The organism is Streptomyces sp. NPDC028910 (assembly GCF_055564955.1).
Genome location: NZ_JBVHVF010000010.1, coordinates 1 through 112387, shown reverse-complemented (window position 1 = coordinate 112387; position 112387 = coordinate 1). Strand labels below are relative to the sequence as shown.

The 112387-nt window shown below is 71.0% G+C and carries 108 protein-coding genes, 2 tRNA genes and 1 pseudogene (1 of these 111 cut by a window edge); 23 read left to right on the top strand and 88 right to left on the bottom strand.

Annotated elements, in window-relative coordinates:
- The 16 genes from ACZ4TV_RS15355 to ACZ4TV_RS15280 all read right to left on the bottom strand — a co-directional run.
- Positions 1-286, bottom strand: the beginning of a protein-coding gene (locus tag ACZ4TV_RS15355) for a type 1 glutamine amidotransferase domain-containing protein (protein ID WP_468134698.1). Its footprint begins 455 nt before the window's first position; 286 of the gene's 741 nt are visible here — the first part of the coding sequence; its start codon is at positions 284-286; its stop codon lies off the left edge, out of view.
- Between the two features lie 69 nt (positions 287-355).
- Complete coding sequence (locus ACZ4TV_RS15350; protein WP_468134696.1) at positions 356-1111, bottom strand: MinD/ParA family ATP-binding protein; 756 nt, start codon at positions 1109-1111, stop codon at positions 356-358.
- On the bottom strand, positions 1112-2371 hold the full coding sequence (locus tag ACZ4TV_RS15345) for a PP2C family protein-serine/threonine phosphatase (protein ID WP_468134694.1): 1260 nt from the start codon (positions 2369-2371) through the stop codon (positions 1112-1114).
- Positions 2353-2808 carry an ATP-binding protein gene (locus tag ACZ4TV_RS15340; protein ID WP_468134858.1) on the bottom strand — a complete coding sequence of 152 codons (456 nt, stop codon included), beginning with the start codon at positions 2806-2808 and terminating at the stop codon, positions 2353-2355. Before ACZ4TV_RS15340 ends, ACZ4TV_RS15345 begins: the two co-directional genes overlap by 19 nt.
- Before the next feature lie 14 nt (positions 2809-2822).
- Positions 2823-3134, bottom strand: coding sequence for an STAS domain-containing protein (locus ACZ4TV_RS15335; RefSeq protein ID WP_468134692.1), 312 nt, complete (start codon positions 3132-3134; stop codon positions 2823-2825).
- A gap of 16 nt (positions 3135-3150) precedes the next feature.
- Entirely contained in the window at positions 3151-5289 is a 2139-nt protein-coding gene (gene glgX / locus ACZ4TV_RS15330) for a glycogen debranching protein GlgX (protein ID WP_468134690.1), read from the bottom strand.
- Positions 5286-5636: an STAS domain-containing protein gene (locus tag ACZ4TV_RS15325; RefSeq protein ID WP_468134688.1), complete on the bottom strand. Its 351-nt coding sequence runs from the start codon at positions 5634-5636 to the stop codon at positions 5286-5288. The genes glgX and ACZ4TV_RS15325 overlap by 4 nt, the downstream gene beginning before the upstream one ends.
- 37 nt (positions 5637-5673) lie before the next feature.
- Entirely contained in the window at positions 5674-7497 is a 1824-nt protein-coding gene (locus ACZ4TV_RS15320; RefSeq protein ID WP_468134686.1) for an AGE family epimerase/isomerase, read from the bottom strand.
- 99 nt (positions 7498-7596) lie between these two features.
- Entirely contained in the window at positions 7597-8031 is a 435-nt protein-coding gene (locus ACZ4TV_RS15315) for a VOC family protein (protein WP_468134684.1), read from the bottom strand.
- A complete protein-coding gene (locus ACZ4TV_RS15310; RefSeq protein ID WP_468134682.1) occupies positions 8031-8642 on the bottom strand; it encodes a DJ-1/PfpI family protein in 612 nt (203 codons plus the stop codon). Before ACZ4TV_RS15310 ends, ACZ4TV_RS15315 begins: the two co-directional genes overlap by 1 nt.
- The gene (locus ACZ4TV_RS15305) at positions 8635-10248 is read right to left on the bottom strand and encodes a GMC family oxidoreductase (protein WP_468134680.1); all 1614 of its coding nucleotides are present in this window, start codon (positions 10246-10248) and stop codon (positions 8635-8637) included. Before ACZ4TV_RS15305 ends, ACZ4TV_RS15310 begins: the two co-directional genes overlap by 8 nt.
- 14 nt (positions 10249-10262) lie before the next feature.
- A complete protein-coding gene (locus ACZ4TV_RS15300) occupies positions 10263-10646 on the bottom strand; it encodes a nuclear transport factor 2 family protein (RefSeq protein ID WP_468134678.1) in 384 nt (127 codons plus the stop codon).
- Positions 10647-10659: 13 nt separating this feature from the next.
- Positions 10660-11115 carry a nuclear transport factor 2 family protein gene (locus ACZ4TV_RS15295; protein WP_468134676.1) on the bottom strand — a complete coding sequence of 152 codons (456 nt, stop codon included), beginning with the start codon at positions 11113-11115 and terminating at the stop codon, positions 10660-10662.
- A gap of 23 nt (positions 11116-11138) precedes the next feature.
- The gene (locus tag ACZ4TV_RS15290) at positions 11139-11573 is read right to left on the bottom strand and encodes a nuclear transport factor 2 family protein (protein WP_468134668.1); all 435 of its coding nucleotides are present in this window, start codon (positions 11571-11573) and stop codon (positions 11139-11141) included.
- 44 nt (positions 11574-11617) lie between these two features.
- Positions 11618-13255, bottom strand: a complete 1638-nt coding sequence (locus ACZ4TV_RS15285; protein ID WP_468134666.1) for a thiamine pyrophosphate-binding protein — start codon at positions 13253-13255, stop codon at positions 11618-11620.
- 41 nt (positions 13256-13296) lie between these two features.
- Positions 13297-14121 carry a type 1 glutamine amidotransferase domain-containing protein gene (locus ACZ4TV_RS15280; protein WP_468134664.1) on the bottom strand — a complete coding sequence of 275 codons (825 nt, stop codon included), beginning with the start codon at positions 14119-14121 and terminating at the stop codon, positions 13297-13299.
- A 261-nt stretch (positions 14122-14382) separates the two neighbouring features.
- On the opposite strand from ACZ4TV_RS15280, the gene ACZ4TV_RS15275 reads away from it, so the two are divergent.
- From ACZ4TV_RS15275 to ACZ4TV_RS15255, 5 genes are all read left to right on the top strand, one after another.
- Positions 14383-14682, top strand: a complete 300-nt coding sequence (locus tag ACZ4TV_RS15275; protein ID WP_468134662.1) for a UBP-type zinc finger domain-containing protein — start codon at positions 14383-14385, stop codon at positions 14680-14682.
- Complete coding sequence (locus ACZ4TV_RS15270; RefSeq protein WP_468134660.1) at positions 14679-16448, top strand: FAD-dependent oxidoreductase; 1770 nt, start codon at positions 14679-14681, stop codon at positions 16446-16448. Before ACZ4TV_RS15275 ends, ACZ4TV_RS15270 begins: the two co-directional genes overlap by 4 nt.
- A gap of 75 nt (positions 16449-16523) precedes the next feature.
- A complete protein-coding gene (locus ACZ4TV_RS15265) occupies positions 16524-17051 on the top strand; it encodes a hypothetical protein (protein WP_468134658.1) in 528 nt (175 codons plus the stop codon).
- Positions 17052-17125: 74 nt separating this feature from the next.
- Entirely contained in the window at positions 17126-17455 is a 330-nt protein-coding gene (locus ACZ4TV_RS15260) for a putative quinol monooxygenase (RefSeq protein WP_468134656.1), read from the top strand.
- Positions 17452-17928, top strand: a complete 477-nt coding sequence (locus ACZ4TV_RS15255) for a group II truncated hemoglobin (RefSeq protein ID WP_468134654.1) — start codon at positions 17452-17454, stop codon at positions 17926-17928. Before ACZ4TV_RS15260 ends, ACZ4TV_RS15255 begins: the two co-directional genes overlap by 4 nt.
- A gap of 396 nt (positions 17929-18324) precedes the next feature.
- Here ACZ4TV_RS15255 and ACZ4TV_RS15250 read toward each other — a convergent pair whose 3' ends face one another.
- From ACZ4TV_RS15250 to ACZ4TV_RS15225, 6 genes are all read right to left on the bottom strand, one after another.
- Positions 18325-18717 (bottom strand): barstar family protein, encoded by a 393-nt coding sequence (locus tag ACZ4TV_RS15250; RefSeq protein WP_468134652.1) that lies wholly within the window; start codon positions 18715-18717, stop codon positions 18325-18327.
- Positions 18714-19193, bottom strand: coding sequence for a guanyl-specific ribonuclease (locus ACZ4TV_RS15245; RefSeq protein WP_468134650.1), 480 nt, complete (start codon positions 19191-19193; stop codon positions 18714-18716). Before ACZ4TV_RS15245 ends, ACZ4TV_RS15250 begins: the two co-directional genes overlap by 4 nt.
- 52 nt (positions 19194-19245) lie before the next feature.
- On the bottom strand, positions 19246-19467 hold the full coding sequence (locus ACZ4TV_RS15240) for a CarD family transcriptional regulator (protein WP_189740325.1): 222 nt from the start codon (positions 19465-19467) through the stop codon (positions 19246-19248).
- Positions 19468-19659: 192 nt separating this feature from the next.
- Entirely contained in the window at positions 19660-20673 is a 1014-nt protein-coding gene (locus ACZ4TV_RS15235) for a sugar-binding transcriptional regulator (RefSeq protein ID WP_468134856.1), read from the bottom strand.
- A gap of 138 nt (positions 20674-20811) precedes the next feature.
- The gene (gene rpe / locus ACZ4TV_RS15230) at positions 20812-21498 is read right to left on the bottom strand and encodes a ribulose-phosphate 3-epimerase (protein ID WP_468134647.1); all 687 of its coding nucleotides are present in this window, start codon (positions 21496-21498) and stop codon (positions 20812-20814) included.
- A 1226-nt stretch (positions 21499-22724) separates the two neighbouring features.
- Positions 22725-23696: a helix-turn-helix transcriptional regulator gene (locus tag ACZ4TV_RS15225; RefSeq protein ID WP_468134645.1), complete on the bottom strand. Its 972-nt coding sequence runs from the start codon at positions 23694-23696 to the stop codon at positions 22725-22727.
- Between the two features lie 192 nt (positions 23697-23888).
- Between ACZ4TV_RS15225 and ACZ4TV_RS15220 the strand changes: the two genes are divergently transcribed.
- Together ACZ4TV_RS15220 and ACZ4TV_RS15215 are read left to right on the top strand one after the other, a co-directional pair.
- Positions 23889-24284, top strand: coding sequence for a RidA family protein (locus ACZ4TV_RS15220; protein WP_468134643.1), 396 nt, complete (start codon positions 23889-23891; stop codon positions 24282-24284).
- Positions 24285-24720: 436 nt separating this feature from the next.
- Positions 24721-25587: an LLM class F420-dependent oxidoreductase gene (locus ACZ4TV_RS15215; RefSeq protein WP_468134641.1), complete on the top strand. Its 867-nt coding sequence runs from the start codon at positions 24721-24723 to the stop codon at positions 25585-25587.
- Between the two features lie 215 nt (positions 25588-25802).
- On the opposite strand, the gene ACZ4TV_RS15210 is transcribed toward ACZ4TV_RS15215, so the two are convergent.
- Positions 25803-26540, bottom strand: a complete 738-nt coding sequence (locus tag ACZ4TV_RS15210; RefSeq protein WP_468134639.1) for a VOC family protein — start codon at positions 26538-26540, stop codon at positions 25803-25805.
- Between the two features lie 134 nt (positions 26541-26674).
- Between ACZ4TV_RS15210 and ACZ4TV_RS15205 the strand changes: the two genes are divergently transcribed.
- Complete coding sequence (locus tag ACZ4TV_RS15205; protein ID WP_468134637.1) at positions 26675-27205, top strand: GNAT family N-acetyltransferase; 531 nt, start codon at positions 26675-26677, stop codon at positions 27203-27205.
- Between the two features lie 245 nt (positions 27206-27450).
- Here the strand turns inward: ACZ4TV_RS15205 and ACZ4TV_RS15200 are convergent, their stop codons facing one another.
- From ACZ4TV_RS15200 to fmt, 4 genes are all read right to left on the bottom strand, one after another.
- A complete protein-coding gene (locus tag ACZ4TV_RS15200) occupies positions 27451-28248 on the bottom strand; it encodes an ATP nucleotide 3'-pyrophosphokinase (protein ID WP_468134635.1) in 798 nt (265 codons plus the stop codon).
- Positions 28249-28636: 388 nt separating this feature from the next.
- Positions 28637-29065: an endonuclease domain-containing protein gene (locus ACZ4TV_RS15195; protein WP_468134633.1), complete on the bottom strand. Its 429-nt coding sequence runs from the start codon at positions 29063-29065 to the stop codon at positions 28637-28639.
- A 328-nt stretch (positions 29066-29393) separates the two neighbouring features.
- On the bottom strand, positions 29394-30854 hold the full coding sequence (locus tag ACZ4TV_RS15190; protein WP_468134631.1) for an RsmB/NOP family class I SAM-dependent RNA methyltransferase: 1461 nt from the start codon (positions 30852-30854) through the stop codon (positions 29394-29396).
- A 204-nt stretch (positions 30855-31058) separates the two neighbouring features.
- Entirely contained in the window at positions 31059-32003 is a 945-nt protein-coding gene (gene fmt / locus ACZ4TV_RS15185; RefSeq protein ID WP_468134629.1) for a methionyl-tRNA formyltransferase, read from the bottom strand.
- A 362-nt stretch (positions 32004-32365) separates the two neighbouring features.
- Here fmt and ACZ4TV_RS15180 point away from each other — a divergent pair, with 362 nt between their 5' ends.
- Positions 32366-32914, top strand: a complete 549-nt coding sequence (locus tag ACZ4TV_RS15180; RefSeq protein ID WP_468134627.1) for a hypothetical protein — start codon at positions 32366-32368, stop codon at positions 32912-32914.
- 157 nt (positions 32915-33071) lie between these two features.
- Here ACZ4TV_RS15180 and ACZ4TV_RS15175 read toward each other — a convergent pair whose 3' ends face one another.
- The 14 genes from ACZ4TV_RS15175 to pyrR form a co-directional block, all read right to left on the bottom strand.
- On the bottom strand, positions 33072-35171 hold the full coding sequence (locus tag ACZ4TV_RS15175; RefSeq protein ID WP_468134625.1) for a primosomal protein N': 2100 nt from the start codon (positions 35169-35171) through the stop codon (positions 33072-33074).
- Between the two features lie 105 nt (positions 35172-35276).
- Positions 35277-36485: a methionine adenosyltransferase gene (gene metK / locus ACZ4TV_RS15170; protein WP_468134623.1), complete on the bottom strand. Its 1209-nt coding sequence runs from the start codon at positions 36483-36485 to the stop codon at positions 35277-35279.
- A 197-nt stretch (positions 36486-36682) separates the two neighbouring features.
- Complete coding sequence (gene coaBC / locus ACZ4TV_RS15165) at positions 36683-37897, bottom strand: bifunctional phosphopantothenoylcysteine decarboxylase/phosphopantothenate--cysteine ligase CoaBC (RefSeq protein ID WP_468134621.1); 1215 nt, start codon at positions 37895-37897, stop codon at positions 36683-36685.
- Between the two features lie 98 nt (positions 37898-37995).
- Positions 37996-38268, bottom strand: coding sequence for a DNA-directed RNA polymerase subunit omega (rpoZ, locus tag ACZ4TV_RS15160; protein ID WP_004948662.1), 273 nt, complete (start codon positions 38266-38268; stop codon positions 37996-37998).
- Between the two features lie 64 nt (positions 38269-38332).
- Positions 38333-38896 carry a guanylate kinase gene (gene gmk / locus ACZ4TV_RS15155; protein ID WP_468134619.1) on the bottom strand — a complete coding sequence of 188 codons (564 nt, stop codon included), beginning with the start codon at positions 38894-38896 and terminating at the stop codon, positions 38333-38335.
- Positions 38897-38957: 61 nt separating this feature from the next.
- Positions 38958-39281, bottom strand: coding sequence for an integration host factor (locus ACZ4TV_RS15150; protein WP_030008746.1), 324 nt, complete (start codon positions 39279-39281; stop codon positions 38958-38960).
- Positions 39282-39561: 280 nt separating this feature from the next.
- On the bottom strand, positions 39562-40395 hold the full coding sequence (pyrF, locus tag ACZ4TV_RS15145) for an orotidine-5'-phosphate decarboxylase (RefSeq protein WP_468134854.1): 834 nt from the start codon (positions 40393-40395) through the stop codon (positions 39562-39564).
- 2 nt (positions 40396-40397) lie between these two features.
- Complete coding sequence (locus ACZ4TV_RS15140; protein ID WP_468134617.1) at positions 40398-41507, bottom strand: quinone-dependent dihydroorotate dehydrogenase; 1110 nt, start codon at positions 41505-41507, stop codon at positions 40398-40400.
- Between the two features lie 86 nt (positions 41508-41593).
- On the bottom strand, positions 41594-44902 hold the full coding sequence (gene carB / locus ACZ4TV_RS15135) for a carbamoyl-phosphate synthase large subunit (RefSeq protein ID WP_468134615.1): 3309 nt from the start codon (positions 44900-44902) through the stop codon (positions 41594-41596).
- Positions 44895-46043, bottom strand: a complete 1149-nt coding sequence (carA, locus tag ACZ4TV_RS15130; protein WP_468134612.1) for a glutamine-hydrolyzing carbamoyl-phosphate synthase small subunit — start codon at positions 46041-46043, stop codon at positions 44895-44897. Before carA ends, carB begins: the two co-directional genes overlap by 8 nt.
- Complete coding sequence (locus ACZ4TV_RS15125; RefSeq protein ID WP_468134610.1) at positions 46040-46621, bottom strand: PH-like domain-containing protein; 582 nt, start codon at positions 46619-46621, stop codon at positions 46040-46042. Before ACZ4TV_RS15125 ends, carA begins: the two co-directional genes overlap by 4 nt.
- Complete coding sequence (locus ACZ4TV_RS15120; protein ID WP_468134608.1) at positions 46618-47904, bottom strand: dihydroorotase; 1287 nt, start codon at positions 47902-47904, stop codon at positions 46618-46620. Before ACZ4TV_RS15120 ends, ACZ4TV_RS15125 begins: the two co-directional genes overlap by 4 nt.
- A 2-nt stretch (positions 47905-47906) precedes the next feature.
- Positions 47907-48899 (bottom strand): aspartate carbamoyltransferase catalytic subunit, encoded by a 993-nt coding sequence (locus ACZ4TV_RS15115; protein WP_468134606.1) that lies wholly within the window; start codon positions 48897-48899, stop codon positions 47907-47909.
- Positions 48900-49021: 122 nt separating this feature from the next.
- Positions 49022-49597 (bottom strand): bifunctional pyr operon transcriptional regulator/uracil phosphoribosyltransferase PyrR, encoded by a 576-nt coding sequence (pyrR, locus tag ACZ4TV_RS15110; protein ID WP_468134604.1) that lies wholly within the window; start codon positions 49595-49597, stop codon positions 49022-49024.
- Between the two features lie 288 nt (positions 49598-49885).
- Between pyrR and bldD the strand changes: the two genes are divergently transcribed.
- The gene (gene bldD / locus ACZ4TV_RS15105) at positions 49886-50386 is read left to right on the top strand and encodes a transcriptional regulator BldD (protein ID WP_007263032.1); all 501 of its coding nucleotides are present in this window, start codon (positions 49886-49888) and stop codon (positions 50384-50386) included.
- 149 nt (positions 50387-50535) lie between these two features.
- Here bldD and nusB read toward each other — a convergent pair whose 3' ends face one another.
- The 15 genes from nusB to ACZ4TV_RS15030 form a co-directional block, all read right to left on the bottom strand.
- Positions 50536-50964 carry a transcription antitermination factor NusB gene (nusB, locus tag ACZ4TV_RS15100; RefSeq protein WP_468134602.1) on the bottom strand — a complete coding sequence of 143 codons (429 nt, stop codon included), beginning with the start codon at positions 50962-50964 and terminating at the stop codon, positions 50536-50538.
- Between the two features lie 3 nt (positions 50965-50967).
- Complete coding sequence (gene efp, locus ACZ4TV_RS15095; RefSeq protein ID WP_030008757.1) at positions 50968-51534, bottom strand: elongation factor P; 567 nt, start codon at positions 51532-51534, stop codon at positions 50968-50970.
- Positions 51535-51593: 59 nt separating this feature from the next.
- Positions 51594-52700: a M24 family metallopeptidase gene (locus tag ACZ4TV_RS15090; RefSeq protein WP_468134600.1), complete on the bottom strand. Its 1107-nt coding sequence runs from the start codon at positions 52698-52700 to the stop codon at positions 51594-51596.
- 92 nt (positions 52701-52792) lie between these two features.
- Positions 52793-53617: an AAA family ATPase gene (locus tag ACZ4TV_RS15085; protein WP_468134598.1), complete on the bottom strand. Its 825-nt coding sequence runs from the start codon at positions 53615-53617 to the stop codon at positions 52793-52795.
- 92 nt (positions 53618-53709) lie between these two features.
- Positions 53710-54150 (bottom strand): type II 3-dehydroquinate dehydratase, encoded by a 441-nt coding sequence (gene aroQ, locus ACZ4TV_RS15080; protein WP_468134596.1) that lies wholly within the window; start codon positions 54148-54150, stop codon positions 53710-53712.
- Positions 54147-55238: a 3-dehydroquinate synthase gene (aroB, locus tag ACZ4TV_RS15075; RefSeq protein WP_468134594.1), complete on the bottom strand. Its 1092-nt coding sequence runs from the start codon at positions 55236-55238 to the stop codon at positions 54147-54149. The genes aroQ and aroB overlap by 4 nt, the downstream gene beginning before the upstream one ends.
- Positions 55235-55753, bottom strand: a complete 519-nt coding sequence (locus tag ACZ4TV_RS15070; protein ID WP_468134592.1) for a shikimate kinase — start codon at positions 55751-55753, stop codon at positions 55235-55237. The genes aroB and ACZ4TV_RS15070 overlap by 4 nt, the downstream gene beginning before the upstream one ends.
- Positions 55750-56934, bottom strand: coding sequence for a chorismate synthase (gene aroC / locus ACZ4TV_RS15065; protein ID WP_468134590.1), 1185 nt, complete (start codon positions 56932-56934; stop codon positions 55750-55752). The genes ACZ4TV_RS15070 and aroC overlap by 4 nt, the downstream gene beginning before the upstream one ends.
- Before the next feature lie 132 nt (positions 56935-57066).
- Positions 57067-57258 (bottom strand): hypothetical protein, encoded by a 192-nt coding sequence (locus ACZ4TV_RS15060; RefSeq protein WP_468134588.1) that lies wholly within the window; start codon positions 57256-57258, stop codon positions 57067-57069.
- A 33-nt stretch (positions 57259-57291) separates the two neighbouring features.
- Complete coding sequence (locus ACZ4TV_RS15055; protein ID WP_468134586.1) at positions 57292-58116, bottom strand: shikimate dehydrogenase; 825 nt, start codon at positions 58114-58116, stop codon at positions 57292-57294.
- A gap of 7 nt (positions 58117-58123) precedes the next feature.
- Positions 58124-59854, bottom strand: coding sequence for an endolytic transglycosylase MltG (gene mltG / locus ACZ4TV_RS15050; protein ID WP_468134584.1), 1731 nt, complete (start codon positions 59852-59854; stop codon positions 58124-58126).
- A gap of 127 nt (positions 59855-59981) precedes the next feature.
- Positions 59982-60452 (bottom strand): Holliday junction resolvase RuvX, encoded by a 471-nt coding sequence (gene ruvX / locus ACZ4TV_RS15045; RefSeq protein ID WP_030028999.1) that lies wholly within the window; start codon positions 60450-60452, stop codon positions 59982-59984.
- A gap of 2 nt (positions 60453-60454) precedes the next feature.
- Complete coding sequence (gene alaS, locus ACZ4TV_RS15040) at positions 60455-63124, bottom strand: alanine--tRNA ligase (protein ID WP_468134581.1); 2670 nt, start codon at positions 63122-63124, stop codon at positions 60455-60457.
- Complete coding sequence (locus tag ACZ4TV_RS15035; protein WP_468134579.1) at positions 63124-63468, bottom strand: DUF6167 family protein; 345 nt, start codon at positions 63466-63468, stop codon at positions 63124-63126. The genes alaS and ACZ4TV_RS15035 overlap by 1 nt, the downstream gene beginning before the upstream one ends.
- Before the next feature lie 8 nt (positions 63469-63476).
- A complete protein-coding gene (locus ACZ4TV_RS15030) occupies positions 63477-63920 on the bottom strand; it encodes a DUF948 domain-containing protein (RefSeq protein ID WP_468134577.1) in 444 nt (147 codons plus the stop codon).
- Positions 63921-64067: 147 nt separating this feature from the next.
- Between ACZ4TV_RS15030 and ACZ4TV_RS15025 the strand changes: the two genes are divergently transcribed.
- Complete coding sequence (locus ACZ4TV_RS15025) at positions 64068-66335, top strand: ATP-binding protein (RefSeq protein ID WP_468134575.1); 2268 nt, start codon at positions 64068-64070, stop codon at positions 66333-66335.
- A gap of 94 nt (positions 66336-66429) precedes the next feature.
- Here the strand turns inward: ACZ4TV_RS15025 and rpsD are convergent, their stop codons facing one another.
- Positions 66430-67041, bottom strand: coding sequence for a 30S ribosomal protein S4 (gene rpsD / locus ACZ4TV_RS15020; RefSeq protein WP_008740451.1), 612 nt, complete (start codon positions 67039-67041; stop codon positions 66430-66432).
- Positions 67042-67096: 55 nt separating this feature from the next.
- On the opposite strand from rpsD, the gene ACZ4TV_RS15015 reads away from it, so the two are divergent.
- On the top strand, positions 67097-68020 hold the full coding sequence (locus ACZ4TV_RS15015) for a DUF2470 domain-containing protein (RefSeq protein WP_468134573.1): 924 nt from the start codon (positions 67097-67099) through the stop codon (positions 68018-68020).
- Between the two features lie 235 nt (positions 68021-68255).
- Here ACZ4TV_RS15015 and ACZ4TV_RS15010 read toward each other — a convergent pair whose 3' ends face one another.
- The 4 genes from ACZ4TV_RS15010 to ACZ4TV_RS14995 all read right to left on the bottom strand — a co-directional run bounded on the left by ACZ4TV_RS15010 (position 68256) and on the right by ACZ4TV_RS14995 (position 72396).
- Positions 68256-69608 (bottom strand): replication-associated recombination protein A, encoded by a 1353-nt coding sequence (locus tag ACZ4TV_RS15010; protein WP_468134571.1) that lies wholly within the window; start codon positions 69606-69608, stop codon positions 68256-68258.
- Positions 69609-69657: 49 nt separating this feature from the next.
- A complete protein-coding gene (locus ACZ4TV_RS15005; RefSeq protein ID WP_468134569.1) occupies positions 69658-70275 on the bottom strand; it encodes a vitamin K epoxide reductase family protein in 618 nt (205 codons plus the stop codon).
- A 137-nt stretch (positions 70276-70412) separates the two neighbouring features.
- The gene (gene hisS, locus ACZ4TV_RS15000) at positions 70413-71672 is read right to left on the bottom strand and encodes a histidine--tRNA ligase (RefSeq protein WP_468134567.1); all 1260 of its coding nucleotides are present in this window, start codon (positions 71670-71672) and stop codon (positions 70413-70415) included.
- A gap of 10 nt (positions 71673-71682) precedes the next feature.
- Complete coding sequence (locus ACZ4TV_RS14995; protein WP_468134565.1) at positions 71683-72396, bottom strand: MBL fold metallo-hydrolase; 714 nt, start codon at positions 72394-72396, stop codon at positions 71683-71685.
- Between the two features lie 153 nt (positions 72397-72549).
- Between ACZ4TV_RS14995 and ACZ4TV_RS14990 the strand changes: the two genes are divergently transcribed.
- Together ACZ4TV_RS14990 and ACZ4TV_RS14985 are read left to right on the top strand one after the other, a co-directional pair.
- On the top strand, positions 72550-73338 hold the full coding sequence (locus tag ACZ4TV_RS14990; RefSeq protein ID WP_468134563.1) for a peptidylprolyl isomerase: 789 nt from the start codon (positions 72550-72552) through the stop codon (positions 73336-73338).
- 189 nt (positions 73339-73527) lie between these two features.
- On the top strand, positions 73528-74757 hold the full coding sequence (locus ACZ4TV_RS14985) for a DUF349 domain-containing protein (protein WP_468134561.1): 1230 nt from the start codon (positions 73528-73530) through the stop codon (positions 74755-74757).
- Positions 74758-74866: 109 nt separating this feature from the next.
- On the opposite strand, the gene ACZ4TV_RS14980 is transcribed toward ACZ4TV_RS14985, so the two are convergent.
- The 18 genes from ACZ4TV_RS14980 to pgsA all read right to left on the bottom strand — a co-directional run bounded on the left by ACZ4TV_RS14980 (position 74867) and on the right by pgsA (position 94975).
- Positions 74867-77296: a RelA/SpoT family protein gene (locus tag ACZ4TV_RS14980; protein WP_468134559.1), complete on the bottom strand. Its 2430-nt coding sequence runs from the start codon at positions 77294-77296 to the stop codon at positions 74867-74869.
- A gap of 349 nt (positions 77297-77645) precedes the next feature.
- On the bottom strand, positions 77646-78200 hold the full coding sequence (locus ACZ4TV_RS14975; protein WP_468134557.1) for an adenine phosphoribosyltransferase: 555 nt from the start codon (positions 78198-78200) through the stop codon (positions 77646-77648).
- Complete coding sequence (gene secF, locus ACZ4TV_RS14970) at positions 78197-79252, bottom strand: protein translocase subunit SecF (protein WP_468134555.1); 1056 nt, start codon at positions 79250-79252, stop codon at positions 78197-78199. Before secF ends, ACZ4TV_RS14975 begins: the two co-directional genes overlap by 4 nt.
- A 3-nt stretch (positions 79253-79255) precedes the next feature.
- Positions 79256-81043: a protein translocase subunit SecD gene (gene secD / locus ACZ4TV_RS14965; RefSeq protein WP_468134553.1), complete on the bottom strand. Its 1788-nt coding sequence runs from the start codon at positions 81041-81043 to the stop codon at positions 79256-79258.
- Positions 81044-81198: 155 nt separating this feature from the next.
- On the bottom strand, positions 81199-81675 hold the full coding sequence (yajC, locus tag ACZ4TV_RS14960) for a preprotein translocase subunit YajC (protein WP_468134551.1): 477 nt from the start codon (positions 81673-81675) through the stop codon (positions 81199-81201).
- Positions 81676-81840: 165 nt separating this feature from the next.
- On the bottom strand, positions 81841-82962 hold the full coding sequence (gene ruvB, locus ACZ4TV_RS14955; RefSeq protein ID WP_468134549.1) for a Holliday junction branch migration DNA helicase RuvB: 1122 nt from the start codon (positions 82960-82962) through the stop codon (positions 81841-81843).
- 255 nt (positions 82963-83217) lie between these two features.
- On the bottom strand, positions 83218-83847 hold the full coding sequence (gene ruvA, locus ACZ4TV_RS14950; RefSeq protein WP_468134547.1) for a Holliday junction branch migration protein RuvA: 630 nt from the start codon (positions 83845-83847) through the stop codon (positions 83218-83220).
- Positions 83844-84380 (bottom strand): crossover junction endodeoxyribonuclease RuvC, encoded by a 537-nt coding sequence (ruvC, locus tag ACZ4TV_RS14945; protein WP_468134545.1) that lies wholly within the window; start codon positions 84378-84380, stop codon positions 83844-83846. Before ruvC ends, ruvA begins: the two co-directional genes overlap by 4 nt.
- Positions 84381-84504: 124 nt before the next feature.
- Complete coding sequence (locus tag ACZ4TV_RS14940; protein ID WP_328924747.1) at positions 84505-85257, bottom strand: YebC/PmpR family DNA-binding transcriptional regulator; 753 nt, start codon at positions 85255-85257, stop codon at positions 84505-84507.
- A gap of 57 nt (positions 85258-85314) precedes the next feature.
- On the bottom strand, positions 85315-85908 hold the full coding sequence (pdxT, locus tag ACZ4TV_RS14935) for a pyridoxal 5'-phosphate synthase glutaminase subunit PdxT (protein ID WP_326592160.1): 594 nt from the start codon (positions 85906-85908) through the stop codon (positions 85315-85317).
- Between the two features lie 6 nt (positions 85909-85914).
- A complete protein-coding gene (gene pdxS, locus ACZ4TV_RS14930; RefSeq protein ID WP_215018835.1) occupies positions 85915-86832 on the bottom strand; it encodes a pyridoxal 5'-phosphate synthase lyase subunit PdxS in 918 nt (305 codons plus the stop codon).
- Positions 86833-86970: 138 nt separating this feature from the next.
- Positions 86971-87513, bottom strand: a complete 543-nt coding sequence (locus tag ACZ4TV_RS14925) for a LemA family protein (RefSeq protein WP_468134542.1) — start codon at positions 87511-87513, stop codon at positions 86971-86973.
- A 94-nt stretch (positions 87514-87607) separates the two neighbouring features.
- Complete coding sequence (locus ACZ4TV_RS14920) at positions 87608-88609, bottom strand: aminoglycoside phosphotransferase family protein (RefSeq protein ID WP_468134540.1); 1002 nt, start codon at positions 88607-88609, stop codon at positions 87608-87610.
- A 2-nt stretch (positions 88610-88611) separates the two neighbouring features.
- Complete coding sequence (locus ACZ4TV_RS14915; RefSeq protein WP_468134538.1) at positions 88612-89604, bottom strand: phosphotransferase family protein; 993 nt, start codon at positions 89602-89604, stop codon at positions 88612-88614.
- On the bottom strand, positions 89601-92102 hold the full coding sequence (locus ACZ4TV_RS14910) for a hypothetical protein (RefSeq protein ID WP_468134536.1): 2502 nt from the start codon (positions 92100-92102) through the stop codon (positions 89601-89603). Before ACZ4TV_RS14910 ends, ACZ4TV_RS14915 begins: the two co-directional genes overlap by 4 nt.
- A 133-nt stretch (positions 92103-92235) precedes the next feature.
- Positions 92236-93396 (bottom strand): glycosyltransferase family 4 protein, encoded by a 1161-nt coding sequence (locus ACZ4TV_RS14905; protein ID WP_468134534.1) that lies wholly within the window; start codon positions 93394-93396, stop codon positions 92236-92238.
- Entirely contained in the window at positions 93393-94316 is a 924-nt protein-coding gene (locus ACZ4TV_RS14900; protein ID WP_468134532.1) for a phosphatidylinositol mannoside acyltransferase, read from the bottom strand. The genes ACZ4TV_RS14905 and ACZ4TV_RS14900 overlap by 4 nt, the downstream gene beginning before the upstream one ends.
- Positions 94316-94975 (bottom strand): phosphatidylinositol phosphate synthase, encoded by a 660-nt coding sequence (gene pgsA, locus ACZ4TV_RS14895; protein ID WP_468134530.1) that lies wholly within the window; start codon positions 94973-94975, stop codon positions 94316-94318. Before pgsA ends, ACZ4TV_RS14900 begins: the two co-directional genes overlap by 1 nt.
- 304 nt (positions 94976-95279) lie before the next feature.
- On the opposite strand from pgsA, the gene ACZ4TV_RS14890 reads away from it, so the two are divergent.
- The 3 genes from ACZ4TV_RS14890 (at position 95280) to ACZ4TV_RS14880 (ending at position 99749) form a co-directional block, all read left to right on the top strand.
- Positions 95280-97475, top strand: a complete 2196-nt coding sequence (locus ACZ4TV_RS14890) for an elongation factor G-like protein EF-G2 (RefSeq protein WP_468134528.1) — start codon at positions 95280-95282, stop codon at positions 97473-97475.
- 141 nt (positions 97476-97616) lie between these two features.
- Entirely contained in the window at positions 97617-99284 is a 1668-nt protein-coding gene (locus ACZ4TV_RS14885; protein ID WP_468134526.1) for a hypothetical protein, read from the top strand.
- 57 nt (positions 99285-99341) lie between these two features.
- Positions 99342-99749, top strand: a complete 408-nt coding sequence (locus tag ACZ4TV_RS14880; RefSeq protein WP_468134524.1) for a DnaJ family domain-containing protein — start codon at positions 99342-99344, stop codon at positions 99747-99749.
- Between the two features lie 25 nt (positions 99750-99774).
- On the opposite strand, the gene ACZ4TV_RS14875 is transcribed toward ACZ4TV_RS14880, so the two are convergent.
- Positions 99775-100335, bottom strand: coding sequence for an HIT family protein (locus tag ACZ4TV_RS14875; RefSeq protein WP_468134522.1), 561 nt, complete (start codon positions 100333-100335; stop codon positions 99775-99777).
- A gap of 73 nt (positions 100336-100408) precedes the next feature.
- Positions 100409-102385 (bottom strand): threonine--tRNA ligase, encoded by a 1977-nt coding sequence (gene thrS / locus ACZ4TV_RS14870; protein WP_468134520.1) that lies wholly within the window; start codon positions 102383-102385, stop codon positions 100409-100411.
- A gap of 219 nt (positions 102386-102604) precedes the next feature.
- Here thrS and ACZ4TV_RS14865 point away from each other — a divergent pair, with 219 nt between their 5' ends.
- Positions 102605-103105, top strand: a complete 501-nt coding sequence (locus ACZ4TV_RS14865) for a GNAT family N-acetyltransferase (protein ID WP_468134518.1) — start codon at positions 102605-102607, stop codon at positions 103103-103105.
- A 74-nt stretch (positions 103106-103179) separates the two neighbouring features.
- Here ACZ4TV_RS14865 and ACZ4TV_RS14860 read toward each other — a convergent pair whose 3' ends face one another.
- Positions 103180-104397, bottom strand: a complete 1218-nt coding sequence (locus ACZ4TV_RS14860) for a hypothetical protein (RefSeq protein WP_468134516.1) — start codon at positions 104395-104397, stop codon at positions 103180-103182.
- A complete protein-coding gene (locus tag ACZ4TV_RS14855; RefSeq protein ID WP_468134514.1) occupies positions 104397-104999 on the bottom strand; it encodes a DUF4365 domain-containing protein in 603 nt (200 codons plus the stop codon). Before ACZ4TV_RS14855 ends, ACZ4TV_RS14860 begins: the two co-directional genes overlap by 1 nt.
- Before the next feature lie 221 nt (positions 105000-105220).
- Between ACZ4TV_RS14855 and ACZ4TV_RS14850 the strand changes: the two genes are divergently transcribed.
- Positions 105221-105946 carry an exonuclease domain-containing protein gene (locus tag ACZ4TV_RS14850; RefSeq protein WP_468134512.1) on the top strand — a complete coding sequence of 242 codons (726 nt, stop codon included), beginning with the start codon at positions 105221-105223 and terminating at the stop codon, positions 105944-105946.
- A gap of 65 nt (positions 105947-106011) precedes the next feature.
- Here the strand turns inward: ACZ4TV_RS14850 and ACZ4TV_RS14845 are convergent.
- Positions 106012-106083: transfer RNA gene (locus tag ACZ4TV_RS14845), tRNA-Val, on the bottom strand.
- A 38-nt stretch (positions 106084-106121) separates the two neighbouring features.
- A pseudogene (locus tag ACZ4TV_RS14840) lies at positions 106122-106301 on the bottom strand (SRPBCC family protein); the annotation flags it as partial.
- Positions 106302-106502: 201 nt separating this feature from the next.
- Between ACZ4TV_RS14840 and ACZ4TV_RS14835 the strand changes: the two are divergent.
- The gene (locus tag ACZ4TV_RS14835; RefSeq protein ID WP_468134510.1) at positions 106503-108830 is read left to right on the top strand and encodes an SCO7613 C-terminal domain-containing membrane protein; all 2328 of its coding nucleotides are present in this window, start codon (positions 106503-106505) and stop codon (positions 108828-108830) included.
- A 47-nt stretch (positions 108831-108877) separates the two neighbouring features.
- Here ACZ4TV_RS14835 and ACZ4TV_RS14830 read toward each other — a convergent pair.
- Positions 108878-108949: transfer RNA gene (locus ACZ4TV_RS14830), tRNA-Val, on the bottom strand.
- A gap of 46 nt (positions 108950-108995) precedes the next feature.
- The gene (locus ACZ4TV_RS14825; protein ID WP_468134508.1) at positions 108996-109481 is read right to left on the bottom strand and encodes a TIGR02611 family protein; all 486 of its coding nucleotides are present in this window, start codon (positions 109479-109481) and stop codon (positions 108996-108998) included.
- Positions 109482-109658: 177 nt separating this feature from the next.
- Here ACZ4TV_RS14825 and ACZ4TV_RS14820 point away from each other — a divergent pair, with 177 nt between their 5' ends.
- A complete protein-coding gene (locus ACZ4TV_RS14820; protein WP_030011909.1) occupies positions 109659-110072 on the top strand; it encodes an SsgA family sporulation/cell division regulator in 414 nt (137 codons plus the stop codon).
- A 201-nt stretch (positions 110073-110273) separates the two neighbouring features.
- The gene (locus tag ACZ4TV_RS14815) at positions 110274-110894 is read left to right on the top strand and encodes a CGNR zinc finger domain-containing protein (RefSeq protein ID WP_468134506.1); all 621 of its coding nucleotides are present in this window, start codon (positions 110274-110276) and stop codon (positions 110892-110894) included.
- A 223-nt stretch (positions 110895-111117) separates the two neighbouring features.
- Here ACZ4TV_RS14815 and ACZ4TV_RS14810 read toward each other — a convergent pair whose 3' ends face one another.
- Entirely contained in the window at positions 111118-111576 is a 459-nt protein-coding gene (locus tag ACZ4TV_RS14810) for a hypothetical protein (RefSeq protein WP_468134504.1), read from the bottom strand.
- A 174-nt stretch (positions 111577-111750) separates the two neighbouring features.
- Between ACZ4TV_RS14810 and ACZ4TV_RS14805 the strand changes: the two genes are divergently transcribed.
- Complete coding sequence (locus ACZ4TV_RS14805) at positions 111751-112245, top strand: DsbA family protein (protein ID WP_468134502.1); 495 nt, start codon at positions 111751-111753, stop codon at positions 112243-112245.
- Positions 112246-112387: the final 142 nt, after the last annotated feature.

The window sequence follows — 112387 nt, the reverse complement described above, 5'->3', positions numbered from 1 at the left end:
TGAGCTGGGGGGTGTTCTCGATGACCCGGACGTACTCGGCGGCGTTGGCCGCGTCCTCGTCCGGCGAACCCTGGGGGCGGACCCACTGGAGGAACTGGGGGTCGATGCTCGTCTGGTCGACCGTGGGCGCCCGGCCCCCGATCGTCGCCACGTCCACGTCGTGGCCGGCCGCCTTGAAGAGCGAGAAGGGAACGACGAATTCCTCGGCCCAGAATCCCGAGGGGTGCTGTTCGCCGTCCAGGAGATGCAGTGTGGCCTTGGCCGTCATGACGACGAGAATCTTCATGATTCTCTCCTTGTTCTGGATTCGCTGCCGATTCAACACGCCCCCCGCAGGGGGCGTAAGGGGGTGACGTCAGGCCCGCGATACTTCGTCACGTGCGTCCAACGCCGAGATGATGGTGCGGAATTCACCGACCAGGAGGTGGTCGGGATGGGCTTCTGCGAATATGCGCTCCCCGTAGAGGGCCGCCATTTCCGGCGAGTACGGAAGGATCCCGGCCAGCGGTGCCCCGTAGACCGCCTCGGAGCGCCGCCGGGCCGCTTCCCGGTCGATGCCCTCTGGGGCCATGCTCAGCACCAGGGTCCGTCGGCAGGTCAGGCGCCCGGCGAGGGCGATGGTCTCCTCGACCCCGGAGAGGTCGATCCGGTCGGCCCTGGCCATGATCATCAGTACGTCGGCGCTCGCCATGGCGGTCACCGACTCGTTGTTGAGCCCGGCGTGGGTGTCGAGCAGCAGCACGTCGAGCGCGTAGTGCCGGGCCAGCCGGTCGAAGCCCTCCGGCAGCAGGCCCACGTCGTAGCCGCTGGTCATGAGCTCGCGCAGGGCGGCCGTCCCGGTCCGGGCCGGTACGACGTACAGCCGTCCCGGACCGCAGCCGGTGCCCACCTGCTGGGCGGTGGCCTCGATCTCGCAGCGGCCCAGCAGGTAGTCGGCGAGGGAGGCGCCGGGTCCTAGCCGGAACAGCAGGTCGAGGGTGGGTGACTGGATGTCGGTGTCCACCACCCCCACCCGGCGTCCCCCGGCCGCGATGAGCAGCGCGAGGTTCGCCAGGACCGAGGACTTCCCGGTGCCACCGCGGTGCGAGTGCACCACGATGGTGCGGGTCATCTAGGCCACCACCTTATGACTGGCACCGTTCGCGTGCGGCCCCCGCGCCGCGCGTGGCCGGTGCAGGGCCAGCATGGTGACGTCGTCGTGCTGTTCGGCGGTGCCGGTGTGTTCGCGCACCGCCAGGTCGATCCGGTCGACCACGTCCTTGCCGCTCACCTGGGTGCCGGCGAGCAGTTCCAGCATCCGTTCGTCCCCGAGGAAGCTGCCGTTCGGGCAGCGTGCCTCGGGCACTCCGTCGGTGAACACGAACAGGGTGTCGCCCGGGTTCAGCTGGGCGTAGCCGAGGGTGTAGACGCAGTCGGGCAGGACCCCGACCGCCGGTCCGGTGGTGTCCAGGGCGAGGGGCGGGCTGCCGTCGGCGGGCAGCAGGAGGGGCGGGTTGTGGCCGCCGTTGATGTAGACGAGGCTGCCGGTGAGCGGGTCCAGCACCCCGAAGAACAGGGTGGCGAAGTAGCCCTGCCGCAGGTGGTTGCGGGTGAGGTAGCCGTTGGTGGCGGTGACCGCGTTGAGCAGCGGGGTGGCGCCGACGACCGGGATGCGCCGGCTGCCGCCGGTGCGTCCGGCGGCGACCAGGTGCTGCAGGCCGCTGTTCTGTGCGGTGTGCCGCAGCAGGGAGCGGATCAGTGCCATGAAGAGCGCGGCGCCGACCCCCTTGTCGCAGACGTCGGCGACGACGAACGCGAGCCGGCGGCCGCGGGAGATCTCGAACACGTCGTAGAAGTCCCCGGCGACCTGCCGGGCGGGCCGGAACCGGACGTCGATCTCCCAGCCCGCGGGAACGGGCAGCGATTCGGGCAGGAAGCCGGCCTGGATCTCCCGGCCGATCTCCAGCTCCTTCTCGTAGCCCATGAGTTCGGCGCGGGCGTCGGCCTCGCGCAGGGTGCGGCCGAGCCCGGCGCGCTCCGAGCAGCTGTGCAGCCGTGCCCCGACGAGGGCGGGCAGGAAGGGCGGTACGAGGTAGTCGTGCCCGATCCGGACGTGTTCCTCCAGGGCGGCGAACTCCGTCACGGTCCAGACGACCACGATGGGTGCCCCGGCCCAGCGGCGCAGCCGCCGTACGGCCATCCGTACGGCCTCCCCGTCGGACTCGGCCGGGGCGAGCAGGACGTCCGCGACGGGCAGGTCCTCCATCGGGCCGTCCCGCAGCTCCGTCAGCGTGCGGGTGACGAGCGACGCGTCCATCGTCCGCAGGGCGTCGAGCAGCTCGGGCGGCGGTGGCGGGTACTCGTCGAGGATGATCACAGTCGTGGAGGGCATCGGTCCGTCTCCTCAGCCTTCACAGTCAGCGTGCTGATGTTGCGGCCGTCCCTGTGCGCGTAGCTGAACTCGTCCACGCTGGTCAGCGCCAGGTGGATGCCGAGGCCGCCGATCCGCCGGTCCTCCGGGGGGACCCCGGGGCAGGGGGGCAGGCGGCCTTCGACGGGGTCGAAGGGGGGTGCGGAGTCCTCGATGACGATCCGCACCCCGCCCGGGCCGGAGCGGCCCCGGACGGTGATCCGTCCGTCACCGCCCCGGTACCCGTGCATCACGATGTTCGTGGCCAGTTCGTCCACGGCCAGCCGGAGCCGGTAGGCGGCGCCCTTGTCCAGGCCCGCCCGTCCGGCCAGCCGCAGGACGAACGAGGCGATGTCGCCCAGTGCCCCCACCGTCGCGGGCACCTCCAGCACGCGGGACGTCCTCGCCAGTTCGACCATGTCAGTCACGGTGGTCACTCATCGGTGAGAACGATGCTGCGGTCGAGCCCTGCCGTCCGGATGGTCCGGGACACGGGCTCGATGGCACCGACCACCTTGATGGTGACGTTGTTCGCGACCTTCTGCTGGGCGAAGACCAGGGAGCGCAGTCCGGCGCTGGCCATGTAGCCGACGCCGGCCATCCTGATCTCGACGGTGCTGGTGCCGTGCCCGGCGGCCTTCTCGATCATCTGGTGGAAGTCCGGCGCGGTCTTGGCGTCCAGCTCGCCCGTCAGCTCGATCACGGTGGTGTCGCCCTCGATGCTCAGGGACACGGAAAGCGGCATGTCAGGTCTCCTTCGGTCAGGGCGTGTCGGGATCGTTCGTGCGGCCCACCAGGATCACGACCGAGCGCGGGCCGATCAGGTACTTCCCGGCGTTGTCCAGCTCCTGCTCGGTGCCGGGGGTGCGGATGTCGTGCGGTGCCTCGGCCCCGGTGTCGGCGAACAGGTGCCAGCTCCGGCCTCCCGGCAGGGCGGGCAGTTCCAGGTCGTGCGACTCCCAGTGCGCGTTCATGGCCACGTACACCACGTCGTCGTCCCCGGTGCCGCAGCGGGCCACCGCCAGCAGCCGGCTCTCGGCCGACCAGTCGGGCTGCCAGGCCCGCTCCCCGTGCCAGCTGATGTCCGGCAGGCCGAGGTTCTCGCGGACCTGGCCGGTGGGATGGGAGGTGGAGCGCAGTTCGCGGTGGTGCTTGCGGAAGGCGATCATCTCCCGCGTGAACCGGAGCAGTTCGGCGTTCTCGTCGACCTGGTCCCAGTCGAACCAGGACAGTTCGTTGTCCTGGCAGTACGTGTTGTTGTTGCCCGCCTGCGTCCGGGCGACCTCGTCCCCGGCCAGCAGCATCGGGATGCCCTGGCTGGTGAAGAGGATGGCCAGGGCGTTCTTCATCTGCCGGGTGCGCAGCGCGTTGATCTCCGGGTCGTCGGTGGGACCCTCGACGCCGCAGTTCCAGCTGTTGTTGTCGTTGGCACCGTCGTTGTTGTTCTCGCCGTTGGCCTCGTTGTGCTTGTCGTTGTAGGAGACCAGGTCGGCGAGGGTGAAACCGTCGTGCGCGGTCAGGAAGTTGACCGAGGCCGCGGTGCCGCGGCTGGAGTACAGGTCGGGCGAGCCGGCGATACGGGTGGCCAGCTCGCCGATGACCCCGGAGTCGCCCTTGAGGAAGCTGCGCACGGTGTCGCGGTACTTGCCGTTCCACTCCGCCCAGCGGCCGTACGCCGGGAAGTTGCCGACCTCGTAGAGGCCGCCGGCGTCCCAGGCCTCGGCGATGAGCTTGGTGTGCCGCAGGACCGGATCGTAGGCGAGAAGTTCCAGCAGCGGCGGGTTGGGCAGCGGCGTGCCGTCCAGGGCCCGGCCGAGGATGGCCGCGAGGTCGAAGCGGAAGCCGTCGATGTGGTAGTCGGCGACCCAGTGGCGCAGGCAGTCGAGCACGAAGTTGCGCACGACGGGGTGGTTGCAGTTGACCGTGTTGCCCGTGCCGCTGAAGTTGAAGTAGTACCCCTCCGGCGTGAGCATGTAGTAGGTGGCGTTGTCGAGCCCCTTGAAGGAGATCGTCGGGCCCTGCTCGTTGCCCTCGGCGGTGTGGTTGAAGACGACGTCGAGAATGACCTCGATGCCGGCCGCGTGCAGGTCCTTGATCAGGGTGCGGAACTCGTCGCCCTGCATCCCGTACCGCCCGGTGGCCGCGTAGCCGGCTTTGGGCGCGAAGAAGGAGACGGTGTTGTAGCCCCAGTAGTCGAAGAGCCGCTCGCCCGTCTCCGGGTTGGAGCGCGGGTTGTCGCTCTCGTCGAACTCGAACACCGGGAGCAGCTCGACGCAGTTGACCCCGAGTTCCTTGAGGTACGGGATCTTCTCGCGCAGCCCCGCGAAGGTGCCCGGGGCGGTGACCTGCGAGTTGGGGTGCCGGGTGAAGCCGCGCACGTGGGTCTCGTACACGACGAGGTCCTCGGCGGGGATGCCCAGCGGTGTGTCGTCGCCCCAGTCGAAGTCCTGGAGGCAGACGCGGGAGCGGTACTGGTAGCCGCGGCTGCGGTCCGGCTCCACGCCCCACACGTCGCGGCCGGCGATCAGCCGGGCGTACGGGTCGGAGAGGACCTGCCGGGCGTCGAAGCGGTGGCCGGAGACCGGGTCGTAGGGGCCGTCGGCCCGGTACCCGTACTCGATGTTCTCGTGGTCGAGGCCGAAGACGGTCATGGCGAAGACGCTGCCGGTGCGGAATTCCTCGGGGAACTCCAGTTCGGCCATCGGCTCGGGCTCTCCGCGCTTGTAGATGACCAGGGTCATGGAGGTGGCCTGGTCGGAGAAGACGGAGAAGCTGATCCCGCCGGGGACCACATTGGCCCCGAAGGGGAACGGTTTGCCGGCGCGGACGCGGTACCCGCCCACCTCGTGGGTCGGGTACGCGTCGACGCGCAGGACCTGCTCGCTCTGGGCCTCGGTCATCGCGCGGCCTTGGCCTTGGCCTTGGCGGCCGCCGCGACGGCCTCCCCGCTCTCGAAGAAGTCGAGGAAGCCGGTGGCCGACATGACGAACCGGACTTCCTCGCTCACCCCGTAGAGGGTGACGGCGACTCCGACGTGCTGGGCCTCGCGGTAGGCGACGAGCAGCGTGCGCAGGCCCGCGCTGGAGACGTAGGTGACGGCCGTGAGGTCGATCCGCAGCGGCTTGCCCTCGCGGACCAGCGGCAGCAGGGTCTGGAGCAGGGCTCCGGACGTCTCGCTGTTGATCTCACCGGTGGCGACGAGCACGGTGCCCGCCTTGTTCCGGCGTTCCTTCAGGTTGAGAGTCATTGCATTCCCCTCTGGTTGGGGCGCCCCCCGTTGAGCGCTACTTCTTGGCCACTGGACGCAGCCGGACCTTGACCTTCACCCGGCCCTGGACGTCGGGCAGCCGCACGGTGAGGGCCTCGGCGTCGAAGTCGGTGTACGGCTTCTCGTCGATCTCCACGGACGCGATCCGCACCGAGCCGGCCGGGAGCAGGTCGGGCGAGACGCGCAGGACGCGGTCGGGCAGGTCGGTGGGGTCGGGCTGGAAGTGGAAGTCCATCTCCCGGCCGTTGATGAGCAGGTTGTTGTAGACGGCGGAGAGGTAGCAGAGCTCCGCCGAGTGGTACATGGACATCGAGTGGCTGCCCTTGAGCCGCTCGGTGCCGAGCAGGTACGGCGTACCGCTGGCGAGCACGTTGAAGTAGACGGCGCCCTCGTCGTGGTCGAGGAAGAAGGTGTTGTAGAAGGCCTGCGCCTGCCGGGCCTCGCGCAGGTTCGCCTCGCCGCCGACCGTGCCGTTCAGGATGAGGTAGGCGAGGATCGCCTGCTCCTGCTGCCACCAGGCCTTGCGGTCGTGCCAGGCGAATCGATACGTCTCCTCGTCGCCGGACTTGATCCGCTCGACCACGTCGTACCAGCCGCCGCGCTGCACGTCGCTGCCGACCGCCGGCATGATCTCGCCGATCTTCCTGGCGAGGTCCTCGTAGGCCGGCTTGGCCTTCAGCGAGTTCATCCGCATCAGGTTCCAGGCGATCTTCAGGTTGTGGCCGACCACCGCGCGGTTTTGCTGCCAGCTGTGCGCGGTGTCGTGCGACCAGTCGCGGAAGAAGCGCTCCTGGACGAAGGGGCTGTTCTTGTAGTCCGGGAACTTGTCCGCGATGGTGTCGAAGGTGTACTCGAGGAAGTCGGCGTACTTCTGCTCGCCGGTCGCCAGGTACAGGTTGATCAGGTACGCGGGCGCGTGGTCACCGACCGAGTTCCAGTTCTTGCGCTCGGCGTTCTCGCCGAGGGACTCGTGGTCGGCGCTGAAGAGGATCGGGTCGATGTGCGAGTAGTAGCCGCCCTGCTCCGGGTCGAAGAAGAACTTGTCGAACAGCCGGATCGTGGCGTCCGCGTCGTTCTTGATCCGGACGTCTCCGGTGATCCGGTACGTCTGGATGGGGCCGGCCAGCGCGTAGATCTGCTCGTACATCGGGATCGCGTCGTAGTCGTCGGAGAACTCCGAGGTGAAGAGCTTGCGCTCGCTGTCCCCGTCGACGCTGATGCCGTGGTACCAGAAGACCACGTCCTCCTCGCTGTCCACGACCCGCATGTGCTTGCGCAGGTACTCGGTGCCGCGCTCGGCGACCTCCAGGTACTCGTCCTTGCCGGTCAGCAGGTAGGCCGACGCCATGCCGTAGACCAGGCGGGAGATCGTGTCGGTCTCCTGGACGTGGCTGGCGGTCTTGTCACCGCCGAGCCGGATCTCGGTGCGGTACTCGGTGAAGTCCACGGGCCCGTCACCGAACTGCGCCCGCTTGTAGAAGTCGGCCAGCGACTCGATCTGCTTGATCCACCAGCTGGGCTCCTCGAAACGGTAGTCCTCGGCGCCGCGGCCCAGGAACACCAGGCGCTTGGCGTCGAAACGCCCGCCGTGCTCCGGGTAGTGGACTCCGTAGACGAAGAGGAACCGGCCGGGCGAGAGCATCTCGTCGATGTGCCCGGAAGCGTCGATGTAGGGCTCGTCCAGGTTGCGGACCAGCTCGGCGCTGGGACCGCCGGCGAGCGAGACGTCGAACCCGCGGCCGTCGGAGGTCTTCAGGCGCAGCACGCGCGACGCGGAGTCGAAGCGTTCGACGTAGCCGGCGATCGTGTCGGAGAAGGAGAAGCTCACGGCGTCCGCCATGTCATACCGTCCTTTTTTTGAGGGCTCGGTTCGCCTCACTCGCCCGTGCGGCCTTCGGCTGGCACGGCCGGGGCATCGCACGGACGTGGCGAGAAGAGGTCACTCACCGGTGACAGAGGTGGTGCTGTCGTCCTCGTATCCCTGGCTGACCTCGACGATGACCCCGTCGGGATCGCGGACCCACACGGTCCGCCACCCGCAGATGAAGTCGTCGAAGTCCAGCGGCCCCAGGGTCACTTCCGCCGCGTCCCCCAGCTCGGCCAGGAACGCGTCCACGCTGTCGGTCTGGAAGGCCAGGTGGCGCATCCGGCCCGGAGCCTGCGGCCCGTCGTCGTGCGCCGTGCGGGCCGGTTCGGTGGCCCCGGCCGCGAAGAGCTCCAGGTACGCGTCCCCCTTGCGCAGGAACACGATCTGGGCCTCCCCGAGGTCGACCACCCTGGCCCGGGTGAAGCCGAAGTACCGGGTGTAGAACTCCTCGGTGGTCTTCTGGTCCGTGCAGTTCAGACCCACGTGCGACCACCGCAGCCCGGCCATCAGCCGGCTCCGCGGCCCCGCCCGGCCGCGATCAGTTCGATGATCCGGCGGGCGAAGAGGTGGTGGTGGGCGCCGGTGCGGCCGGTGACCAGGTCACCGTCGACCACCACGTCCTCGTCGACGTACTGGCCGCCCATGTTGCGGACGTCACCGATGAGGTTGTTGTGGCAGACCACCTTGCGGCCGCGCACCTTGTCCGGGATGGAGGAGGCCAGCCACATGCCGTGGCAGATGATCCCCTTGAGGACCGTCGGCTCCTCGAAGGCCCGGCGCAGCAGCTCCGTCGCCGGGGCCAGCTGGTCCACGTCCTCGGTGTAGCGCAGCCGGTCGGCCACCATGCCGGAGGGCACGATGATCGCCGCGTACCGGCGCAGTTCCTCGTCGCTCAGCCCCTCCAGGGACCGGTCGGCGGTGAAGGGCGCCCGGTACTCGTGCCCGGTGAAGGTGATGGAGCCGTTGCCCCACAGCCGGGTCAGGAAGTCGACCTCGGCGCCCTCCTCCGCGAACCGGTGCTGGTAGTAGAAGATCTCCGGCTCGTAGTAGTCGCTCTCGACCAGGACCGCGATCCTGGTCCCGGACAGCGCACCCTCGCGCAGGACGGCATCAGGCACGGGACACCCCCCTCAGGAAGTCCGCCGCGCGCTCGGCGATCATCGCGATGGCGGTGTGGCAGTTGCCCGACGGGACGGCGGGCATCACGCTGGCGTCGACGACGCGCAGGTTCCGTACGCCGTGCACCCGCAGCTCGGGGTCGACGACGGAGAGGTCGTCGATGCCCATGCGGCAGGATCCGGCCTGGTGGTGGTAGCTCTCCGACTTCTGCTTCACGAAGGTCCGCAGGTCGTCGTCGCTCACGTAGCCCGGACCGGGCTGGAGTTCCTGCTTGTACCAGGGGGAGAACGCGGAGGTCGCGAAGATCTCCCGGGCGGTCTTGACGCCCTGCACCATCCGTTCCAGGTCCCACCGGTCGCCCAGGTAGTTCGGGTTGATCAGCGGGTGGGCCAGCGGGTCGGCGCTCGCCAGCCTGATCCAGCCGCGCGAGACCGGCCGTACGACGCCGGGCAGGATGGACACCGTGTTCGGGTGGTCCTGGCCGACGATCACGTCGAAGGGCACGTGGACGAAGGCGATCTGGAGGTCCGGCGCGGGCAGCCCGGGCCGCGAGGACAGGAACAGCGCGCTCTCCGACAGGTTCTGCGCCGGCGGCGGGAGCTCCTGGGTGACCTCGGCCATCAGCCCGGTCAGGACGTGGTTGTGGAAGTTCTCGCCGACCCCGGGCAGCGCCGCGGTGACCGCGATGCCGTGCTCGCGCAGCTGCTCGGGGTGGCCGATGCCGGAGAGCAGCAGCAGCTTCGGGGACTCGATCGCCCCCGCGGCCACGATCACTTCCCGGCGGGCCCGTACGGTGTGCAGCCCGGGCCCGGGCGCGCTGCTGTGCCCGTCCTGGACGGTCCGGCCGGGGAACTCGGCGGGCGCCTGGAGCTGGGCGTACTCGACGCCCGTGCAGGTGTCCCCGTCGAAGAGCAGCCGGGTGCTCTGCGCGTTGGTGCGCAGGGTCAGGTTGGGGCGGTCGAGCGCGGGCTCCAGATAGGCGGCCAGGACGCCCTGGCGGCGGCCGTCGGCCACGTCGATGTGGTGCCAGCCGGTGCCGAAGAGGCCCCGCCGGGGCCCGTCGGTGTTGAAGTCGGCGATCTCCTCGTGGCCCAGCTCGACGGCGGCGTCGATGAAGGCGTGGGAGACCGGGTTGGGGCCGTGCCGCCCGGCGTGGGTGATCCGCTGCGGGCCCCGGGTGCCGGTGGTGGCGGCGGTGGCGTCCTCCTGGTCCTCCAGCAGCGCGAAGTACGGGAGCACGTCCTCGTACGCCCAGCCGGCCGCGCCCTGGTAAGCCCAGTTGTCGAAGTCCGAGGCGTGGCCCCGGATGTGCATCATGATGTAGAGGTTGCTGCTGCCGCCGGGGGCCTTGCCGCGCGGTTCGTACGTACGGCGGCCGTCGAGTCCGGGCTGCGGGGTGCTGGTGTAGCCCCAGTCCACGGGCCCGCCGAGGAGCTTGTACCAGGAGGACGGGTCGTCCACCTCGGGCGGGATCCTGGAGCCGCCCGCCTCCAGGACGAGGACGGAGACGTCCGGGTCCTCGGAGAGCCGGCCCGCCAGCACACTGCCGGCGGTGCCGGATCCCACCACGATGTAGTCGTACTCTGCGGTCTCGGAAGCACTCACGGGTCCGGCCCCCCTCAGCCCTGGCTCAGCACCTGGAAGGGGACCGTGTCGTGGTAGTTCGCCATGTAGGCGATCTTCCCGTCCACGATCCGGAAGAAGTTCATGACCTCGGCCTCGATGGCCTCGCCGGAGGCGCTGACCGCGGTCAGGTGCGAGACGGCCGCGGCCTTCTCACCGTCGACGATGAAGTGCAGGGGCTCGTTGCGGAAGACCCGGTACATCGTCCCCATGCCCTTCATCATCGAGCGCAGGACGTCCAGGCCCTCGATGTGGCCGGCGAGCTGCTCGTCCATCACCTGGTCCTCGGCGAACAGGTCGCACCAGCGGTCCCAGTCCCCGGCGTTGGCGTACTCGTAATACTTCCGAAGGACTTCGGTGTGGCTCTCTCGTCCATCCATCGCGCTCATCCCCCTATCGGTCCCTGCGGGTTCCGTCCGGCGCGAACGGCGCCCAGAACTGGCTGAAGGCGGCCGCCGAGTCCCCGAAGAGCCCGTCGCGGCCCTCGACGATCCGGCCGTCCCGCCACCGCATGAAGTGGAAGACCGGGTAGTCCATCCGCTCGTACGGGGAGGCGCTCGCCTCGGCCGCGCCGGCCCGCAGGGCGACGTTGCGGCAGACGTCCGCTGAACAGTCCTCGCCGACCAGGACCGCCTCGAGGTCCATCCGGAAGGTGCCGCCCGTGAGCTTGTGGGTCTGCCCCATCAGCTCCAGGAAGGCGTCCAGGCTCTCGTACCAGCCGGCCAGCGGGTGGTTGCCCGGCACCAGCCAGCGCAGGTCCTCGGAGTAGTACTCCAGGATGCGCGCCCGGTCGCCGGAGCCGAGGGCGGCGTAGGCCGCCCGCACCCGCTCCCGTGTCACTTCGGTCATCGTCGCTTCTCCTTCGCCGGCGGTCAGAGGGAGCCGGAACCGGGCATCGGCGCCAGGTCGTTGACGGTGTACTGCTTGATCAGCGGTCCGTCGGGACCGGCCACCACGGTCCACGTCTGGTCGGCGTCGAAGCCCAGCCACTGACTGCGGGCGCCCGGCGGGTCCCAGATCTTGGCCTGCCAGTTGACGAGGACCCGGACGACCGCCCGCTCGCCCTCGATGACGGGCTCCACCTTCGTGACCGTGTGCACCTCGTCGAAGAAGCGGTGGGTGACGGCCGCGTACCAGCGGCCGAAGCCCTCGTGCCCGAGGAAGGTGTCCTCGGGGACCTTGAACTCAAGGTCCTCGGTGATCAGGGCGAGTACGTCGTCCAGCCCCACGTGCTGGTCCAGCGCCACGTACCACTTCTCGGCGAAACTGCGGATCGCGTCCTCGGTCAGCTGCCGCTCGGCGGGCATGCGGTCTCCTCCTGTTCCGTGCTGGGTACTGCGTCGGATGGCTGTCAGATCTGGATGTCGACGAGGAACGGCCCGGGGTGGGACAGCATCCGGGTCACGGCGGCGACCGCCTCGTCCGGCTTCTCCACCCGCGTTCCGCCGGCGCCGAGCGAGCGGGCCAGCCCGGCGAAGTCGATCTCGGGGTGCGAGAGGTCGAAGGAGCCCGGGAAGCCGTGCTCCGGGATGTCCCGCTCCCGCCAGTACTGGGCGATGTTGTCGTCCAGCAGCCGGTACTTGCGGTTGTTGCAGACGACGAACTTGGCGTCGATGCCGTGCCGGGCCGCGGTCCACAGCGCCTGGTACGTGTACATCGACCCGCCGTCGCCCGCGAAGCCGACGACCAGCCGCTCCGGCCGGGCCAGCTTGGCCCCGACCGCGCCGGGGAAGCCCACACCGAGCGAACCGCCCCGGGTGAGGTGGTAGTCGCCGGGGCGCTCCGCCGGCAGGTACCGCGTGACCAGCGGCGAGGTCGTGAGGGCCTCGTCGAAGACGATCAGGTCCCCGCCGGTGCGCTCGGCCAGGGTCTTCAGGAAGACGGCCATCGGCGTGCCGTCGTCCGTGGCCGCCCGCGCCTCGCGGGCCCGCTCCCGGGTCCGTACGTCGAGCCGGGCGGCCGCCGCGGCCCGCCGCTGCGGGGTCAGCAGCCGGTCCAGTACGCCGGCCAGCGCGCGCAGCGCCTGCTTGGGGTCCGCGGCCAGGCCCAGGTCCACCGGGTGGTTCTTGGCGATCTCGTAGGCGTTGAGGTCGATGTGGACGACCTTCGCGCCCGCCCGGAAGGGGCTCTCCAGTTCGGGGAACACCTCCGGGAAGACATAGGTGCCGACGATCAGCACCCCGTCGGCGTCCCCGACCAGTTCCTTGCTGTGCGGGCCGAACATGTGGCCCGTCTGGCCGCGGCGCAGCGGGTGCGAGGCCGCGATGTTGACCTCGGAGGAGTCGACCTCGTACACGTCGGCGCCCAGCAGCTCGGCGACGGTGGCGAGCTCGTTCTGCGCCCCGGAGAGCGCGACCCCGTCGCCGATGAGGACGACCGGCCGCTCGGCGGAGGCGAGCAGCTCGGCCGCCCGCCCCACCGAAGCCGGCGAGGGCGCCACGTCGGTGAGCGGCACCGTGGCCGGCAGGACGGGTTCGGAGTTGAGCTCGTCCAGCACGTCCATCGGCAGCGCCACGAACACCGGCCCCCGGGGCGGGGTGAGCGCGATCTTCACGGCCCGCCGGATGGTGCGGAGCACGGAACGAGGGTCGGTGACCCGGGTCGCGTACTTGGTCACCGGCTTCGCCATCGCCACGAGATCGGACGCCATCTGCGCGTCCATGGCGTCGTAGCGCACCCCGGCGTCACCGGCGACCACGACGAGCGGGGTGTGGCCGCGCAGCGACTGGTAGAGCATGCCGATGCCGTTGCCCAGACCCACCCCGGAGTGCAGCTGGAGCAGGGCCGCGCCGCCGGTCGCCCGGGCGTAGCCGTCGGCGATGCCGGCGGCCACGGTCTCCTGGAGGGCGAGGACGTAGTGGAAGTCCTCCGCCGCGTCCACCGCGTCGAGGAATCCCTGTTCCACCGTCCCCGGATTTCCGAACATCACATTCAGGCCGTCGGCCTTGAACTGCTCGATCAGCCTTTCCCGTCCGGGAGTGGCTTCCATGAATTCCCCCTCGATTCTCCGATTTCTCTACGGTCCCGGGATTACCAGCCGTATCGGGTGAGACCGTCCTCCAGGACTTCTACGATCTTCTGCCCCGTGAGATACGAGTCGGGGGTGGAACGTCCGGTGACGAAGGGGAAGTCGACGATGACCGAGACCGGCTTTCCGAAATTCCCGTGGTACGCGCCGCTTGGTCCCGTCGCGTCGCGCAGGATGTACTCCAGCGGATACGGCGGCGGCCCCATGTTGAAGTCGGTACCGAGGAATCCGGTGCCGTCCTTGTAGTCGTACTCCTTGCAGTGGCCGGTCACGTGCTTGCCCCAGATGATGCTCTTGCGGTCGCTCCAGTCCCGGGCGAAGGCCAGGCAGGCGACCCCGTAGCACTCCGCCGCCACGACCTTGCCGGCCTTCTGGAAGGCCAGGATCAGGGCGTGCACGCGCTCGTTGTTGGCGAGGTCGGCGATCGGGCCGCTGCCGCCGACGATGAGGATCGCGTCGTACCCGGCGATGTCGGCGTCGAGCTTGTCCAGATCGCGGTGGTACTGCTCCAGCTTGGGCAGGTAGCCCTCGTCGCTCGTGTACGGACGCTCGGGGACCCACGCCTCGATGTCGAGCGGCGAGTCCAGTCGGCTCGACTGCTCGAACTCCCGCCCCAGCCGGGCGTTCTCCTCGGTGGTGACCGAGCGTCCCAGCGGAGGGTCGATGTAGTTCGCGTCGAGGCTCGGCGGAAGAGCGTGTGCACGCTTTCCGGTCGGCGTGGCGAATGTGACCTCGTAGCCCCGCTCATCGAACTTCGATACGGGGCCGATCAGTTCCTCGGCCCAGTAACCGTGTTCGGAGACAATGACCAGAATCTTTCTGCTCACGTATTCCTCCAGGCGCCGCCTGTTGTCGTTGGCGTCCCCCACACTGGCCGCGCCCAGGGCCTTCGTCAAAGCGCTGGTGTGCGACTTCGTGAGGTAGCGGGGCAGGTCATGTGGGCACCTCAGGAAGTCGTCGGCGGACGTCATGAAGTAGCTTCAGGACTACCTGACTTCGGCCGAATCGCTGAACCATTACGGGGGCCCCGTCCTATGGTCTGGACGCGCCGTGAATCACGGGCGCGCGGGCCGTGTTGGTGAACGAGCATGAGCACGAGGAGAGGGACGGGGACGATGACGATGGACCTGTTGTGCACACACATCGATCAGATACGTCCGGTGAAGCCCACCGCCGTGGGCTGCGAGGAGTGCCTCATCGCCGGCGACACCTGGGTGCACCTGCGGATGTGCCTGAGCTGCGGGCACGTCGGATGCTGCGACTCGTCGAAGAACCGTCACGCCACCGGGCACTACCGCACCACCGAGCACCCCATCGCGGCCTCCCAGGAGCCCGGCGAGGACTGGGCCTGGTGCTACGCCGACCAGCTGATGCTGGACCCGGCATGAGCGCGGCGCCGGAGAGCTCCACCGCCCCCGCCGCCCCCGCCACTCCCGGCGCTCACGCCGCTCCCGCCGCCACGTCGGTGGCCGCGGCCGCCGCCGAGCGCGCGGAGAACAAGAAGCCGGTCATCCTGGCCGTGGACGACGACCCGCAGGTACTGCGCGCCGTCCGCCGCGACCTGCGCAGCGCCTACGGCGACCGCTACCGGGTGCTCGGCGCCTCCTCGGCGGCCGACGCCCTGAAGATCCTGGACTCCCTCGACGAACGCGGCCACGACCCGGCGCTGTTCCTCGTGGACCAGCGCATGCCGGACGTCACCGGCGTCGAGTTCCTGCTGGAGGCGGTCAGCCGCTTCCCGGACGCCCGCCGCGTCCTGCTGACGGCGTACGCGGAGACCGACGCGGCGATCACCGCCATCAACCGGGTCCGGCTGGACTACTACCTGCTCAAACCGTGGGACCCGCCGCACGAGCGGCTCTTCCCGGTCCTGGACGACCTGCTGTCGGACTGGCTGGCCACGTACCGCCCCGCGTACGACGGGATCATCGTCGCCGGCCACCTCGTCTCCCCCGGCACCCACGCCGTCCGGGACTTCTTCACCCGCAACGGCCAGCCGTTCCGTTTCCTCAACGTCGAGCGGGACCCCGAGGCACTGACCCTGATCGCCGCCCAGCCCGACGGGGCGCTCCCGCTCGTCCGCTTCCCAGACGGGGCGGTGCTCTCCGCCCCGACCGACATCCAGCTCGCCCAGCGCCTGGGCCTGGCCACCACCGCCTCGCGCCCGCACTACGAGTGCGTCATCGTCGGCGCGGGGCCCGCGGGCCTCGCGGCGGGGGTCTACTCCGCCTCCGAAGGCCTGTCGACCCTCATGCTGGACTCCCGCGCGCCGGGCGGCCAGGCCGGCACCTCCAGCCTGATCGAGAACTACCTCGGCTTCCCCTCGGGCCTCTCGGGCGGCGACCTGACCCGCCGGGCCACCATCCAGGCCTCCCGGTTCGGCGCCGAGATCCTGCACCCGGTGGAGGCGGTCTCGCTGACCCGGGACGACCCGGCGAAGATCCTGACCCTGGCGGACGGCACGGAGATCTCCGCCGAGACGGTCCTGCTCGCCACCGGCGTCTCGTACAACCGTCTCGACGCCCCCGGCGCGGACCGCTTCGAGGGGGCGGGACTCTACTACGGCGCCGCGACCACGGAGAGCTCGGCCTGCATCTCGCAACACGTGTTCATCGTCGGCGGGGCCAACTCCGCGGGCCAGGCGGCGGTGCACTTCGCCAAGTACGCCGCCCGCGTGACGATCCTGGTCCGCGCGGCCTCCCTGGACGCGAGCATGTCCCGCTACCTGATCGACGAGATCGACCGCACCCCGAACATCGAGGTCAGGGTCCACACGTCGGTGGTCCGCCTGGACGGGGACGAGCACCTCGAACGACTGACCCTGCACGACTCCGAAACGGGCAAGGACACCGAGATCCCGGCCCGGTTCATGTTCACCTTCATCGGCGCCCGCCCGCACACCGGCTGGCTCGCGGGCGTCGTCGAGCGGGACGAGTACGGCTTCGTCCTCACCGGCTCGGACCTGATCTCGAACGGCGGTGAGCTCCCGGCCGAGTGGAGTCTGGAACGCGCCCCCTACCCCCTGGAGACGAGCGTCCCCGGCGTCTTCGCGGCGGGCGACGTCCGCGCCCACTCGGTGAAGCGGGTCGCCTCGGGCGTGGGCGAGGGCGCGATGGCGGTCTCCCTGATCCACCGCTACCGCTCGATGGGCTGAGCGCACCGCGCATCCGAAAACCGAATACATGAAAACGCTTGCGATCAAGAGAGCAACGGACGCAACGTTGATTACATGATTACAGCCGAACAGAGCGAACAGCTCCGCGTGTGGTTCGCCGAGCGCCTGCCGGTGGACGTCTACGCATCCCTCGTCTCGGTCACGGCCGACCGCGAGGAGATCACGGTCGTCGGCACCATCCCGGCGACCGAGTCGGTCAAGGAGTTCCGCGAACGCACCCGCGAACAGCGCATCGAGGTGGCCCGCGAGGCCGAGGAGCTCTACCGCCGCAAGGTCGCCTGGGGCGTGCGGGTGGGTGAGGAGACCACGCTCTTCACCCACCTCGCCGTCCCGGTCATGACCCGCCTGCGCCAGTCCGAACGCCAGGTCCTCGACACCCTGGTCGCCGGCGGCGTGGCCCGCAGCCGGGCCGACGCGCTGGCCTGGTGCGTCCGCCTCGTCGGGCGCAACACCGACAGCTGGCTGACGGAGCTGCGCGAATCCCTCGACAAGGTCCACCAGGTCCGCACCAAGGGCCCGGACGCGTCCGCCGCGACGGACGCGACGGACGCGACGGACTCCAGGAAGTCGGAGCCCGAATGAAGAAATCCACCCAAGGGCACTCATGATCGCGTAAGGCTGGCCAGGACCAACACCCAGGGGAGAGGCACGCACACATGACCACCACCGTCGAATACATCCGCTACCGGATCGCATTGGACGACCAGCCGGCCTTCGAGGACGCCTACGCGCGGGCCGCCGAGGCCCTGGCCGCCTCGCCCGAGTGCATCGACTACGAACTGGCCCGCTGCGAGGAGGAGAAGGAGCGCTACATCCTCCGGATCCGCTGGACCTCGATCGAGGCCCACCTGGGCGGTTTCCGCAAGGGCGAGCACTTCCCGGCCTTCTTCAGCGCGATCCGCCCGTACGTGACGGCGATCGAGGAAATGCAGCACTACACGGTGACCGGCGTCGCGGGCACGGGAAAGGCCGCAGGGGAATCATGAGCACGACACCCACCATCTACGAGTGGATGGGCGGCGCGGAGGCGATGAACCGCCTCACCGACGCCTTCTACGCCCGCGCCCTGCGGGACGAGATCCTGGCCCCGGTGTTCGCCGGCATGGACTCGGAGCACCCGCAGCACGTCGCGGTCTGGCTGTCGGAGGTCTTCGGCGGCCCCTCGGACTACACCGCCCACCACGGCGGCCACCAGCACATGGCCACCAAACACCTGGGCCGCGCGATCACCGAGAAACAGCGCCGCCGCTGGGTGGACCTGCTCATGGACACGGCCGACGAGGTCGGCCTCCCGACGGACCCCGAATTCCGCGGCGTCTTCGCCTACTACATCGAGTGGGGCACCCGCATGGCCCTGATCTACTCGGGCCCCAACCCACCCCCGGTAGACGCGGCCAAGATCCCGGTCTGGTCCTGGGGCCAAACCCCACCCTGGATCCCCAAACCCCCCACAACCTGACCGGAACTCCGCCCCGGGCCCATCCAGCCCCGCCGGCCCATCCAGCCTCGCCGGCACATCCAGCCCCGCCGGCGTTTGAGGCGCGGGGTCCGGGGCGGAGCCCCGGTTCTTTCAGCCGCCGCCCACCCAACCTCGCCGGACATCCAGCCCCGCCGGCCCATCCAGCCCCGCCGGCACATCCAGCCCCGCCGGCGTTTGAGGCGCGGGGGTCTGGGGGCGGAGCCCCCGAATCCTTCCAGCGCCGCCGCACAACGAGCCCCGCCGGCCCATCCAGCCTCGCCGGCGTTTGAGGCGCGGGGGTCTGGGGGCGGAGCCCCCGAATCCTTTCAACGCCGCCGCACAACCAGCCCCGCCGGCGCTTGAGGCGCGGGGCTCTGGGGGCGGACCCCGGTTCTTTCAGCCCCGCCGACGGCCGAGGCTCGGCCCTGGCTCCGCCAACAGCACCGTGAACCCCGGCCCCCCATCCTGCGCCCGCCAGAAATCCACGGCCTCCTCCAGGATCTCCACCAGCGTCCCCCACTCGCCCGGCCGCGCAGCGGCATACTCACGCCACGAGGTCACCGCCACCAGCCGCCCCCCGGCATCCGGCAGCCAGGACAAGTCCTTCAGCGAATCCGCCAGCGCGTCCCAGTTCCCGCCGAACCACTCCGGCAGCTGCAAGGCCACCCCGCACCGCCGCATCAGCTCGGCCTTGCTCCGTACGCCGTCCAGGTCCAGCCGTACGGTCGTCCAGCCGGCGGCTTCGGCCGCCTCCAGCGCAGGGTCGAGCGGCTGCGGATCCAGGGTCATCGGAGAACCGCCTTGAAGGTCTCGTAGTGGTCGTCCGTGTAGTAGAACTCCCCACCTTCACCCGTCACGATCCGCCGGGCCCCGCGATCCCGCTCCCCCGGCGTCCTCACCGTGAACTCGCGGTAGTACCCACGCTTCTGCTCGGGCAGAACCTTCTCGAAGTTCCCGAAGACGGTGCCGTCCTGCCGGTACGGATACGGCCCGCCCTTGTCGATGAGCGCGAGCACGTCCCGGGCCTGCTGCGGCAGCGCGTCGGCCCGTACGGTCGCCATCCCCCTCGCCCACCCGGGAACGGCACTGGGAGCAGCACTCAGATCAGCGCTGGCACGAGCACTGGCACTGGCACTCTCACTCGCACTGACGGCGGCAGGCGCAGGCTTCTGCCCGCCACAGCCCGCCGCACCGACCAGCGCGGCGCACAGGAACACGGCCCCCAGCAAACGCAGCAACGATCGGGGCACGTTCCGAAAGATCATGCACCGATCGTGCCAAATATCCGATTCGCTCGCGAATCGCCCGCTGGTGGCCTCAGAGTGCGGCCATCTTGGTGTAGGGACTCAGGATTCGCTTCTGAACCGAACCGAAGTCAACGAGAACGGCGATCCCCTCCTCGATTCCGACGACACGGCCGAGGCCGTGCTCGTCGTGAGTAACCCGGTCACCCACGCTGAACTGCCGGATGGGCTGTTCCACGGGGGCCTTGAACGGGCTGGACGGCAAATGGCGGCGAGGTACTGCGGACTTTGTCATTGGAACCAGTATGCGCCCAGCGGGCCGCCGTGCGGTCCGCCGATCGGATCTCAATTCCGGCACCATCCGCCCCAGCGGCTGCGCACGGCCCCGTCAGGCCTGGTCAGACCCGGCGGCAAGGCCACCTCCAGGCCTCGGGCACGGCCAGGCCCGGCCACGCCGCACGAGGGCCGGTCGGCGCACCGGCGACCCTCAGTCGTCCGGGTCCGCCCGCTCCAGCGCGGGCCGCAGCCCCGGCGCCGATTCGGTGAGCAGGTAGTCGGCGACGGCTGTGTCCGTGACGAGGCTGGTCACCAGCCCCGAGCGCAGCACCGCCCCGATCGCGGAGGCCTTGCGCAGACCGCCCGCGATCGCCACGACCTCGGGGATCCGCCGCAGCCGGTCCGCCTCGACGGTGATGCACCGCTCGCCGAGGTCCCGGCCGACCCGCCGGCCCTCGGAGTCGAAGAGATGGGCGGACATCTCGGCCGCGACGCCCAGCGAGGCGTAGTGGGCCCGCTCCTCGTCCGTCAGCATGTCGTGGACGGTCGAGATGCCCGGCTCCCACGACCCGATGGAGACGGCCGCGACCGTCACCTTGTCGAAGTACTCGAAGGCGCGTGCGATCCCGGTCTGATTGCGCAGCGCGGCTGCGGTCGCCGGATCGGGCAGCAGCATCGGCGCGTAGATGGGGTGCGCGTCGCCCCCCGAGACCTGGGCGGCCCTGCGCACGGCCTCGACCGAACCGCGCTCGGCGGTCCCCGCGTCGTACACGCCGGTCAGCTGCACCACGGTGCACGGCGGCAGCCTGTGCAGGGAGGCGGCCATGTGAATGGTCGACCGTCCCCACGCCAGGCCCAGTACGTCGCCCTCGTTGACCAGCTCGCCCAGCAGATCGGCGGCGACCGCCCCCAGGTTCTCCGGGTCGGGCGCGTCCTCGGTGGCATCGGCGGGCGATTCCACCACGACCGCGTGCCGCAGCCCGTACCGGGCCCTGAGCGCGTCCGACCGCTCCGCGTCGAGCTCGGCCGGTACCCGGATCTCGATCCGTACGAGGTCGCGTTCGAGGGCGGTCTCCAGGACCCGGGCCACCTTGAAGCGGCTCACGCCGAACTCCTCGGCGATCTGGATCTTGGATTTGCCCTCGAGGTAGAAGCGGCGCGCCATGGCCGCCGCCTGCACCAGCTCCGCGGGTCCCATCCGCAGGGCTGACCGTCCCGCCGACATTGCAGACACCGCGTTCTCCTCACTGCTGTTCACACTCTCGTGTTCACACTCTCGACTCGCCGTTCATCCTGTCAGATCCGACGGCCGCTGATCAGCCTGGACAGCTCCCGTTCACCGAGCTGTTCATCAACCCTTGGCTCAGTGGTCGCAGGCCCATGGCGCCACGGAGATCGCGGCATCCGCCTGCTCACGCAGCGTACGCACGGCGGCGGCCGGATCGACCGCGCCGTAGACCGCGCTGCCCGCCACGAAGACGTCGGCGCCGGCCTCCGCGCAGCGCTCGATGGTCGAGGCCGAGACCCCGCCGTCGACCTGGAGCCACAGCTCCAGACCGTGCTTGGAGATCAGCTCCCGGGTACGGCGGATCTTCGGCAGCATGATGTCGAGAAAGGGCTGGCCGCCGAAGCCGGGCTCGACCGTCATGATCAACAGCATGTCGAGCTCGGGGAGGATGTCCTCGTACTGTTCGATCGGCGTCGCGGGCTTGAGCGCCATGGACGCCCGCGCCCCCATGGCCCGGATCTCCCGCGCGAGGCGCACGGGCGCCGCCGCGGCCTCGGCGTGGAAGGTCACAGAGCCCGCTCCGGCCTCCACGTACTGCGCGGCCCAGCGGTCCGGGTTCTCGATCATCAGGTGGAGGTCCAGCGGAATGTCCGTGGCCCGGCTCAGGGACTCCACGATCGGCATCCCGAGGGTGAGGTTCGGGACGAAGTGGTTGTCCATGACGTCGACGTGCAGCCAGTCGGCCCCCTCGACGGCCTTCGCCTCCTCGGCGAGTCGGGCGAAGTCGGCGGACAGGATGCTGGGATAAATCTGAGCGGCCATGCCCCCAAGCCTGCCATGCCCCCACCCGCTTCCGGCCACGACCCCGCAACTCCCGACGAGCCGGGGCGCCGGGGGCGGGGCGGGGGCTTCGGGGCGGGGCGACGGCGGGGCTTCGGGTGGCGGGAGTCCCGCGCGGCACAGCCCGGGGGTACGGCGGCGGCTTCGAGCAGCAGCGGACCTGCCGGGCGGGGATCGGAACGCACGGCGGTGGCTTCGGCAGGCGGGATCTCCTTGACCGGCATCAGAGATGTTTTGGGGGTTTCCCGTCAGTCCCATCGTCTCTCCGTGTCGGACCGGTCCCTCAAGGGCGCTCCTTCGTCGCGTCGCTGCGCGATGGCCTTCGGCCACCCTTGACCGACCGTCCCGCCACGGACATACGAGGACAGCCGGGAAACCCCCAAAGGAACGAGCCGGTGTCCAGTTTCAGGGACGGCCCGGTCGGAGATGCCCGACCGGGTACCCCTGGGGCCGATCCGGAGGCGGGCCCAAAGGGATCAGCCCCCTGGTCGGGGGGCGCGTCAAATCGCTACGCGCTCCGCACGTCTCAGCGTCCGGCCACCGTCCGGGGCCGGACATAAGCCGCCACCGATCGCTACGCGCTTCTCGACGACGGCGACCGCCGGCCGTCAGGGGTTGGACATAGGCCGCCCACTACCTTGATCGGGTCCTCGATGGCGGCGACCGACGGCCGCCTGGGGCTGGGACCGGCACCCCAGGCCTCGATCCATCCCTCGACGATGGCGTCTGGCGGCCGTCAGGGGCAGCAAAGGGTCAGACAGCGGCTGCGCCGATGTGTAGTCGGGTGATCGTGTGGGAGCAGCCCAAAAGGCCGACAGTTTGCCCTAATTGCCCCAGTCTGGACGTGGACTTGGAGTGCCACCCCCGCGTTGAGCCGGGTACACCTCGGCTGAGCCGAGGAATCAGCCCTCCAGCCACAGGCAGGGTGCGGTCGCCGTCGCCGAGAAGCGCGTAGCGACGCCGAACGTCCCCGCTCCGGCCAGCGAGTTCCTGCCAGCCGAAGCCCCGCCCGACGTCCCACCCCCCGCCAGTGCGCTCCCGCCACCGAAGCCCCCGCCCCGGTCCCGGCTACGACCGTCCGGCTCCGGCCACCAACGCCCCCGCCGGACATCCCCACCCCGGCCGGCGAGCTCCCGCCACCAACGCCCCGCCACCACCCCACCCCCCCGCCCCGAGTCCCGACCCCGCCGGAGCTGGCGGCCCCGCTCTCAGGATGAGTCTCCGTAGCGGGTGGCCATCGCGGCGGCGCGGTCGCGTAGGGAGGTGCGCAACGACTGCGGGGCCAGGGCTTCCGCCTCCGTGCCGAGCTGCCACAGCGCCCATTCGGCGTGGCGGGAGTCTTGGAAGGTCATCTCCAGCCGCAGCCACCCGTCCGCGTCGGGTGCTTCTGCGCGGACGGCCAGCGCGGTGTTCAGCAAGTCCTCCCGCCGCGCCGGGTTCACCCGTACCAGCACGGTGATGTGGTCGCCGGAGAGGAACTGCGCGGAGCGTTCCCGCCAGATCCGGTCCAGATCGACCCGGTTTGGTCGCTGGGCCGTTTCGGGAAGTTCCTCGGCGGCCAATACCCGCGACAGCCGGTAGGTGCGGTCCGCGCCGGATCTCGTGGCCAGCAAGTAGACCCGGTCGCGTACGGTGACCAGGCCGATCGGGTCCACGGTGCGCCACTGTGGTGTCTGGCCTGTGGCCGCATAGTGGATGCGCAGCTTGTGCCCGGCGAGCACCGCGCGCCTGACCTCGATCATCGTGGTGTCGGGCACCTCATCAGTGACCAGCCGGCGTGAGAGCAGGTCGGTCTCCGGGTCGACGAGAAATCGCCGGGCCGCGTCGCTCGCGGTGGCCCGGTGGTTTTCGGGCAGCGCGTCGACCACCTTCCGCATGGCCGAAGCGAGCGCCGAGCCGAGGCCGAACACCTGCTCGCCACGTCCCGATCCGGCGGTCAGCAAGGCGAGGGCCTCGTCGTGGTTCAGTCCGGTGAGCTCGGTCTGGAAACCGGGCAACAGCGCGAAGCCGCCGTGCCTGCCGCGTTCGGCGTAGACCGGGACGCCGGCTGCGGACAGCGCCTCGATGTCGCGCAGCACGGTGCGGGTGGACACCTCCAGCTCGCGGGCCAGCGTGTCCGCTGTCAGCCGACCGCGCTGGCGCAGCAGCAGGACCAGTGAGATCAACCGGTCGGCGCGCATGCGGGAACTTTAACGGAATACATGACTGAGGGTGTCGTGATTGGTTGGGAGGCTCGTTGACGCGACGTCAGAGGCGGCGGCTCGGCGGCTACCGAGCCGACCGACCGACGGACCGACGGACCGACGGACCGACGGACGCACGCACGTACGCACGTACGCACTCCCGATGAATCGAATGGAGCTGGTGGGGCAATGGAACGAACGGCGGTCAACCCGGTGGCGTGGTCGGTGGAGATGGGATTCAACCAGGGTGAGGTCGTCTCCGGGCACACACGGACCCTCTACATCTCGGGGCAGACCGCGATGAGCGGCGACGGCAAGCCCCAGCACGACGGCGACATGGCGGCGCAGCTGACGCTGAGCATCGACAACGTGGAGGCCGTGCTCCGCGAGGCCGGCATGTCGCTCGCGAACCTCGTCCGGCTCAACACCTACACGACGGACGTCGATCTGCTCTTCCAGCACTACGGCGTGCTGGCGGCGCGGTTGGGAGCCGCCGGGGTGGCGCCGACCACCACCATGCTCGGGGTGACGCGACTGGCGATCCCCGGCCAGCTGGTCGAGCTCGAGGGCACCGCCGTCGCGTGATGCGACCTCGCCGCCCCCGCTACTCGTGCCGGTCGAACCGGCACGAGTAGCGCCCGCTGTCCGCGGACCCGTGGCCGCTCGCTGTGGGGCGTCGGCTCGTCACTCGTTCTCAGACGCTACAAGCCGCTGTAGGGTCTCGTCGCTTGTGGCACAGGTCGTGCTCGCTGACCGGCAGTTCTTCTGCTGTCCCAGCTGGATGGCGCAGCCGGTCGGTCTCGCGACCGTGGGACTTCCTCACGGTCCTGGCCGAACGGCTCAATCCTGGGCTGTCTCTCGTCGGTGGGGCCGGCCTTCGTTGGCTTTCCGAGGGGGCAGTAGCTGTCAAGGCGGAGTGATCAGACGCTGACGATAGCTTTCAGTCAGGGCGGAGCCTTCCGAGAGACAGCTCTCGCCTCCACCGCTACAACGGAGCTTCCACACCCAGGAAGGCTTCGCCATGAATCTGGGAACGATCGGCATCTGGAGCCTGGCGTTCACGCACGGAGACTGCGACGAGGCGCGGGAAGCCGCGACTGAGCTGGAGGAGCTCGGGTACGGTGCCATCTGGCTTGGCGGCAGCCCGGGCGGCAACCCCCGCGCGGACCTGCTCACGGCTTCCGCGGTCCTGTCCGCGACGAGCCGGATCACCGTTGCGACAGGGTGTGTGTCCATCTGGGACAGGCCACCCGACCAGCTTGCCGCCGCCTACCACGCACTCTCGCAGCAGCAAAGGACCCGGCTGTTGGTAGGACTGGGCGTCAGCCATGCCGAAATCGCCGGCCAGTACCGCGAGCCGTACCACGCGCTGCGCTCCTACCTGGAGGCGCTGGACGCGGTGACTCCTCCACTGCCGTCGACCGCGCGAATCATCGGTGCGCACGGACCGCAGATGACCCGGCTGGCAGCAGCCAGGTCCACGGGAGTGCACCCCTATCTCGTCAGTCCCACCCACACCGCCTGGGCCAGGTCGATACTGGGTGAAGAGCCCTTGCTGGCGCTGGAACAGACCGTCATTCCACACACCGACGCCGACACAGCCCGTGCCACAGCCAGGACCATGCTCGCTCCCTACCTCAAGCTGCGCAATTACCAATCAGCGTGGCTACGCGGGGGATTCGCCGTCGAGGACCTGTCCGATGGCGGCAGCGACCGGCTGATCGACGAGCTTTTCGCCTGGGGCAAACCGGACGAGATCGCTGCCCGGCTCACCGAGCACCGCCGGGCCGGGGCCGACCACATTGCCGTCCAGGTTGTCACTGACAGCCCCCACACCTTCGCCCGCCAGGCATGGCGTGACCTCGCCCCAGAACTACTGTCGGCATAGACAGTCGCATGTTTCCTCCCACGCGAAGGAGGCGCCGGTGCGGAAGCTGCGCGAGACCACTGCTTCGAGCCCGGCGAGTTCTCGGAGACTTGAAGACTCGTCAACGGGAACTCGCGGGTTTGATCGGACACACGGAGCCAGTTTCGAGGCCGGCCTGGCTGAGGCCACGCGGTCTTCGCCGCTGCCCCGGAACCGGCCGGAGTCGTTGCTCAGGGTCAGCGAGGGGTGAGGAGGCAGAACTCGTTGCCTTCCGGGTCGGCCAGAACCGTCCAGGAGATTGCGGACTGATCGATATCAGGGTCGGTGGCGCCCAGGGCGCGCAGTCGGGCTGCCTCTGCGGCCATATCGTCACCGGGGTAGGGGCAGACGTCGAGGTGGACGCGGTTCCACACGCTCTTGGTGTCGGGGGTGCGGAGGAACTCCAGGTAGGGGCCGACGCCTTGGGCGGAGCGCATGGTCGCGTGGTCGTCGGTGACCTCGTGCAGCGTCCAGTCCATCGCCTCGCCCCAGAACCGGACCATCGATCGTGGGTCGGTGCAGTCGACCACCACCGCGGCGATGGGCCCGGTGTCCCGGTAGATCGGACGGGGCTCCAGGACGCAGAACTCGTTGCCTTCCGGGTCGGCCATGACCGTCCAGGGGACGTCGCCCTGACCCACGTCGGCGAGCGTCGCGCCGAGTTCCTTCAAGCGCGCGACCAACTCCGCTTGATGGGCGGTCGAGGTGGTGGCCAGATCAAGGTGCACGCGGTTCTTCACCGTTTTGGGTTCCGGGCGGGCGACGATGTCGATGCAGACGGCCACGGGGTCGGGGTAGGCGAAGCCCACGGGTTCGAGGTTGGTCACGCCGGGTCCCTCGCTGTCGACACCCCAACCGAGTGCCTCCGCCCAGAACCGGCCGAGCGCGGAGTCGTCCTGGGCCTTCATGTTGATCTGTACGAGTCGTGTTGCCATGCCGCAGATCCTAGAAGCTCCGCCAGCCCAGGCCGCCGCGATCAGACATGCGCTCGACCAGATGCTGACTGTGGTCGCGCTAGATCGGGATATTTCGCTGGTCGCCGCTTGTTGATGGTGGTCATACTGCCGCGATGGATCCAGTGACTCTTGAGACCGACCGTCTGGTGCTGCGGGCCTTCACACCTGCCGACGTGGATGCGGTGTACGAAGCCTGCCAGGACGAGGACATCCAGTTCTTTACCCCGGTGCCGGTGCCGTACCGGCGTGCGGACGCGGAGAAGCTCGTCGGCGAGGAGCTGCCCGCTCAGTGGGCCGAGGACAGGGACTACACCCTCGGCGCGTTCCGCAAGGACACCGGCGCCCTGGTCGGCTCGTACTGCCTGACCCTCATCAGCCGCGGCGTCTGGGAGCTCGGTTACTGGGCGGTCAAGGAGCAGCGCGGGCGCGGGTACTCGGTGGAGGCCGCTCGGGCCCTGTGCGACTGGGGCTGGGCCACCCTCGACGTCCACCGCATCGAGTGGTGGGCCATGGCCGGGAACACCGGCTCGCGTGCCGTCGCCGAGAAACTCGGCTTCACCGTCGAAGGCACACTGCGCAATCGCGGCATCGCCAACGACGGCAAGCCCCACGACTGGTGGGTGGGCGGACTGCTGAGGCCCTGATGCTCGGGCCGGTGCCTGGCCGGCTGCGTTTGCCTTTCCGCAGAGAAGTTCCCGGCTCGGCCCGGCAGGCCGCCTGCTGATCAACCACCAGCCGACCCGCCAGGCCAGCACGCCCCAATCTCAATCGCGGACCAAGTCGTTAGGGATGCGGCAGCGGTCCACCCGGCTGAGTCGGCCGCCGAAAACCGCTCTCTGTTCGAGTTGGGTGTGCCGGGGACGACCGCCGCACCATACGCGTCGGGCCGTTACCTCAGAGGCGCGGGTTCCCGGGGCGAGAGGGGCGCGGTCAGCCGGTCCGCTTCGGCCGGGACGGGCACAGCGGCGAAGAGGGCGTTCTGCTGTTCCTGAAGCTCCTTCTTCCGCTCGGGGCTGGTGCCGGGAAGACGCTGCTCCTCGTACAGCTTATGGGTGGCTTCCTGGGCCCCCTTGCTGGCGGGGGTGTGGAACTGGACTTCGAAGAGCTGCCCTGAGCGGGGGGCGCGCCAGCCGGTGTTGAGCCCCTTGTATCCCTGGGTACGGCCCCAGGTGTTGGACCACTTCGTGCTGTCGTTGCCCCATGAGGAGAGCAACTGCGCGGCGGTCGTGACGCCGTCGGTGTACTGGTCCTCTCGCCATTGGAGGGTGTAGCGGACGGCGTCGCTGAGGGTGGCGAGGGCGGCCTCGGCGCTCTGTCCCGGGTTTTCCTTGAGAGAGGTGGCGACCTTCCGCTTGAGGGAGTCCGGGGACTTGAGCCGGTTGTCGAAGCCGATCACCTCAGCGCCGGTGATCCAGGCCGCGGCCCGCACCTGGGGGCTGATGGACCGCTCGGCCCGCTTGGCGTCCTCGACGTACGCGTCGACCCGCTCGTTGTCGGCCGGGCTGAGCGAGAGTCCGCCTTCCCCGGTCCATCCGTCCTCCGGCTGCTCGGCGGCAGCCGTCCGGGAGGTTCCGGCCTTGTCCGGTCCGGCGGGGACGGCCATGGCGGTGGAGGCGATGCCGGTGAAGAGTGCGGTGGTCAGCGCGGCCGTGATCGCGGCCCGGGTGACGGTACGGGTGGTGGTCATCCGTGTGAGTCCTGCCGTTGCGTAGGAGTCGTTACGCGCGGCACAACTGGCGTGCAGGGGCCGAAGTGTCGTGTGGAAGTCCGACCGGGTGATCTTTGGCCGGATCCGCACACGGCAGGCGTCCGGACCGCCGCGACGCCAGGAGATGGGCAGCGGGGGGGGGATGGGTTGGTGACCGGGCGGTCGTGGGGCGATGGGCCCGTTCCTCTTGTCCGGGTGCGCCGACAGGAGGCGAGGCGAGTTTCGCCCGGACGCTGCCGGGCTGGACAGTGGGAGGACTGACCGCGTTCAGGAACCGACCGGGGCCGCCGCAACCTTGTCCGCGGGGATGAGGCGAGACACGGCCAACTTCTAGACGCTTCCCAGCGGTGGAACGCTCACGACCACCTCATAAACCCGTGCTTTGACCACCCTCCGCATCGTGCATGAAGGCCCAGGAGGTCGGCAGGTAGGCATCGTCGCGGCCGCGGATGACACGGGCTTCTGGGCGGCGCGCCGGCGGGTTGGCCAGGTAGGCGTCGATGTCCGGGATCGCAAAGCCGGCGCCGCGACGGCGCTTGCGCTCATACGGCGCGAGCTCGTTCAGGTTGCACGGGCGGCAGAGGATCCCGCGAACGCAGCAGCGGTTGCTGGAGCCCTTCATGCCGCAGCAGTGATGGTCGTGATCGATCTGCCAGGGGCGTGGTTCGGCGTGAGGGATACCGCCGTCGCAGGGCTCTTCATTGTCCCCGCAGAGGGCGCACCGAAAATTTTGCGCGCGCCAGATGGCGTTGTACTGGGGGATGGTGAGCCCGTACTTCTCGATGCCCCGGCGCATCCGGTAGCACCCTTGGCACTCACGGCCCCGCACCAGGCGGGCCGCCCATGCCCCAGAGTCGCAGAATTCACCGTCTCCTCGAGTTCGATCCGCGCCGTGATCTGCTCGATCTCTTCCGGGGAAATCATGCCGGGATCCTGGAGCTCGCCGCTGACAGCGCCCACCGTCGTCGAGGTCCTGTGTCAGACACGGCACTGACGGCTCCGCCACCAGCCTCGGGCACAGAACAACCGTCCACCACCGGCTGACCACAGCCCCGCGCCCGGACCTCGTGCCATTGCAGCTGAGACTGTGCCGCGAAACCCTGGACCCTACAGCCGCGCCGCCCCTACGCCGTGCGCCTCAGCAGCGCCAGGTACATCGCGTCCGTCCCGTGCAGGTGTGGCCACAGCTGCACGTCCGGGCCGTCCCCCAGCGCCGGTACGCCCGCCATGAGCGGCCTGGCGTCGATCAGTTCCGCCGACACCGGCGACGCGCCCGCGCCGCGGCCCTTCAGGACGTCGTCCACGACGACCCGGGTTTCCGCCAGGTGCGGCGAGCAGGTCGCGTAGCCCACGACGCCGCCCACCCGCACCGCCGACAGGGCCTCCCGCAGCAGCCCACGCTGGAGCGGGGCGAAGCCCTCCAGGTCCTCCGGGCGGCGGCGCCAGCGGGCCTCCGGGCGGCGGCGCAGCGCGCCCAGGCCCGTGCACGGGACGTCCATCAGGACGCGGTCGAAGGAGCCCGGCAGCCACGGCGGACGGGTGCCGTCCGCCGCGATGACCTGGTACGGGCCCGGGTTGCCCGCGAGCGCGCGCTCCACGAGCCGCGCCCGGTGCGGCTGCTTCTCCGAAGCCAGCAGGAACGCCCCGCGCTGCGCCGCGAGCGCCGCGAGCAGCGCCGCCTTGCCGCCCGGGCCCGCGCAGCCGTCCAGCCAGCGCTCGTCGCGGCCCTCGACCGGCGCGGCCGCCAGGGCCATCGCCACCAGCTGGCTGCCCTCGTCCTGCACGCCGGCGCGCCCCTCGCGCACCGCTTCCAGCGCGCCCGGCTCGCCGCCCTCGGCCATCCGGACGGCGTACGGCGACCAGCGGCCGGGGAGCGCCGAATCCTCGCCGACGGCCTCCAGCAATTCCTCCGGCGTGGACCGGCCCGGCCGTGCGACCAGCGTCACCTCGGGCCGCTCGTTGTCGGCCTCCAGCAGGTCCTCGATCCCGGCGCGGCCGCCGCCCAGCGAGTCCCACAGGGCGCTGACGACCCACCTGGGGTGCGAGTGGTACACCGCGAGGTGTTCCTCGGCGTCCTCCTCGTACGGCGGCGCGACCCGTTCCAGCCAGCCGTCCAGGTCGTGCGCGGCGATCTTCCGCAGCACGGCGTTCACGAACTTGGCACGCCCGTCCCCGAGCACCACCCGGGCCAGCTCCACGCTCGCCGAGACCGCCGCGTGCGTGGGGATCCGGGTGCCCAGCAGCTGGTGCGCGCCGAGCGACAGCACGTCCAGCACCGGCGGGTCCACCTCCCGCAGCGGCCGGTCGATGCACGCCTTGATGACGGCGTCGTACGTGCCCTGGCGGCGCAGCGTCCCGTAGACCAGCTCGGTGGCCAGGGCCGCGTCGCGCGCCTGGAAGCTCTCGTCCTGGCGGGCCTTCTTGAGCAGCGGCGGCAGCACGAGGTTCGCGTAGGCATCACGCTCGTCCACCGCCCGCAGCACCTCGAAGGCCAGCATCCGGACGGGGTCCTTCTGGGGCCGGCGGTACGGCTTGGCCTGCCGGTTGCCTGCGGGGTTGCGACGGGGACGAGGCTGTTCGCTCACGTGAAAGGTGCTCCGGGTTTACGAGGTGCTGCGGGTTTACGAGGTGCGGGGGTTTACGAGGTGCGGGGGTCTACGAGTGCTGCGGTCATGACGTGGAGGCGTGCCGGGGGTGCCGGGGGTGCCGGGATGCCGGGTCGCCCCAGGGGGCGGGGGCGGCGGCGGTACGGTGCTGCGCCCGCGCCGCCTCGAACGGCGCGGCTGGATTCAGCCTACGTCGGCCCCGCCGAGCCGCTCGCCGGGAGCGATGCGCACCCCGCGGGCCCAGTCGGCGCCCCGCATCGGCTTCTTGCCCTGCGGCTGCACCCACAGCAGCTCCACGGCGTGCGAGCCGGTGCCGACGTAGACGTTGTTCTTGGCCGGGGCCAGCACGCCCGGCGCCAGGTCGGTGCGGTCGGCCACCAGGCCCACGGAGATCAGCTTGAGCCGCTCCCCGCGGAAGACGGTCCACGCGCCCGGCGCCGGCGTGCACCCGCGCACCACGCGGTCGACGCGCATCGCGGGGGCCGTCCAGTCGATCCGGGCGTCCTCCACGGTGATCTTCGGCGCGAGCGAGATCCCCTCGGCCGGCTGCTCCACCGCCCGCAGGGTGCCGTCCTCGATGCCGTCCATGGTGGCGGCGAGCAGTCCGGACCCGGCGAAGGCGAGCCGTGTCAGCAGGTCGCCGCTGGTGTCGGTCGGCCGGATCTCCTCGGTCACGACGCCGTAGACCGGACCGGAGTCCAGGCCCTCCTCGATCTGGAAGGTGGAGGCGCCGGTGACCTGGTCCCCCGCCATGATCGAGTGCTGGACGGGAGCGGCACCGCGCCAGGCGGGCAGCAGTGAGAAGTGCAGGTTGACCCACCCGTGCTTGGGGATCTCGATGGCGCTCTTGGGGATGAGGGCCCCGTACGCGACGACCGGACAGCAGTCCGGGGCGATCTCGCGCAGCCGGGCCAGGAAGTCGGGGTCGCGCGGCCGGGCCGGCTTGAGGATCTCGATGCCCTCCTCCTCGGCGCGCTCGGCGACCGGGCTGGCGACGAGCCGCCGGCCGCGGCCGGCCGGTGCGTCGGGCCGGGTGACGACGGCCGCGACCTCGTGCCGCCCGGACGCAATGAGGGCGTCCAGGGCCGGCACGGCGACCTCGGGCGTGCCTGCAAAGACAAGCTTCACCGGGTCATACCTCGTTTCTGGGCTTCTGTGGCGGCCACGAGGGCTGCCAGCAGCGCACCAGTCTGTGACTCCACCCCCGCTCACGCGGCGGGTTTCCAACCCGAAGGTTGCGGTCCAGCCCGAACCGGCCCCGTTCACGGGGCGGTTAGAAGCTACCACAGGCCGGGGATACCGCTCTCTGGGCGGCAGAGTCGGGGGGCGTACGCACACACGCGCGCCTCTCGCATATGCCGACACGCCCCCACAGCGTGACCTGGGCGACGGGTGACGCGTTGGTCAAGAGAGATTGACCAAAACGGGCCGCGTGTGAACGGTGTCTGCGGCCCGATCCGCCCTTCAGCACCGGTTCGAGAGGCTTCTTCATGGCCGACCACGCCACCCACGACGCCCAAGCCCGGGCCAGCCTGCACCTCCTGGTGCGGGACATCGAGCGGGTTCGCCGGCAGGTGGATGCTCTGCGTACGCTCACCGCCCAGCTCGGCAACGTGTACCGCCCGCGCCGCTCCGGTCCCTCCACGGGCTTCGTCGTCTACGGCAGGGCGCCCGCGCCCACCGTCCGCCTCGCGCAGGAGCTGCGGGACAGCGTCGAGACGCTGGTCACCGCCGCGGTGGACTTCGACCGCTCGCTCGGCTTCTCGTGGGACGCGGTCGGCTCGGCGCTCGGTGTCACCAAGCAGGCCGTGCACCGCCGCTACGGTGCCCGGCGGGCCCAGTCCGCGGAATCCGCCGAGCCGCTGACCGAGGCGACGGCCACCCGGGCCATGGGGTCGCTGCCGACCGTGCCGGCCGCCCGCTCGGTGCCGCCGCAGCCGGTGCGCGAGGAGGCCCAGGCCGCGGCCGGGGCTTCCCCGGGGCGGGGCCTGGGAGAGGCTTCCCGCTCTCCCGCCTTCCCCGGTCCGCGCAACGGCTGACGCCTGTCCTGACGCCAGTCCTGACGCCTGTCTTTCCTGACGCCTGTCCTGCCGCCGGGACGCCGACCCCCGACGGCCGGCTCCAGCTCGCCGCGCCCGAACCAAGCCCCCGGTGGTGGACCGTACGGTCCACCACCGGGGGCTTCGCCGTGCGGCGTCAGCCGATGTCCGGCGGGTCGATCCGGACCCGCACGGCCTCCGACGCCGGAACCCCCCGCGCCAGGCGGGCCGCCTGCGCCGACTTCAGGGCGGCCGCCAGGGCGGCGCCGCTGCCCGGCGGGACGCGGACCAGCGCCCGCTCCCCCGGGGACGGCTCCCCTCGCCGCCCCGGAACCGGCACCGGGCCCAGGATCTCGGCGTCGGGCGGCAGTGCGGCGCCCGCCAGGAAGGCCTCCACCGCCTCGCCCCGACCGGCCACCGCCGCCATCCGGGACACCGGCGGGAAGCCGAGCTGGGCCCGCTCCGCGAGCTCGCGCACGGCATGGCCCACCGGGTCCCACCGCACGAGCGCCTGGACCGGCCGCAGCGTCGGCTCGGCGACCACCACGACCTGGCCGTCCCCCCGGACCAATGACGCGGCCGCGATCCACCGCCGCAGGGCGTCCTCCCCGGCCCGCAGGTCGGGGCGGCTCAGCATCGCCCACCCGTCGAGCAGCAGCGCCGCCGCGTACCCGGCGCCGGCCGCCACCGGCTCGGCGCCCGGGGTGCACACCACCAGCGCCGGCCGGTCCGGCACCTCGTCCAGGACGTGGTCGCGCCCGGAGGTCCGTACGGCCACGGCCGGGAAGGCCCGCCCCAGTTCCTCCGCCGTCCGCCGCGCGCCCACCACCTGCGCCCGCAACCGGAAGGACCCGCACTCCTCGCAGTGCCAGGACGGCTCCGCCCGCCCGCACCACCCGCACTGCAGGGCCCGCTCGTCGGGGGCCTCCAGCGGGCCCGCGCAAGCGGTGCAGCGCGCGGGCGTCCGGCACCGCTCGCACGCCAGCCGGGGCACATAGCCCCGCCGGGGCACCTGTACCAGTACGGGCCCGGTCTTCAGCCCTTCCCGTACGGTCTCCCACGCCAGGCTCGGCAGTCGCGCGGCCCGGGCCGCCTCGTCGCGGGCCAGCAGCTCGTCGCCGACGGTTCGGATCCGGGGCGCGCAGGCCCGTACCGTCTCGCGGTCGGCGACCAGCGGCCGGGCCCAGCCCGATTCGACGAGCTGGGCGGCCTCCACGGTGCAGCTCGTGCTCCCGGCCAGGAACCCGCAGCCGTCGCTGACCGCGCGCAGCTCCAGTACCTCCCGGACGTGCGGGAAGGGGGCGCGGTCGTCGCTGTGGCTGGAGTCGCCGTCGTCCCAGACGGCGACCAGCCCGAGGTCCCGCACGGGCGCGAACATCGCGGCCCGGGTGCCGACGACGGCCCGCACCGAGCCCCTGCTCACGGCGAGCCATTCGCGGTAGCGCTTCTCGGGTCCCGACTCGGCGGTCAGCAGCGCGTGCCGGCCCTCGCCGAGCAGGGCGGTCAGCGCCGCGTCCACCCGGCCGGCGGTCCGTCCGTCGGGGAGCACGGCGAGGGCCCCGCGGCCGGAGGCCAGGGTGGCCGCCATGGCCCGGGCGAGTTCGTCGGCCCAGCCGGGGCCGGGCAGTGCGGTCCAGACGGCGCGCGGGGTCCCGCCCGTGGCCAGCGCCCGCAGGAAGCCGGGGCCGGCCCCGTACCGCTCCCAGCCGCCGGGCTCGGGCGCGGCGGGCGGGGGCAGCGGCTCGGGCGAGGGCTTGGCCTCGGCGCGGGCGTTGCGCGGGGGCAGGGCGAGCTGGAGTACGTCGGCGAGGCTGCCGGCGTACCGGTCGGCGACGGCCCGGGCGAGCGTCAGCATGCGCGGGCTGAGCACCACCTCGGGCGAGACCACGTGGGCGAGGGCGGCGAGCGCCCCGTTGTAGTCGGATTCGGCGCGGCGCTCCACGATGAAGCCGTCTATGAGGCCGCCGCCCTCGCGGCGGCCGCCGTGTACCTGGTGGGCGCCGGCCCCGAAGCGGACGCGGACGCGGACGCCGGGCTGCGCTGCCTCGGAGAGCTCCTCGGGGACGGCGTAGTCCCAGAGCTGGTCGAGGTGGAGGACGCCCTTGTTGACGAGGATCCGGGCGACGGGCAGCTCCGCCGCGAGCGCGGCCCCCCGCCAGGTGCGCGGCTTCGCCTTGGGCGCCTTGGCCTTCGCCTCGGCGACCATCTCCCGGATCAGTGCGAGCTGCTCCGGCGGGGAATCATTCGCGCTGCTCACATCAGCATTCTTACCAAACCCCACTGACAGCCACGGCACGCGAACGGCCCCGGACCAGAAGGTCCGGGGCCGTTCGGCGCGTGCGAGGTCCTCGCGTGCGGGGTCTTACAGACCGGCGGCCGCGCGCAGGGCGTCCACGCGGTCGGTGCGCTCCCAGGTGAAGTCCGGCAGCTCACGGCCGAAGTGGCCGTAGGCGGCGGTCTGGGCGTAGATCGGCCGCAGCAGGTCCAGGTCGCGGATGATCGCGGCCGGGCGGAGGTCGAAGACCTCGCCGATCGCTTCCTCGATCTTCTGGACCTCGACCTTGGCGGTGCCGAAGGTCTCGACGAAGAGACCGACGGGCTCGGCCTTGCCGATGGCGTACGCGACCTGCACCTCGCAGCGCGAGGCGAGACCGGCGGCGACGACGTTCTTGGCGACCCAGCGCATGGCGTACGCGGCGGAGCGGTCGACCTTGGACGGGTCCTTGCCGGAGAAGGCGCCGCCACCGTGGCGGGCCATGCCGCCGTAGGTGTCGATGATGATCTTGCGGCCGGTCAGGCCGGCGTCGCCCATCGGGCCGCCGATCTCGAAGCGGCCGGTCGGGTTCACCAGCAGGCGGTAGCCCTCGGTGTCGAGCTTGATGCCGTCCTCGACGAGCTGGGCCAGCACGTGCTCGACGACGAACTCGCGGATGTCGGGGGCGAGCAGCGAGTCCAGGTCGATGTCCGAGGCGTGCTGCGAGGAGACCACGACGGTGTCCAGGCGCACGGCCTTGTCACCGTCGTACTCGATGGTGACCTGGGTCTTGCCGTCGGGGCGCAGGTACGGGATGGTCCCGTTCTTGCGGACCTCGGACAGGCGCTTGGACAGCCGGTGCGCGATGTGGATCGGCAGCGGCATGAGCTCGGGGGTCTCGTCGCAGGCGTAGCCGAACATCAGGCCCTGGTCGCCGGCGCCCTGCTTGTCGAGCTCGTCCTCGTCGCCCTCGACCCGCTTCTCGTAGGCCGTGTCGACGCCCTGCGCGATGTCGGGGGACTGGGCGCCGATGGACACCGAGACGCCACAGGAGGCGCCGTCGAAGCCCTTCTTCGAGGAGTCGTAGCCGATTTCGAGGATCTTGTCCCGGACGAGCTGCGCGATCGGCGCGTAGGCCTTCGTCGTCACCTCTCCCGCGATGTGCACGAGACCCGTGGTGATGAGGGTCTCCACGGCCACGCGCGAGGTCGGGTCCTCGGTGAGGAGCGCGTCGAGGATCGTGTCGCTGATCTGGTCAGCGATCTTGTCGGGGTGGCCCTCGGTCACGGACTCCGAGGTAAAGAGACGACGGGACACAACGCTCCCTGGGGGTTGCAGCGGCTGCTGGCTGATCATTTGGCGGAACCACATCGGGGGCTGCGCCCGATCACGTTCCGAGTGCAGTTTATCGGTCGCCACCGTCCCCGGGACCACCCGTCTCGCCTTATGGGAGCCGTGTGACCTGCGGCACTCACATTCTGGCGTACGGATGTGACCAGGAGAAGGGAATCGGGTCAGGCGCGTCGGGGCCGCAGCCGGACTGCCACCTGGTCCCAAACCGCCTCTGCCAGCGATTCCTTCGGACCATAGGGGATTTGGATCTCTGAGCCATCAGAGCCCAAGATGATCGCCTCGTTTTCCTCGGAACCGAAGGTCTTGAGCTCGCCGACCTCGTTCACGACGAGAAGATCACACCCCTTGCGCCGGAGCTTGGCACGACCGTTGGCGAGGACTTCGTCGGTCTCCGCGGCGAATCCCACCACCACCTGCCCGTCCCGGGCCCGGTCGGCCGAGATCTCCGCGAGGACGTCCGGATTGCGCACGAGCACGACCGGCGCCGGCTCCTGCCCGTCCTTCTTCTTGATCTTTCCGCTCGCGTACTCGGCGGGCCGGAAGTCGGCCACGGCCGCGGCCATTACGACGGCGTCGGCGTCCGCGGCCGCCTTGAGCACGGCCTCCCGCAGCTGTACGGCCGTCCCCACCCGTACGACGTCCGCCCCGGCCGGGTCGGCCAGCGCGGTGTTGGCCGCGACCAGGGTGACCCGGGCCCCGCGCGCGACGGCGGTGCGGGCGAGCGCGTAGCCCTGCTTGCCGGAGGAGCGGTTGCCGAGGAAGCGGACCGGGTCCAGTGGTTCCCGCGTGCCGCCGGCGCTGATCACCACGTGCCGCCCGGCGAGGTCCGGCTCGGCCACCCCGCGCGCCAGGACCCTGCGGCACACCTCGAAGATCTCCTCGGGGTCGGGCAGCCGCCCCTTGCCCGTGTCCTTGCCGGTGAGCCGGCCGACGGCGGGCTCGATGACGAGGGCACCGCGCCGGCGCAGCGTGGCCACGTTCTCCTGGGTGGCGGGGTGCTCCCACATCTCGGTGTGCATGGCGGGCGCGAAGACCACCGGGCAGCGGGCGGTGAGCAGCGTGTTGGTGAGCAGGTCGTCGGCGAGCCCGTGGGCGGCCTTGGCGAGCATGTCGGCGGTGGCCGGGGCGACGACGACGAGGTCGGCGCCCTGCCCGATGCGCACGTGGGGCACCTCGTGGACGGACTCCCACACCTCGGTGGAGGCCGGATTCCCGGACAGCGCGGACCAGGTGGCCTCGCCCACGAAGTTCAGGGAGGCCGCCGTGGGCACCACGCGCACCTCGTGGCCGGACTCGGTCAGCAGGCGCAGCAGCTCGCACGCCTTGTAGGCGGCGATGCCGCCGCTGACCCCCAGCACGACCTTCGGCTTACCCACCACACACGCCCCTTCGGCTGATCCTCGTACCCGTCTATGACACACCACAGGCCCGGCAGATGTTCTGCCGGGCCTGTGGTGAAAGGAATCTCGGTGCCTTACTGAGCCGGGGCCTCGATGGCCTCGGAGGTCAGCAGACCCGCGTTGATCTCGCGCAGCGCGATCGAAAGCGGCTTCTCGTGGACGTGGGTGTCCACCAGCGGGCCGACGTACTCGAGCAGGCCCTCACCGAGCTGCGAGTAGTACGCGTTGATCTGACGCGCGCGCTTGGCCGCGTAGATCACGAGGCTGTACTTCGAGTCGGTAGCCTCGAGCAGCTCGTCGATCGGCGGGTTGATGATGCCCTCGGGCGCAGTGATGGAAGAGGACACGCTCTACCTTCCGAAGATGGGTGAAAGATCAGGCATTGACCGAATCGAAAACATCGATCAACGATCAGACAACTTCCATCAAGGCTAGCAGCTCACGGGCCACGTCCTCGACGGAGGTGTTGACCAGGGTGGTGTCGAACTCGGACTCGGCAGCGAGTTCGATCTTGGCGGTGGCGAGCCGGCGCTCGATGACCTCGGCCGATTCGGTGCCGCGGCCGGTCAGTCGGCGCACCAGCTCGTCCCAGCTCGGCGGGGCCAGGAAGACCAGCTGGGCCTCGGACATGGACTCGCGGACGAGTCGTGCGCCCTGGAGGTCGATCTCCAGCAGTACCGGTTCGCCGTTGTCCAGGCGTTCCAGCACCGCGCCACGCGGTGTGCCGTAGCGGTTGCCCGCGAACTCGGCCCACTCCAGCAGCTCGCCGTTGGCGATCAGCTTGTCGAACTCGTCGTCATTGACGAAGAAGTAGTGGACTCCGTGTCGCTCACCGGGCCGCGGCTTGCGGGTGGTGGCCGACACCGAGAGCCATACCTCGGGGTGAACCTTGCGCATATGCGCGACGACCGTGCTCTTACCGACCCCTGAAGGGCCGGAGAGCACGGTCAGCCGCGGACGAACCTCTGCTGCCATAGAGCGATTATCCAGGTTCCCAGGACTGCCTGGGAACGCCGGGAGGACTTCAGTCGACGCCTCAGGCGCCGGTGCTGCCGAACTCGCGCTCCAGAGAGGCGATCTGGTTGGAACCGAGACCTCGGACACGCCGGGACTCGGAGATGCCGAGACGCTCCATGATCTGCTTGGCGCGCACCTTGCCCACGCCAGGCAGGGACTCCAGCAGGGCGGAGACCTTCATCTTGCCGATGACGTCGTTCTCCTGGCCCGTCTTGATGACCTCTTGGAGCGAGGCGCCGGAGTGCTTGAGTCGATTCTTCACCTCGGCCCGCTCCCGGCGAGCCGCGGCGGCCTTTTCGAGCGCGGCTGCGCGCTGTTCAGGGGTAAGGGGCGGAAGAGCCACGCCTACGTCACCTCGGATGTCGAACTGTCGGATACGGACCGGTGGGGAACCCAAAGGCACCACACCAGGCGAGCTCCCGAACAGCGCTTGAACTCGTTCGCTGCTCGTTCACTCTGCTCGGAGACTAGCGGCCATCACCGCTCCAGTCAGCGAGAACGGACGAAAAGTCCTGGTCAGCCTCCACTGAACCGTACATCACGGACAAAGTACCCCTGTTTTGTCCGGTGAAGGACGCTCGAATTTCGTCAAGGAGTGCGAGACGTCGTGCCGCACGGCCAGCCTAGGCCGATACGGCCTCGCGGATCTCGTCGGAGAACGACCGCGCCGCGTCGCGCAGGGCCGTCACGTCCGGACCGTGCTTCAGGACGCCCCGCGACACGTTCGGGACGACGTTGCGCACGGCCTTGCCGAACACCGCCGGCAGGTCCGCCGCCGTCGCGCCCTGCGCGCCGATGCCGGGGGCCAGCAGCGGCCCGTTGATCTCCAGGTCGAAGGAGGACAGGTCGCCCAGCGTGGCACCGACCACCGCGCCGAAGGAGCCCATCGGAGAGGCGTCCGCGTTCTCCGCCGCCAGGTGCGCCAGCATCGTCGCGCCGATCGTGCGGCCGTCCTCCCGGACCGCCCGCTGGACCTCCGCGCCCTCCGGGTTGGAGGTCAGGGCCAGCACGAACAGGCCCGCGCCCGACTCCCGGGCCAGGTCCACCGCCGGCTTCAGCGAGCCGTAGCCCAGGTACGGGGACACCGTCAGCGCGTCCGAGAACAGCGGCGAGGACGGGTCCAGGAAGGCCGAGGCGTACGCCGCCATCGTCGAGCCGATGTCGCCCCGCTTCGCGTCCATGACGACCAGGGTCCCGGCCGCCCGGGCGTCCGCGACGGTCCGCTCCAGCACGGCGACGCCCTTCGAGCCGAACCGCTCGAAGAAGGCCGCCTGCGGCTTGAAGACCGCCACCGACTCCGCGAGCGCCTCGACGACCGTACGGGAGAACCGCTCCAGGCCCGCGATGTCGTCCTGCAGGCCCCACTGCGCCAGCAGGGCGGCGTGCGGGTCGATGCCCACGCAGAGCGGGCCTCGGGAGTCCATCGCCTCGCGGAGGCGGGTGCCGAAGGGGGTCACCGTCACTGTGCGGCCTTTCGGGTCTCGGCGCCCACCGCTTCGGCGAGCGTCGCGTACGGGCTGACGGCCAGGCGTGCGGCCAGGCCCTTGTGGATGGCGCGGGCGTAGCACGGGCCCTCGTAGATGAAGGCGCTGTAGCCCTGGATCAGCGTGGCACCGGCCAGGATCCGCTGCCAGGCGTCCTCGGCGTTCTCGATGCCGCCGACCCCGACCAGGACCAGCCGGTCCCCCACCCGGGCGTACAGGCGGCGCAGGACCTCCAGCGAGCGCTCCTTGACGGGGGCGCCGGACAGGCCGCCGGTCTCCTTCACCAGGGACGGGGAGGACTTCAGGCCCAGCCCATCCCGCGCGATCGTGGTGTTCGTGGCGATGATGCCGTCGAGGCCCAGCTCCAGGGCCAGGTCCGCGACCGCGTCGACGTCCTCGTCGGCCAGGTCGGGCGCGATCTTGACCAGCAGCGGGACCCGGCGGTCGGTGACCACCCGGTCCGCGGCTTCCCGTACGGCCGTCAGCAGCGGGCGCAGCGACTCCGTCGCCTGGAGGTTGCGCAGGCCGGGGGTGTTCGGGGAGGAGACGTTCACGACGAGGTAGTCGGCGTGGCGGGCGAGGCGCTCGGTGGAGGCGACGTAGTCCGCCACCGCCTGCTCCTCCGGCACGACCTTCGTCTTGCCGATGTTGACGCCGACGACCGTCTGGAAGACGGGACGGCGGGCCGCCAGCCGCTCCGCGACGGCCGCCGAGCCCTCGTTGTTGAAGCCCATCCGGTTGATCAGCGCGCGGTCCGGCACCAGGCGGAAGAGCCGCTTCTTGGGGTTGCCGGGCTGCGCCTCGGCCGTGACCGTGCCGATCTCGACGTGGTCGAAGCCGAGCATCGCCATGCCGTCGATCGCGACGGCGTTCTTGTCGAAGCCCGCCGCGAGACCGAAGGGGCCGTGCATCCGCAGGCCGAGGGCCTCGGTGCGGAGTTCCTTGTGGCGGGGGGCGAGCCAGGCCGCGACGAAGGTGCGCAGCACGGGCGTGCGGGCCGCGCGGCGGATCCAGCGGAAGGCCAGGTAGTGGGCGTTCTCCGGGTCCATCCGCTTGAAGACCAGGTTGAAGAAGATTTCGTACATCGTCTCGAAGATCCCTCTGCGCTCGTGAAGAGGGGGACACCCGTCGTGAAACCGGTGTCCCCCTCCCCCTGTCCGGGCTGTACGGGTTAGTCGCGGGCCGCGGTCAGGCGCTCCGCGTGCTCCTGGAGGGAGCGGACGCCGACGTCTCCGTGGCCCAGCGCCTCGATGCCCTGCACGGCCGCGGCGAGCGCCTGGACGGTGGTCAGGCACGGGACGCCGCGCGCCACGGCCGCCGTGCGGATCTCGTAGCCGTCGAGGCGGCCGCCGGTGCCGTACGGGGTGTTGACGATCAGGTCGACCTGTCCGTCGTGGATCAGCTGGACGATGGTCTTCTCGCCGTTCGGGCCTTCGCCCTCGCTGAGCTTGCGCACCACGGTGGCGTTGATGCCGTTGCGGCGCAGCACCTCGGCGGTGCCGGAGGTGGCCATGAGCTCGAAGCCGTGGGCGACCAGCTCGCGCGCCGGGAAGATCATCGAGCGCTTGTCGCGGTTGGCGACGGAGATGAAGGCCCGGCCCTTGGTGGGCAGCGGGCCGTAGGCGCCGGCCTGCGACTTGGCGTAGGCGGTGCCGAAGACGGCGTCGATGCCCATGACCTCGCCGGTGGAGCGCATCTCGGGGCCGAGGACGGTGTCCACGCCGCGGCCGTGGATGTCGCGGAAGCGCGACCACGGCATGACGGCCTCCTTGACGGAGATCGGCGCGTCGATCGGCAGGGTGCCGCCGTCGCCGGTCCTCGGCAGCAGGCCCTCCTCGCGCAGCTCGGCGATGGTGGTGCCGAGCGAGATGCGGGCGGCCGCCTTCGCGAGCGGGACGGCGGTGGCCTTCGAGGTGAAGGGGACGGTCCGGGAGGCGCGCGGGTTGGCCTCCAGGACGTAGAGGATGTCGCCCGCCATCGCGAACTGGATGTTGATCAGGCCGCGGACTCCGACGCCCTTGGCGATGGCCTCGGTGGAGGCGCGCAGGCGCTTGATGTCGTAGCCGCCGAGGGTGATCGGGGGCAGGGCGCAGGCCGAGTCGCCGGAGTGGATGCCGGCTTCCTCGATGTGCTCCATGACGCCGCCGAGGTAGAGCTCGGTGCCGTCGTAGAGGGCGTCGACGTCGATCTCGATCGCGTCGTCGAGGAAGCGGTCGACCAGCACGGGGCGGGTCGGGGAGATCTCGGTGGACTCGGCGATGTACGCCTCCAGGCGCGCCTCGTCGTAGACGATCTCCATGCCGCGGCCGCCGAGCACGTAGGACGGGCGGACGAGGACCGGGTAGCCGATCTCGTCGGCGATGGCCTTCGCACCCGTGAAGGTGGTGGCGGTGCCGTGCTTGGGGGCCGGCAGGCCGGCCTCGGCGAGGACCTGGCCGAAGGCGCCGCGGTCCTCGGCGGCGTGGATGGCCTCGGGCGAGGTGCCGACGACGGGCACGCCGTTGTCCTTGAGCGCCTGGGCGAGGCCGAGCGGGGTCTGGCCGCCGAGCTGGACGATGACACCGGCGATGGGGCCGGCCAGCGACTCGGCGTGGACGATCTCCAGCACGTCCTCGAGCGTCAGCGGCTCGAAGTACAGGCGGTCGGAGGTGTCGTAGTCGGTGGAGACGGTCTCCGGGTTGCAGTTGACCATCACGGTCTCGTAGCCGGCGTCGCTGAGGGCGAAGGAGGCGTGGACGCAGGAGTAGTCGAACTCGATGCCCTGGCCGATGCGGTTCGGGCCGGAGCCCAGGATGATGACCGCGGGCTTCTCGCGCGGCGCGACCTCGCTCTCCTCGTCGTAGGAGGAGTAGAAGTACGGGGTCTTCGCGGCGAACTCGGCGGCGCAGGTGTCGACCGTCTTGTAGACCGGGCGGACCCCCAGCGCGTGCCGGACCTCGCGGACGACGTCCTCGCGCAGGCCGCGGATGTCGGCGATCTGGGCGTCGGAGAAGCCGTGGCGCTTGGCCTCGGCGAGCAGCTCGGGGTGGAGCTTCTCGGCGTGGGCGAGGTCGTCCGCGATCTCCTTGATGAGGAAGAGCTGGTCGACGAACCAGGGGTCGATCTTCGTGGACTCGAAGACCTCTTCCTGGGTGGCGCCGGCGCGGATGGCCTGCATGACGGTGTTGATGCGGCCGTCGGTCGGGCGGACCGCGGTGCGCAGCAGCTCGTCCTTGTCGCCGGGCTCGCCGACGAAGGTGAACTGCGAACCCTTCTTCTCCAGGGAGCGCAGGGCCTTCTGGAGGGCCTCGGTGAAGTTGCGGCCGATGGCCATGGCCTCGCCGACCGACTTCATGGTGGTGGTGAGGGTGGCGTCGGCGAGCGGGAACTTCTCGAAGGCGAAGCGCGGGGCCTTGACGACGACGTAGTCGAGGGACGGCTCGAAGGAGGCCGGGGTCTTCTCGGTGATGTCGTTGGGGACCTCGTCGAGCGTGTAGCCGATGGCCAGCTTGGCGGCGATCTTGGCGATCGGGAAGCCGGTGGCCTTCGACGCGAGCGCCGAGGAGCGCGAGACGCGCGGGTTCATCTCGATGACGATGACGCGGCCGTCGACCGGGTCGATCGCGAACTGGATGTTGCAGCCGCCGGTGTCGACGCCGACCTCGCGGATGATCGCGATGCCGATGTCGCGCAGGCGCTGGTACTCGCGGTCGGTCAGCGTCATCGCCGGGGCGACGGTGATCGAGTCACCGGTGTGCACGCCCATGGGGTCGAAGTTCTCGATGGAACAGACGACGACGACGTTGTCCTTGGTGTCGCGCATCAGCTCCAGCTCGTACTCCTTCCAGCCGAGGATGGACTCCTCCAGGAGCACCTCGGTGGTCGGGGAGAGCGTGAGGCCCTGGCCGGCGATGCGGCGCAGCTCGTCCTCGTCGTGGGCGAAGCCGGAGCCGGCGCCGCCCATGGTGAAGGAGGGGCGCACGACGACGGGGTAGCCGCCGAGGGTGTCGACGCCCTTGATGACGTCGTCCATCGAGTGGCAGATGACCGAGCGGGCGGACTCGCCGTAGCCGATCTTGGCCTTGACGGCCTCGACGACGCCCTTGAAGAGGTCGCGGTCCTCGCCCTTGTTGATGGCCTCGACGTTGGCGCCGATGAGCTCGACGCCGTACTTCTCCAGCACACCCTGCTCGTGCATGGAGATGGCGGTGTTCAGCGCGGTCTGGCCGCCGAGGGTCGGGAGCAGCGCGTCGGGGCGCTCCTTCGCGATGATCTTCTCGACGAACTCGGGGGTGATCGGCTCGACGTACGTGGCGTCGGCGATCTCCGGGTCGGTCATGATCGTCGCGGGGTTGGAGTTGACCAGGATGACGCGCAGGCCCTCGGCCTTGAGGACGCGGCAGGCCTGGGTGCCGGAGTAGTCGAACTCGGCGGCCTGTCCGATGACGATCGGGCCGGAGCCGATGACCAGGACGGACTGGATATCGGTGCGCTTAGGCACGCTCGGCCTCCATCAAAGAAACGAAACGGTCGAAGAGGTACGCGGCGTCGTGCGGGCCGGCAGCCGCCTCGGGGTGGTACTGGACGCTGAAGGCCGGCTGGTCGAGCAGCTGGAGGCCTTCGACGACCTGGTCGTTCAGGCAGACGTGGGAGACCTCGGCGCGGCCGTAGGCGGTCTCGGAGATCTTGTCGAGGGGCGCGTCGACGGCGAAGCCGTGGTTGTGCGCGGTGACCTCGACCTTGCCGGTGGTGCGGTCCTGCACCGGCTGGTTGATGCCGCGGTGGCCGTACTTCAGCTTGTACGTGCCGAAGCCGAGCGCGCGGCCCAGGATCTGGTTGCCGAAGCAGATGCCGAAGAGCGGGGTCTTGCGCTCCAGGACGCCCTGCATGAGGGCGACGGGGCCGTCGGCGGTGGCCGGGTCGCCCGGGCCGTTGGAGAAGAACACGCCGTCGGGCTGGACCGCGTACACGTCCTCGACGGTGGCGGTGGCGGGCAGCACGTGCACCTCGATGCCCCGCTCGGCCATCCGGTGCGGGGTCATGCCCTTGATGCCGAGGTCGATGGCGGCGACGGTGAACTTCTTCTCGCCGATGGCGGGGACGACGTACGCCTTCTTGGTGGCGACCTCGGCGGAGAGGTTCGCGCCCTTCATCTGCGGCTGGGACTGGACCTTGGCCACCAGCGCCTCGTCGCGGATGCCCACCCAGGTCTCGCCCGAGAAGATGCCGACGCGCATGGCGCCGCGCTCGCGCAGGTGGCGGGTGAGGGCGCGGGTGTCGATGCCGCAGATCCCGACGACGCCCTGCTGGACGAGCTCCTCGTCGAGCGAGCGCTGGGAGCGCCAGTTGGAGGGGACGCGGGCGGGGTCGCGTACGACGTAGCCGGCCACCCAGATGCGGGAGGACTCGGGGTCCTCGTCGTTGACGCCGGTGTTGCCCACGTGCGGAGCGGTCATCACGACGACCTGCTTGTGGTACGACGGGTCGGTCAGGGTCTCCTGGTAGCCGGTCATGCCGGTGGAGAACACGGCCTCGCCGAAGGTCTCCCCCACAGCGCCGTAGGCGCGGCCGCGGAAGATCCGACCGTCCTCCAGGACGAGTACGGCGGGAGCTTTGGCTGCTCCCCTGGTGGAGGTCGTCATCGTTCGGCGCCTTCCGTCGTGATGGATGAGTTCATGAGGTTGATTGCTTCGACCCAGGCGGCGTGTTCGGCCGCGCGGTCGGAGCGGAATCCGGAGTCGATCAGCTTGTCGCCGTGCGCCCAGGTGACGACGAGCAGACCGCCCTCGGTGAGTACCTTGCCCGCGATTCCCTTGTCGAGGCGGGCGCCGCGCAGCTGCGCGGCCGGTACGAAGAAGTCGGTGGCCCCCGGACGGACCACGTCGAGGCCCGTGCCGGTGAGCGTGAGCTCGACCCGGCTGCGGACGCCCAGACCGTGGGCGACGATCCGGTCGAGCCACTGCCCGGCGGTGGTGGACCCGTGGTACCGGCCGGTCAGGGCCAGCCGGTGCTCGGGGAGACCGTCGGGGGCGGCGGGGAGCTCGGGCAGGTCGTTCTGCAGGGCGCCGCGCCATTTCCAGCCCTGCCGCATCAGCCAGTACACGAACGCGATGAAGAGGACCAGGCCGATCACCCACGCGATGCGGGCGCCGAGGCTGGTCACCTCCGCCGACTGTCGCTCGGCGGCCTCGGCGGCCAGTTGGATTACTGCAGGTGTCACGCCAGTTTCCCGTCCACGACCGTTGCCCGGCCCCGCAGGAAGGTGTGAGTGACGCGACCCGGCAGCTCACGGCCCTCGTAAGGCGTGTTGCGGCTGCGGGAGGCGAAGTGTGCGGGGTCCACGACACCACGGTACGAGGTATCGACCAGCGTCAGGTTCGCGGGTTCACCTGCCGAGACGGGACGGCCGTGGTTCTCCAGGCCGCCGATGCGGGCCGGGGCGAAGGACATCCGCTCGGCGACGCCCGCCCAGTCGAGCAGTCCGGTCTCGACCATCGTCTCCTGGACGACGGACAGCGCGGTCTCCAGGCCCACCATGCCCATGGCGGCGGCGGCCCACTCGCAGTCCTTGTCCTCGTGCGGGTGCGGGGCGTGGTCGGTGGCGACGATGTCGATCGTGCCGTCGGCGAGCGCCTCGCGCAGGGCCAGTACGTCGCGCTCGGTGCGCAGCGGCGGGTTGACCTTGTAGACCGCGTTGTACGAGCGCACGAGCTCCTCGGTGAGGAGGAGGTGGTGCGGGGTGACCTCGGCGGTGACGTCGATGCCGCGGGACTTGGCCCAGCGGACGATCTCGACGGAGCCGGCGGTGGAGAGGTGGCAGATGTGGACGCGGGAGCCGACGTGCTCGGCGAGCAGGACGTCACGGGCGATGATCGACTCCTCGGCGACGGCCGGCCAGCCGCCGAGACCGAGTTCCGCGGAGACGACGCCCTCGTTCATCTGGGCGCCCTCGGTGAGGCGGGGCTCCTGGGCGTGCTGGGCGACGACGCCGCCGAAGGCCTTCACGTACTCCAGCGCACGGCGCATGATCACGGCGTCGTCGACGCACTTGCCGTCGTCGGAGAAGACGGTGACGCGGGCGGCGGATTCGTGCATGGCGCCCAGCTCGGAGAGCTGCTTGCCCTCCAGGCCGACGGTGACGGCGCCGATGGGCTGCACGTCGCAGTAGCCGGACTCCTTGCCCAGGCGCCAGACCTGCTCGACGACGCCGGCGGTGTCGGCGACCGGGAAGGTGTTCGCCATGGCGAAGACCGCGGTGTAGCCGCCGGAGGCGGCGGCGCGGGTGCCGGTGAGGACGGTCTCGGAGTCCTCGCGGCCGGGCTCGCGCAGGTGGGTGTGCAGGTCGACGAGGCCGGGGAGGAGGACCTGGCCGTCGGCCTCGATCACCTGAGCGCCTTCGGCCGAAAGGCCCTGCCCGACCTCGGCGATGGTCTCGCCGTCGATCAGGACGTCCTGCGCCTCGCCACCGAGTACCTTCGCGCCACGGATAAGGATCTTGCTCATGGTTACTTGTTCTCCTCGGTACGGGCGGCGGCGGGCGTGGTGGTGACGGCGGGCTCGGAGCCTCCGAGCAGCAGGTACAGGACGGCCATCCGGGTCGAGACGCCGTTGGCGACCTGCTCGACGGCCGTGCAGCGGTCGGAGTCGGCGACCTCGGCGGTGATCTCCATGCCGCGGTTCATCGGACCGGGGTGCATCACGATGGCGTGCTCGGGCATCTTCGCCATGCGGTCGCCGTTCAGCCCGTACCGGCGGGAGTACTCGCGCTCGGTCGGGAAGAAGGCGGCGTTCATGCGTTCGCGCTGCACACGCAGCATCATCACCGCATCGGACTTCGGCAGCACCTCGTCGAGGTTGTACGAGACCTCGCACGGCCAGGTCTCGACGCCGATCGGGACGAGCGTGGGCGGGGCCACCAGGGTGACCTCGGCGCCGAGGGTGTGCAGCAGGTGGACGTTGGAGCGGGCCACGCGGCTGTGCAGGACGTCGCCGACGATGGTGATCCGGCGGCCGCCGAGGTCCTTGCCGAGGCCGGCGTCACGGCCGACGAGGCGGCGGCGCATGGTGAAGGCGTCCAGCAGGGCCTGGGTGGGGTGCTCGTGGGTGCCGTCGCCCGCGTTGACCACGGCGGAGTCGATCCAGCCCGAGGTCGCGAGCCGGTAGGGGGCGCCGGAGGCGTGGTGGCGGATGACGACCGCGTCGGCGCCCATGGCCTCCAGGGTCAGCGCGGTGTCCTTGAGGGATTCGCCCTTGGAAACGGAGGAACCCTTGGCGGAGAAGTTGATGACGTCGGCGGAGAGCCGCTTGGCGGCCGCCTCGAAGGAGATCCGCGTGCGGGTCGAGTCCTCGAAGAAGAGGTTGACGACGGTGAGGCCGCGCAGGGTGGGCAGCTTCTTGATCGGCCGGTCCGCGACGCGGGCCATCTCCTCGGCGGTGTCGAGGATCAGGACGGCGTCGTCGCGCGTGAGATCGGCGGCCGAGATGAGGTGGCGCTTCATCTGGATGGCTCCGTAGGTCGGGAGGGCAGTCAGGCAGGCAGGCAGGCGGACTGACGGGCAGGGGTACGAGCGGGCAGGGCAGGGTGCGGCGCGGACCCTTCGGGGCCCGTCCGTCGTGAGGGCTACTGCCCTGCTGCCTGGGCGGTCCGCTGGCCGAGCAGCACGGCGTCACGGCCGTCCTCCTCCTGGAGCTGGACCTTGACGGTCTCCCGCAGCGACGTGGGGAGGTTCTTGCCGACGTAGTCGGCGCGGATCGGCAGTTCGCGGTGGCCGCGGTCGACGAGGACCGCGAGCTGCACGGCGCGGGGGCGGCCGAGGTCGCCGAGGGCGTCCAGTGCGGCGCGGATCGTACGGCCGGAGAAGAGCACGTCGTCGACGAGGACCACGAGGCGGCCGTCGAGGTCGTCGCCGGGGATCTCGGTGCGGCCGATCGCGCGGGCGGGCTTCATCCGCAGGTCGTCGCGGTACATCGTGATGTCGAGGGAGCCGACGGGGATCTTCGTGTCGGTGATCTCTTCGAGCTTGGCGGCCAGCCGGCGGGCGAGGTACACACCGCGGGTGGGGATGCCGAGGAGCACCACGTCGTCGGCGCCCTTGGCGCGTTCGACGATCTCGTGGGCGATGCGGGTCAGGACCCGCGCGATGTCCTGCGCTTCCAGAACGGGGCGCATGGAATCGGTGTTCAGCTGGGTGTCCATGAAAAGGACCTCCTTCTCCGCCTCACGGGACGGTTCTTAAAGGACGTCTGATGTACGTCTCACACGGTACCAGGGGGCGGGTGGTGCCCCGGACCGGGTCGGTGCGGATGGGCTCCCACGGGGCTGCTGGGGCGGCTCTCCCGGGGGCGATGAAGACCATTCGGCTTGACGCATCCAAGTAACGCTGCGTAACCTCACAGTGAGTTACCAGCCGCGCGGCGGAGCCGCACGTGGTCCACATCGGCACAGTGTCCATGCAGTCACAGCGTCACAGCGTCCGGGAGCGTTATGTCCAGCGAATACGCCAAACAGCTCGGGGCCAAGCTCCGCGCCATCCGCACCCAGCAGGGCCTTTCCCTCCACGGTGTCGAGGAGAAGTCCCAGGGCCGGTGGAAGGCCGTGGTGGTGGGCTCCTACGAGCGCGGGGACCGCGCCGTGACCGTCCAGCGCCTTGCCGAGCTGGCGGACTTCTACGGGGTGCCGGTGCAGGAACTGCTGCCGGGCACGACCCCGGGCGGAGCGGCCGAGCCGCCGCCGAAGCTGCGTCTCGACCTGGAGCGCCTGGCGGGCGTCCCCGCCGAGAAGGCGGGCCCGCTGCAGCGTTACGCGGCGACGATCCAGAGCCAGCGCGGCGACTACAACGGCAAGGTGCTGTCGATCCGCCAGGACGACCTGCGCACGCTCGCCGTCATCTACGACCAGTCCCCCTCGGTCCTGACCGAGCAGCTGATCAGCTGGGGCGTGCTGGACGCGGACGCCCGTCGCGCGGTGGCGCACGAGGACATCTAGCACCAGCAGAAACGTTTACACCGGCGGGTGCCCGGCCCTTGGGGGTCCGGCGCCCGCCGGTTTTTTTACCGTAGGAGCCCAGAACCGGCAGAGCGGAGGCCCGCAGCACATGTGCTGCGGGCCCTCCGCTCTTGCCGAACCGCCGGAGGCTACTCGCGCCGCAGGCTCGGCTTCAGGTCCTTGAAACGGGCCAGCAGCCCGTTCACGAACGAGGGCGACTCGTCCGTCGAGAACTCCTTGGCCAGCTGGACGGCCTCGTCGATGGCCACGGCGTCCGGGGTGTCGTCCACCCAGATCAGCTCGTAGGCACCGAGCCGCACGATGTTCCGGTCCGCGACCGGCATGCGGTCGAGCTCCCAGTCCACGGCGTAGGTGATGATCAGGTCGTCGATGCGGTTCACCTTGTCGGCGTAACCCTCGACGAGGTCCATCGTGAAGGCGCTGACCGGCGGCTGCCGGTCGTCCGACCGCGCGTGTCGGATCCAGTCCGCGAGGACCTCGCGGACGGACACCCCGCGCTGGTCGGCCTCGAAAAGGATCTGGAAGGCGCGCTTGCGCGCATTGCTCCGAGCAGCCACGGGTTAGTTGCTCTTCCGGCCGAGGTAGTCGCTGGTGCGGGTGTCGACCTTGACCGTCTCGCCGGTGGTGACGAAGAGCGGGACCTGGATCTCGTAGCCGGTCTCCAGGGTGGCGGGCTTCGTGCCACCGGTGGAGCGGTCGCCCTGGACGCCCGGGTCGGTGTGCTCGATCTTGAGCTCGACCGCGGCCGGGAGCTCGACGTAGAGCACCTCGCCCTCGTGCTGGGCGACGGAGGCGGTGAAGCCCTCGATCAGGAAGTTGGCGGCGTCGCCGACAGCCTTCTTGTCCACCATCAGCTGGTCGAAGGTGGTCATGTCCATGAAGACGAAGTACTCGCCGTCCATGTAAGAGAACTGCATGTCACGGCGGTCGATGGTGGCCGTCTCGACCTTCGTGCCGGCGTTGAACGTCTTGTCGACGACCTTGCCGGAGAGCACGTGCTTGAGCTTGGTGCGCACGAAGGCCGGGCCCTTGCCGGGCTTGACGTGCTGGAACTCGACGACGGACCAGAGCTGGTCACCGTCGAGCTTGAGCACCATGCCGTTCTTGAGGTCGTTCGTGGAAGCCACGGTTGCGGAATCTCCTGCACTGGAAGACCACGGGTGCGCGCACAGCCCGGCAGAGCCGGCTAGAGCGCGAGCAGTTCCTTGGTCGTAATGGTGAGTAGCTCGGGACCGCCGTCCGCCTCGGGGCGTACGACGAGCGTGTCATCGATCCGGACACCTCCCCGGCCCGGGAGGTGAACCCCCGGTTCGACGGTGACCGGCACGCAAGCGTCCAGTTTACCCATTGCCGTAGGTGCAAGCTGCGGGTCCTCGTCGATTTCGAGACCGACGCCGTGTCCGGTCGACGGAGCGAGGGCCTCCGCGTGGCCGGCGGAGTCCAGGACGGAGCGAGCCGCGTGGTCCACGTCCCGGTACGCGGTCCCCGGCAGCAGGGCCTCGCGGCCCGCCCGCTGGGCGGCGAAGACGAGTTCGTACAGCTCGATCTGCCAGTCGGCGGGGGTGGTGCCGATCACGAAGGTCCGGCCGATCTCGCACCGGTAGCCGCGGTAGCTGGCGCCCAGGCAGACCGACAGGAAGTCGCCCTCCTCCACCCGGCGGTCGGAGGGCCGGTGCCGGGAGCGACCGGAGTGCGGGCCGGTGCCGACGGAGGTCGGGAAGGCCGGACCGTCGGCCCCGTGGTCGACGAGCCGCCGCTCCAGCTCCAGGGCCAGGTGCCGCTCGGTGCGCCCGACGAGGATGGACTCCAGCAGCTCGCCGAGGGCCTGGTCGGCGATCTCGGCGGCGATCCGCAGGCAGGCGATCTCCTCCTCGTCCTTGACGAGGCGCTGCTGTTCCACGGCGGTCCCGAGGTCGGCGAGGCGCAGGGCCGGCGCCACGGAGTGCAGGGCACGGTGCCGGCCGACGGTGAGGTGGTGCTCCTCCACCGCGAGCGAGTCGGCCCGTGCGGCGGCGGCCATGTCGGCGGCCGCGACGGCCGGATCCCCGCCGGGGGTGGCCAGCACGGAGAGTCTGAGGTGCTCGTCGAGTCGCCCTTCGTCGACCTCGCCGGTGGGCGTGCCGGTGCAGAACAGCACGTCCTCGGTGGGTCCGACGAGCAGGACGGCGCCGAGCGGGGACGCCCCGGAGAGGTAGCGGACGTTCGCCGGACGCGTGATCAGTGCGGCGGCGTTCCCCGCGGCGGCACATCGGTCGCGAAGCAGGCCCCGACGGGCGGCGTACACGTCTGACATGTCTTCGAGCCTACGAGCGACCCGCCGATCCGGCCTGGCGAGCGCGTCCGGACGTGCGGCGCCGCTGCCGGGCTCCGCCCCGGACCTGCGCCTCAATCGCCGGCGGGGCTTGAATGGATCGCACGCGCCAGGGCTTCGTCGAGGGCGCGGGCCGTGCCCTCGACGTCGAGGTGGGAGTTGTCGATGATCGGCAGGCCGGAGCCGTACCAGCCGGCCATCCGGCCGTGGATCCGCGCGACCTCCTCGTCGGAGAGCCGGCGGTTGCCGGAGCGGGCCGCGTTCCGCTCCAGGACGATCTCCAGGCCGGGCAGGAGGACCACCGGCAGCAGCGTGGGGCCCACGTGCCGCTTCCAGCCGCCCAGCCCGACCACGGGCCGGTCGGGGAAGACCGCGTCGTCCAGGATGCAGGAGATGCCGTTCGCCAGGTAGTTGCGGGCGGCGAAACCGCAGGTGCGGCGGGCGAGCCGGTACTGGGCCTCGGAGTGCTCGTTCCAGCCCGCCTGCGGGTCCGCGAAGCCGGAGCAGACCCACTCCCGGACGTCGTCCAGGCTGATGTGGGCCGTCGCCACCGGCCGGGTGCTGGCCCAGTGCCGGGCGACGGTGGTCTTCCCGGCGCCGGCCGGGCCGATCAGCAGCACGGCGAGGACGGCCCCTCCGGTGCCCGCCACCGCGGGCGGCAGAGGGATGTGCCCGGTCGCCTCCGGCACCGGTGCCACCAGGTGCTGGGGCTGGTGATGCGGGGGCTGGGGCTGGTGATGCGGGGGCTGGTGGTGCTGGGGCGGGGGCTGGTGCGGAGACTGCGGCGGCGGCGAACCCGGCCAGCCCTGCACCGGGGCTATCGGCGGCTGCGGCGGCGCCGCCGGGTGCGGTCCCGGCTGCCCCCAGCCCGCGCCCCCGCCCCCCACTCCTTGCTGCATCCGCTGCCACTCCGTCTCGTTCCGGCGACTGATGCGAGAACGTTATATGACTGCGGGTGCCGGACCGTCCATCGGCACCGCCGGCCAGGGTGTCAGGCGGCGATCTCCTCCGCCAGTGCCCGCAGCGCCAGCCGGTACGAACCGATCCCGAAGCCCGCCACCGTCCCGGTCGCCACGGCCGCGATGACCGAGGTGTGCCGGAACTGCTCGCGGGCGTACGGGTTCGAGATGTGCACCTCGATCAGCGGCGCCGTGCGCTGCGCGGCCGCGTCCCGCATCGCGTACGAGTAGTGGGTGAAGGCCCCCGGGTTGATGACCACGGGGATCTTCCCGTCCGCCGCCTCGTGCAGCCAGCGGATCAGCTCGCCCTCGTCGTTGGTCTCGCGGACCTCTACGTCGAAGCCGAGCTCCTCGCCCAGCGAGCGGCAGCTCTCCACGAGTCCCGCGTACGAGGTGGCCCCGTACACATCGGGCTCGCGCGAGCCGAGCCGCCCCAGGTTGGGGCCGTTCAGCACGAGCACGGGGCGGCTCACGCCGACACCTCGCCGTAGGCGGCGATCAGGTGCGCCGGGTCGGGACCCTCCAGGACGGTCGGCTTGCCCAGCCCGTCGAGGACGATGAAGCGCAGCAGGTTGCCGCGGGACTTCTTGTCGACCTGCATGGTCTGGAGCAGCTTGGGCCACTGGTCGCCGCGGTAGGTGAGCGGCAGTCCCACGGAGGCGAGCACCGTCCTGTGCCGGTCGGCCGTGGCGTCGTCCAGCCGGCCGGCGAGCCGGCCGAGCTCGGCCGCGAAGACCATGCCGACCGACACGGCCGCGCCGTGCCGCCACTTGTAGCGCTCGTTCTTCTCGATGGCGTGCGCGAGGGTGTGGCCGTAGTTGAGGATCTCGCGGAGTCCGGACTCCTTGAGGTCGCTGGAGACCACGTCGGCCTTGACCTGGATGGAGCGCACGATGAGCTCGGCGGTGTGCGGGCCTTCGGGCGTACGGGCCGCCTGCGGGTCCTCCTCGATCAGGTCGAGGATCACCGGGTCGGAGATGAATCCGGCCTTGATGATCTCGGCGAGGCCGCTGACGTAGTCGTTGACCGGCAGCGAGTCCAGCGCCGCCAGGTCGCACAGCACACCGGCCGGCGGGTGGAAGGCGCCCACCAGGTTCTTGCCCTCGGCGGTGTTGATGCCGGTCTTGCCGCCGACGGCCGCGTCCACCATCGCGAGGACGGTGGTCGGTACGGCGACCCAGCGCACCCCGCGCAGCCAGCTGGCCGCGACGAAGCCCGCGAGGTCGGTGGTGGCTCCCCCGCCGACGCCGACGATGACGTCGGTACGGGTGAAGCCGGACTGGCCCAGTGCCTTCCAGCAGTAGGCGGCCACCTCGATCGTCTTGGCCTCTTCGGCGTTCGGCACCTGGATGGCGATCGCCTCGAAGCCCTGCTCGGCCAGGTCGTCGCGCAGCGCTTCACCGGTCGAGGCCAGCGCCTCGGGGTGGATCACGGCGACCCGCTGGGCCTTCGTACCGATCAGGGAGCCGAGCTCTCCGAGCAGCTGCCGCCCGACCAGCACGTCGTACGGGTCATGGCCGGCGCCTCCGCCGACGTGGATCCGCGTCACCTGGTCTGTCATACGTCCTTCAACTCCAGAGCGTCGAGGACCGCCTGCGCGACCTCTTCGGGGGTGCGGTCGTCGGTGGCCACCACGACGCGCGCGACTTCGGTGTAGAGGGGGCGCCGGGCCTCCATCAGCTCGCGCCACTGGCGGCGCGGGTTGACGGCGAGCAGCGGGCGCGCGGCGCCGAGGCCCACGCGGCGTACGGCTTCCTCGACGTCCATCGACAGATAGACGACGGGCAGGCCGGTCAGCAGCGCGCGGGTGCCCTCGTCGAGGACGGCGCCGCCGCCGAGGGCGAGGACTCCGGTGTGCTCGGCGAGGGCGGCGGCGACCGCCTGCCGCTCCAGCTCACGGAAGTACGGCTCGCCCTCGTCGACGAAGAGGTCGGAGATCTCCCGGCCCTGGGCCGCGACGATGTCGGCGTCGGTGTCCCGGTAGGCGACGCCGAGCCGCTCGGCGAGCAGCGCCCCCACCGTGGACTTGCCGGATCCCATGGGGCCGACGAGGACGACCAGCGGTCCGCCGGTCACCGGATCTGCAGGTGGTCGAGGTACGACTGGACGTTGCGGCGGGTCTCGGGGACCGAGTCGCCGCCGAACTTCTCGACGACGGCGTCGGCCAGCACGAGCGCCACCATGGCCTCGGCGACGATGCCGGCGGCCGGCACGGCACACACGTCCGAGCGCTGGTGGTGGGCCACCGTCGCCTCGCCCGTGGCCACGTCGACGGTCGCCAGCGCGCGCGGGACGGTCGCGATGGGCTTCATCGCGGCCCGTACGCGCAGCAGTTCGCCGGTGGTCAGGCCGCCCTCGGTGCCGCCGGAGCGGCCGGAGGTGCGCTTGAGGCCCTCGGAGGTGGAGACGATCTCGTCGTGTGCCTGCGAGCCGGGCACGCGGGCGAGCTCGAAGCCGTCGCCCACCTCGACTCCCTTGATGGCCTGGATGCCCATGAGCGCGCCGGCGAGGCGGGCGTCGAGGCGCCGGTCCCAGTGGACGTGCGAGCCGAGGCCGACGGGGACGCCGTACGCCAGCACCTCGACGACGCCGCCGAGGGTGTCGCCGTCCTTGTGGGCCTGGTCGATCTCCGCGACCATCGCCTTGCTCGCGTCGGCGTCGAGGCAGCGCACCGGGTCGGCGTCGAGCTTGTCGACGTCGGCGGGGGTCGGGTAGACGCCGTACGGGGCCTTGGCCGAGGCCAGTTCCACCACGTGCGAGACGATCTCGATGCCCGCGACCTCCTTGAGGAAGGACCGGGCGATCGCGCCGAGGGCGACGCGGGCGGCGGTCTCGCGGGCGCTGGCGCGCTCCAGGATCGGCCGGGCCTCGTCGAAGCCGTACTTCTGCATGCCGGCGAGGTCGGCGTGACCGGGCCGCGGACGGGTCAGCGGCGCGTTACGGCCGGTGTCCTTGAGCAGCGAGGGGTCGACCGGGTCGGCCGACATGACCGTCTCCCACTTGGGCCACTCGCTGTTGCCGACCATGACGGCCACGGGGGAACCCAGCGACAGCCCGTGCCGGACGCCGCCCAGGAAGGTGATCTCGTCCTGCTCGAACTTCATCCGGGCACCGCGGCCGTAGCCGAGCCGGCGCCGGGCCAAGTGGTCGGCCACCAGCTCGGTGGTGACCGGGACGCCGGCGGGAAGGCCCTCCAGCGTCGCCACCAGTGCCGGTCCGTGCGACTCCCCGGCGGTCAGCCAACGCAACCTGCTCAACGATGCTCCTCATGCTCGCGCCTGGTACAGCGACGGCGCGATCGGGTGCGCGGCCCGGACCCGCCGTACCTGATCCTCCCATGTCCGGGCGGGTATATCGGGCCCCGGTCCAGCTATCGGACGCCTGGTCCGTCAGGTGAGCCGGCCGCGGCGCTGCCGGAGCCAGGTGACCGCCGTCCACACGGCGAGGGAACCGACGAGTCCGAAGACGATCGCCTTGGCCCACCACGGCAGACTGCCGAAAGCCACTCGGATCACGCCGAAGAGGACGAAGGGGATGTCCCACTTCGACGCGAGTATCTGGTCGGTCCCCGTCTGGTCCATGCCGCCCCCTTGATCCACTCAGAGGTGGGAAGCCTAACGGGCGGCCAGTGCCCGCTCTCCGGCGGCCCTCATGGCGGCGAGCGGTCCCGGGGTGCGGCCGGTCATCTGCTCGACCTGGAGCACGGCCTGGTGGACCAGCAGGTCCAGCCCGCCGACGACCGTCCCGCCGCGCTCCGACCAGGCCGCCGCGAGGGCGGTCGGCCAGGGGTCGTAGAGGACGTCGAAGAGGGTCCCGGCCGCAGCCGGTACGGACGGGGCCAGGGTATCCGTCGCACCGGCCGGGGTGGTCGCGATCACCAGGGGCGCGGTCAGTGCCCCGGCCGCCTCGGACCAGTCGGCCGTCCGGACGGGGACGCCGAGCCGCTCGCCCCACTGACGCATCTCGTCGGCGCGGGCCGGCGAGCGGACGTACGCCGTGACCTCGCCGGTGCAGATCCGCGAGAGCGCGGCGAGCGCCGAGGAGGCGGTGGCGCCGGCACCGAGGATGGCGGCGGACGGCACCTTCTCGATGCCGCGCTCGTGGAGCGCGGCGACGATGCCGGGGATGTCGGTGTTGTCGCCGAGGCGGCGGCCGTCCTCGGTGAGCACGACCGTGTTGACCGCCTCGACGGAGGCGGCCGTGTCGCTGATGCCGTCCAGCAGCGGGATGATCGCCCGCTTGAGCGGCATGGTCAGCGACAGTCCGGCCCACTCGGGGCCGAGCCCGGCGACGAACTCCGGGAGCGCGGCCTCGTCGATCTCGAAGCGGTCGTAGGACCAGTCGTCGAGGCCGAGCTCCTGATAGGCGGCGCGGTGCAGCACCGGTGAGAGGGAGTGCTCGATGGGCGAACCCAGCACCGCGGCCCTTGTGCGTGACATGCCTTGCCTACCCGCCGTTCTTCTGCTTCTGCCGTTCCTGGAACTCGGCGACCAGCTTCAGGTGCTCGTCGTAGGTCTGCGTGAAGGTCGTCGTGTTGCCGTCGACCGACACGAAGAACATCCAGCCGCCGTGATCGGGGTTGAGCGTAGCGCTCAGGGCGTCCGCGCCCGGGTTCCCGATGGGGCCCGGAGGCAGTCCCCTGACGAAGTGCGTGTTGTAGGCGTGGTCGAGTGCCCTCGCCTCCTTCATGGAGAAGTTGAGGTCGCTCGTGCCCTTGATGTAGTTGAAGGTCGAGTCGAATTCGAGCTTCTGGTTGGTGACGTCGTTGGTCTTCTTGAGGCGGTTGTAGACGACCTCGGACATCTTCCGGAAGTCCTCGTGGTTCTTGCCCTCGGCGTTGACGAGGCTGGCGACCGTGACCACCTGGAGCGGATTGTCCAGGCCCAGTTCCTTGGCCTTGCCCTCGATGCCCAGCTCGGTGTACTTGTCCGTGGCGTTCTTGACCATCTGCCGGAGCAGGGACTCGGGCGTGCTGTCCTTGCTGAGGTCGTAGCGCGCCGGGTACAGGAAGCCTTCGAGCGGGTCGATGAGCTTCGGGTGGTTGCCCGCCCAGGCGGGCAGCCCGAGGTTCTTGGCCTCGCGCTTGGCGATCTCCTCGGTGGTGCCCGGCGGCTTGCCGAGCCGGGCGTCGATCGCCTTGTAGACCTCGATGTTCCGCTTGCCCTCGGGGACCGTGATCACGTTCAGCGTCTTGGGGTCGGTCATCATCGTGACGGCGGCCGAGGCCGACATCTTCTTCTTGAGCGTGTAGACGCCCGCCTGGATCGACTTGCCCTTGGGGTTGATGCCGGCCGCTGTGGTGAAGGCCTCCACGCTCGCGACCACGCCGTGCTTCTTGAGGATTTGGCCCATCACGGCCAGGGTGGCGCCCTTGGGGATCTCCACGTCGACTGTTTCGCCGGTGCCCTCGCCCACGTAGTCCTCGGCCGTGGCGAACCTGTCCTTGAGGTAGGTGTAGCCGTAGTAGCCGCCACCGCCGAGCACGCCCACGATGACGAGGGCGGCGATCAGGCAGGCCGCGCCGCTGCGCTCCTTGGTCTTGCCGCCCTTCGAGCGGCCGCCCCGGCGACCGCCGCCCGAGGGCTCGTCACCGTCGTCATCGCCGTCACGGCCGCCGCCGGCGAGGAGGCCGCTCTCGGACTCCTCCTGCTCGACCGGTTCCGGCTCCAGGCGGCGCCGGCCCGGGGGCTGCGGCGGCGGGTAGGCCTCGGCCGTCGCGTAGAGGTCGGGGGCCTCACCGGGGTAGCCGGCGACGGGCTGCTGGGCGTAGGGCTCCGCGCCCACGTAGGGATCGGCCTGCACGGCCGCCATGTACTGGCCCTGGCCGGTGTCCCAGCCCTGGGCGTCGTACACCGGCTGCTGCGGGTGTGACTGGGGCTGGGGATGCGGCTGCTGCGGGGCGTAGGCCTGCTGCTGCCCGGCGTAGGCCTGCTGCTGCTCGGCGTACTGCTGCTGTCCGGCGTACTGCTGCTGCGGGTACTCCGGGTAATCCTGGTACTGCGCAGGCTGGGGGTACTGCTGCTGGTACTGGGGCTCCTGCGGGTACTCCTGCTGCGGGGCACCGCCGTAGGGCGCCTGGCCCTGCTGGGTCTGGTGCCCGGTCCACCCCTGGTCCCCGTACAGGGGGTCCTCGGGGTGCCACGGTTCGGGGCCACGGCCCCGGCCATACTCAGTCATCGGTCCCCTAGAGCCGCGAGACGGAGGCCGCGGACTCCGTCATCCGCGGCACCCGGTCCGCCTCTTTGACGGTGGGCGACGGCTGTTCGAATGCCGTCTCATCGCGCGGAACGTTACCGTATCGCGATCAGACAACCACTTCGACGCACTCACCGGGCGGATTACCTGATACCCGTTCGGTCTCAAGAGCGTTCTGAAGGATCACCACAGCGGCCGCCTGGTCGATGACCGACCGGCCCTTCTTCGCGTTCCTGCCCGAGGCCCGCAGGCCCTGGGCGGCGGTGACCGTGGTCATCCGCTCGTCCACCAGACGGACCGTCACCGGTTTGATGCCCTTGGCGAGTTCGTTCGCGAAGGCGCGGACCTTGGCCGCGGCCGGCCCCTCCCGCCCGCTGAGCGAGCGGGGGAGGCCGACCACGACTTCGAGGGGCTCGTACTCCTCGACGAGCTGCCGCAGCCGCCGGTGGGCGAAGGGAATGTCCCGGCCCGGAACGGTTTCCACCGGTGTGGCCAGGACCCCGTCGGGGTCGCACGAGGCGACCCCGATCCGGGCGTCCCCGACGTCGATGGCGAGCCGCCGGCCGCGGCGCAGAGTCATCGTCAGACCGTCTCGACGACGAGACGCTCGACGGCGCTGATGGCCTCCGGGACGGCGGCCGGGTTCTGGCCACCGCCCTGGGCCACGTCCGGCTTGCCGCCACCGCCGCCACCGAGGGTCTTGGCGGCCGTACGGACCAGGTCGCCGGCCTTGAGGCCGCGCTCGCGGGCGGCCTCGTTGGTGGCGATGACCGTCAGCGGGCGGCCGCCCGCGACGCTGAACAGGGCCACGACGGCCGGGCGGTCGCCTTGGATGCGGCCGCGGACGTCGAGGACCAGCTTGCGCAGGTCGTCGGCGCCGGTGCCGTCCGGCACCTGGCCGACGACCAGAGCTACACCGCGGATGTCCTGGGCGTTCTCGGCGAGACCGGCGGCGGCCTGGAGGACCTTCTCCGCGCGGAACTTCTCGATCTCCTTCTCGGCGTCCTTCAGCTTGCCGAGCATGGAGGCGATCTTCTCCGGCAGCTCCTCCGGGCGGCCCTTGACCAGCTCCTGGAGCTGGGCGACGACCGTGTGCTCCTTGGCGAGGAAGTTGTACGCGTCGACGCCGACCAGGGCCTCGACGCGGCGCACGCCGGAGCCGATGGAGGACTCGCCGAGCAGCTTCACCAGACCCAGCTGGGCGGTGTTGCCGACGTGCGTGCCGCCGCACAGCTCCTTGGAGAAGTCGCCGATGGTGACCACGCGGACGCGCTCGCCGTACTTCTCGCCGAACTCGGCGATGGCGCCCTGCTTCTTCGCCTCGTCGATGCTCATGATCTCGGCGGTGACGTCGAGCTCGCGCGCGAGCACGTCGTTGATCTTCTGCTCGACGTCGGTGAGGACCGAGCCGGGGACCGCGTTCGGCGAACCGAAGTCGAAACGGAAGCGCCCCGGCGAGTTCTCGGAACCGGCCTGGGCGGCCGTCGGGCCGAGGGCGTCGCGCAGCGCCTGGTGGGTCAGGTGCGTGGCCGAGTGGGCGCGCGCGATGGCCCGGCGCCGGTGGACGTCGATGGCGGCGTACGCGGAGGCGCCCACCGTCACCTCGCCGACCTGGACGGAGCCCTTGTGCACGGAGACGCCCGGAACCGGCTGCTGCACGTCGCGGACGACGATCACGGCGCCCGTGTCGAGCTTGATGCGGCCCTGGTCGGCGAGCTGGCCGCCGCCCTCGGCGTAGAAGGGCGTGCGGTCGAGGACGACCTCGACGTCGTCGCCCTCGGAGGCGGCGGGCGCCGAGACGCCGTTGACCAGCAGGCCGACGATGGTGGACTCGCCCTGGTTGGTGGCGTAGCCGGTGAACTCGGTGGCTCCGGCCCGGTCGGCGATCTCGCGGTACGAGGAGACGTCGGCGTGGCCGGTCTTCTTGGCCTTGGCGTCGGCCTTGGCGCGGTCGCGCTGCTCCTGCATCAGGCGGCGGAAGCCGGCCTCGTCCACGGAGAGGCCCTGCTCGGCGGCCATCTCCAGGGTGAGGTCGATCGGGAAGCCCCAGGTGTCGTGGAGCAGGAACGCCTTGTCGCCGGAGAGGACCGTGCCGCCGGTGGCCTTGGTCTCGGTCACGGCGGTGTCGAGGATGTTCGTGCCGCCCTTCAGCGCCTTGAGGAAGGCGGCCTCTTCGGCGAGCGCGACGGTCTCGATGCGCTTGCGGTCGGTGATCAGCTCCGGGTACTGCTGCCCCATCGTGTTGATCACGACGTCGACCAGGTCCTGGACGACGGGACCCGTGGCGCCCATGAGGCGCATGTTGCGGATGGCGCGGCGCATGATGCGGCGCAGCACGTAGCCGCGGCCCTCGTTGCCGGGGGTGACGCCGTCGCCGATGAGCATGACGGAGGTGCGGATGTGGTCGGCGACCACGCGCATGGACACGTCGGTGTCCTTGGCCGCGCCGTACGGCACGCCGGTGAGCTCGGTGGCCTTGTCCATGACCACGCGCAGGGTGTCGGTCTCGTACATGTTCTGCACGCCCTGCAGGATCATCGCGAGGCGCTCGAGGCCGAGGCCGGTGTCGATGTTCTTGGACGGCAGGTCACCGAGGATCGGGAAGTCTTCCTTCCCGTCGCCGGCGCCGCGCTCGTACTGCATGAAGACCAGGTTCCAGATCTCCACATAGCGCTCGTCGTTGACGGCCGGGCCGCCCTCGACGCCGAACTCGGGACCGCGGTCGTAGTTGATCTCGGAGCACGGGCCGCAGGGACCCGGGACGCCCATGGACCAGAAGTTGTCCTTCTTGCCCAGGCGCTGGATGCGCTCGGCGGGCACGCCGATCTTCTCGCGCCAGATCTGCTCGGCCTCGTCGTCGTCGAGGTAGACCGTGATCCAGAGCTTCTCCGGGTCCAGGCCGTAGCCACCGTCCGCCACGGAGCTGGTCAGCAGCTCCCAGGCGTACTTGATGGCGCCTTCCTTGAAGTAGTCGCCGAAGGAGAAGTTGCCGCACATCTGGAAGAACGTGCCGTGGCGGGTGGTCTTGCCGACCTCTTCGATGTCCGGCGTACGGACGCACTTCTGCACGCTGGTGGCGCGGGCGGCCGGGGGCTTGGTCTCGCCGAGGAAGTACGGCTTGAAGGGAACCATGCCCGCGTTGACCAGCAGCAGAGTCGGGTCGTCCGCGATGAGCGACGCCGAAGGGACAACGGCGTGACCGCGCTCCTCGAAGAAGCTCAGCCAGCGGCGGCGAATTTCAGCCGACTCCATCAGTGGTCCTCATTCCGGTCGTACGAAAACTTTGGTCGGGGGGTGGTCTTGTCGTTCTCGATGGCCCGCAGCCGCCGCGGCCCGGAGAGGGCGGTGACGTTGTCGGGCCGGTCGGGGTCCTGGTGGAGCCCCAACGCGTCGTTCAGCTCGTCCTCGCGCTGCGTCATTCCCGCCTTGACGTCGAGGGCGAAGTCCTTGAGGCGGTGACCCGCCTCCAGGGCCTTGTCGGCCGCCTGGGCTGCCAGACTCTCCGGCGTCAGCTTCTTGAGCTGGCGGTTGACCTTGGTGGTGGCCCACACGCCGGCGGCTGCGCCTGCGGTGAACCAGAAGGCTCGGCGGAACATCGGCGGTCTCAGCCCTTCTGCTTCCGGCGCCGGGCCGCCGGCACCGTACGGCCGACGATCACAGTACGTCGGGATGGTTTCGGCGGCGCGCCGTTGGACGTGGCGGCATCGCCCTTGCCCAGGGCCTTGCGGACGCCGTACCCGAAGGCCGCGACCTTCACCAGCGGTCCGCCGAAAGCGGAGGCCACGGTGGAGGACAGCGCGGAGGCGTTGGAGGTGACCTCCTGGACGTCGCTCGCGATGGCGTCGACCCGGTCGAGCTGGGTGCGCGCGGAGCGGACGGTGGTGGAGGCGTCGGCCAGCAGCGGGACGGCCTGGTCGGTCACGTCGGCCACCAGCCTGGTCGCCGCCTTGAGCACCTGGGCCAGCCTCACCAGCACCACGGCGAGGAAGGAGATCAGGATGGCCCAGAAGACGGCCACGATGATCCCGGCCACCTCTACACCGGACACGTCACACCGCTCTCTGTCTGTACCTGGAACTGCTGGAGATTCGTCCTCCGACCCTATCGCGCCGGGGATCCCCGGCCGTACCGGAATTCCGGGGCGGGCGGGACCGCCTTGAACGCAGCGCATCCGGACCAGTACTCTCCGTGTCCCATGCGACAGCGACCCCTTCGAAACAGGATCCGGGGCAATCTTCCCCCGGAGCTGAGCCGGTTCATCGGGCGGGGTGCCGAACTCGCCGAGCTGAGACGGCTCCTGGGGTCCTCACGGCTGGTGACGGTGACCGGCGTGGGCGGCGTGGGCAAATCCCGTCTCGTCCTGGAGGCGGCCCGGGCGGCCGCCGAGGCGGCAGCGGCCGCCGAGGGAGCGCGAGGGGTCCCGCAGGAAGCGCAGGAAGTGCTGGAAGCGCAGGAAGCGCAGGAAGCGCAGGAAGCGCAGGAACGCTACTGCGACGGCGTCTGGCTGGCCGAGCTGGCCTCCGTACGGGATCCCGCACTGCTGGAGCTGACCCTCTCCGAGGCGCTCGGGCTGACCGACCACACCACCCGGCCGCCCCGGACGGTCCTGGCCGAGCACCTGGCCGGGCGCCGGCTGCTGCTGGTCCTGGACGGCTTCGAGCAGCTGGTCGACGAGACCGCCGAGCTGGTGCGGGAGCTGCTGCGCCGCTCCCCCGGCCTTCGGGTGCTCGCGGCGGGCCGCCGCCCGCTGGACCTGGACGGGGAGCTGGCCCTCCCGCTGGTCCCGCCGGTCCCGGAGGAGGCGCTGGCCCTGCTGGCGGCGCGGGCGTCGGCGGCCGACCCGGCCTTCGCCGTGACCCCGGCGAACCGGGCCGCCCTGGTCGAGGTGTGCGCCCGCCTCGACGGCATCCCGCTCGCTCTGGAGCTGGCGGCGGCGCGGCTGCGGACGCTCTCCCCAGCGCAGGTGCTGGCCCGGCTGGAGGACCGCTTCGCGCTGCTGACGGGCGGCGCGCGCGGGGTGCTGCCCCGCCACCGGGCGCTGCGTACGGCCATCGGCTGGAGCCATGAGCTGTGCACGCCTGCGGAGCGGCTGCTGTGGGCGCGGCTGTCCGTCTTCGCCGGGCAGTTCGACCTCGACGCCGCCGAATACGTGTGCGCGGGTCCGGACCTGCCGGTGGAGGGCGTGCTGGACCTGGTCGGGGAGCTCGTCGCGCAGTCCTTGCTGGTCCGGGAGGAGACGGCCGCCGGGGTGCGCCTGCGGATGCTGGAGACCGTACGGCTGTACGGGGCGGGCTGGCTGGAGTCGCTGGGCGACGCCGGGCGGCTGCGGCGGCGGCACCGGGACTGGTACGTGGGGCTGGCGACCTGGTGCGAGCTGGACTGGTTCAGCCCGCGTCAGCACGAGGTGGCCGCGCTGGTGGAGACGGAGCTGCCGAATCTCCGGCTCGCCCTGGAGTGCTGCCTGGAGGAGCCGGATGAGGCGCATCTGGGCGAGTACCTGGCGGGGACCCTGTGGTTCTACTGGGCGGGCTGCGGGCGCCTGACCGAGGGGCGGCACTGGCTGGACCGGGCCCTGGAGTCCAGGAGCGGGGCGGTGACGGAGTACGAGAGCTCGCGGCTGAAGGCCCTCTGGGTACTGGGCTACGTAGCGGCCCTTCAGGGGGACGCGACGGGCTCGATGCGCGCCCTGCACGAGTGCCGGGACGGGGCGGCGCAGAGCGGGAACCGGGTGGCGGCGGCCTACGCGCTGCACCGGCTCGGGTGTCTGGCGCTGGTCTCGGACGACATGGCGCGGGCCCGGGAGCTGCTGGGCGCGGCGCTGGGGCAGTACCGGGCGGTCGGGGAGCTGAACAGCAACGTGCTGATGTGCCAGGTGGAGCTGGGGATGGCGATGGCATTCCAGGGGGAGCTGCCGGGCGCGCTCACGCTGTGCCGGGAGGTCCGGGAGATCTGCGAGGAGCGCGGGGAGCGCTGGACGAAGGCGTACGCCCTGTACGTTCTCGCGTACGCGGAGCTGGACGCGGGCCGCGCGCAGGAGGCGCGGCGGCTGCTCACCGAGTGCGTGGCGATCAACCACGCCTTCCACGATCTGGTCGGGCTGGTGCTCGCGGTGGAGCTGCTCGCGCTGGTCACGGTCGCGCAGGGCGATCCGGCCGAGGCCGCGGTGCTCCAGGGCGCGGCGGAGCCGTTGTGGGGCGGGGTGGGGCTGCGGCTCTTCGGCTCGGGGTACTTCAACGCCCCGCGGCTGAGGTGCCGGGAACGGGCGGGCGAGCTGCTGGGCGCCGAGCGCTACGCGGCGTACGCGGCCGAGGGGCGGGCGCTCAGCCGCGAGGCGCTGGTCGGGCGCACGCGATTCGGCCCCGGGGAGCGCGGCGACGCGGGCGCGGTGTCCCGGCCGGCGGGGCCGGGCGGTCCGCGCGGCTCGCGGGTGCCGCGCCGCGCCACGGCGGCGGACCAGCCGTAGGCGCGGGCGACTTCCCGGCCATGCCCGGGCATAGGAAAACCCGCCGCCCCCGGAGGGGACGGCGGGCTGTCCAGCCAGTGAGACTAGGCCTGCATCAGCGGGCGTAGTACTCGACGACGAGCTGCTCGTCGCAGATGACCGGGATTTCCTTGCGGTTCGGGTCGCGGTCCAGGCGGAAGGCCAGGGCCTTCAGGTTGACCTGCAGGTAGCGCGGGGTCTCGCCCTCGCCTGCGTAGCCACCCTCACGGGCAACCTGGAACGGAACCTTCTCGCGGCTGCGCTCGCGCACCGTGATGACGTCGTCCGGGCGGACACGGAACGACGGCTTGTCGACCTTGTCGCCGTTGACCTCGATGTGGCCGTGAACGACCATCTGGCGGGCCTGGTAGATGGTGCGGGCGATGCCCGAACGCAGAACCAGGGCGTCGAGACGACGCTCGAGCTCGACGACAAGCGCCTCGCCCGTCTTGCCTTCGGCCTTCTTGGCGCGGTCGTACGCGCGGGCCATCTGACGCTCAGAGATGTCGTACTGAGCGCGCAGACGCTGCTTCTCCAGCAGACGAACCTTGTAGTCCGAGTTCTGCTTGCGGCCACGGCCGTGCTCGCCCGGCGGGTAGGGGCGGGCCTCGAAGTACTTGACGGCCTTCGGGGTCAGCGCAATGCCGAGGGCACGCGACTTCTTGACCTTGGGTCGCTTCTGGTTCACGTGGAACCTACCTCCATGTAAGTTAGGTGAGGCTTACCTTAGCGAGGAGGACGTAATGTCTCGACCACATGGGATCCCCCTGCCCAGTGCGCATCGGAGTTCAGATTCCAACGAAACGGAATCTGCTTTCGACGACGATAAGCAAGGTCAGCCGCGTCCCAGGGAAGGCGTTCGGCAGCTCACCGGAGCCGAACGCGTACGAACCCTCGTAGAGTCCAACGCCTCAGTATCCCTCACCCTGGTCGGTGCTCGTGACAGTCACGCTGCCGAGGAGTTCGGGACAGGGATGCCGGCCGCACGGACCGTCACCCCGGACGGGGACGTGATTCTCCTTGTTTCCGGGGAATCCGCGGCTGCCAGAGCAGCCGCTCACGCCCAGGACGACGACCTCACCGCCGTGATCGAGATCACGGATGTGGCGCCGGTGTCCGTGCCTCATCGTATCCGAGGTCGTGCCTGGCTGGCCGGGTGGCTGACGCCGGTGCGCGGGAGCGAGCGCGCGGTCTGTGCGGCGCTGCTCGCGGAGCGGCATCCGGTGGGCGAGCTGCTCGGCATGCGCGAGTCCCTCGACGCCCCGTCCGGTCGTTTTCAGGACTCCGGCCGCCCGGCCTGGATGATGCTGCGCCTGGAGGTCGGCGAGATCTCGGTGGACGACCTGTGGGGAGCCGAGCACGTGGACCCGGAGGACCTGGCCGCGGCGGAGCCGGACCCGATGGTCGCGCACGAGACGGAACTGCTCCAGCACCTGCACTCCGCCCACGGCGACCGGATCGGCGAGCTGTGCGGCCTGCTCGGCTCCCGCGAGGACCGGGGCATGACCGCCGTCCCGCTCTCCCTGGACCGCCTGGGCCTGCGCGTCCGCTTCACCGGCGGCCCCGCCGGCTCCTTCGACGCCCGCTTCGACTTCCCGGAGCCGGTGAGGGACATCTGCAGCCTGCGCCACGCGATGCACACCCTCTTCTCGGCGGCCTCGCACTAGGCGTCCTCACACGCCCCGCCGACGATCCAGCTCCGCCCACCATCCAGCCCATCCAGCCCCGCCGGCGTTTGAGGCGCGGGGTCCGGGGCGGAGCCCCGATCTTTCAGCCCCGCCGCACCATCCAGCCCCGCCGGCGTTTGAGGCGCGGGGTCCGGGGCGGAGCCCCGATCTTTCAGCCCCGCCGGCGTTTGAGGCGCGGGGTCCGGGGCGGAGCCCCCGGCAGCGGCGCCGCAGGTCAGGACCCGCCGCGCAGCCGCTCCCGCACCTTCTCCACCACGTCCGCGTAACGCGCCTCCGCCCCGTACCGCGTCGGCTCGTAGTACCGCTTCCCGTGGATCTCGTCCGGCGCGTACTGCTGCGCCGCGATCCCGCCCGGCACGTCGTGCGGGTACACGTACCCCTGCGCGTGCCCCAGCTTCGCCGCGCCCTTGTAGTGCCCGTCCCGCAGGTGCGGCGGGACCGAGCCCGCCAGCCCGGCCCGTACGTCGGCCAGCGCCGCGCCGATCGCGGTCGTGGCGGTGTTCGACTTCGGGGCCAGCGCCAGCGCGATCGTCGCGTGCGACAGGGTCAGCGCGGCCTCCGGGAAGCCGATCAACGCCACCGCCTGGGCCGCGGCCACCGCGATCGGCAGGGCCGTCGGGTCCGCCAGCCCGATGTCCTCGCTCGCCGAGATCATCAGGCGGCGCGCGATGAACCGGGGGTCCTCCCCCGCGTCGATCATCCGCGCGAGGTAGTGCAGCGCGGCGTCCACGTCCGAGCCCCGGATCGACTTGATCAGCGCGCTCGCCACGTCGTAGTGCTGGTCGCCGTCCCGGTCGTACCTGACGGCCGCACGGTCGACCGCCTCCTCCACCGTCTGGAGGGTGATCTCGGCCTCGCCCTTGGCCATGGCCGAACCGGCCCCCGCCTCCAGCGCGGTGAGCGCTCGCCGGGCATCGCCCCCGGCGATCCGCAGCAGGTGCGCCTCGGCGTCCGCCGGCAGTGCCACCGCTCCGCCCAGGCCCCGCTCCTCGTCGAGCGCGCGCCGCATCAGCGCGCTCAGGTCCTCGTCCGTCAGCGGCTCCAGCGTCAGCAGCAGCGAACGCGACAGCAGCGGGGAGATGATCGAGAAGTACGGGTTCTCCGTGGTGGCCGCGATCAGCGTCACCCAGCGGTTCTCGACGGCCGGGAGCAGCGAGTCCTGCTGGGCCTTGCTGAAGCGGTGGATCTCGTCGAGGAAGAGGACGGTCTCCTTGCCGTAGCCGCCGGCCGCGCGCCGCGCGCCCTCGATGACCGCCCGTACCTCTTTGACGCCGGCCGTGATCGCGGAGAGCTCTACGAAACGCTTCTGCGTGGCCTGGCTGACCACATACGCCAGCGTCGTCTTTCCGGTGCCGGGCGGGCCCCAGAGGATCACCGACGAGGCACCTGCCGGGCCGCCGGCCCCTTCCCCGACCAGCCGGCGCAGCGGTGATCCGGGCTTCAGCAGGTGCTGCTGGCCGACGACCTCGTCCAGGGTTCGCGGGCGCATCCGGACGGCGAGCGGGGAGCTGGTCGGGTCCTTCTCCTGGCGGTCTTCGGCAGCGGCGGTGAACAGGTCTGGTTCCACACCTGAAGCCTATGCGAGCCCACTGACAGGCCCGCGCGGCGTCCAGGCGTCAGGAGGTCCAGAAGTCCCACCAGCGGGTCAGGATCAGCATGCCGATGATCCCGACGTGCAGCACCGGCAGGACCCAGGTGAACTCGTCGAGGAAGGCCCTCAGCCAGCCCGGAGCCGGCAGCAGCCCCTGGCGGACGTTGTGCGAGGTGACGTACCAGAACATGAAGATCGTGGCGACCCAGGCCAGGCAGCACCACAGGCACAGCGAGTTGATGGTGTAGAGCGACTGGTAGGTGAGCCAGGCGCAGAAGACGACGCCGAAGAGGGTGCCCGCGTTCAGCGTCAGCCAGTACCAGCGGCGGAAGCGGGCCCCGGCCAGCAGGCTCATGCCGACGCAGATCACGATGGCGTAGGTGACCAGCCCGAGCATGGGGTTCGGGAAGCCGAAGACGGCCGCCTGGTCGCTCGTCATGATGTTGCCGCAGGAGACGACCGGGTTCAGGCTGCAGCCCGGCGTGAAGTTCGGGTCCTCCAGCAGCTTGAACTTGTCGATCGTGATCACCCAGGCGGCGAGCAGACCCGCGGCCCCCGTGATCACCAGCAGCAGGGCCAGGGCCCGGCTCCCGCCGACGGTGTTCGCCGGGGCGGCGTCCGTGTCCGTACCTCGTGTCGTCATACCGCCCGCTCCACATCTGCAAGGTCAACAAGCACCGGTCATTGTGCCGCACCCGGCTGTGTCTCCACCGTTCGATGGAGATAAGGAGGGCGGGACAGGGAACTCCCCCGTCCCGCCCTTCCGGCACGACGCAGCCGTCAGGCCAGGCGGGCCCGGACGGTGGCGACCAGCTCGGCCACGGCCACGGCGGCCTGCTCACCGGACTCCATGTCCTTCAGCTGCACCACGCCGTCGGCGAGGTCGCGGTCGCCCGCGACGACCGCGAAGCGCGCGCCGCTGCGGTTCGCGTCCTTCATGGCGCCCTTGAGGCCCTTGCCGCCGTAGGACATGTCCGCCGCGATGCCCGCCTTGCGCAGCTCGGTGACCAGCCCGAAGAGGATCGGCTTGGCCTCGCCCAGTGCCACGGCGAACACCGACGTCGAAGCGGGGATGTCCAGCTCGACGCCCTCGGCCTCCAGCGCCAGCACGGTACGGTCCACGCCGAGCGCCCAGCCCACCGACGGCAGCGCCGGTCCGCCGATCATCTCGGAGAGGCCGTCGTAACGGCCGCCGCCGCCCACCGCGGACTGCGAGCCCAGTCCGTCGTGGACGAACTCGAAGGTGGTCCGCGTGTAGTAGTCCAGCCCGCGCACGAGCTTCTCGTCGTCCTCGAAGGCGACCCCGGCCGCGGTGATCAGCGCCCGCACCTCCTCGTGGTACGCCTTGCACGCGTCGCACAGGTAGTCCCGCAGCATCGGCGCGCCGACCAGCTGCTTCTGTACGTCGGTCCTCTTGTCGTCGAGGACGCGCAGCGGGTTGATCTCGGCCCGGCGCACGGTCTCCGCGTCGAGGTCCAGCCCGCCCAGGAAGGACTGCAGCGCCTCGCGGTACACCGGGCGGCACTCCTTGTCGCCCAGCGAGTTCAGCAGGATCCGGAAGTCGCGCAGGCCAAGCGAGCGGTAGGCCTGGTCGGCCAGGATGATCAGCTCGGCGTCCAGCGCCGGGTCCTCGGCGCCGATCGCCTCGGCCCCGACCTGCGAGAAGTGGCGGTAGCGGCCCTTCTGCGGCTTCTCGTAGCGGTAGTACGAGCCCGAGTACCAGAGCTTGACCGGCAGGTTGCCCTTCTTGTGCAGGCTCGCCTCCAGCGCCGCGCGCAGCACCGAGGCCGTGCCCTCGGGGCGCAGGGCCAGCTGGTCGCCGCCCTTGGTCTCGAAGGCGTACATCTCCTTGGACACGATGTCGGTGGACTCGCCCACGCCGCGGGCGAAGAGACCGACGTCCTCAAAGCCGGGCGTCTCGATGTAGCCGTAGCCCGAGTTCCTCAGGGGCGCGGAGATGGCCTCGCGCACCGCCAGGTACTTCACGGAGACCGGCGGGATCAGGTCGTACGTGCCCTTGGGGGCCTGAAAAGTAGCCACGAAACTCTCGTCACATTCCTCGTCGTGGAGCGGCTGTCGGATCCGCTGCCAGGCCGGCGGCGACCTCCCGTAGGTACGGGTTGGTCGCGCGCTCGCGGCCGATGGTGGTCTGGGGACCGTGGCCGGACAGCACCACGGTCGAGTCGTCGAGCGGCAGGCACACGCGGCCCAGCGACTCGAGCATCTCGACGTGGGAGCCGCCGGGCAGGTCGGTGCGTCCGATGGAGCCGGCGAAGAGCAGGTCACCGGAGAAGAACACGGACGGGATGTCCGAGGCCTCCGGCATCCGGAAGGTCACCGACCCCTTGGTATGCCCCGGCGCGTGCGCCACGGAGAAGTCCATTCCGGCCAACTTCAGGGCGGCGCCGTCGGTCAGCTCGCGGACGTCGTCCGGCTCCCCGACGGTCAGCTCGCCCATGAGCGGCATGCCGATGGAACGGCCGAGGGCCTTCTCCGGGTCGCTCATCATGTAGCGGTCCTCGGGGTGGATCCAGGCCGGTACGTCGTGTGCTCCGCACACCGGGACCACCGAGGCCACATGATCGATGTGGCCATGGGTCAGCACGACCGCGACGGGCTTGAGCCGGTGCTTCTTCAGCGTCTCCTCGACACCCTGGACGGCCTGGTGGCCCGGGTCGATGATCACGCACTCCTCGCCGGCGGCGGGGGCGACCACGTAACAGTTGGTGCCCCAAGCCCCTGCGGGGAACCCGGCAATCAGCACGTTCGTCCTCAATCGTCGTCCGGTGGGAGGCCGCAGGTCGGAATCCTGCTGCTCAGAGCCTACCGGCGCCGCTCATTACACAGCGAACCCATATACGGTACGGCCTATCCCAGCCCGGACAGCAGTACCAGACACGCACAAGGAGACGACCCGGTGGTCACGAGCGATCAGCGGCGGCGACAGCTCGCCAAGGAGAAGTACGAGCGCCAGCAGAAGCGCCGCGCCGAGGCCCGGAGGAAGGCGCGCCAGCGCGCGGCCGTGATCGGCGCGGCGGTGGCCGTGGTGGTCGCGACGCTCGTCGGCCTGGTCGTGGGCGGTGTCTTCGACAAGGACAAGAAGGAGCCGTCGGACCCGGCGGCGAACCCGACGGCCTCGCCGTCGGCGCCCGCGCCCAAGCAGTCCCCCTCGCCGGAGATGGCGATCGACCAGAAGGCCAAGTACACCTTCGCCCTGAAGACCAGCGCGGGCGACATCAATTTCACGATGGACGCGGCGAAGACCCCGCAGACCGTGAACTCCTTCAAGTCGCTCGCCGACAAGGGCTTCTTCGACAACACGAAGTGCCACCGCCTGACGGCCGGCGGCATCTTCGTGCTCCAGTGCGGCGACCCCGAGGGCACCGGCCGGGGCGGACCCGGCTACACCATCCCGGACGAGAACCTGGACTCGCTGGGCAAGGCGAACGACCAGGGCCAGGTCGTCTATCCGGCGGGCACGGTGGCGATGGCCAACACCGGTCAGCCCGGCTCGGGCGGCAGCCAGTTCTTCCTGGTCTACAAGGACAGCCCGCTGGCGCCGTCGTACACCCCGTTCGGCAAGATCGACGCGGCCGGCCTGAAGGTCCTGGAGGACATCGCCAAGGCCGGTACGGCCGACGGCGGCCAGGACGGTGCGCCGAAGAACGAGGTCAAGATCGAGAAGGGCACCGTCACCCAGAACTGACGGGAAGCGGCGGCCCCGGGCCTGGGCGGCCCGCCGCCCGTACGTCGATATTCCGTCGTGCGGGATGCGGACAGCCGGCCCGGCGGTCGCCTATGTTGGCGTTGTGCAGGGCGGGCGCTGCCCGCCCCAGGAACTGTGGACGATGCCCAGGGGGTGAACCCCTCGCAGGCATCAGGTGGAGGAGGCGCTGTGAGCAGCGACCCGTGGGGCCGAGTCGACGAGACGGGCACCGTGTACGTGCGTACTGCCGACGGCGAGAAGATCGTCGGTTCGTGGCAGGCGGGCACCCCTGAGGAGGCCCTGGCCTATTTCGAGCGCAAGTACGAGGGCCTGGTGGTCGAGATCGGCCTCCTCGAAAAGCGGGTGCGGACCACTGATCTGTCCGCCAAGGACGCCCAGACGGCGATCGACCACCTGCGGACGCAGGTCGACGAGCACCATGCCGTGGGGGACCTGGACGCCCTGCGCGTGCGGCTGGACAAGCTGGTCGCGACCGTGGAGTCCCGGCGCGAGGAGCGCAAGGCCCAGAAGGCCAAGCAGACGGACGAGGCCCGCGCCGCCAAGGAGGCGCTGGTCGTCGAGGCCGAGCAGCTGGCGCAGAGCGACCAGTGGCGCAGCGCCGGCGAGCGGCTGCGCGCCCTGGTGGACATCTGGAAGGGGCTGCCGCGTCTGGACCGCAAGTCGGACGACGAGCTGTGGCACCGGTTCTCGCACGCCCGTTCCGCCTTCTCCAAGCGCCGCAAGGCGCACTTCGCCTCGCTGGACGCGCAGCGCGAGGACGCCCGCAAGGTGAAGGAGAAGCTGGTCGCGGAGGCCGAGTCGCTGTCGAAGTCGACCGACTGGGGGCCGACGGCCGCCCGCTACCGCGAGCTGATGGCGGACTGGAAGGCGGCGGGCCGCGCCCAGCGCGAGGCCGAGGACGATCTGTGGAACCGTTTCCGCGGTGCGCAGGACGTGTTCTTCGCGGCCCGCAGCGAGGTCTTCGCGGAGCGCGACGCCGAGCAGGTGGAGAACCTGAAGCTGAAGGAGGACCTGGCCGACGAGGCCGAGAAGCTCGTCCCCATCACCGACCTGAAGGCGGCCCGCGCCGCGTTCCGCTCCCTGAACGAGCGCTGGGAGGCCATCGGCCACGTGCCGCGCGACGCCCGGCCGAAGGTCGAGGGCCGGATGCACGCGGTGGAGCGGGCGATCCAGGAGGCCGAGGAGGGCGAGTGGCGTCGTACGAATCCGGAGGCGCGGGCGCGCGCGGCCGGTCTGACGGGGCAGCTCCAGGCGGCGGTCGACAAGCTGCGTGAGCAGATCGACGCGGCGCGCGCCGCGGGCAACAACGCGAAGGCCGACAAGCTGGCCCGGGAGCTGGAGGGCCGCCAGGCCCTGCTGGACCAGGCGCTGAAGGGCCTGGAGGAGTTCGGCGGCTAACGCCGGGCCCGCCCGCTACGAACGAGGGCCCTGGTACGCGTTCCGTACCAGGGCCCTCTTCTTGGTGACGGCCACCTCAGCCATCAATTGTTTAGGCGCAAAGGGGGGCTTATGGGCGGCGGGCGGAGGTCACGCGGTAGACGTCGTAGACGCCCTCCACACCCCGCACGGCCTTCAGGACGTGGCCCAGGTGCTTGGGGTCGCCCATCTCGAAGGTGAACCGGGAGGTGGCGACCCGGTCGCGGGAGGTCTGGACGGCCGCCGAGAGGATGTTGACGTGCTGGTCCGAGAGGACCCGGGTGACGTCCGACAGCAGCCGGGACCGGTCCAGTGCCTCGACCTGGATGGCGACCAGGAAGACCGAGGACTGGGTGGGCGCCCACTCGACCTCCAGCATCCGCTCGGGCTGCTGGGAGAGCGAGTCGACGTTGACGCAGTCCGCGCGGTGAACCGATACGCCACTGCCGCGCGTGACGAATCCGATGATCGGGTCGCCCGGCACCGGCGTGCAGCAGCGGGCCAGCTTGACCCACACGTCGTCGACGCCCTTGACGACCACACCCGGGTCGGCGTTGCTGCGCCGCTTGCGACCGCGCGCGGGCGGGATCGACTCCTCGATGTCCTCGCCGGCCGCCTCCTCGCCGCCGAGGGCCGCCACCAGCTTCTGTACGACGCCCTGCGCGGCCACGTGGCCCTCGCCGATCGCCGCGTACAGGGAGGAGATGTCGGGGTAGCGCATCTCGTGCGCGAGGGTGACGAGCGAGTCGCCGGTCAGGATGCGCTGGATGGGCAGGTTCTGCTTGCGCATGGCCCGCGCGATGGCGTCCTTGCCGTGTTCGATGGCCTCGTCGCGCCGCTCCTTGGAGAACCAGGCGCGGATCTTGTTGCGGGCCCTCGGGGACTTGACGAAGCCCAGCCAGTCGCGGGACGGGCCCGCGCCCTCGGCCTTGGAGGTGAAGACCTCGACCAGGTCGCCGTTGTCGAGCGTGGACTCCAGCGGCACCAGGCGGCCGTTGACCCTGGCCCCGATCGTCCGGTGGCCGACCTCGGTGTGGACGGCGTACGCGAAGTCCACGGGGGTGGCACCGGCGGGCAGCGCTATGACGTCGCCCTTGGGGGTGAAGACGAAGACCTCGTTTCGGGAGAGGTCGAAGCGCAGCGAGTCGAGGAACTCGCCCGGGTCCTCGGTCTCCTTCTGCCAGTCCAGCAGCTGGCGCAGCCAGGCCATGTCGTTGACCGTGTCCTGCCCGGCGCTGCCCTTGGCGGCCTGGGGCACGTCGGTCCGTACCTTCGACGTGCCCGCGACGGTCTGCTGCTTGTACTTCCAGTGCGCGGCGATGCCGTACTCGGCGCGGCGGTGCATGTCGAAGGTGCGGATCTGGAGCTCGACGGGCTTGCCGCTGGGCCCGATGACCGTCGTGTGGAGCGACTGGTACATGTTGAACTTGGGCATCGCGATGTAGTCCTTGAACCGGCCGGGGACCGGGTTCCAGCGCGCGTGCACGGTGCCGAGGGCCGCGTAGCAGTCCCGGACGGTGTCGACGAGGACGCGAATGCCCACCAGGTCGTAGATCTCCGCGAAGTCGCGGCCGCGGACGATCATCTTCTGGTAGACGCTGTAGTAGTGCTTCGGGCGGCCCGTCACGGTGGCCTTGATCCGGGCGGCCCTGAGGTCGGCCTGGACCTCGTCGGTGACGACGGCGAGGTACTCGTCGCGCTTGGGCGCGCGCTCGGCGACCAGGCGCACGATCTCGTCGTACATCTTCGGGTAGAGGATCGCGAAGGCGAGGTCCTCGAGCTCCCACTTGATGGTGTTCATGCCCAGCCGGTGGGCCAGCGGGGCGTAGATCTCGAGGGTCTCGCGGGCCTTCTTCTCCTGCTTCTCCCGCTTGAGGTAGCGCATGGTGCGCATGTTGTGCAGCCGGTCGGCGAGCTTGATGACCAGGACGCGCGGGTCCTTGGCCATCGCCACGACCATCTTGCGTACGGTCTCGGCCTGGGCGGCCTCGCCGAACTTGACCCGGTCGAGCTTGGTGACGCCGTCGACGAGCAGGGCCACGGCGTCGCCGAAGTCGCGGCGCAGGTCTTCGAGACCGTACTCGGTGTCCTCGACGGTGTCGTGCAGCAGACCGGCCATCAGGGTGGCCGGGTCCATGCCGAGCTCGGCGAGGATGGTGGTCACGGCGAGCGGGTGGGTGATGTACGGGTCGCCGCTCTTGCGCTTCTGGCCGCGGTGCCAGCGCTCGGCCACCTGGTAGGCCTGCTCCAGCTGGCGCAGCGTCGACGTCTCGATCTTCGGGTCGTTGCTGCGGACTATGCGGAGCAGGGGCTCCAGGACCGGGTTGTACGTGGTGGACCGCTGCACGCCGAGCCGGGCGAGACGGGCGCGCACCCGGTTGGAAGACCCGGCCGACTTCGCCGACGCGGGCTTGACCGGCGGGGCCGGCGGAGCCGGCGGGGGCGTGGCGGCGGCCGCCGTGGCCTGCTCGGCCTGCGGGTCGGGCTGCGCGGCGGAGATTGGCTGGACCTCGTCTGGCAAGAGCGCTCCTCAGCGGATCCGGTGCCCGTGTCCGGTCCGGATAACCCATCGTAGCGAGCGTTCCGCCCCCTCGTTCCCCGAGCCTCCGCCCACTCAGCCCGGGGCCCGGCGCCCGGGGCCCGGGGCGGACCTCCGATCTTTCAGCCTCGCCGGCACAATCCAGCCCCGCCGGCGTTTGAGGCGCGGGGTCCGGGGCGGAGCCCCGATCTTTCAGCCCCGCCGGCACAATCCAGCCCCGCCGGCGTTTGAGGCGCGGGGCCCGGGGCGGAGCCCCGGCATGCGGCCCGCACATGCGAGCGGCGGGCACCCGGGACGTCCCGGATACCCGCCGCTCCCGGCAAGCAGGAGGTCAGATGACGATCAGCGCGTCCAGCGGAGCCCCCGCCAGCGCCCGCGCCAGCCGCACGCGCCCCGGCAGGAACGACAGCTCCATCAGCACCGCCACCCCGGCGACCTCCGCCCCGGCCCGCCGGATCAGCGAGAGCGAGGCTTCCGCCGTACCACCGGTGGCCAGCACGTCGTCGATGACCATGACCCGGTCACCGGACGCCAGGTCCTCCGCGTGGACCTCGATCTCCGCGGTCCCGTACTCCAGCTCGTACGACTGCGCGAGCGTCGCGCCCGGCAGCTTCCCGGCCTTGCGTACGGGCACGAAGCCGATCCCGGCCTGCACCGCCACCGGAGCCGCCAGGATGAACCCCCGCGCCTCCAGCCCGACGATCTTCGTCGCGCCGTACCGCCCGGCCAGCTCCACCAGCGCGTCCGTCAGCGCCGCGAACGCCTTCGCGTCCGCGAGCAGCGGGGTGATGTCCTTGAACATCACGCCCGGCTTCGGGTAGTCCGCCACGTCCTTGATCCGGCTGAGCAGCAGCGCCCGTACGTCCTCGGACAGCGGCGGGGTCAACGCCGCCGCCCGGGCCGGCCCTGCGCCACGACCTGCGGCTCGCCCTCGGCATCGTAGGCCTCGTCCGGGGACTCGCCCTTGGCCGCCGCGGCCGCCCGCTTCGCCAGCACCCGCTTCGTCAGCGCCTTCATCGCCGGCTCGCGCTCCTTGAGGTCCACGACGAGCGGGGTCGCGATGAAGATCGAGGAGTACGCGCCGGCCGCGAGGCCGACGAACAGCGACAGCGAGATGTCGTTCAGCATGCCGGCGCCCAGGAAGCCACCGCCGATGAACAGCAGGGCCGCGACCGGGAGCAGCGCCACGACCGTGGTGTTGATCGAGCGGACCAGGGTGCCGTTGATGCTGCGGTTGGCGATCTCGCTGTACGTCCAGCGCGTCTGCTTGGTGATGTCCTTCGAGCCCTCCTTGAGACCGTCGAAGACGACGACGGTGTCGTAGAGGGAGTAACCGAGGATCGTCAGCAGACCGATGACCGTACCCGGCGTGACCTCGAAACCGACGAGCGCGTACACGCCGACGGTGATCGTGAGGTCGTGGATCAGGGCGATCAGCGCCGCGACCGCCATCCGCCACTCGAAGGCGATGGCCAGGTAGATCACCACGAGGACCATGAAGACGCCGAGGCCGGTCCAGGCCTTGTTCGCGATCTGGGAGCCCCAGCTGGGGCCGACCAGGTCGGCGTTGATGTCGGCCTCGGTGACCTTGAGGTCGGCGGCGAGCTGCTTCTTCACGTCGGTCGCGGCGTCGGTGTCCACGCCGGAGATCTGAATCCGCAGGCCGCCGGTGCCGAGCTCCTGGACGATCGCGTCGTGGCCGGAGGCCTTCTCCGCGAACTCCCGGGCCTTGGGCTCCGATACGGCGGTCTTCGGGGTGGTGAAGACGGCACCGCCCTTGAACTCGATGCCCATGTTGAGGCCCTGAACGGCCAGGGCCACGATCGCCGTGATGGTGATCAGGATGGAAACGCCGTACCAGAGAAAGCGCTTGCCGACGAAGTCGTAGCCGACCTCACCGCGGTACAGCCTGGCGCCGAGATCTCCCAGCTTCGACATCTCTCACGCCTCCTTTGCTTCGACGGGGGCGGGGGCGGGACCGGTACGGCGGGACCGGCGCAGCGGGGGCTTGGCGCCCAGCCGCTTCGGGTCCAGCCCGGACCACGGATGACCGCTGGAGAAGAACTTCGTACGGGCCAGCAGCGTCATGACGGGCTTGGTGAAGAGGAACACCACGACCACGTCGAGCAGGGTGGTCAGACCCAGCGTGAAGGCGAAGCCCTGCACCTTGCCGACGGTGACGATGAACAGCACCGCGGCGGCCAGGAACGACACGAAGTCGGACACCAGGATCGTGCGGCGGGCACGCGGCCAGGCGCGCTCGACGGCCGGACGCAGCGTGCGGCCCTCGCGGATCTCGTCGCGGATGCGCTCGAAGTACACGATGAACGAGTCCGCCGTGATGCCGATCGCCACGATCGCACCGCAGACGGCGGGCAGGTTCAGCGCGAAGCCGATGCCCTTTCCGAGCAGCGCCATGATCGTGTAGGTCAGGATCGCGGACACCAGGAGGCTGATGATGGCGATGAACGCCAGGCCCCGGTAGTAGACCAGCAGGTAGATCACCACGAGGAGGAGGCCGATCGCGCCCGCGATCAGGCCGGCCCGCAGCTGCTCGCCGCCGAGCGCGGCGGTGACGGTGGTGACGCTGTCCTCCTGGAAGGACAGCGGCAGGGCGCCGTACGAGAGCATGTTGCCCAGGTCCTGCGCGGACTGCTGGGTGAAGCCGCCGGAGATCTGGGCGTTGCCGCCCGTGATCGCGGTGCTGACGGACGGGTCCGAGACGACGTCGCCGTCGAGCACGATGGCGAACTGGTTCTGCGGCATCTGCTTGGCCGCCAGCTCGCCGGTGACCTTGGCGAAGGCGTCGGAACCGCGGTCGTTGAAGTCCATCGTGACGATCCACTGACCCGACTGCGGGTCGATGACGCCCTTGGCGCTCTTCACGTCCTTGCCCTCGACCGCGGCCGGGCCGAGGACCCACTTGCCCCACGCCTCGCCGCGCTTGCCGCAGGCGAGCGTCGGGTCCGTGGGCTTGACGCCCTTGCCGACGGTGGCGCGCTGCGCCTCGTCGGTGCAGTCGAGCGCCGCGAACTTGGCCTGGAGGTCGGCGGCGGCGGCCTCGTCACCCGTCGCAGGGGTGGAGGCGGACGGCGACGGAGCCTTGTTGTCGTCTGCCTTCTTCGACTCGCTCGCCGAGGGCGAGGGAGAGGGGGCGTTCGGGGCCTTGAGGGCCTCGCTGAGCGCACGGCCCTGGGAAGTGGCGCTGGACGACGGGGTGGCGGAGGGGCTGGCCTTCTTGCCGTCCTCGGCCTTGGGGGCACCGGAGCCGCTCGCCGAGGGGCTCGGGCTGGGGGTGCCCTCGGGGGCGGCGGGGGCGCCGTCCGCGAACGCGATGACCGGGCGGAAGTAGAGCTGGGCGGTGGTGCCGACCTGCTCGCGCGCCTGCTTCTCGTTCATCCCCTTGGGGATGTTGACGATGATGTGGTCGCGGCCCTGCGTCTGGACCTCGGCCTCGGTCACGCCGAGACCGTTGACGCGGCGCTCGATGATGCCGACCGCCGTGTTCATGTTGGTCTCGTTGACGGCGTTCTCTTTGCCGGGCTCGCTCTTGGCCTTGAGCGTGATGCTCGTACCGCCGGCGAGGTCGATGCCCAGTCGGGGAGTCGTCTGCTTCGAGAGGAACATCCCCGCGGTGAGCGCCACCATCGCGATCAGGATGATCGCCAGGGCACGCCCCGGCCTCCCCTGAGCCCCCGTGGGCCGCCGGCCCTTCTTCGGTGCTGCCACCTTGTCGTTTCTCCCTGTCCAACCGCCCCGCGCCGGGTCAGCGCGCGGACGGCCACGAAATGTGTGGTGGGGACCCCTGCCCCCCGCAGAAGTGTCACTGACGGGGGCCGTGGCGGGCGCCGGTCCGGCGCGCCTCCACGGTCCCCGGCCGGGCGCTACTTCGCGCCGGCCTCGCCGTCTGCCTTGCCGTCCTTGGGCTCGGCGTCGCCCTCGGCCTCGTCCTTCTTGCCGAGGTCGAGCTTGGGAGCCTCGTCCGCGGCCTCGTCCTTGGTGAGGTCCGCCTTCGGAGCCTCGGTCAGGGAGGAGGCGTCGTCGGGGACGACCGGCGTGTCGGTCGTCACGTCATCGTTGATGCCGTGGACGATGCGGTTGTATTCCGCGTCTTCGAGAACGGCGCCGATGGCGTTCTTGGCGAAGATCGCGTGGACGCCGGGAGCCACCTCGAGGGTGACCGTGTCGTCACCGATCTCCTTCACCGTGGCGTACATGCCGCCGATGGTGCGGACGCCGGTGCCGGGCGTCATCTGGTCGCGCATCTGCGCGGCTGCCTGCTGCTTCTTCTTCGCGGAGCGGGTCATCAGGACCATCGCCCCGATGAGCACGATGAACGGGAGGAATGTCACGAGATTCACGGGACGGAGATCCTTCGCACGACCGCACGGGACGGCGGCCTTTTCTACGGGGGGTGGGCATACCGACCCGAAGGGTCGGCATCGGCGGAGTCTAGGCGAGTCCGCACCGATGGAACAACGCCCAGCATGGCACCGCAGTTCCTGAGGGCGCGAACCTCCGCGCCGTCAGGCCCCGAACAAGCCCTGTTGTCCGCTTGATCCACTGGATGATCCACTGATTGATCCACTGCTTGATCCGCTCGCGCCGTGCTGCGGCGGGACGAGTCCCAGGTGAGCCCATGCGGCAGGCGTCGCCACCCGGCCTCGGGGCGTGCGCGCGAGCAGCCCCTCACGGACCAGGAACGGCTCCGCGACCTCCTCCACGGTCTCCCGCTCCTCGCCGACCGCCACGGCGAGCGTGGACAGGCCCACGGGCCCGCCGCCGAACAGCTTGAGCAGGGCCTCCAGAACGGCCCGGTCGAGCCGGTCGAGCCCGCGCGCGTCCACCTCGTACACCTGGAGCGCGGTGCCGGCCACCTCGCGGTTGATCACACCGTCCGCCCTGACCTGGGCGTAGTCGCGGACGCGGCGCAGCAGGCGGTTGGCGATGCGCGGGGTGCCGCGCGAGCGCCCGGCGATCTCGGCGGCGCCGGCGGTGTCGATCTCCACGTCGAGGAGGCGGGCGGAGCGGTGGATGACGCGCTCCAGCTCCTCGGGGGCGTAGAACTCCATGTGCCCGGTGAAGCCGAAGCGGTCCCGCAGCGGCGGGGGCAGCAGTCCGGCCCGGGTGGTGGCCCCGACCAGGGTGAAGGGCGGCAGTTCCAGCGGGATCGCGGTGGCTCCCGGTCCCTTGCCGACGATCACGTCGACGCGGAAGTCCTCCATGGCCATGTAGAGCATCTCCTCGGCGGGCCGGGACATGCGGTGGATCTCGTCGAGGAAGAGGACTTCACCCTCTTGGAGGGAGGAGAGGATGGCGGCGAGGTCGCCGGCGTGCTGGATGGCGGGGCCGGAGGTGATGCGGATGGGGGCGCCCATCTCGGCGGCGATGATCATGGACAGGGTCGTCTTGCCGAGTCCGGGCGCGCCGGAGAGCAGGACGTGGTCGGCGGTGGCTCCGCGCTGGCGGGCCGCCTTGAGGACGAGGTCCAGCTGCTGGCGGACCTTCTCCTGGCCGACGAACTCCCCGAGGTCCTTGGGGCGCAGGGCCGCCTCGACGGCGGTGTCCTCCCCGTCGGCGGCGGCCGCCACGAGCCGCTCGCCGCTGTCGTCCACGTCGGTCTCGTCGGTCTCGTCGTCCCAGTTCACGCTGTCAGTCTGCCTTCTCGGTTCGTACGGTGGTCTGTCGCGTGCCGCGCCGCTGCCACATCAAGCCCCTCCGGCGATTGAGACCCCCAGCCTCGCCGGCGTTTGAGGCGCGGGGTCCGGGGCGGAGCCCCGATCTTTCAGCCTCGCCGGCGTTTGAGGCGCAGGGCCCGGGGCGGAGCCCCGATCCTCCAGCCCCGCCGGCGTTTGAGGCGCGGGGTCCGGGGCGGAGCCCCGGCGGTGGCGCCGCACGGGCGGTCAGCGGGCTCGGTTCAGGGACTGGAGGGCGGCCCGCAGGAGCTGCGGAACCGGGGCGGAGCCACCGGCGGCGATGGCCGCTTCCGCCTGCGGCGTCACCGCCGAGACGGCCTCCTCCGCCTCCCGAGACGCATAGCCCAGCCCGATCAGCGCGGCAGCGAGCTGCTCGCTCCACGGCGCCGGGCCACTGGCCGCCCGCTGGGCACCGACGAGGCCGCTCGTCCCCAGCGGGGCCCCCAGCTTGTCCTTCAGCTCCAGCAGCAGCTTCTGCGCGCCCTTCTTGCCGATGCCCGGCACGGCCATCAGCGCCTTCTCGTCCCCCGTGGACACCGCCAGCCGCAGCGCGTCCGGGCTGTGCACCCCGAGCATCGCCTGCGCCAGCCTCGGCCCGACGCCGCTCGCGGTCTGCAGGAGCTCGAAGACCTGCCGCTCGTCGTCGTCGGCGAAGCCGTACAGGGTGAGCGAGTCCTCCCGTACGACCAGGGAGGTGGCCAGCCGGGCCCGCTCCCCCGTCCGCAGGCCGGCGATGGTGTTCGGCGTGCACTGCACGGCCATGCCCACGCCTCCGACCTCGATCACGGCGAGGGTGGGAGCGAGCGCGGCGACCTGGCCGCTGACGAAGGCGATCATCGGGTACGGCCTTTCGGACCAGAGGCGTGCAGGGCGACCGCCTGCTGGAGGCGGTTCTGGGCGGGGGCGCGCCAGATGTGGCAGATGGCGAGGGCGAGGGCGTCGGCGGCGTCCGCGGGCCTGGGCGGCGCGGCCAGCCGCAGCAGCCGGGTGACCATCGCGCCGACCTGGGCCTTGTCGGCCCGGCCGCTGCCGGTGACGGCGGCCTTGACCTCGCTCGGGGTGTGCAGGGCGACCGGTATCCCGCGGCGGGCGGCGCACAGCATCGCGACGGCGCTCGCCTGGGCGGTGCCCATCACGGTGCTGACGTTGTGCTGGCTGAACACCCGCTCCACGGCGACGACTTCGGGCCGGTGCGTGTCGAGCCACTCCTCGATGCCCTGCTCGATCGCGACGAGCCGGTGGCCCAACTCGGCATCCGCGGGCGTCCGTACGACCCCCACCCCGAGCATGGTCAGGGGGCGCCCGGCGACACCGTCGACGACGCCGACACCGCACCGCGTCAGCCCCGGGTCCACACCGAGTACCCGCACTGGCCCACCCCCCTGCCTGTCGATCGCCTGTCCGTGCAGTGCAGGCTATCCGGCACCACTGACAAAGCGGCGGGCCGACAGGGTGTGTCCTGTCGGCCCGCCGAAGACAGCAGCCGGGTGCGGCTCAGGCGTCGACCTTCTCCATGACCTCGTCCGAGACGTCGAAGTTGGCGAAGACGTTCTGCACGTCGTCGCTGTCCTCCAGCGCGTCGATCAGCTTGAAGATCTTGCGTGCGCCCTCTTCGTCGAGCTCGACCTGCATCGAGGGGACGAAGCTGGCCTCGGCCGAGTCGTAGTCGATGCCGGCGTCCTGGAGCGCGGTGCGGACCGCGACCAGGTCGGTGGCCTCGCTGATGATCTCGAAGGTGTCGCCGTTGTCGTTGACCTCTTCGGCACCGGCCTCGAGCACCGCGCCGAGCACGTCGTCCTCGGACAGCTCGCCCTTGGGCAGGATGATGACGCCCTTGCGGTTGAACAGGTACGAGACCGAGCCCGGGTCGGCCATGGAGCCGCCGTTGCGGGTCATGGCGACGCGCACGTCGGAGGCGGCGCGGTTACGGTTGTCGGTGAGGCACTCGATGAGCACCGCGACGCCGTTCGGACCGTAGCCCTCGTACATGATCGTCTCGTAGTCGGCGCCGCCGGCCTCGAGGCCGCCGCCGCGCTTGACCGCGGAGTCGATGTTCTTGTTCGGGACCGAGCTCTTCTTGGCCTTCTGAACGGCGTCGAAGAGCGTCGGGTTGCCGTCGATGTCAGCCCCGCCCATGCGGGCCGCGACCTCGATGTTCTTGATCAGCTTCGCGAAGAGCTTGCCGCGCTTGGCATCGATCACGGCCTTCTTGTGCTTCGTCGTAGCCCATTTAGAGTGGCCGGACATCCGCCTGTCTCCTTCGCGTCACCAACAGTGTTCGTCCCCGATCCTACCGGGAGCTCGTCACAGCCCCGCGCGCACCATGTCGACGAAGTACGCGTGGACGCGGTCGTCGCCGGTCAGTTCGGGGTGGAACGAGGTCGCGAGGACGTTGCCCTGGCGCACGGCGACCGTGTGGCCGTCGTAGGTGGCGAGCACCTCGACGGCGCCGCCGACGGACTCGACCCACGGGGCGCGGATGAAGACGCCCTCGACCGGGCCGTCCGCTATGCCCGCGAAGTCGATCTTCGCCTCGAAGGACTCGTTCTGACGTCCGAAGGCGTTGCGGCGGACGATCATGTCGATGCCGCCCAGGGTCTCCTGGTCCTCGCGGCCGTCCAGGAGCTTGTCCGCCAGCATGATCATGCCGGCGCAGGTGCCGTACACGGGCATGCCGGCTGCCACGCGCTCGCGCAGCGGCTCCAGCATGCCGAACAGCACGGCGAGCTTCGACATGGTCGTGGACTCGCCGCCGGGGATCACCAGGGCGTCGACCTCGGCGAGTTCCTCGGGACGCCGGACCGGCCTGGCCACGGCGTCCGCCGCGGCCAGGGCGATCAGGTGCTCCCGTACGTCGCCCTGGAGAGCCAGGACACCGATCACGGGGGTGTTCGTCATGACCGGTTACCAGCCGCGGTTGGCGTAGCGCTCGGCCTCGGGCAGCGTGTCGCAGTTGATGCCGACCATGGCCTCGCCCAGGTTGCGGGAGGCGTCCGCGATGATCTTCGGGTCGTCGTAGAAGGTGGTGGCCTTCACGATGGCGGCGGCGCGCTTGGCCGGGTCGCCCGACTTGAAGATGCCGGAGCCGACGAAGACACCCTCGGCGCCGAGCTGGCGCATCAGGGCGGCGTCGGCCGGGGTGGCGACGCCACCGGCGGAGAACAGCACGACCGGGAGCTTGCCGAGCTCGGCGACTTCCTTGACGAGCTCGTACGGGGCGCGCAGCTCCTTGGCGGCGGCGTACAGCTCGTTGTTGTCGAAGCCGCGCAGCTTCGCGATCTCGTTCTTGATCTGACGCAGGTGGCGGACGGCCTCGACGACGTTGCCGGTGCCGGCCTCGCCCTTCGAGCGGATCATCGCCGCGCCCTCGGCGATGCGGCGCAGGGCCTCGCCCAGGTTGGTGGCGCCGCAGACGAAGGGGGTGGTGAAGGCCCACTTGTCGGAGTGGTTGACCTCGTCGGCCGGGGTGAGGACCTCGGACTCGTCGATGTAGTCGACGCCGAGGGACTGCAGGACCTGGGCCTCGACGAAGTGGCCGATGCGGGACTTGGCCATGACCGGGATCGAGACGGCCTCGATGATCTCTTCGATCATGTTCGGGTCGGACATGCGGGCCACCCCGCCGTCCTTGCGGATGTCGGCGGGAACCCGCTCCAGGGCCATGACGGCCACGGCGCCGGCGTCCTCGGCGATCTTCGCCTGCTCGGCGTTGACCACGTCCATGATCACGCCGCCCTTCAGCTGCTCGGCCATGCCGCGCTTGACGCGCGAGGTGCCGATCGCCGACTCGGCGGACTGGGGGGAGGTGGGAAGCGTGCTCACGGATTGACCTCACTCGAAAGGAACTCGAAAGGAAGACGGGTACTACCGAACTGAGGAAACCCCACGGGTCAGTCCACTACAAGGGCCAATCTGGAGCCTGTGGCTCCTTCATTTGTCCCCCGCGGCCCTAGGAGGCGTCTAGGCAGGCCGGTCCGCCAGATCTACCGGGGGCTCGTCGTCCATTTCGAAGGCCAGCGGGAAGGGCGCGTGGCCGGCCAGTCTGAACCAGCGGACCTTGCGGTGCTTTCGCAGCGCGCGTGCGGCCCGTACGGAGTCGTTGTGGAACCGGCGGGCCATGGGCACCCGGCGGACGGCCGCCGCCAGCTCCTCCGTGGCCTGCGCCCCGCCGGGAGCCGCCTTGAGCACCTCGACCTGGGCGGCGTCCGCGAAGACCGCCCGCAGCGCCTGGCTGAGCTCGCTCTCGGCGACCTCGCGGTGCTCCTCCTCGGCCTGCCGGGCGGCGTGCGCGGCCTCGTACAGCACGAGCGAGGAGGCGGGGTCGAGCACTCCGGAGGTGGCCACCTCCAGCACCACGGAGGCCCGCCGCACGAGCTGCGCGTCGAGCGCGGCCCGCGCGGCGTCCATCCGCGAGTGCAGCCGGTCCAGCCGACCGGCGGTCCAGCTGAGGTAGACCCCGATGACACCGAGAGCCAGGGCAATCCAGACAAGGGTTTCGATCACGGGCGGCGACTCTACCGCCGACCTGGCCCCGCGCCCCGCCCGGCCCTGGGGCCACCCGGCCGGAACCGGCCGGCGGCCGGTCCGGCGTCCGGTCTCAGGCCGCCCAGCGGTCCACCGCCGCCTCGATGTCCCGGGGCGCGGGTACGGGTGGGGCCCCCGGTCCCCAGTGCGGGCGGGCCGCGGCGATCTTGTCGGCCAGCTCCCGGGCGAGCGTCAGCCGTACGTCCGGATCCCGCGCGTCGCCGATGCGCCGGCCCCAGCGGACCGCGTCGACGACTGCGGACTTCACCGCTTCGTAGGCGAGGTAGTACTCGAGATCAGCCCGCCACCCCTGGCGACACTCGTCCGGCGCGATCCGCTGCCAGCCTTCGGCGACCCTGCGCCGCTCGGCCGGTGTGTAGGACATCTTGTGCAGGTGGTCGGCGAGGTCGTACACGGGGTCGCCCCACAGTGCGAGCTCCCAGTCGAGAAAGGCGACCCGGCCGTCGTCGCCGAGGATCATGTTCTTACGGTGGATGTCCGCGTGCAGCAGCCTGAAGGGCCGTCGGGCCAGCTGGCGCGCCCGGTCCCGGAGCGCCGCGCACGGATCCCCCGGGACACCGAGCGCCTCGTACAGCCGATCGCTCCCTGCGCCGCCCCGCTGGCGAATCTCATCCACGAGCCCCAGCAGGCGCCCGGCGAACCCGGCGGTGTCCGCGTTCCGCGGCCAGTCGGCGGGAATGGCGGGCATGGCCGCGGGCGGCACCCGCAGGAGGTCGCCGAAGAAGGCTTCGACGGCGTCGAGCACGACCTCGGGCAGGGGCTTCCCGTCCGGGACGAGATCGTCGACCCTGCGGCCGGCGACGAACTCGTGGATCTGGAAGTCGGGCTCCCTGCCCGCGTGGAGCAGCCGGGGGGCTGAGGGCACGTGGGGGCCGATCGCCTCCAGCAGCTCTGCCTCGGGCCACAGGGTCAGGTCCATGACCTCCGATGCGCGTGCGCGGATGCGGACGATGACGGGGCCCGCGTCCGCCTGCACCCGAACGTTTCTGTTGTAGTGCCCCGCGAGGGCCGTGCCACGCACGCGGGCTTCTTCGTACAGGGCGACAGCGTCCACGGCTATCCCTTCCACCAAGGGGCGAGTGTCGCGGCCACCCGCTCGGGTGTCAGGTCCGGGGGCGATCCCCAGACCCGGCGTGCGGCGTTCACCTTCTTCGCCAGGCGTCCGATGAGGAATGCGCGCTCCGCCGGTGTGGCAGCCGCGAGCTGCTTCGAGTAGCGGACCGTGTCCACGATCGCCGACTTGATCCGCTCGTGCGTCACGTACAGGTCGAGGTCGTCGAGCGGCCCGGTCGTGGACGGCAGCGGCAGCCGCTCCCGCCACCGGCGCAGCACCTCGGCCCGCTGATCGTCCGGGTAGTCCATCTTGTGGAAGTGGATCCCGATCTCGTACATCGGGTCTCCCCACAGCGCGAGCTCCCAGTCGAGGAACCAGGTGACGTCATCGGTCACGATCATGTTCTTGCGGTGGAGATCGGCATGGAGCACGGCGAACGGACGTGACGTGAGCGTGTCCCACAGCGGTTCGATCACCGCCAGCGGATCTGCGGGGATGCCCAGCTCAGCGAAGGCCCGGCGGTATTCGTCCCGGTACGTCGCATGGACCTCGTGCGTGAGGCCGGCCAGCAGGCGCCCGAAGCTCGCGCTGTCGCCGGAAGCCGGCCAGTCGGCGGGCAGTGACGGGGTCTTCTCCGGCGGGATCCGAACCAGCTGGTCCATGAGCGTGACCACATCGATCAGGACGTTCGGAGGGACGGAACTGCCCCGGGGCGAGAAACTGTCGAGGACCCGCCCCTCGATGAAGTGGTGGACCTGGAAACGGGGTTCCTCGCAGACGTGGCGCAGCTCCGGCACCCGGGACACATACGGCCGGATGCAGGCGAGGACCTCCTCCTCCCGCCAGAGCCGCAGATCCATGGTGTCGGCGGCCGGCAGGGGGATGCGTACGTTGACCTTGCCGTCCGCCGTCCCGAGGCCGACGTTGCGGTTGTAGTACCCGGCGGCCGCGACCTCCGCTTCCCGTGCGCGACCGTACAGCTCCAGCCACGTCACGAGACCACCTCGATGAACATCGACAGGACCTCTTCCGTACGCTGCTCCAGGTCCTCGGCGGCGCCCAGCGGCCGCACGGCCGGGCGGGCGCGCTCGGCCAGCGCGGTGAGTTCGGGGTCGGACAGGCCGACCAGGTCGGCTGCCCGATGGATGGCGAGGATCAGCGAAGGATAGACCTGGCAGGTCTCGAACTCGCGTGCCGCGTGCCGCAGCAGCTCCCGTGTCGCCTCCCGCTCGCCGCGCTTGAGGAGCATGAACGCCCGGAACATGTCGGCCCTGGCGCGGCCGGAGCGGTAACCGGCACGGTCGAGAGCGGTATTGGCGTTCCTGAAGGACAACTCGGCCCGGTCCAGCTGGCCCAGCCGGATCTGCGCGATGCCCATGGCGGTGTACGCCTTACCGATCTCGTGCTGGGCGCCCAGGTCCCGCTGGACTTCGAGGGCCGCGCCGGCCTCGGCGACGGACGCCTCCGGGTCGGTGAACGCCCACAACTCGGCCCGGTTCGTGCGGATGTTGGCCAGGCCGATGACCGCGTCGACGGCGCGGTAGTCCTCCTCCGCCCGCGCCAGCAGTTCTTCGGCCCGGCCGAAGTCCATCAGGAACCGGTGGCCGAGGTGCATCAGGCGCTTGAGGTCGCCCTGGACGGCCCGCTCCCCGGGCGTACAGATCCCGTGGACCTCCTCGGCCAGCGCGAAGGCCCCCTCGAAGTCGCCCTGCCACATCCTGATGTCCGCGACGCAGAGCCCCGCGGAGGTTCTGGCCTCGCCGTCGTGCCCCTCCCAGACCTGCTCGAAGATCCTCGCGGCCAGACTGCTCTCCCCCGCGATCCTCCGTGCGTTCGCCCCGGCCAGCGCCAGTCGGGCGGCGACCACCGACCGGACCGGCGCGTCGAGCACCGGCGTCAGCGCGATCGCCGCACCCGCGTCTCCCAGCTCCAGCTTGGACTCGGCTTCCAGGCAGTCGGCGGCGTCCCGGATGCCGTCGAGGGCGGCGTCCTGCGCGTCCTCGGCCCGCGCCGCCAGATGGTCCCGGAGGTCCTTGACCATGCCGTCGACGGCCTGCCGGCTGCTCATGCCGATGGCGCGGTCGGCGTATTTCAGGATCCGCCCGGGTGACAGGGTCCGCGCCTGCAGCCCGTGGTAGACCGCCTCCCGCCAGGGTGAGGAGCGGGCGACACCCGCGCTCTGCGCCCCCTGCTCCATACGCTCCGCGAGGCCTTCCCAGTGCTCCCGCAGTACGCCGTGCACGTGGCGCTTCACGGCGGGCGAGAGGTGCCGCTGCAGGGCGGCGACCATCAGCTGGTGAAGTCGGTACCAGCCCTCCTGGGCCAGCGGGTACGCGAAGGAGTAGGCGGTCAGCGACTCCCAGGTCAGCAGGTTCGCCGGCAGGTCGAAGTTCCGGCCGATGGCGCGGAAGACCTCCAGGTCGAAGGTGCGCGCGGCGCTGAGCAGCTCCAGGATCCGGACCTCGTCGGGAGCGACGTGCTGGAGGAACCGCTGGACGATCTCCTCAGACGTCCCGGGGTCCTCGGTCCTCGCCGGGTTCTGCAGGTGGGTGTCCACGGCGAGGTGGAGGTAGAAGGGAACCCCCGCGCTGGCTTCGGCGATCGTCCGCTGTCGGGGGACCTCGGTGATCCCCGCCTGCGCCAGCAGGTCGAGCCTGGCTTCCATCGGCAGCCCGCCGACCCAGGCCTTGCGGATCACCGAGTCCCAGTCCTTGTCGTACGCCGCCCACGGCAGAGCTTCCCGGCTGGCCAGGACGGTCAGGCCACCGTGCAACTGGCCCAGCAGGTCCCGCACCCAGGCATCGGAGGCGAAGGTGCGACCGCCCGCCAGCGGCGTGGGGACCAGGGCTTCGTAGGCGTCCACGTACAGCACGTACGGCTGCTCCTCGAAAGACTGCCGCATCTCCTCGGCGAAGAGGTAGACGACCGCGTGCCCCAGGTCCGCGTTCGAGAGGCTGTCGAGCTCTTGGAGGGTCGGATCCGCCTCGATGCGCTGACGGCGCTGGCGGTTGGCCATCGCCCGTCCGGTGAGCCGTACGAGGCCGGCCGCCGTCCCGAACACCGGCAGGCCCATGGCCTCGTCGAGGATCTTCGACAGGACCTCGCTCTCCTCTGCGAGGGGCGTGTTCCTCCGGTTCATCTGCAACTGAGGGTGGACCCGCTGCCAGAGGACCGCGTACGCGATGTCGAAGCGGTCGAACTTCACGCCCTGCGCGCCGAATTCCATGCGCAGGACGGCCAGGGCGTCCTCCTGCTGGCGCAGCGTCGGCAGCTGCAGGTCGAGCCGGGCCGTGCGGTACCCCTCAGGGGTGCGATTGCGCAGCTCCTGGAGCAGGCGCGATTTCCCGATGCCCCCGACGCCGACGACGTTGAGCACGCGCGGGCGCTCGGAGATCCCTCGTAGTTCCTCGTCATAGACGGCGAGCAGTCCTTCACGGTTGAAGAACTGCCGCTGTAAGGCGGAGACCCGTCGATAGCGCGGCCTGATGGACATGGCGACTCCCCCCGAAACCCAGCACGGTACGAAGGCGAGATTACCCACACCACCGAGGCGCCTACGCACTCCTTGTCGGCCCCGAACGGCCTTGGAGCGCACAGCAGTTCGGGGCGGGCCTGAGGTCGTGCCGTCAGTCGCGCGAGAACCCGAGCCGCTGTCGCAGGCCGACCCGCTCGTCCGCGCCGACCGCGGTCGCGCCGTCCGTCACCGTTTCGTAGACGGCCAGGATGTCCGCTCCGACGGTGGACCAGTCGAAGCGGCGTACGTGCGCCGAGCCGCGGGCGCTGAGTTCCGCGCGGCGGGACGGGTCCCGCAGGAGGGCGATCGCCGCCGTCGCCAGGGCGTCGGCGTTCTCGTTGGCGAAGAGGTCCCCCGCCCCGCCCTGGTCCAGGACCTGCGCGAAGGCGTCCAGGTCCGAGGCCAGGACCGCCGCGCCCGCCGACAGGGCCTCGACCAGGATGATGCCGAAGCTCTCGCCGCCGGTGTTCGGGGCGACGTACACGTCGACGCTGCGCAGCAGCCGTGCCTTGTCCTCGTCCGAGACCATGCCGAGGAATTCGACCCGTGCGCGCAGTTCGGCCGGCAGCGAGGCCACCGCCTCCTCCTCGTCGCCGCGGCCCGCGACCAGCAGCCGTACGTCCGGACAGGCCTCCACGATCTTGGGGAAGGCCGCCATCAGCACCGGCAGGCCCTTGCGGGGTTCGTCGATGCGGCCGATGAAGCCCAGCGTCCCGCCGCCCCACTCGGGCTTCGGCTCGGCCTGGGCGAAGAAGTCCACGTCGACCCCGTTCGGGATCACCACCGCGTCCCCGCCCAGGTGCTCCACCAGCGTGCGCCGCGCGTACTCGCTCACCGCGATCCGCGCGCTGATCTTCTCCAGGGCCGGCTGGAGGATCGGGTACGCAGCGATCATCGCCCGGGACCGGGGGTTCGAGGTGTGGAAGGTCGCCACGATCGGCCCCTGCGCCGCCCAGCAGGACAGCAGCCCCAGCGAGGGCGAGGCCGGCTCGTGGATGTGGATCACGTCGAAGGTGCCGTCGTGCAGCCAGCGCCGCACCCGGGCCGCCGACAGGAAGCCGAAGTTCAGCCGGGCCACCGAGCCGTTGTAGGGAACCGGCACCGCCCGGCCCGCCGAGACCACGTACGGCGGCAGCGGGGTCTCGTCGTCCGCCGGAGCCAGGACCGACACCTCGTGGCCGAGGCGGATCAGGTGCTCCGCCAGGTCCCGGATGTGGAACTGGACGCCACCCGGCACGTCCCACGAGTACGGGCACACGATGCCGATCTTCACTGCGCGCGCACCTCCCGGTCGTCCAGGTCCTCCAGGTCGTCCAGCCACAGTCGCTGCAGCATGTGCCAGTCCTCCGGGTGTTCGGCGATCCCCCACGCGAAGGCGTCCGCCACCGCCTGCGTCATGGCGGCTGTCTTCTCGGTGCGGGTCCCGGTCTTCGGCACCTCCACCTCGGGGTGGATGCGGCCGTACATCTTCGGATGGTCCCCGTAGTACAGGGTGGCCGGGAGCAGGACCGCGCCGGTCTGCTGGGCGAGCAGCGCCGGCCCGGCCGGCATGCGCGCCGTGGAGCCGAAGAAGTCGACTTCGACCCCGGAGGACGACAGGTCCCGGTCCGCGACCAGGCAGACCAGGCCACCGGAGCGCAGCCGGCGGGCGAGGGTGCCGAAGGCGGCGCCGCCGTTGTGCGGCAGGACCTCCATGCCCAGGCTCTCCCGGTAGGCCACGAAGCGGTCGTAGAGGCTCTCGGGCTTGAGCCGTTCGGCGACCGTGGTGAAGGGAACTCCTATGTGGCCGATGGCCCAGGCCCCGGCGAGGTCCCAGTTGGCGAGGTGCGGCAGGGCGACGACGACCCCGCGCCCGGAGGCGAGGGCCTCGCGCAGGATGTGCTCGTCCTTCATCTCGACGTCGGTGCTGAACCGTTTCGGATCCATGGCCGGCAGCCGGAAGGATTCCATCCAGTACCGCATGTACGAGCGCATGCCCGCCTGTGACAGCTCGCGCAGCCGCTCCGGGCCGGCCTCGGGCACCACCCGGGCCAGATTCGACTCCAGCCGCAGCACGCTCTTGCCGCGCCGCTTCCACGCGAAGTCGGCGATCCGGCGGCCCAGGGCCACCGCGGCCGGTTCGGGCAGCTTCTTGACCCCCGCCCAGCCGAGTCCGTACAGCCCGTCGACCAGCTTGTCCTGTGCGGCGCCCATCAGGCCGCGCCACCCTCGGAGGCGGCGGCGTCGGCCTCCGCCGACTCACGGCGCACGGTGACGACCCGCTGGATCAGCGTGACGAGCGAGCCCACCGCCACGATCCACAGCGCGATCGGCAGCAGCACCCCGATCCAGGACGGCACCCCGAAGGTCTGCAGCCCGGACAGACCGGCCGCGACCAGCGAGATCACCAGCCGCTCGGCCCGCTCGATGAGCCCGTTGACGGCCACCGGCAGCCCGATCGACTCGCCGCGCGCCTTGGTGTACGAGACCACCTGGCCGCTGGCCAGGCAGAAGATCGCCACCGCGCACAGCGCGTTGTCGTTGCCGGAGCCCGCGTACCAGAGCGCGAGACCACCGAAGATCGCCGCGTCCGCCACCCGGTCGAGGGTGGAGTCGAGGAACGCGCCCCACCGGCTGGAGACCCCGGCCTGGCGGGCCATGTTCCCGTCCACCAGATCGGAGAAGACGAAGAGGGTGATGGTGATGGTGCCCCAGAAGAACTCCCCCCGGGGGAAGAAGACCAGCGCTCCCGCCACCACTCCGGCCGTGCCGATCAGGGTGACCGCGTCCGGGCTCACCCCCCGCCGGAGCAGAAAAGCGGCGAATGGCGTGAGAACACGCGTGAAGAATGCACGCGCGTACTTGTTCAGCATGGCCTTCCCGGAGGGTCGCTGGGCCGCACGGCCACCACGGCCACCGGCTGGCCCATCGTAGCCAGCACGCCGCCGCCCGGGTGCCGCGCACCCACGGTTCGCGCCACGTAAGACGTACTTCACGTCACGCTTCACGTCACGGGCCACCCCCGTGCGTCCCGGGTACGTCAACGGTACGTCCCCGGTACGCCGTATGGACGCGATGTGACACCAGTGCAAAGCTCGAAGAACCCCGTATTCCTCTCCCAGGAAGCGATCAAGGAACCCACCCTCCTCACCGTCACCACCGGGAGGCACGATCACCATGGGATCCACATCACACCAAGCCGGAGCCGCCGGCAGGGCACTGACGGCCGACCGCCCCTCCTCCATCCGGAATGTCGTGCTGGTCGGCCACAGCGGGTCCGGAAAGACAACACTGGTCGAAGCCCTCGCCCTGACCGCCGGAGCGGTCAACCGGGCCGGCCGGGTCGAGGACGGCACCACCGTCTCCGACTACGACGAGATGGAGCACCGCCGGCAACGCTCCGTCCAGCTCTCCCTCGTCCCGGTCCAATGGGACGGAATCAAGATCAACATCCTCGACACCCCCGGATACGCCGACTTCGTCGGGGAGCTCAGGGCCGGTCTGCGCGCCGCGGACGCGGCCCTCTTCGTCGTCTCGGCCTCCGACGGGATCGACGGCGCCACCCGCATGGTCTGGGACGAGTGCGAGGCCGTCGGCATGCCCCGCGCCATCGTCGTGACGCACCTGGAGGCCGCCCGCTCCGACTACGCGCAGATGACCACCGTCTGCGGCGAGATCTTCGGCGCCGACGACCCCGACGCCGTCATCCCGCTCTACCTCCCCCTGCACGGCCCCGCCGGTCCCGACGGGCACGCCCCCGTCACGGGGCTCCTCGGCCTGCTCTCCCAGCGGGTCTACGAGTACACCTCCGGCGAGCGCGTGGAGCGCGCCCCGGATCCCGCCGAGCTCTCCCTCATCACCGACGCGCGCTCCCGCCTCATCGAGGGGATCATCGCCGAGAGCGAGGACGAGAGCCTCATGGACCGCTACCTCGGCGGCGAGGACATCGACATCAAGACCCTCGTCGACGACCTGGAGCGGGCCGTCGCCCGCGGCACCTTCCACCCCGTCCTGATGGCCGCTCCCGCCGCCGAGGGCGCCAGCCAGGGCCTGGGCACCGTGGAACTCCTCGAACTGATCACCGGCGGCTTCCCCACCCCCCTGGAGCGCGCCCCGGTCGCCGTGACCCGCCCCGACGGCTCCCCCCGACCGGCCGTCTCCTGCGATCCCGACGGGCCCCTCGTCGCCGAGGTCGTCAAGACCTCGTCCGACCCGTACGTCGGCCGCGTCTCCCTCGTACGCGTCTTCTCCGGCATCCTGAAACCCGAGGAGACCGTCCACGTCAGCGGGCACGGCCTCGCCGACCGGGGGCACGAGGACCACGATGTCGACGAGCGGATCGGCACCCTCACCTCCCCCTTCGGCAAACAGCAGCGCACCCTCACCCGCTGCATCGCCGGCGACCTCGCCTCCGTGGCCAAACTCACCCGCGCGGAGACCGGCGACACCCTCTCCGCCAAGGACGACCCGCTCCTCATGGAGCCCTGGACCATGCCCGACCCACTGCTCCCCCTCGCCATCGAGGCCCACAGCAAGGCCGACGAGGACAAGCTCTCCCAGGGCCTGGCCCGGCTCGTCGCCGAGGACCCCACCATGCGGCTGGAGCAGAACCCGCACACCCACCAGGTCGTCCTGTGGTGCCTCGGCGAGGCCCACCAGGACCTCGCCCTGGAGCGGCTGCGCACCCGCTACGGCGTCCAGGTCGACCCCGTCCCGCACAAGGTGAGCCTGCGCGAGACCTTCGGCGCGAAGGCCGCCGGCCGCGGCCGGCACGTCAAACAGTCCGGCGGCCACGGCCAGTTCGCCATCTGCGAGATCGAGGTGGAGCCGCTCCCGCCCGGCAGCGGCATCGAGTTCGTCGACAAGGTCGTCGGCGGCGCCGTGCCCCGCCAGTTCATCCCGTCCGTGGAGAAGGGCGTACGCACCCAGGCCGCCCGCGGGGTCGCGGCCGGCTACCCGCTGGTCGACGTACGCGTCACCCTCCTCGACGGCAAGGCGCACTCGGTGGACTCCTCCGACGCCGCCTTCCAGACCGCGGGCGCCCTCGCCCTGCGCGAAGCGGCCGCCGAGGCGCGCATCCACCTGCTCGAACCGGTTGCCGAGCTCTCCGTCCTCGTCCCCGACGAGTACGTCGGCCCCGTCATGAGCGACCTCGCGGGCCGCCGCGGCCGCGTCGTCGGCACCGACCAGGCCGGCCCCGGGCGCACCCGGGTCCGCGCCGAGATCCCCGAGATCGAGCTCGGCCGCTACGCCGTCGAACTGCGCTCCGTCTCGCACGGCACCGGGCGCTTCGCCCGGGCCTACGCCCGCCACGAGCCCATGCCGCCACAGATCGCGGACAAGGTGCGCGAACAGGCCGAGAAGGGAAGCTAGTTGACATAGCACCTGGAAGGCCGCCCACCCAACCTGCTTGCGGTGGGCGGCATTTCCCTGTCCCATGACCATGGGGCGACATCCGCCGATAGGCTCATCGGCGCACCAAAAGAGCACGAACGCACAGCGATGGGGGCAGCGGTGGCGGACGACGGATTCGACTTCAGGCCCGGAGCGCAGATCCCTCTCCAGGGTGGCGGGGGGCAGACGGCGGCGACCAACGCCCTCGCCTCGGCCGCGTACCGCGACGGCGGCAAGGACACCAAACTCGAAAAGATACTCACCGCCAACAGCGAGAACCACCCCGCGACGGTCAAGCCCCCGAAGATCTCCCTCTTCGAGCCCAGCCTCGGCGAGGCCTTCTGCCGGGCCGTCGAGGCCCGCACCCTCGGCCCGGACCGCAAGCCGCTCATCCAGTCCTTCGGCGCCGATCCGCAGACGGTGGTGGAGCACTGCCTCGCCGCCTCCCACATCCGCAAGGAGCGCGACCGCCGGCTCCGGCTGATCATGCTGGTCTGCGGTGTGCTGTTCCTGCCCGGTCTGCTGCTGTGGCTGGGTCTGTTCCAGCTCCGCAAGAGCCTGGCCTCCAAGGAGAGCAAGCACGGCTCCTGGATAGGCACCGTGATCCTGGTCGGCGTCGGCGTCGTGGTGGCCGTCCTGATGTTCAGGCTGCCGCTCACCGGTTTCCCCGGCCTCTACGCGCGCGGCATGATCATCGCCCCCGCCCTGGGCTGGCTGCTGGCCCGCCGGACCTGCGAGAGCACCGCCAGGGACCTGCGCGCCCGCTGGGACGGGCTGCTGGCCGGTGACGGGGTCGGCGCCAAGATCCCGGAGGCGGTGCCCGGCAACCCCGACGAGAAGGCGCGCGAGGACCTGCGCCACCAGCTCGCCAAACTCACCGCGGAGGACCGTAGCAACCAGGTCTTCTACGCGGGCCCCAAGGGCATCCTCGGCATGGGCACCCGCTGGGGCAGCTGGCAGATGGCCGAGGAGCTCGACCCCAAGAGCGAGGGCATGGAGATCCACCCCTTCCGCAGCTGGGACGTCGTACGCGCGATCGACACCCAGCTGCGCAAGCTGGAGCGGGGCCCCCTGCACACCGGCGGCTTCCCGCACGCCGCGATCCAGCACTGGATCGTCACCCCGGTCGGCGAGGGCGCGGCCGAGGTGGCCCGCCCCACCGGCGAGAACGTCGACGCCTTCCTCATCAAGCCGCACGAGATCACCCGGATCTGCAACGAGCAGCAGTTCAGCGCCGGAAACCGGCACTACCTGGGCATCCAGTACCCGCTGTGGGACGGCCAGCTGGTCATCAACATGCTGGTCACGGTCACCGTGCTCTACAAGACGCTGCGCGTGGACGTCACCGCGCACGCCCTGGGTCCCGTACACGGCCTGTTCACGACGAAGTCCGTGGCCCCGGTGGTGGAGGTGCCCAAGAGCATCCGCTTCTGGGAGACCGTGGAGCGCCCGCTGCCGCTGGTGGACGCCCAGGAGGTGGTACGCCTGGCCGTGCGGGCCCCGCTGACCTGGTACCCGCCGATCCTGGACTTCTTCGGCGGCAAGCTGGTCCTGCCCGAGCCCTTCGGCCTGCGCCACGTCTGGGCGAGCTCGATGTGGCGCCACCGGTTCATGGCCGACGACGCCCTGCGCACGGTGGCTCCGGTCCTGCGGTCGATCCACGCCGCGACCTTCAAGGTCCTGGAGGAGAACGGCGTCGACACCGAGCGCTTCACCAACCGCTCCTCGATCATGAGCGGCCTCATCCAGGAACCGGCCCCGCGCAAGGCGGACGTGTACGACGCGTAGCGGGAAGGGTGCGGGGTGGGTGCCTGAGTAGGCTGGGGTGGGGGCCGAGGAGGGAGCATGACCGAGCGCAAGCCGCCTGGTGTCAGCGTCGAGTCCTGGGTGGACCGGCAGATCCGGGAGGCCGCCGAGCGGGGCGACTTCGAGAACCTGCCGGGCTGGGGAAAGCCGCTGGCCTCGCTCGACGAGCCCTACGACGAGCTGTGGTGGATCAAGAGCAAGCTGCACCGCGAGGGCTTCGCCGTACTGCCCCCGGTGCTCGCGCTGCGCAAGGAGGCCGAGGACGCCCTGGAGGCGGTCCGGACCGCCCGCTCCGAGCGCCAGGCACGGGCCGTCCTCACGGAGATCAACGAGAAGATCCGCGCGGCCCTGCGCATGCCCCCGCCGGGACCGCTCCTGGGCCTGACGGAATTCGACGTCGAAGCCGTACTGGAGACCTGGCGCGCGTCCCGCGCGGACACCCCCTGAGGGCGTACGTACGGGCGTACGGGCCCTATCCGACGGGCCAGGCGTCGGCGAGCATCTGGCGGGTGTCCGCGAGGAGTTGCGGCAGCACCTTGGTGTGGCCGACGACCGGCATGAAGTTCGTGTCCCCGCCCCAGCGGGGCACGATGTGCTGGTGCAGGTGCGCGGCGATGCCGGCCCCGGCGGCGGCGCCCTGGTTCATGCCGATGTTGAAACCGTGCGCCCCCGAAGCCTTGCGCAGCGCGACCATCGCCCTCTTGGTGAGGTCGGCGAGCTCGGCCGTCTCAAGGTCGTCGAGCTCGGTGTAGTCGGCGACGTGCCGGTACGGGACGACCATCAGGTGACCGCCGTTGTACGGGTAGAGGTTCAGCACGGCGTAGACGTGCCTGCCCCGGGCCACGACCAGGCCGTCCTCGTCCGACATGTCCGGAATCCCGCAGAAGGGACAGCCGTCCCCGGCCTCCGGGCCGGTCGGCTTGTTCTCCCCCTGGATGTAGGCCATCCGGTGGGGCGTCCACAGACGCTGGAACGCGTCCTGCGTGCCCACACCGATCTGCTGCTCCGGCTCAGTCGTCATGGGATGCAGCATATGACCTCGCCTGGGCGGACGAGGAAGGCCCCCGGAAAGTGATCACTTCCCGGGGGCCCTCACACCGCGAGGATCAGACCTGGACGCGGTCCGCGACGACCTTGGCCAGCTTGGCCAGGGCCTCGTCCTTGGGGATGCCGTTCTCCTGCGAACCGTCGCGGTAGCGGAAGGAGACCGTGCCCGCGGCCATGTCCTCGTCACCGACGATGATCATGAACGGGACCTTGAGCTTCTGGTGGTTGCGGATCTTCTTCTGCATGCGGTCGGAGGAGGCGTCCACCTCGACCCGCAGGCCCTGCTTCTTCGCCGCCGCGGCGAAGTCCTGCAGGTACTCCACGTGCCCGTCGCCGATCGGGATGCCGACGGCCTGGACCGGGGCCAGCCACGGCGGCATGGCGCCCGCGTAGTGCTCCAGCAGCACCGCGAAGAACCGCTCGATCGAGCCGAACAGCGCCCGGTGGATCATGACCGGCCGCTGGCGCGAGCCGTCGGGCGCGGTGTACTCCAGGTTGAACCGCTCCGGCAGGTTGAAGTCGAGCTGCACGGTCGACATCTGCCAGGTACGGCCGATGGCGTCGCGCGCCTGCACGGAGATCTTCGGGCCGTAGAAGGCCGCGCCGCCCGGGTCGGGGGTCAGCGGGAGGCCCTGCTTCTCGGCGACCTGCTGGAGGACCGCGGTGGCCTCCTCCCAGACCTCGTCCGAGCCGACGAACTTCTCCGGGTCCTTGGTGGACAGCTCCAGGTAGAAGTCGGTCAGACCGTAGTCGCGCAGCAGGTTCAGCACGAAGGTGAGCGTGCGGTCGAGCTCCTCCGCCATCTGCTCACGGGTGCAGTAGATGTGCGCGTCGTCCTGGGTGAAGCCCCGGGCGCGGGTCAGGCCGTGCACCACGCCCGACTTCTCGTACCGGTACACGGTGCCGAACTCGAACAGGCGCAGCGGCAGTTCGCGGTAGGAGCGCCCGCGCGCGTCGAAGATCAGGTTGTGCATCGGGCAGTTCATGGGCTTGAGGTAGTAGTCGGTACCACCGTCGAGCTGCATGGGGGGGTACATGCCCTCCGCGTACCAGTCCAGGTGCCCGCTCTTCTCGAAGAGGGCGCCCTTGGTGGCGTGCGGGGAGTAGACGAACTCGTAGCCCTCCTCCTCGTGCCGGCGGCGCGAGTAGTCCTCCATGACCCGGCGGATGATGCCGCCGCGCGGGTGGAAGACGGCGAGGCCGGAGCCGATCTCGTCCGGGATGGAGAAGAGGTCCAGCTCGTTGCCGAGCTTGCGGTGGTCGCGCTTCTCGGCCTCGGCGAGGAAGTCGAGGTGGGCCTTCAGCTCGTCCTTCGACGGCCACGCGGTGCCGTAGATGCGCTGGAGCATCGGGTTCTTCTCGCTGCCGCGCCAGTAGGCGGCCGCGTTGCGCATGAGCTTGAACGCCGGGATGTTGCGGGTGGTGGGCAGGTGGGGACCGCGGCAGAGGTCCTTCCAGCACAGCTCGCCGGTCTTCGCGTCCAGGTTGTCGTAGATGGTCAGCTCGCCGCCGCCCACCTCGACGTTCGCACCGTCGTCGGTCGACGCCGCGCCCTTGATGCCGATGAGCTCCAGCTTGTACGGCTCGTCGGCGAGCTCCTCGCGGGCCGCCTCGTCGGTGACCACGCGGCGGGAGAACTTCTGCCCCCGCTTCTGGATCTCCTGCATCTTCTTCTCGATGGCCTTGAGGTCATCGGGGGTGAAGGGCCTGGCGACGTCGAAGTCGTAGTAGAAGCCGTTCTGGACCGGCGGGCCGATGCCCAGCTTCGCCTCGGGGAAGAGCTCCTGCACGGCCTGCGCCATGACGTGCGCGGTCGAGTGGCGCAGGATGTTCAGGCCGTCCTCGGAGGAGATCTCCACCGGCTCGACGCTCTCGCCGTCCTTCACCTCGTAGCTGAGGTCCTTGAGCTCGCCCGCGACCCGCGCGGCGACGATGGTGCGCTCGCCGGCGAAGAGCTCCGCCGCCGTAGTGCCCGTGGCCACCACGCGCTCGTCCCGCTCGGAATCGCGTTGGATGATCACACGGACGTCTGACACCGGTCTCTCCTGACTCAGGGGATGCGCGAGCGAACACTGCGCGCCTGAATCGTACCGAGCGGAGTGGCCACGCCGCTAAACGGTTACCGGGTGGCGCCCGGACCCCGGTCCGTCGCCGGTCGGCGGCACGGGGCGGAGGGTGCGGCGCCGCTGCTGGGCTCCGCCCCGGGCCCCGCGCCTCAAACGCCGGCGAGGCTGGAATGTCGGTAGCGTGCCCGTATGCCGAGCCCGCAGATACAGCCGCTGGACCTGACCGACGACGCCACCGCTGCCGCCGTGCACCGGATCGGGCGGGCCGCGTACGCGGTGGAGGCCGAGCTGATCGGTTTCGACGGCATCCCTGCGCTGAGCGAGAGCCTCGCGCAGCTGCGGGCGCGGCCGCTGACCTGGCTCGGGGCCGTCTCCGAGGACGGCCAGATCGCCGGCTTCCTCGCCTGGGAGGAGGAGGTGGACGGCGTCGTCTGCCTCGACCGGCTCTGCGTGGCCCCGGCCTGGTTCCGCCGTGGCATCGCCTCGCTGCTGCTGCGCCACGCGCTGACCGATGTCTTCCCCGGCCGCACCGTCACGGTGACGACGGGCGCGGCGAACACCCCGGCCCTGGCCCTGTACGAACGCCTGGGCTTCGCCCGAGGCCCGGATTTCTCCCCGGCCCCGGGCCTCACCATGGCGTCCTACACCCTGCCCACCACCCCTCCCCACTCCAGCCCCGCCGGCGTTTGAGGCGCTCTTCCAGCCCCGCCGGCGTTTGAGGCGCGGGGGTCCGGGGGCAGCGCCCCCGGCAACGGCGCCGCACCCTACTCGTCGACCGCGAGCACATCCGCAGGATCGAACGCGTCGTCCAGCGACTTCATCAGCCGATCCCGCTCCACCTCGTCCAGCCGCACCGGCGTCACGTCCGCCACGTCCGTCAGCCGGCGAAAGCCACCCCGGCGCTGGAGCCGCCCGCTGAGCCGGACCGGCAGGCCCACCAGGTGGGCGTGGCCCGCCACCCGGTACGCCTCCTCGTCGAGCGCGGCCCGGACGTGCGCGACGTCCGCCCCCGCCAGCACCCGCAGCCGGACGGTGCCTCCCCCGCCCCCCGCCGACCGGCGCATGCGGACCACCGCCCCCGAGATCCGCACCGGCACGGCGGGCTCGTCCCGCGTGTAGCGGGCGGCGGCCTCCCGCAGCACCGGCAGGTCCCCGGGCGAGAACTCCACCGGCTCGGGCCGCGCCGCGCAGCCGGCGGGCACCCCCGCCGCCGGAGCCCAGGCCAGCGCGATCCGGGCCCCTTCCGAACCGCGGACCAGCGCGATCAGCGCGTCGGCCAGCTCCCGGCTGACCCCGGCCGCCACCGCCGCGTCGAAGGCGTCCATGCTTCCGGTGGCCCGCCGGTAGTCCACGGCCTCCCGCGCCGCGTGCAGGGCGTGGTGCAGTCGGATCACCGTGCCCCGGCCGCCGTCCACCGGGACGTACGCGGTGAGCCTGCGGCCGCCGGGCGAAGGCCCCACCAGTACGCCGTCCAGGGCCCTTTCGGCCTGTCCGCGGTGGCGGGCCCCGTAGTATCCGGCCCGCGCCCGGTCCGCGAGGGCGCCGGCCAGCAGGAGCTGACGGGCGGCCGAGCGCAGCTGTTCCTGTACCGTCCAGGCGGCCTCGCCCTGGAGCCCGTACGGCCCCTCGGAGCTCTCGCGCTGCCAGCGGATCTCGTCGCTGGGCACGCTCAGCCCGAAGAGCACCTCCCGCGCGGAGGGCAGCGCACAGCGCGCGAGCGCCGTGAGCGCCTCCTCCAGCAGGTCCGGGCAGTCGGGGAAGCCCCGGTTCTCGGGCACGAGGAGGCTGGTGGCGCCCGGGTGGCCCGGGTGGCCCGGCGGGGTCCAGCGCCCATAGCGCCCGACGGCACCGCCCCGGCGCAGCCACCCGTGCCGCCGCAACAGCGCCCCGAGGACCTGGGGGTCGACCTCGGCGGGGTCGGGAAGTCCCGGCGGGCAGTCCGGGGACGGCAGCGGTTCGAGGTTCGGCGAGTGCCAAGTCATCAGGGTGTCCCTCCCGACCCGACCCGGGTCATGATCTCGCACAGCGCCCGGTCGTCGAAGATCCGCGTGGTCGGGATCCGTACGGTGGTCCGGCGCCGGCCGGTCACGGGGTGTCCGGCGAGATTGGTCCAGTAGCAGCAGTGCCGCAGGTCGAGCCGGTCGTGCCCGGCGGCGAGCCACTGGTCGCGTGCCCGCGGGACGAGCATCACGACGAGGATCTTGTGGACGGCGACCGGGCTGCGGGCCAGTTTCACCAGGTGCTCGTTGTCGAGGGTGAAGGCGAAGGTGGGGCCGGCCGGCCTGGGCGGTATCTGGTAGGTCGCCTTCAACTGCACCTTGATGGTGACCTCGTCGTCGACGACGTGTTCGGGGGCGCCGTGGCTGACGTGCCAGTCGATGCCGTTGTCCGGGAAGGGCTGGGAGAGCGAGCAGCCGGCCGCGGCGGCGACTGCGTGCAGGTATCCCACCTGAAGGGTCTCCATGCAGGCGGTGGTGGCGAGTGTGCCGCGCAGCGGTGCGGTCCGCGCCTCGTCCGGTGTGCCGGTCCGCGGATCGATCCGCCCCGCCAGCACCCCGCCCTGTTCGGGCTGCGCGAGCGCCATGGCCGGCTCCCCATGCCTTCCGGGCTCTGCCGTGGGTGGTGGGTGGGGTGACGACCGGTCATGTGCGCGGCCCCCCAAGGTTGTTGTCTCCGGACCCGGGTCCCCGCAAACGGCGTACGGGGCAAACAGCCCGGGTATCACCGATGCGGCGGGGGCGGCACGTTCCGAGGCGGCGGCGTCCGGGTGCACCCCATCTGCCGACCGGGAACGAGGAGTTCGCCATGACACGCTGGTACGAGGGCCCGCTGGCCGCATTTGACACGGAGACCACCGGGGTGGACGTCGAGCAGGACCGGATCGTGTCCGCCGCGCTCGTCGTGCAGGAGTGTGCGGGCGGCCGGGTCCGCACCACGCGCTGGCTGGTCAATCCCGGCGTTCCGGTGCCCGCGGGTGCGACGGAAGTGCACGGGCTCACCGACGACCACCTGCAGCGTCACGGGCGTTGGCCGGCTCCCGTGGTGGAGGAGATAGCCCGTGCGCTCGGGGAGCAGCAGGTGGCCGGCCGGCCCCTGGTGGTGATGAACGCGCCGTTCGATCTGACGCTCCTGGACCGGGAGTTGCGCCGGCACCGGGCCTCCTCGCTGTCGCGGTACCTGGACAACCGGCCGCTGACGGTGCTGGATCCGCGGGTGCTGGACAAGCACTTGGACCGGTACCGCAAGGGCCGCCGGACGCTGACGGACCTGTGCGCGCACTACGGGATCGAGTTGGAGGGCGCGCACGACGCGGCGGCGGACGCGATGGCCTCGCTGGAGCTCGTACGGGCGGTGGGGCGCCGGTTCGCGGCCCGGCTGGAGCGGCTGTCACCGGCCGAGCTGCACACGTTGCAGGCCGTGTGGCACGCGGCGCAGGCGCGCGGGCTGCAGGCGTGGTTCGCGCGTCAGGGGACGCCGGAGCCGGTGGATCCGCACTGGCCGCTGCGGCCGGACCTGTCGACGGCCGCGTAGTGGCGTCCACGGCACCCCGTACATGCGGAAGGCCGGCCCGTCATAGACGGACCGGCCTGTCCCGGTGGGCGATACTGGGATCGAACCAGTGACCCCTTCGGTGTGAACGAAGTGCTCTCCCGCTGAGCTAATCGCCCGGGAACGCACTGAACAATACAGAAGGCTCGGGGCTGGTTCAAACCGCTTCCGGCAGGCCGTCCAGCCGGGCCGCGAGACCGTGGCGCCCGGCGCGCATCATGAGCGCGTGGTTGAGCCGGAACACCGGCCGCCCGGGCAGGGCGAGGAGCCGCATCAGTGGCCTGCGCACCTCGGCCTCCTGCTCGTACAGGACGCGAGCGCGCGCCGTCCCCGTTCCGGCGCGCGGGCGGGGCGTCGAGGTCCCAGACGCTGCGGAAGCGGTAACGGCTCCATCGGTCCCGGCGGTTGCGGTCCATGGATGCAGTCTGGCCCGGCGGGGCGGCCCCCATGCCCGCTGTCCCGGTCCTGTGCGTACTCAGGACGGATCTGAGTACGCAGACCCATGTCCTCACCGCGTGACCGGCGCCACACTCCGCACATGGACACACCTCTGCCGCCGGCCGAAGAGCTGGCGCTCATCGACCGCGAGCTGGCTCAACTCGATGCCCGCCGGTCGTACTTGCTGGGCCGTCGGGACTGGCTGCTGCGGCTGTTGCACCAGCCCGGGCCCGGAGGACCGGTTCCGGTCCGCTGGGGGCCGCCCGCCGCGCCCGCGCAGGAGAGCTCGGGGCCGAGCGCGCAGAACGTGCTGCTGACCCTGGGCGCGGTGCTGCTGGCGGTGGCCGCGCTGGCGTTCACGCTGGTCAGCTGGGGGTCCATGGGGATCGCCGGGCGCTCGGCGGTGCTGGCCGCGGTGACGGCGGCGGCGCTCGGCGCGCCGGTGCCGCTGCTGCGCCGGGGGCTGCGGTCGACGGCGGAGTCGGTCGCCGCGGTGGGGTTGCTGCTGACGGTGCTGGACGCGTACGCGCTGCACGCGGTCGGCATGCCGGACGCCGACGGCACCGGCTACGCGGCCGGGGCGGCGGCGGTCCTCGCGGCGGTGTGGGCCGGGTACGGCTCGGCCTTGCGCACGCTGCGGATCCCGCTGCCGGCGGCGGTGCTGGCGGCGCAGTTCCCGCTGCCGCTGGCGGCGCTGGCCGCGCAGGCGGGCCCGCTGGAGCTGGGCTGGGCGCTGCTGGCGACGGCGGCGCTGGACGCGGCGCTCGCCCTGCGGGCCAGGCCGGCGGCGGTCCCGGCGGCCGTGCTGGGCGCGGCGGCGCTGCTGATCGGCGTGGCCGACGCGTGGTCGGCGGATTCGGCGGCGCGGGCCCTGGCCCCGGCGGCGCTGTTGCTGGCGTGTGCGGCTCTGGGCACGGCGGCGGCGTGGCGGGAGCCGCGGGCCTCGGCCGCCGCACTGGTGGGCGCCCTGGCGGCGGTGGTGGCGCTCGGCGGGGTGGCGCGGCCGTCGCTGGATCCGGCGTGGGCGGTGCTGGTGCACCTGCTGTTGGCGCTGCCGCTGCTGGCGGCGGTACGGGCGCACGCGCTGCCGGAGGCGGTGCGGCGCGGGCTGGCCCGGGCCGGGGCGGTGGTGGCCGTCCTGGCGGCGCTGGCCGCGGTTCCGGCGGTGGCCGCGACGCTGCTGGCCCGGGTCCGGGTGCTGGAGGAGGTCTGGGCGGTGACCACCCCGGCCCCGGATCCGTACGGGACGGGGGCGGCGGTTCCGGTGACCCTGCTGGTGGCGGCGGGGGCGGCCTGGTGGCTGTCCCGGGTGCTGCCGCGGCCGGAGCCGGGCGTGGTGGCGCTGGTCCTGGCCTGGGCGGGGCTGTTCACGGCCCCGGTGCTGCTGGGGCTCCCGGTGGCGGCTGTGTTCGCCGCGCAGCTGGTGGTGACGGGCGCGGCGGGGGTCCTCGCCCTGCGCTCCCCCGCACGCGGGGCCGGGATCGCGGCTGCCGCGTGCGCGCTCCTCGGCGCCGCGAACGTGTCCCTGGGCGCGCTGGACGGCCGGGCGGCGACGTTCGCGGTCTGGGGCCTGCTGGGCGCCGGCTGCGCGGCGGGAGCGGCGTACGGGCCCGCTCCGCGCCGGCTTCGGTCCGTGGCGGCCGTGTGCGCGGTCGGGTATGCCACGGGGGTGCTGGTGGCGGTGGGCGCGGTGACGGACCTGGCGGTGGTCTGGTGGGCGCTCCCGGTGCTCGCGGTCCCCGCGCTGGTGGCGGCGCTCGGGCCGCGCCTCGGCGGCGTACGGGTTCCCGCGGAGATCGCGGCGGCCGCGGCCGGCGCCCTGGCGGTGGCCCTCTCGGCCGGTCGGGCCGGGACGCTGGCGCTGGTCCTGGCGCTGGCCGGGGTGGTCTGCGCGGGGGCAGCGGTGCGGCCGGACCGGCGCGTGCTGGGCTGGGCGGCGGGGACGCTGTTCGTGGCGGCGACCTGGGTCCGGCTGGCCGAGGCCGGGGTGATGGCGCCGGAGGCCTACACGCTGCCTGTGACGGTGCCCGCCCTCGCGGTGGGCTTCCTGCGGCGCCGCGGGGACGCGGAGGCCTCGTCCTGGACGGCGTACGGTCCGGGGCTGGGCGCGACCCTCCTGCCCAGCCTGCTGGCCGCCTGGGCAGACGCCCACTGGCTGCGCCCGCTGCTGCTGGGGCTGGCCGCCCTGGCGGTGACCCTGACGGGTGCCCACCGGCGGCTGCGGGCCCCGCTCCTGCTGGGCGGCGTGGTGCTGGCGGCGGTGGCGCTGCACGAGCTGGCCCCGTACGTGGTGCAGGTCGCGGGGGCGCTCCCGCGCTGGGTGCCGCCGGCCCTGGCGGGCCTGCTGCTGCTGGCGGTGGGCGCGACGTACGAGAAGCGGCTGCGCGACGTCCGGCGGCTGCGGGACGCCTTCGGCCGGCTCCGGTGACGCCAGAGGCCCGGAGACTGTGAAAGTCTCCGGGCCTCTGGTCCGGGTGGGCGATACTGGGTTCGAACCAGTGACCCCTTCGGTGTGAACGAAGTGCTCTCCCACTGAGCTAATCGCCCGGACGCACCGCAAACATTACCGCATGTCAGCGGTGCTCCTTGACCATCACTGGTCCTTGAGGTTCCAGGGCAGGACGAGCCCGTACTTCCACAGGTAGAAGCCGATCAGCGCGCCCGCGATGACGAGGCCCGCGGTGGTCAGGATGATGTTGCGGCGGCGGACCTTCGGGTCGAGCGCCTTCTGCGCGGCCTCGGTGACCTTGCGCTTGGTCCAGCGCAGCACGAGATGGGCCCAGGCGAACTCGGTGGCCCAGATCGCCAGGCCCGCGAAGATCGCGACCCAGCCGGGGCCGGGCAGGACGAGCATGGCGACGCCCGCGCCGATGACGGCCAGGCCGACGATGAAGACGCCGACCTGCCAGCTCAGGTGCAGGCTCCGGCGCGCTTTGATGAAGGCCGGCGCCTTCGACACGTGCACCGCCTCTGCCGCTGCTTCGGCGGCTGCGACGGCCGCGGCTTCAGCGGCCGTGGCCTTCTTGTCGGATTCGCCGGCTGCGGACTCGTTGGTTCCGCGGTCACTCCCCGTATTCATGGGGTCGAATCTACCCGAGCCCGCAGCACACGTGAATGGAGGTTTGGATCCGCCGTTCGAGGGACCCAGAGGTCCGCAAAACGGTCAGAGGGGTTTACAACGGCACCGTAGGTGGCATGTCGATTTCGCCGACGTGCGAATCCCCGAGCGCACACTGAGCGAAAGGCCCTGGCGCTTATGAACACCACGGTCAGCTGCGAGCTGCACCTGCGCCTCGTTGTGTCGAGCGAGTCCTCACTGCCTGTTCCCGCGGGCCTGCGGTATGACACGGCCGACCCCTACGCCGTGCACGCCACCTTCCACACCGGCGCCGAGGAGACGGTCGAATGGGTATTCGCCCGCGACCTCCTCGCGGAGGGCCTCCACCGGCCCACCGGTACCGGCGACGTCCGCGTCTGGCCGTCCCGCAGCCACGGTCAGGGCGTCGTCTGCATCGCCCTGAGCTCACCGGAGGGAGAAGCACTGCTCGAAGCACCCGCCCGAGCACTCGAGTCGTTCCTCAAGCGGACGGACGCCGCGGTTCCGCCCGGGACCGAACACCGGCACTTCGACCTCGACAAGGAGCTCTCCCACATCCTGGCCGAAAGCTGAGCCAGGCCGACGACCGCCGCTCGACACCGTCCGACTCGGGGCGACGGTGCGGGGCGGACAACCCCATACGGCAGTGCCGGCGCTGTTCCCGCGGAAGCCACCCGCGAGGACGGCGCCGGTGTGCTGTGCGCGACCCGCTAGAGTCGGGATGCAGCGGCGGCGTCGTCCGTCGCCGCAGGCCCGGCCCTTGAGGGAGACACCGTGCAGATCCCACACGACACCCGTCGCGCGCTCGACGTCGTCGTCGCGCTGGTGAACACCGCGGCCGAGGCGGACCAGCCAGACGGACTCTCGGACGTCGGCGCGCTGCGCGGATTCGTCCAGGAGTACGCGATCAGCGACGTCGGCGAGCTCAGCGCCCGCGACTTGGCCGGCGTCCGGACCGTGCGCGCCAAATTCGCCCAGGTCTTCGCGGCACCGAACCCCCGCGCGGCGTCCGTACTGATCAACGAGCTCGTGGCGACCGCGGGCACCACCCCGCAGCTGACCGACCACGACGGCTACGACTGGCACGTGCACTACTTCGCCCCGGGCGCGTCGGTGGGCGACCACCTGGCGGCCGACGGCGGCATGGCGCTGGCCTTCATCGTGGTCTCCGGCGAGCAGGAACGCCTGCGCCGCTGCGAGGCCCCGGACTGCCGGCGCGCCTTCGTGGACCTGTCGCGGAACCGCTCCCGGCGCTACTGCGACAGCCGGACCTGCGGGAACCGGCTGCACGTGGCGGCGTACCGGGCCCGGCGCAAGGAGGCCGACGCGGGATCGTCAGAGCATGAAGAGATCGTGCACGGCGGCGAACAGCAGCAGGATGCCGATCACCGCTAGGAAGATCATCAGGGGCGGTTGGGAAAGCGCGAAGAGGCAGCCTCGCGGCTCCTCGGCGACGGGGGCGGCTACCGGCACGGGAACCGGGGGCTCGCTCTGCGATGTCTCGAGCATGTCGGGGCGATGATGACGCAGCGAGCCGCCGTCCCCGCCTCAACACGCCAACATCCGCGCGGCAGTTCGCCCGATCTTGTGGACGGGGCGCCCACACCCGGGCCCGGGGTCAGATGCCGTGCTTCTTGAGGATGGCCTCGATGTCGGAAAAGTCGTCCCCGGGAGCGGCGGCCTGCGGGCCGCGGCGCGCCGCGGGCTCGGACGGTGAACCGGCTCCGGCGGCGCCGAGGGACGGCGCGGAAGCGGCCGGGGCGACGGCCTCGGGGGCCGGGCTCCCCTTGACCTTCTTCGCGGGCTTCCCGGACGCGGCGAGCCTGCGGCGCTCGACGGCGCGGGTGACGACGAAGAGCAGCCAGGCCAGCGCCAGCAGTCCGAAGCCGGCCCAGACGGTCGGCTTGAAGACCATCCCGGACACCCACTGCACGACGCCCGTCAGCACGAGGCCGACCGGCACCAGCGCGTACGCGGTGATCCGCGCGGCGGCCAGGAAGCGCTTGCGGTAGGCGGTCAGCGCGGCGATGCCCAGGCCCGCCGCGGACACCGCGGAGCAAATGGTCTCGGCCAGCATGCGGTCCTCCGGGCTGTCGGGGGGCGATCGTCTGTCCCTGTCCATCCTGCACCGCCCATCGGCGCGGGGGCCAGGTCCGCAGCCGGGCCGGGCGGATCTCCGGGAAATCTCGGGGTCGCGCCTCCTCCTGAGGTGCCGGTCGGTGGGGTGGGCGGGGGCTGGGAGACTGTCCGTATGACCGATTCCGTGATCCTCGACGTCTGGTGCGAACTCCAGTGCCCGGACTGCCACAGCGCGCTGGACGACGTACGCGCCCTGCGGGCCCGCTACGGCGACCGGCTGGACATCCGGCTGCGCCACTTCCCCCTGGAGAAGCACAAGCACTCCTTCGCCGCGGCGCAGGCCGCCGAGGAGGCAGCCGAGCAGGGGCAGGGCTGGCCGTACGCCGAGGCCGTGCTGGCGCGCACCGCGGAGCTGGGCGAACGCGGCGAGGCGGTGCTGCTGGACGTGGCGCGCGACCTGGGTCTCGACGTCGAGGAATTCGACACCGCCCTGATCGACGGGCGGCACATCCTGATCGTCGACGCCGACCAGGCCGAGGGCAAGGCGATCGGCGTGACCGGCACCCCGACGTACGTGATCGGCGGCGAGCGCCTCGACGGCGGCAAGAGCCAGGCCGGCCTGCGCGCCCGCATCGAGGAGATCGCCGACCGCCTGCTCGCCGCCTGAGGATGGGCCCGACAGGACGGGTGCGAGGGGCTAGTGCTGTGGCCGGGAAGGTTTGCCGGGTCGCGGCGTCCGGTGCGGTGCATCGCAAGGCGGAGGATCGCGGCTCGTACTGGACGTACTTGCGCGGTCCGACAACGCCGCG

Excerpts from the sequence above, each read along its gene's own strand:
- ACZ4TV_RS15005 (WP_468134569.1), bottom strand. The coding sequence starts at position 70,275 with ATGACGACACGAGGTACGGACACGGACGCCGCCCCGGCGAACACCGTC.
- ACZ4TV_RS15320 (WP_468134686.1), bottom strand. The coding sequence starts at position 7,497 with ATGGCGGACGCCGTGAGCTTCTCCTTCTCCGACACGATCGCCGGCTAC.
- ACZ4TV_RS14855 (WP_468134514.1), bottom strand. The coding sequence starts at position 104,999 with ATGGCGCTCGCGCAGCCCGAACAGGGCGGGGTGCTGGCGGGGCGGATC.
- ACZ4TV_RS15090 (WP_468134600.1), bottom strand. The coding sequence starts at position 52,700 with ATGTCAGACGTGTACGCCGCCCGTCGGGGCCTGCTTCGCGACCGATGT.
- ACZ4TV_RS14805 (WP_468134502.1), top strand. The coding sequence starts at position 111,751 with ATGACCGATTCCGTGATCCTCGACGTCTGGTGCGAACTCCAGTGCCCG.
- ACZ4TV_RS14890 (WP_468134528.1), top strand. The coding sequence starts at position 95,280 with ATGGGATCCACATCACACCAAGCCGGAGCCGCCGGCAGGGCACTGACG.
- ACZ4TV_RS15055 (WP_468134586.1), bottom strand. The coding sequence starts at position 58,116 with ATGTCACGCACAAGGGCCGCGGTGCTGGGTTCGCCCATCGAGCACTCC.
- secF (WP_468134555.1), bottom strand. The coding sequence starts at position 79,252 with ATGTCGAAGCTGGGAGATCTCGGCGCCAGGCTGTACCGCGGTGAGGTC.
- ACZ4TV_RS15260 (WP_468134656.1), top strand. The coding sequence starts at position 17,126 with ATGACCACCACCGTCGAATACATCCGCTACCGGATCGCATTGGACGAC.
- ACZ4TV_RS15035 (WP_468134579.1), bottom strand. The coding sequence starts at position 63,468 with ATGTTCCGCCGAGCCTTCTGGTTCACCGCAGGCGCAGCCGCCGGCGTG.
- ACZ4TV_RS15215 (WP_468134641.1), top strand. The coding sequence starts at position 24,721 with ATGAATCTGGGAACGATCGGCATCTGGAGCCTGGCGTTCACGCACGGA.
- ACZ4TV_RS15140 (WP_468134617.1), bottom strand. The coding sequence starts at position 41,507 with ATGTACGAAATCTTCTTCAACCTGGTCTTCAAGCGGATGGACCCGGAG.
- ACZ4TV_RS15205 (WP_468134637.1), top strand. The coding sequence starts at position 26,675 with ATGGATCCAGTGACTCTTGAGACCGACCGTCTGGTGCTGCGGGCCTTC.
- ruvX (WP_030028999.1), bottom strand. The coding sequence starts at position 60,452 with ATGACTCTGCGCCGCGGCCGGCGGCTCGCCATCGACGTCGGGGACGCC.
- carA (WP_468134612.1), bottom strand. The coding sequence starts at position 46,043 with ATGACGACCTCCACCAGGGGAGCAGCCAAAGCTCCCGCCGTACTCGTC.
- ACZ4TV_RS14820 (WP_030011909.1), top strand. The coding sequence starts at position 109,659 with ATGAACACCACGGTCAGCTGCGAGCTGCACCTGCGCCTCGTTGTGTCG.
- ACZ4TV_RS15180 (WP_468134627.1), top strand. The coding sequence starts at position 32,366 with ATGGCCGACCACGCCACCCACGACGCCCAAGCCCGGGCCAGCCTGCAC.
- ACZ4TV_RS15220 (WP_468134643.1), top strand. The coding sequence starts at position 23,889 with ATGGAACGAACGGCGGTCAACCCGGTGGCGTGGTCGGTGGAGATGGGA.
- mltG (WP_468134584.1), bottom strand. The coding sequence starts at position 59,854 with ATGACTGAGTATGGCCGGGGCCGTGGCCCCGAACCGTGGCACCCCGAG.
- ACZ4TV_RS14880 (WP_468134524.1), top strand. The coding sequence starts at position 99,342 with ATGACCGAGCGCAAGCCGCCTGGTGTCAGCGTCGAGTCCTGGGTGGAC.
- ACZ4TV_RS14850 (WP_468134512.1), top strand. The coding sequence starts at position 105,221 with ATGACACGCTGGTACGAGGGCCCGCTGGCCGCATTTGACACGGAGACC.
- glgX (WP_468134690.1), bottom strand. The coding sequence starts at position 5,289 with ATGACCGAGGCCCAGAGCGAGCAGGTCCTGCGCGTCGACGCGTACCCG.
- ACZ4TV_RS15300 (WP_468134678.1), bottom strand. The coding sequence starts at position 10,646 with ATGGATGGACGAGAGAGCCACACCGAAGTCCTTCGGAAGTATTACGAG.
- ACZ4TV_RS15225 (WP_468134645.1), bottom strand. The coding sequence starts at position 23,696 with ATGCGCGCCGACCGGTTGATCTCACTGGTCCTGCTGCTGCGCCAGCGC.
- alaS (WP_468134581.1), bottom strand. The coding sequence starts at position 63,124 with ATGGAGTCGGCTGAAATTCGCCGCCGCTGGCTGAGCTTCTTCGAGGAG.
- ACZ4TV_RS14900 (WP_468134532.1), bottom strand. The coding sequence starts at position 94,316 with ATGGGCGCCGCACAGGACAAGCTGGTCGACGGGCTGTACGGACTCGGC.
- ACZ4TV_RS15285 (WP_468134666.1), bottom strand. The coding sequence starts at position 13,255 with ATGGAAGCCACTCCCGGACGGGAAAGGCTGATCGAGCAGTTCAAGGCC.
- ACZ4TV_RS15340 (WP_468134858.1), bottom strand. The coding sequence starts at position 2,808 with ATGGTCGAACTGGCGAGGACGTCCCGCGTGCTGGAGGTGCCCGCGACG.
- ACZ4TV_RS15235 (WP_468134856.1), bottom strand. The coding sequence starts at position 20,673 with ATGTCGGCGGGACGGTCAGCCCTGCGGATGGGACCCGCGGAGCTGGTG.
- ACZ4TV_RS15120 (WP_468134608.1), bottom strand. The coding sequence starts at position 47,904 with ATGAGCAAGATCCTTATCCGTGGCGCGAAGGTACTCGGTGGCGAGGCG.
- ACZ4TV_RS15250 (WP_468134652.1), bottom strand. The coding sequence starts at position 18,717 with ATGACCCTGGATCCGCAGCCGCTCGACCCTGCGCTGGAGGCGGCCGAA.
- ACZ4TV_RS14810 (WP_468134504.1), bottom strand. The coding sequence starts at position 111,576 with ATGCTGGCCGAGACCATTTGCTCCGCGGTGTCCGCGGCGGGCCTGGGC.
- ACZ4TV_RS14865 (WP_468134518.1), top strand. The coding sequence starts at position 102,605 with ATGCCGAGCCCGCAGATACAGCCGCTGGACCTGACCGACGACGCCACC.
- ACZ4TV_RS15210 (WP_468134639.1), bottom strand. The coding sequence starts at position 26,540 with ATGGCAACACGACTCGTACAGATCAACATGAAGGCCCAGGACGACTCC.
- ACZ4TV_RS15200 (WP_468134635.1), bottom strand. The coding sequence starts at position 28,248 with ATGACCACCACCCGTACCGTCACCCGGGCCGCGATCACGGCCGCGCTG.
- ACZ4TV_RS15335 (WP_468134692.1), bottom strand. The coding sequence starts at position 3,134 with ATGCCGCTTTCCGTGTCCCTGAGCATCGAGGGCGACACCACCGTGATC.
- ACZ4TV_RS15350 (WP_468134696.1), bottom strand. The coding sequence starts at position 1,111 with ATGACCCGCACCATCGTGGTGCACTCGCACCGCGGTGGCACCGGGAAG.
- bldD (WP_007263032.1), top strand. The coding sequence starts at position 49,886 with ATGTCCAGCGAATACGCCAAACAGCTCGGGGCCAAGCTCCGCGCCATC.
- ACZ4TV_RS15315 (WP_468134684.1), bottom strand. The coding sequence starts at position 8,031 with ATGGCCGGGCTGCGGTGGTCGCACGTGGGTCTGAACTGCACGGACCAG.
- ACZ4TV_RS15085 (WP_468134598.1), bottom strand. The coding sequence starts at position 53,617 with ATGCAGCAAGGAGTGGGGGGCGGGGGCGCGGGCTGGGGGCAGCCGGGA.
- ACZ4TV_RS15270 (WP_468134660.1), top strand. The coding sequence starts at position 14,679 with ATGAGCGCGGCGCCGGAGAGCTCCACCGCCCCCGCCGCCCCCGCCACT.
- gmk (WP_468134619.1), bottom strand. The coding sequence starts at position 38,896 with ATGGCAGCAGAGGTTCGTCCGCGGCTGACCGTGCTCTCCGGCCCTTCA.
- ACZ4TV_RS15345 (WP_468134694.1), bottom strand. The coding sequence starts at position 2,371 with ATGCCCTCCACGACTGTGATCATCCTCGACGAGTACCCGCCACCGCCG.
- ACZ4TV_RS15195 (WP_468134633.1), bottom strand. The coding sequence starts at position 29,065 with ATGCGCCGGGGCATCGAGAAGTACGGGCTCACCATCCCCCAGTACAAC.
- pdxT (WP_326592160.1), bottom strand. The coding sequence starts at position 85,908 with ATGACGAACACCCCCGTGATCGGTGTCCTGGCTCTCCAGGGCGACGTA.
- ACZ4TV_RS15060 (WP_468134588.1), bottom strand. The coding sequence starts at position 57,258 with ATGGACCAGACGGGGACCGACCAGATACTCGCGTCGAAGTGGGACATC.
- ACZ4TV_RS15015 (WP_468134573.1), top strand. The coding sequence starts at position 67,097 with ATGTCTCGACCACATGGGATCCCCCTGCCCAGTGCGCATCGGAGTTCA.
- rpe (WP_468134647.1), bottom strand. The coding sequence starts at position 21,498 with ATGGCCGCTCAGATTTATCCCAGCATCCTGTCCGCCGACTTCGCCCGA.
- ACZ4TV_RS14825 (WP_468134508.1), bottom strand. The coding sequence starts at position 109,481 with ATGAATACGGGGAGTGACCGCGGAACCAACGAGTCCGCAGCCGGCGAA.
- aroB (WP_468134594.1), bottom strand. The coding sequence starts at position 55,238 with ATGACAGACCAGGTGACGCGGATCCACGTCGGCGGAGGCGCCGGCCAT.
- ACZ4TV_RS14910 (WP_468134536.1), bottom strand. The coding sequence starts at position 92,102 with ATGTCCATCAGGCCGCGCTATCGACGGGTCTCCGCCTTACAGCGGCAG.
- pgsA (WP_468134530.1), bottom strand. The coding sequence starts at position 94,975 with ATGCTGAACAAGTACGCGCGTGCATTCTTCACGCGTGTTCTCACGCCA.
- ACZ4TV_RS14860 (WP_468134516.1), bottom strand. The coding sequence starts at position 104,397 with ATGACTTGGCACTCGCCGAACCTCGAACCGCTGCCGTCCCCGGACTGC.
- ACZ4TV_RS15240 (WP_189740325.1), bottom strand. The coding sequence starts at position 19,467 with ATGACAAAGTCCGCAGTACCTCGCCGCCATTTGCCGTCCAGCCCGTTC.
- ACZ4TV_RS15295 (WP_468134676.1), bottom strand. The coding sequence starts at position 11,115 with ATGACCGAAGTGACACGGGAGCGGGTGCGGGCGGCCTACGCCGCCCTC.
- pyrR (WP_468134604.1), bottom strand. The coding sequence starts at position 49,597 with ATGGACACCCAGCTGAACACCGATTCCATGCGCCCCGTTCTGGAAGCG.
- ACZ4TV_RS15265 (WP_468134658.1), top strand. The coding sequence starts at position 16,524 with ATGATTACAGCCGAACAGAGCGAACAGCTCCGCGTGTGGTTCGCCGAG.
- ACZ4TV_RS15115 (WP_468134606.1), bottom strand. The coding sequence starts at position 48,899 with ATGAAGCGCCACCTCATCTCGGCCGCCGATCTCACGCGCGACGACGCC.
- ACZ4TV_RS15255 (WP_468134654.1), top strand. The coding sequence starts at position 17,452 with ATGAGCACGACACCCACCATCTACGAGTGGATGGGCGGCGCGGAGGCG.
- ACZ4TV_RS14940 (WP_328924747.1), bottom strand. The coding sequence starts at position 85,257 with ATGTCCGGCCACTCTAAATGGGCTACGACGAAGCACAAGAAGGCCGTG.
- ACZ4TV_RS14875 (WP_468134522.1), bottom strand. The coding sequence starts at position 100,335 with ATGCTGCATCCCATGACGACTGAGCCGGAGCAGCAGATCGGTGTGGGC.
- ACZ4TV_RS15275 (WP_468134662.1), top strand. The coding sequence starts at position 14,383 with ATGAGCACGAGGAGAGGGACGGGGACGATGACGATGGACCTGTTGTGC.
- ruvA (WP_468134547.1), bottom strand. The coding sequence starts at position 83,847 with ATGATCGCCTTCGTCAGCGGCCAGGTCGCCGCGCTCGCTCCCACCCTC.
- ACZ4TV_RS14835 (WP_468134510.1), top strand. The coding sequence starts at position 106,503 with ATGGACACACCTCTGCCGCCGGCCGAAGAGCTGGCGCTCATCGACCGC.
- ACZ4TV_RS15245 (WP_468134650.1), bottom strand. The coding sequence starts at position 19,193 with ATGATCTTTCGGAACGTGCCCCGATCGTTGCTGCGTTTGCTGGGGGCC.
- ACZ4TV_RS15025 (WP_468134575.1), top strand. The coding sequence starts at position 64,068 with ATGCGACAGCGACCCCTTCGAAACAGGATCCGGGGCAATCTTCCCCCG.
- ACZ4TV_RS15325 (WP_468134688.1), bottom strand. The coding sequence starts at position 5,636 with ATGACTCTCAACCTGAAGGAACGCCGGAACAAGGCGGGCACCGTGCTC.
- ACZ4TV_RS15290 (WP_468134668.1), bottom strand. The coding sequence starts at position 11,573 with ATGCCCGCCGAGCGGCAGCTGACCGAGGACGCGATCCGCAGTTTCGCC.